At 65.9% G+C, this 109,095-nt stretch carries 116 protein-coding genes (2 of these 116 cut by a window edge); 57 read left to right on the top strand and 59 right to left on the bottom strand.

Going from position 1 to position 109,095, the window contains the following annotated elements; all coding sequences use genetic code 11:
* Positions 1-121, bottom strand: partial view of an aspartyl/asparaginyl beta-hydroxylase domain-containing protein gene (locus Q8Q53_RS03835; protein ID WP_305700428.1) — the 5' end (the start) only. Its footprint begins 1,064 nt before the window's first position; the window shows 121 of its 1,185 coding nt (coding positions 1-121); its start codon is at positions 119-121; the stop codon falls past the left edge of the window.
* 77 nt (positions 122-198) lie between these two features.
* On the opposite strand from Q8Q53_RS03835, the gene Q8Q53_RS03830 reads away from it, so the two are divergent.
* Positions 199-1,221 carry a hypothetical protein gene (locus Q8Q53_RS03830; RefSeq protein WP_305700427.1) on the top strand — a complete coding sequence of 341 codons (1,023 nt, stop codon included), beginning with the start codon at positions 199-201 and terminating at the stop codon, positions 1,219-1,221.
* A 112-nt stretch (positions 1,222-1,333) separates the two neighbouring features.
* Here the strand turns inward: Q8Q53_RS03830 and Q8Q53_RS03825 are convergent, their stop codons facing one another.
* The 4 genes from Q8Q53_RS03825 to xseA all read right to left on the bottom strand — a co-directional run bounded on the left by Q8Q53_RS03825 (position 1,334) and on the right by xseA (position 7,289).
* Positions 1,334-4,381, bottom strand: coding sequence for a TonB-dependent receptor domain-containing protein (locus tag Q8Q53_RS03825; protein WP_305700426.1), 3,048 nt, complete (start codon positions 4,379-4,381; stop codon positions 1,334-1,336).
* 306 nt (positions 4,382-4,687) lie between these two features.
* Positions 4,688-5,542 carry a M23 family metallopeptidase gene (locus tag Q8Q53_RS03820; RefSeq protein ID WP_371136514.1) on the bottom strand — a complete coding sequence of 285 codons (855 nt, stop codon included), beginning with the start codon at positions 5,540-5,542 and terminating at the stop codon, positions 4,688-4,690.
* 29 nt (positions 5,543-5,571) lie between these two features.
* Entirely contained in the window at positions 5,572-5,775 is a 204-nt protein-coding gene (locus Q8Q53_RS03815) for a DUF2093 domain-containing protein (RefSeq protein WP_305700424.1), read from the bottom strand.
* Positions 5,776-5,801: 26 nt separating this feature from the next.
* The gene (gene xseA / locus Q8Q53_RS03810; RefSeq protein WP_305700423.1) at positions 5,802-7,289 is read right to left on the bottom strand and encodes an exodeoxyribonuclease VII large subunit; all 1,488 of its coding nucleotides are present in this window, start codon (positions 7,287-7,289) and stop codon (positions 5,802-5,804) included.
* Between xseA and purD the strand changes: the two genes are divergently transcribed.
* Positions 7,288-8,580: a phosphoribosylamine--glycine ligase gene (gene purD / locus Q8Q53_RS03805; RefSeq protein ID WP_305700422.1), complete on the top strand. Its 1,293-nt coding sequence runs from the start codon at positions 7,288-7,290 to the stop codon at positions 8,578-8,580. The two genes, xseA and purD, sit on opposite strands and share 2 nt — an antisense overlap.
* Before the next feature lie 106 nt (positions 8,581-8,686).
* On the opposite strand, the gene Q8Q53_RS03800 is transcribed toward purD, so the two are convergent.
* On the bottom strand, positions 8,687-8,869 hold the full coding sequence (locus tag Q8Q53_RS03800) for a hypothetical protein (RefSeq protein ID WP_305700421.1): 183 nt from the start codon (positions 8,867-8,869) through the stop codon (positions 8,687-8,689).
* A gap of 69 nt (positions 8,870-8,938) precedes the next feature.
* Positions 8,939-9,943 carry an adenosine kinase gene (locus Q8Q53_RS03795; RefSeq protein WP_305700420.1) on the bottom strand — a complete coding sequence of 335 codons (1,005 nt, stop codon included), beginning with the start codon at positions 9,941-9,943 and terminating at the stop codon, positions 8,939-8,941.
* 149 nt (positions 9,944-10,092) lie between these two features.
* Here Q8Q53_RS03795 and Q8Q53_RS03790 point away from each other — a divergent pair, with 149 nt between their 5' ends.
* Positions 10,093-10,533: a hypothetical protein gene (locus tag Q8Q53_RS03790; RefSeq protein WP_305700419.1), complete on the top strand. Its 441-nt coding sequence runs from the start codon at positions 10,093-10,095 to the stop codon at positions 10,531-10,533.
* A 29-nt stretch (positions 10,534-10,562) separates the two neighbouring features.
* Here the strand turns inward: Q8Q53_RS03790 and Q8Q53_RS03785 are convergent, their stop codons facing one another.
* The 9 genes from Q8Q53_RS03785 to Q8Q53_RS03745 all read right to left on the bottom strand — a co-directional run bounded on the left by Q8Q53_RS03785 (position 10,563) and on the right by Q8Q53_RS03745 (position 17,392).
* Complete coding sequence (locus Q8Q53_RS03785) at positions 10,563-11,525, bottom strand: hypothetical protein (protein WP_305700418.1); 963 nt, start codon at positions 11,523-11,525, stop codon at positions 10,563-10,565.
* A gap of 81 nt (positions 11,526-11,606) precedes the next feature.
* The gene (locus Q8Q53_RS03780) at positions 11,607-11,975 is read right to left on the bottom strand and encodes an iron-sulfur cluster assembly accessory protein (RefSeq protein WP_305700417.1); all 369 of its coding nucleotides are present in this window, start codon (positions 11,973-11,975) and stop codon (positions 11,607-11,609) included.
* The gene (locus Q8Q53_RS03775) at positions 11,975-12,448 is read right to left on the bottom strand and encodes an SUF system Fe-S cluster assembly protein (protein WP_305700416.1); all 474 of its coding nucleotides are present in this window, start codon (positions 12,446-12,448) and stop codon (positions 11,975-11,977) included. The genes Q8Q53_RS03780 and Q8Q53_RS03775 overlap by 1 nt, the downstream gene beginning before the upstream one ends.
* Positions 12,445-13,641, bottom strand: coding sequence for a SufS family cysteine desulfurase (locus Q8Q53_RS03770; protein ID WP_305700415.1), 1,197 nt, complete (start codon positions 13,639-13,641; stop codon positions 12,445-12,447). Before Q8Q53_RS03770 ends, Q8Q53_RS03775 begins: the two co-directional genes overlap by 4 nt.
* Positions 13,638-14,372, bottom strand: coding sequence for a SufD family Fe-S cluster assembly protein (locus Q8Q53_RS03765; RefSeq protein WP_305700414.1), 735 nt, complete (start codon positions 14,370-14,372; stop codon positions 13,638-13,640). The genes Q8Q53_RS03770 and Q8Q53_RS03765 overlap by 4 nt, the downstream gene beginning before the upstream one ends.
* Positions 14,372-15,115 (bottom strand): Fe-S cluster assembly ATPase SufC, encoded by a 744-nt coding sequence (sufC, locus tag Q8Q53_RS03760; RefSeq protein ID WP_305700413.1) that lies wholly within the window; start codon positions 15,113-15,115, stop codon positions 14,372-14,374. The genes Q8Q53_RS03765 and sufC overlap by 1 nt, the downstream gene beginning before the upstream one ends.
* The gene (locus Q8Q53_RS03755; RefSeq protein WP_305700412.1) at positions 15,115-15,489 is read right to left on the bottom strand and encodes a hypothetical protein; all 375 of its coding nucleotides are present in this window, start codon (positions 15,487-15,489) and stop codon (positions 15,115-15,117) included. Before Q8Q53_RS03755 ends, sufC begins: the two co-directional genes overlap by 1 nt.
* Positions 15,486-16,967: a Fe-S cluster assembly protein SufB gene (gene sufB / locus Q8Q53_RS03750; RefSeq protein ID WP_305700411.1), complete on the bottom strand. Its 1,482-nt coding sequence runs from the start codon at positions 16,965-16,967 to the stop codon at positions 15,486-15,488. Before sufB ends, Q8Q53_RS03755 begins: the two co-directional genes overlap by 4 nt.
* Entirely contained in the window at positions 16,964-17,392 is a 429-nt protein-coding gene (locus Q8Q53_RS03745) for an SUF system Fe-S cluster assembly regulator (RefSeq protein WP_305700410.1), read from the bottom strand. Before Q8Q53_RS03745 ends, sufB begins: the two co-directional genes overlap by 4 nt.
* Before the next feature lie 347 nt (positions 17,393-17,739).
* On the opposite strand from Q8Q53_RS03745, the gene Q8Q53_RS03740 reads away from it, so the two are divergent.
* The 4 genes from Q8Q53_RS03740 to Q8Q53_RS03725 all read left to right on the top strand — a co-directional run bounded on the left by Q8Q53_RS03740 (position 17,740) and on the right by Q8Q53_RS03725 (position 22,640).
* Positions 17,740-18,771 carry a quinone-dependent dihydroorotate dehydrogenase gene (locus Q8Q53_RS03740; protein WP_305700409.1) on the top strand — a complete coding sequence of 344 codons (1,032 nt, stop codon included), beginning with the start codon at positions 17,740-17,742 and terminating at the stop codon, positions 18,769-18,771.
* Between the two features lie 11 nt (positions 18,772-18,782).
* On the top strand, positions 18,783-20,498 hold the full coding sequence (gene ggt, locus Q8Q53_RS03735) for a gamma-glutamyltransferase (protein ID WP_305700408.1): 1,716 nt from the start codon (positions 18,783-18,785) through the stop codon (positions 20,496-20,498).
* A 79-nt stretch (positions 20,499-20,577) separates the two neighbouring features.
* Entirely contained in the window at positions 20,578-22,392 is a 1,815-nt protein-coding gene (locus tag Q8Q53_RS03730; protein WP_305700407.1) for a long-chain fatty acid--CoA ligase, read from the top strand.
* Entirely contained in the window at positions 22,389-22,640 is a 252-nt protein-coding gene (locus Q8Q53_RS03725; protein ID WP_305700406.1) for a hypothetical protein, read from the top strand. Before Q8Q53_RS03730 ends, Q8Q53_RS03725 begins: the two co-directional genes overlap by 4 nt.
* On the opposite strand, the gene Q8Q53_RS03720 is transcribed toward Q8Q53_RS03725, so the two are convergent.
* The 3 genes from Q8Q53_RS03720 to Q8Q53_RS03710 all read right to left on the bottom strand — a co-directional run bounded on the left by Q8Q53_RS03720 (position 22,637) and on the right by Q8Q53_RS03710 (position 24,624).
* A complete protein-coding gene (locus Q8Q53_RS03720) occupies positions 22,637-23,164 on the bottom strand; it encodes a hypothetical protein (protein ID WP_305700405.1) in 528 nt (175 codons plus the stop codon). The genes Q8Q53_RS03725 and Q8Q53_RS03720 overlap by 4 nt on opposite strands.
* 70 nt (positions 23,165-23,234) lie before the next feature.
* Positions 23,235-24,233 carry a sulfur carrier protein ThiS gene (thiS, locus tag Q8Q53_RS03715; RefSeq protein ID WP_305700404.1) on the bottom strand — a complete coding sequence of 333 codons (999 nt, stop codon included), beginning with the start codon at positions 24,231-24,233 and terminating at the stop codon, positions 23,235-23,237.
* Between the two features lie 16 nt (positions 24,234-24,249).
* Positions 24,250-24,624: a MerC domain-containing protein gene (locus Q8Q53_RS03710; protein ID WP_371136498.1), complete on the bottom strand. Its 375-nt coding sequence runs from the start codon at positions 24,622-24,624 to the stop codon at positions 24,250-24,252.
* A 99-nt stretch (positions 24,625-24,723) separates the two neighbouring features.
* Between Q8Q53_RS03710 and Q8Q53_RS03705 the strand changes: the two genes are divergently transcribed.
* The 4 genes from Q8Q53_RS03705 to rpsI all read left to right on the top strand — a co-directional run bounded on the left by Q8Q53_RS03705 (position 24,724) and on the right by rpsI (position 27,926).
* A complete protein-coding gene (locus tag Q8Q53_RS03705) occupies positions 24,724-25,773 on the top strand; it encodes a COX15/CtaA family protein (RefSeq protein WP_305700403.1) in 1,050 nt (349 codons plus the stop codon).
* 333 nt (positions 25,774-26,106) lie between these two features.
* The gene (locus Q8Q53_RS03700) at positions 26,107-26,793 is read left to right on the top strand and encodes a hypothetical protein (protein ID WP_305700402.1); all 687 of its coding nucleotides are present in this window, start codon (positions 26,107-26,109) and stop codon (positions 26,791-26,793) included.
* 159 nt (positions 26,794-26,952) lie between these two features.
* Entirely contained in the window at positions 26,953-27,432 is a 480-nt protein-coding gene (gene rplM, locus Q8Q53_RS03695; RefSeq protein ID WP_305700401.1) for a 50S ribosomal protein L13, read from the top strand.
* Entirely contained in the window at positions 27,432-27,926 is a 495-nt protein-coding gene (rpsI, locus tag Q8Q53_RS03690; protein ID WP_305700400.1) for a 30S ribosomal protein S9, read from the top strand. The genes rplM and rpsI overlap by 1 nt, the downstream gene beginning before the upstream one ends.
* 118 nt (positions 27,927-28,044) lie before the next feature.
* On the opposite strand, the gene Q8Q53_RS03685 is transcribed toward rpsI, so the two are convergent.
* The 5 genes from Q8Q53_RS03685 to Q8Q53_RS03665 form a co-directional block, all read right to left on the bottom strand.
* Positions 28,045-28,788, bottom strand: a complete 744-nt coding sequence (locus Q8Q53_RS03685; RefSeq protein ID WP_305700399.1) for a metallophosphoesterase — start codon at positions 28,786-28,788, stop codon at positions 28,045-28,047.
* 16 nt (positions 28,789-28,804) lie between these two features.
* Positions 28,805-29,071, bottom strand: a complete 267-nt coding sequence (locus tag Q8Q53_RS03680; protein WP_305700398.1) for a hypothetical protein — start codon at positions 29,069-29,071, stop codon at positions 28,805-28,807.
* A gap of 22 nt (positions 29,072-29,093) precedes the next feature.
* Complete coding sequence (locus tag Q8Q53_RS03675; RefSeq protein ID WP_305700397.1) at positions 29,094-29,858, bottom strand: LytTR family DNA-binding domain-containing protein; 765 nt, start codon at positions 29,856-29,858, stop codon at positions 29,094-29,096.
* On the bottom strand, positions 29,848-31,134 hold the full coding sequence (locus Q8Q53_RS03670; RefSeq protein WP_305700396.1) for a sensor histidine kinase: 1,287 nt from the start codon (positions 31,132-31,134) through the stop codon (positions 29,848-29,850). The genes Q8Q53_RS03675 and Q8Q53_RS03670 overlap by 11 nt, the downstream gene beginning before the upstream one ends.
* A 106-nt stretch (positions 31,135-31,240) precedes the next feature.
* Positions 31,241-32,761: a fumarate hydratase gene (locus tag Q8Q53_RS03665; RefSeq protein WP_305700395.1), complete on the bottom strand. Its 1,521-nt coding sequence runs from the start codon at positions 32,759-32,761 to the stop codon at positions 31,241-31,243.
* Positions 32,762-32,916: 155 nt separating this feature from the next.
* Here Q8Q53_RS03665 and Q8Q53_RS03660 point away from each other — a divergent pair, with 155 nt between their 5' ends.
* From Q8Q53_RS03660 to Q8Q53_RS03635, 6 genes are read left to right on the top strand one after another with little or no spacing between them, the layout of a single operon-like run.
* Entirely contained in the window at positions 32,917-33,537 is a 621-nt protein-coding gene (locus tag Q8Q53_RS03660) for a protein-L-isoaspartate O-methyltransferase (protein ID WP_305700394.1), read from the top strand.
* Between the two features lie 50 nt (positions 33,538-33,587).
* On the top strand, positions 33,588-34,985 hold the full coding sequence (locus Q8Q53_RS03655; RefSeq protein ID WP_305700393.1) for a TolC family outer membrane protein: 1,398 nt from the start codon (positions 33,588-33,590) through the stop codon (positions 34,983-34,985).
* Positions 34,986-35,035: 50 nt separating this feature from the next.
* Positions 35,036-35,497, top strand: a complete 462-nt coding sequence (locus Q8Q53_RS03650; protein WP_305700392.1) for a DUF2497 domain-containing protein — start codon at positions 35,036-35,038, stop codon at positions 35,495-35,497.
* Positions 35,498-35,536: 39 nt separating this feature from the next.
* Positions 35,537-37,642, top strand: coding sequence for a S9 family peptidase (locus Q8Q53_RS03645; RefSeq protein WP_305700391.1), 2,106 nt, complete (start codon positions 35,537-35,539; stop codon positions 37,640-37,642).
* Positions 37,643-37,646: 4 nt separating this feature from the next.
* Positions 37,647-38,081 (top strand): thioesterase family protein, encoded by a 435-nt coding sequence (locus Q8Q53_RS03640; protein WP_305700390.1) that lies wholly within the window; start codon positions 37,647-37,649, stop codon positions 38,079-38,081.
* Positions 38,078-38,464, top strand: a complete 387-nt coding sequence (locus Q8Q53_RS03635; RefSeq protein WP_305700389.1) for a ferredoxin — start codon at positions 38,078-38,080, stop codon at positions 38,462-38,464. Before Q8Q53_RS03640 ends, Q8Q53_RS03635 begins: the two co-directional genes overlap by 4 nt.
* On the opposite strand, the gene Q8Q53_RS03630 is transcribed toward Q8Q53_RS03635, so the two are convergent.
* Positions 38,461-38,751, bottom strand: coding sequence for a hypothetical protein (locus tag Q8Q53_RS03630; RefSeq protein ID WP_305700388.1), 291 nt, complete (start codon positions 38,749-38,751; stop codon positions 38,461-38,463). The genes Q8Q53_RS03635 and Q8Q53_RS03630 overlap by 4 nt on opposite strands.
* 160 nt (positions 38,752-38,911) lie before the next feature.
* Here Q8Q53_RS03630 and Q8Q53_RS03625 point away from each other — a divergent pair, with 160 nt between their 5' ends.
* The 3 genes from Q8Q53_RS03625 to xth are packed head-to-tail and all read left to right on the top strand — an operon-like array spanning position 38,912 to position 40,492.
* Complete coding sequence (locus tag Q8Q53_RS03625) at positions 38,912-39,340, top strand: CBS domain-containing protein (protein WP_305700387.1); 429 nt, start codon at positions 38,912-38,914, stop codon at positions 39,338-39,340.
* A gap of 43 nt (positions 39,341-39,383) precedes the next feature.
* Positions 39,384-39,716 (top strand): iron-sulfur cluster insertion protein ErpA, encoded by a 333-nt coding sequence (gene erpA / locus Q8Q53_RS03620; RefSeq protein WP_305700386.1) that lies wholly within the window; start codon positions 39,384-39,386, stop codon positions 39,714-39,716.
* Positions 39,716-40,492 (top strand): exodeoxyribonuclease III, encoded by a 777-nt coding sequence (xth, locus tag Q8Q53_RS03615; protein WP_305700385.1) that lies wholly within the window; start codon positions 39,716-39,718, stop codon positions 40,490-40,492. Before erpA ends, xth begins: the two co-directional genes overlap by 1 nt.
* A gap of 63 nt (positions 40,493-40,555) precedes the next feature.
* Here the strand turns inward: xth and Q8Q53_RS03610 are convergent, their stop codons facing one another.
* From Q8Q53_RS03610 to Q8Q53_RS03565, 10 genes are all read right to left on the bottom strand, one after another.
* The gene (locus Q8Q53_RS03610; RefSeq protein ID WP_305700384.1) at positions 40,556-41,152 is read right to left on the bottom strand and encodes a cell wall hydrolase; all 597 of its coding nucleotides are present in this window, start codon (positions 41,150-41,152) and stop codon (positions 40,556-40,558) included.
* Positions 41,153-41,360: 208 nt separating this feature from the next.
* Positions 41,361-41,684, bottom strand: a complete 324-nt coding sequence (locus Q8Q53_RS03605) for a DUF1491 family protein (RefSeq protein WP_305700383.1) — start codon at positions 41,682-41,684, stop codon at positions 41,361-41,363.
* Between the two features lie 6 nt (positions 41,685-41,690).
* Positions 41,691-42,179: a PaaI family thioesterase gene (locus tag Q8Q53_RS03600; protein ID WP_305700382.1), complete on the bottom strand. Its 489-nt coding sequence runs from the start codon at positions 42,177-42,179 to the stop codon at positions 41,691-41,693.
* Positions 42,154-42,615, bottom strand: coding sequence for a PTS sugar transporter subunit IIA (locus tag Q8Q53_RS03595; RefSeq protein WP_305700381.1), 462 nt, complete (start codon positions 42,613-42,615; stop codon positions 42,154-42,156). Before Q8Q53_RS03595 ends, Q8Q53_RS03600 begins: the two co-directional genes overlap by 26 nt.
* A gap of 135 nt (positions 42,616-42,750) precedes the next feature.
* Positions 42,751-43,317, bottom strand: coding sequence for a ribosome hibernation-promoting factor, HPF/YfiA family (hpf, locus tag Q8Q53_RS03590; RefSeq protein ID WP_305700380.1), 567 nt, complete (start codon positions 43,315-43,317; stop codon positions 42,751-42,753).
* Between the two features lie 35 nt (positions 43,318-43,352).
* Positions 43,353-44,036, bottom strand: coding sequence for a DNA polymerase III subunit epsilon (gene dnaQ / locus Q8Q53_RS03585; protein ID WP_305700379.1), 684 nt, complete (start codon positions 44,034-44,036; stop codon positions 43,353-43,355).
* A 50-nt stretch (positions 44,037-44,086) separates the two neighbouring features.
* On the bottom strand, positions 44,087-44,692 hold the full coding sequence (gene coaE, locus Q8Q53_RS03580; protein ID WP_305700378.1) for a dephospho-CoA kinase: 606 nt from the start codon (positions 44,690-44,692) through the stop codon (positions 44,087-44,089).
* On the bottom strand, positions 44,689-45,546 hold the full coding sequence (gene aroE, locus Q8Q53_RS03575) for a shikimate dehydrogenase (RefSeq protein WP_305700377.1): 858 nt from the start codon (positions 45,544-45,546) through the stop codon (positions 44,689-44,691). Before aroE ends, coaE begins: the two co-directional genes overlap by 4 nt.
* On the bottom strand, positions 45,543-46,127 hold the full coding sequence (locus Q8Q53_RS03570) for a nucleoside triphosphate pyrophosphatase (RefSeq protein ID WP_305700376.1): 585 nt from the start codon (positions 46,125-46,127) through the stop codon (positions 45,543-45,545). The genes aroE and Q8Q53_RS03570 overlap by 4 nt, the downstream gene beginning before the upstream one ends.
* The gene (locus Q8Q53_RS03565; protein WP_305700375.1) at positions 46,127-46,957 is read right to left on the bottom strand and encodes a pyruvate, water dikinase regulatory protein; all 831 of its coding nucleotides are present in this window, start codon (positions 46,955-46,957) and stop codon (positions 46,127-46,129) included. Before Q8Q53_RS03565 ends, Q8Q53_RS03570 begins: the two co-directional genes overlap by 1 nt.
* A gap of 310 nt (positions 46,958-47,267) precedes the next feature.
* On the opposite strand from Q8Q53_RS03565, the gene hemE reads away from it, so the two are divergent.
* From hemE to rho, 4 genes are all read left to right on the top strand, one after another.
* Positions 47,268-48,293, top strand: a complete 1,026-nt coding sequence (hemE, locus tag Q8Q53_RS03560) for a uroporphyrinogen decarboxylase (protein ID WP_305700374.1) — start codon at positions 47,268-47,270, stop codon at positions 48,291-48,293.
* A 14-nt stretch (positions 48,294-48,307) separates the two neighbouring features.
* Positions 48,308-48,751: a CopD family protein gene (locus Q8Q53_RS03555; protein ID WP_305700373.1), complete on the top strand. Its 444-nt coding sequence runs from the start codon at positions 48,308-48,310 to the stop codon at positions 48,749-48,751.
* A gap of 50 nt (positions 48,752-48,801) precedes the next feature.
* Positions 48,802-50,463, top strand: coding sequence for an NAD+ synthase (locus tag Q8Q53_RS03550; protein WP_305700372.1), 1,662 nt, complete (start codon positions 48,802-48,804; stop codon positions 50,461-50,463).
* A gap of 176 nt (positions 50,464-50,639) precedes the next feature.
* A complete protein-coding gene (gene rho, locus Q8Q53_RS03545) occupies positions 50,640-51,896 on the top strand; it encodes a transcription termination factor Rho (RefSeq protein WP_305700371.1) in 1,257 nt (418 codons plus the stop codon).
* Positions 51,897-51,960: 64 nt separating this feature from the next.
* On the opposite strand, the gene Q8Q53_RS03540 is transcribed toward rho, so the two are convergent.
* The gene (locus Q8Q53_RS03540) at positions 51,961-52,359 is read right to left on the bottom strand and encodes a nuclear transport factor 2 family protein (RefSeq protein ID WP_305700370.1); all 399 of its coding nucleotides are present in this window, start codon (positions 52,357-52,359) and stop codon (positions 51,961-51,963) included.
* A gap of 99 nt (positions 52,360-52,458) precedes the next feature.
* On the opposite strand from Q8Q53_RS03540, the gene Q8Q53_RS03535 reads away from it, so the two are divergent.
* A complete protein-coding gene (locus Q8Q53_RS03535; RefSeq protein WP_305700369.1) occupies positions 52,459-53,589 on the top strand; it encodes an aspartyl/asparaginyl beta-hydroxylase domain-containing protein in 1,131 nt (376 codons plus the stop codon).
* A 131-nt stretch (positions 53,590-53,720) separates the two neighbouring features.
* Here the strand turns inward: Q8Q53_RS03535 and Q8Q53_RS03530 are convergent, their stop codons facing one another.
* Complete coding sequence (locus Q8Q53_RS03530; protein ID WP_305700368.1) at positions 53,721-54,434, bottom strand: dienelactone hydrolase family protein; 714 nt, start codon at positions 54,432-54,434, stop codon at positions 53,721-53,723.
* Positions 54,435-54,567: 133 nt separating this feature from the next.
* On the opposite strand from Q8Q53_RS03530, the gene Q8Q53_RS03525 reads away from it, so the two are divergent.
* From Q8Q53_RS03525 to Q8Q53_RS03480, 10 genes are all read left to right on the top strand, one after another.
* Positions 54,568-54,825: a DUF6489 family protein gene (locus Q8Q53_RS03525; RefSeq protein WP_305700367.1), complete on the top strand. Its 258-nt coding sequence runs from the start codon at positions 54,568-54,570 to the stop codon at positions 54,823-54,825.
* A 42-nt stretch (positions 54,826-54,867) separates the two neighbouring features.
* Positions 54,868-56,145, top strand: a complete 1,278-nt coding sequence (gene mnmE, locus Q8Q53_RS03520; RefSeq protein WP_305700366.1) for a tRNA uridine-5-carboxymethylaminomethyl(34) synthesis GTPase MnmE — start codon at positions 54,868-54,870, stop codon at positions 56,143-56,145.
* A gap of 85 nt (positions 56,146-56,230) precedes the next feature.
* Positions 56,231-58,093, top strand: a complete 1,863-nt coding sequence (mnmG, locus tag Q8Q53_RS03515) for a tRNA uridine-5-carboxymethylaminomethyl(34) synthesis enzyme MnmG (protein ID WP_305700365.1) — start codon at positions 56,231-56,233, stop codon at positions 58,091-58,093.
* A complete protein-coding gene (rsmG, locus tag Q8Q53_RS03510; RefSeq protein WP_371136496.1) occupies positions 58,090-58,743 on the top strand; it encodes a 16S rRNA (guanine(527)-N(7))-methyltransferase RsmG in 654 nt (217 codons plus the stop codon). The genes mnmG and rsmG overlap by 4 nt, the downstream gene beginning before the upstream one ends.
* A complete protein-coding gene (locus Q8Q53_RS03505; protein ID WP_305700364.1) occupies positions 58,740-59,516 on the top strand; it encodes a ParA family protein in 777 nt (258 codons plus the stop codon). Before rsmG ends, Q8Q53_RS03505 begins: the two co-directional genes overlap by 4 nt.
* Positions 59,513-60,499 (top strand): ParB/RepB/Spo0J family partition protein, encoded by a 987-nt coding sequence (locus Q8Q53_RS03500; RefSeq protein WP_305700363.1) that lies wholly within the window; start codon positions 59,513-59,515, stop codon positions 60,497-60,499. Before Q8Q53_RS03505 ends, Q8Q53_RS03500 begins: the two co-directional genes overlap by 4 nt.
* A 174-nt stretch (positions 60,500-60,673) precedes the next feature.
* Positions 60,674-61,216, top strand: a complete 543-nt coding sequence (locus tag Q8Q53_RS03495; RefSeq protein WP_305700362.1) for a DUF4402 domain-containing protein — start codon at positions 60,674-60,676, stop codon at positions 61,214-61,216.
* Between the two features lie 251 nt (positions 61,217-61,467).
* Positions 61,468-62,262, top strand: coding sequence for a molecular chaperone (locus Q8Q53_RS03490; RefSeq protein ID WP_305700361.1), 795 nt, complete (start codon positions 61,468-61,470; stop codon positions 62,260-62,262).
* A 45-nt stretch (positions 62,263-62,307) separates the two neighbouring features.
* Positions 62,308-65,013, top strand: coding sequence for a collagen binding domain-containing protein (locus Q8Q53_RS03485; RefSeq protein WP_305700360.1), 2,706 nt, complete (start codon positions 62,308-62,310; stop codon positions 65,011-65,013).
* Positions 65,014-65,097: 84 nt separating this feature from the next.
* Positions 65,098-66,252: an acyl-CoA dehydrogenase family protein gene (locus Q8Q53_RS03480; RefSeq protein ID WP_305700359.1), complete on the top strand. Its 1,155-nt coding sequence runs from the start codon at positions 65,098-65,100 to the stop codon at positions 66,250-66,252.
* A gap of 81 nt (positions 66,253-66,333) precedes the next feature.
* On the opposite strand, the gene Q8Q53_RS03475 is transcribed toward Q8Q53_RS03480, so the two are convergent.
* Positions 66,334-67,152 (bottom strand): glycine zipper 2TM domain-containing protein, encoded by an 819-nt coding sequence (locus Q8Q53_RS03475; protein WP_305700358.1) that lies wholly within the window; start codon positions 67,150-67,152, stop codon positions 66,334-66,336.
* A 142-nt stretch (positions 67,153-67,294) separates the two neighbouring features.
* Entirely contained in the window at positions 67,295-67,780 is a 486-nt protein-coding gene (locus Q8Q53_RS03470) for a GAF domain-containing protein (RefSeq protein ID WP_305700357.1), read from the bottom strand.
* A gap of 92 nt (positions 67,781-67,872) precedes the next feature.
* Between Q8Q53_RS03470 and Q8Q53_RS03465 the strand changes: the two genes are divergently transcribed.
* Entirely contained in the window at positions 67,873-69,345 is a 1,473-nt protein-coding gene (locus tag Q8Q53_RS03465; RefSeq protein ID WP_305700356.1) for a sorbosone dehydrogenase family protein, read from the top strand.
* A gap of 12 nt (positions 69,346-69,357) precedes the next feature.
* Here the strand turns inward: Q8Q53_RS03465 and Q8Q53_RS03460 are convergent, their stop codons facing one another.
* Together Q8Q53_RS03460 and Q8Q53_RS03455 are read right to left on the bottom strand one after the other, a co-directional pair.
* Entirely contained in the window at positions 69,358-70,176 is an 819-nt protein-coding gene (locus Q8Q53_RS03460) for an ATP-binding protein (protein WP_305700355.1), read from the bottom strand.
* The gene (locus tag Q8Q53_RS03455) at positions 70,173-71,903 is read right to left on the bottom strand and encodes an acyl-CoA dehydrogenase (protein ID WP_305700354.1); all 1,731 of its coding nucleotides are present in this window, start codon (positions 71,901-71,903) and stop codon (positions 70,173-70,175) included. Before Q8Q53_RS03455 ends, Q8Q53_RS03460 begins: the two co-directional genes overlap by 4 nt.
* A 36-nt stretch (positions 71,904-71,939) precedes the next feature.
* Here Q8Q53_RS03455 and Q8Q53_RS03450 point away from each other — a divergent pair, with 36 nt between their 5' ends.
* Positions 71,940-72,923 carry an L-threonylcarbamoyladenylate synthase gene (locus tag Q8Q53_RS03450; protein WP_371136495.1) on the top strand — a complete coding sequence of 328 codons (984 nt, stop codon included), beginning with the start codon at positions 71,940-71,942 and terminating at the stop codon, positions 72,921-72,923.
* Here Q8Q53_RS03450 and Q8Q53_RS03445 read toward each other — a convergent pair.
* From Q8Q53_RS03445 to Q8Q53_RS03420, 6 genes are all read right to left on the bottom strand, one after another.
* Positions 72,920-73,240, bottom strand: coding sequence for a hypothetical protein (locus Q8Q53_RS03445; RefSeq protein WP_305700353.1), 321 nt, complete (start codon positions 73,238-73,240; stop codon positions 72,920-72,922). The two genes, Q8Q53_RS03450 and Q8Q53_RS03445, sit on opposite strands and share 4 nt — an antisense overlap.
* A 97-nt stretch (positions 73,241-73,337) precedes the next feature.
* A complete protein-coding gene (locus Q8Q53_RS03440) occupies positions 73,338-74,114 on the bottom strand; it encodes a head GIN domain-containing protein (RefSeq protein ID WP_305700352.1) in 777 nt (258 codons plus the stop codon).
* Between the two features lie 143 nt (positions 74,115-74,257).
* Positions 74,258-74,791 (bottom strand): CarD family transcriptional regulator, encoded by a 534-nt coding sequence (locus tag Q8Q53_RS03435; protein ID WP_305700752.1) that lies wholly within the window; start codon positions 74,789-74,791, stop codon positions 74,258-74,260.
* Positions 74,792-75,096: 305 nt separating this feature from the next.
* Positions 75,097-75,435, bottom strand: a complete 339-nt coding sequence (fdxA, locus tag Q8Q53_RS03430) for a ferredoxin FdxA (RefSeq protein ID WP_305700351.1) — start codon at positions 75,433-75,435, stop codon at positions 75,097-75,099.
* Between the two features lie 14 nt (positions 75,436-75,449).
* Positions 75,450-75,743, bottom strand: a complete 294-nt coding sequence (locus tag Q8Q53_RS03425; protein ID WP_305700350.1) for an RNA-binding S4 domain-containing protein — start codon at positions 75,741-75,743, stop codon at positions 75,450-75,452.
* Positions 75,743-78,274, bottom strand: a complete 2,532-nt coding sequence (locus Q8Q53_RS03420) for a helicase-related protein (protein WP_305700349.1) — start codon at positions 78,272-78,274, stop codon at positions 75,743-75,745. Before Q8Q53_RS03420 ends, Q8Q53_RS03425 begins: the two co-directional genes overlap by 1 nt.
* A gap of 156 nt (positions 78,275-78,430) precedes the next feature.
* Here Q8Q53_RS03420 and Q8Q53_RS03415 point away from each other — a divergent pair, with 156 nt between their 5' ends.
* The 5 genes from Q8Q53_RS03415 (at position 78,431) to Q8Q53_RS03395 (ending at position 84,280) form a co-directional block, all read left to right on the top strand.
* The gene (locus Q8Q53_RS03415) at positions 78,431-80,038 is read left to right on the top strand and encodes a M23 family metallopeptidase (RefSeq protein ID WP_305700348.1); all 1,608 of its coding nucleotides are present in this window, start codon (positions 78,431-78,433) and stop codon (positions 80,036-80,038) included.
* 179 nt (positions 80,039-80,217) lie between these two features.
* A complete protein-coding gene (gene hemB, locus Q8Q53_RS03410) occupies positions 80,218-81,213 on the top strand; it encodes a porphobilinogen synthase (protein ID WP_305700347.1) in 996 nt (331 codons plus the stop codon).
* Positions 81,206-83,449 (top strand): spermidine synthase, encoded by a 2,244-nt coding sequence (locus tag Q8Q53_RS03405; RefSeq protein ID WP_305700346.1) that lies wholly within the window; start codon positions 81,206-81,208, stop codon positions 83,447-83,449. The genes hemB and Q8Q53_RS03405 overlap by 8 nt, the downstream gene beginning before the upstream one ends.
* Complete coding sequence (locus tag Q8Q53_RS03400; protein ID WP_305700345.1) at positions 83,446-84,018, top strand: gamma carbonic anhydrase family protein; 573 nt, start codon at positions 83,446-83,448, stop codon at positions 84,016-84,018. Before Q8Q53_RS03405 ends, Q8Q53_RS03400 begins: the two co-directional genes overlap by 4 nt.
* A complete protein-coding gene (locus tag Q8Q53_RS03395) occupies positions 83,999-84,280 on the top strand; it encodes a DUF167 domain-containing protein (RefSeq protein ID WP_305700344.1) in 282 nt (93 codons plus the stop codon). The genes Q8Q53_RS03400 and Q8Q53_RS03395 overlap by 20 nt, the downstream gene beginning before the upstream one ends.
* A 6-nt stretch (positions 84,281-84,286) precedes the next feature.
* Here Q8Q53_RS03395 and Q8Q53_RS03390 read toward each other — a convergent pair whose 3' ends face one another.
* From Q8Q53_RS03390 to Q8Q53_RS03375, 4 genes are all read right to left on the bottom strand, one after another.
* Entirely contained in the window at positions 84,287-84,919 is a 633-nt protein-coding gene (locus Q8Q53_RS03390) for a DUF1275 family protein (protein WP_305700343.1), read from the bottom strand.
* Positions 84,920-84,956: 37 nt separating this feature from the next.
* Positions 84,957-85,352 (bottom strand): group II truncated hemoglobin, encoded by a 396-nt coding sequence (locus Q8Q53_RS03385; protein WP_305700751.1) that lies wholly within the window; start codon positions 85,350-85,352, stop codon positions 84,957-84,959.
* A gap of 129 nt (positions 85,353-85,481) precedes the next feature.
* Positions 85,482-87,845: an ATP-dependent Clp protease ATP-binding subunit ClpA gene (clpA, locus tag Q8Q53_RS03380; RefSeq protein WP_305700342.1), complete on the bottom strand. Its 2,364-nt coding sequence runs from the start codon at positions 87,843-87,845 to the stop codon at positions 85,482-85,484.
* A gap of 104 nt (positions 87,846-87,949) precedes the next feature.
* Positions 87,950-88,153, bottom strand: coding sequence for a DUF1192 domain-containing protein (locus tag Q8Q53_RS03375; RefSeq protein ID WP_305700341.1), 204 nt, complete (start codon positions 88,151-88,153; stop codon positions 87,950-87,952).
* A 91-nt stretch (positions 88,154-88,244) separates the two neighbouring features.
* Between Q8Q53_RS03375 and Q8Q53_RS03370 the strand changes: the two genes are divergently transcribed.
* The 3 genes from Q8Q53_RS03370 (at position 88,245) to Q8Q53_RS03360 (ending at position 91,849) form a co-directional block, all read left to right on the top strand.
* A complete protein-coding gene (locus Q8Q53_RS03370; protein WP_305700340.1) occupies positions 88,245-89,249 on the top strand; it encodes an NAD(P)H-quinone oxidoreductase in 1,005 nt (334 codons plus the stop codon).
* A 110-nt stretch (positions 89,250-89,359) separates the two neighbouring features.
* A complete protein-coding gene (locus Q8Q53_RS03365) occupies positions 89,360-90,061 on the top strand; it encodes a DUF1013 domain-containing protein (RefSeq protein WP_305700339.1) in 702 nt (233 codons plus the stop codon).
* Positions 90,062-90,124: 63 nt separating this feature from the next.
* Positions 90,125-91,849: a long-chain fatty acid--CoA ligase gene (locus Q8Q53_RS03360; RefSeq protein ID WP_305700338.1), complete on the top strand. Its 1,725-nt coding sequence runs from the start codon at positions 90,125-90,127 to the stop codon at positions 91,847-91,849.
* A gap of 20 nt (positions 91,850-91,869) precedes the next feature.
* Here the strand turns inward: Q8Q53_RS03360 and Q8Q53_RS03355 are convergent, their stop codons facing one another.
* Positions 91,870-92,343, bottom strand: a complete 474-nt coding sequence (locus tag Q8Q53_RS03355) for a tRNA (cytidine(34)-2'-O)-methyltransferase (RefSeq protein ID WP_305700337.1) — start codon at positions 92,341-92,343, stop codon at positions 91,870-91,872.
* Between the two features lie 132 nt (positions 92,344-92,475).
* On the opposite strand from Q8Q53_RS03355, the gene Q8Q53_RS03350 reads away from it, so the two are divergent.
* On the top strand, positions 92,476-93,099 hold the full coding sequence (locus Q8Q53_RS03350) for a superoxide dismutase (RefSeq protein ID WP_305700336.1): 624 nt from the start codon (positions 92,476-92,478) through the stop codon (positions 93,097-93,099).
* Positions 93,100-93,135: 36 nt separating this feature from the next.
* Complete coding sequence (locus Q8Q53_RS03345) at positions 93,136-93,432, top strand: hypothetical protein (RefSeq protein ID WP_305700335.1); 297 nt, start codon at positions 93,136-93,138, stop codon at positions 93,430-93,432.
* A 38-nt stretch (positions 93,433-93,470) separates the two neighbouring features.
* Here the strand turns inward: Q8Q53_RS03345 and Q8Q53_RS03340 are convergent, their stop codons facing one another.
* Positions 93,471-93,842: a polymer-forming cytoskeletal protein gene (locus tag Q8Q53_RS03340; protein WP_371136494.1), complete on the bottom strand. Its 372-nt coding sequence runs from the start codon at positions 93,840-93,842 to the stop codon at positions 93,471-93,473.
* A gap of 4 nt (positions 93,843-93,846) precedes the next feature.
* The gene (locus tag Q8Q53_RS03335) at positions 93,847-94,941 is read right to left on the bottom strand and encodes a M23 family metallopeptidase (protein ID WP_305700333.1); all 1,095 of its coding nucleotides are present in this window, start codon (positions 94,939-94,941) and stop codon (positions 93,847-93,849) included.
* A 285-nt stretch (positions 94,942-95,226) separates the two neighbouring features.
* Between Q8Q53_RS03335 and Q8Q53_RS03330 the strand changes: the two genes are divergently transcribed.
* The 9 genes from Q8Q53_RS03330 (at position 95,227) to Q8Q53_RS03290 (ending at position 102,562) form a co-directional block, all read left to right on the top strand.
* A complete protein-coding gene (locus tag Q8Q53_RS03330) occupies positions 95,227-96,504 on the top strand; it encodes a glutamate-5-semialdehyde dehydrogenase (protein ID WP_305700332.1) in 1,278 nt (425 codons plus the stop codon).
* Between the two features lie 9 nt (positions 96,505-96,513).
* Positions 96,514-97,170, top strand: a complete 657-nt coding sequence (locus Q8Q53_RS03325; RefSeq protein WP_305700750.1) for a nicotinate-nucleotide adenylyltransferase — start codon at positions 96,514-96,516, stop codon at positions 97,168-97,170.
* Between the two features lie 49 nt (positions 97,171-97,219).
* Positions 97,220-97,615 (top strand): ribosome silencing factor, encoded by a 396-nt coding sequence (gene rsfS / locus Q8Q53_RS03320; protein WP_305700331.1) that lies wholly within the window; start codon positions 97,220-97,222, stop codon positions 97,613-97,615.
* A 168-nt stretch (positions 97,616-97,783) separates the two neighbouring features.
* On the top strand, positions 97,784-98,206 hold the full coding sequence (locus Q8Q53_RS03315) for a 23S rRNA (pseudouridine(1915)-N(3))-methyltransferase RlmH (protein ID WP_305700330.1): 423 nt from the start codon (positions 97,784-97,786) through the stop codon (positions 98,204-98,206).
* Positions 98,207-98,216: 10 nt separating this feature from the next.
* On the top strand, positions 98,217-99,434 hold the full coding sequence (locus Q8Q53_RS03310) for a murein hydrolase activator EnvC (protein ID WP_305700329.1): 1,218 nt from the start codon (positions 98,217-98,219) through the stop codon (positions 99,432-99,434).
* A gap of 104 nt (positions 99,435-99,538) precedes the next feature.
* On the top strand, positions 99,539-100,924 hold the full coding sequence (locus tag Q8Q53_RS03305) for a S41 family peptidase (protein ID WP_305700328.1): 1,386 nt from the start codon (positions 99,539-99,541) through the stop codon (positions 100,922-100,924).
* A complete protein-coding gene (locus Q8Q53_RS03300) occupies positions 100,921-101,397 on the top strand; it encodes a disulfide bond formation protein B (protein WP_305700327.1) in 477 nt (158 codons plus the stop codon). Before Q8Q53_RS03305 ends, Q8Q53_RS03300 begins: the two co-directional genes overlap by 4 nt.
* Positions 101,394-101,909, top strand: coding sequence for a demethoxyubiquinone hydroxylase family protein (locus Q8Q53_RS03295; protein ID WP_305700326.1), 516 nt, complete (start codon positions 101,394-101,396; stop codon positions 101,907-101,909). The genes Q8Q53_RS03300 and Q8Q53_RS03295 overlap by 4 nt, the downstream gene beginning before the upstream one ends.
* 107 nt (positions 101,910-102,016) lie before the next feature.
* Positions 102,017-102,562 carry a hypothetical protein gene (locus Q8Q53_RS03290; protein WP_305700325.1) on the top strand — a complete coding sequence of 182 codons (546 nt, stop codon included), beginning with the start codon at positions 102,017-102,019 and terminating at the stop codon, positions 102,560-102,562.
* Between the two features lie 36 nt (positions 102,563-102,598).
* Here the strand turns inward: Q8Q53_RS03290 and Q8Q53_RS03285 are convergent, their stop codons facing one another.
* Entirely contained in the window at positions 102,599-103,555 is a 957-nt protein-coding gene (locus Q8Q53_RS03285; protein ID WP_305700324.1) for a GDP-L-fucose synthase, read from the bottom strand.
* A gap of 14 nt (positions 103,556-103,569) precedes the next feature.
* On the bottom strand, positions 103,570-104,694 hold the full coding sequence (gene gmd, locus Q8Q53_RS03280; protein ID WP_305700323.1) for a GDP-mannose 4,6-dehydratase: 1,125 nt from the start codon (positions 104,692-104,694) through the stop codon (positions 103,570-103,572).
* 319 nt (positions 104,695-105,013) lie between these two features.
* Between gmd and Q8Q53_RS03275 the strand changes: the two genes are divergently transcribed.
* Positions 105,014-106,510, top strand: a complete 1,497-nt coding sequence (locus Q8Q53_RS03275; RefSeq protein ID WP_305700322.1) for a phosphomannomutase — start codon at positions 105,014-105,016, stop codon at positions 106,508-106,510.
* Positions 106,511-106,547: 37 nt separating this feature from the next.
* Here the strand turns inward: Q8Q53_RS03275 and fabI are convergent, their stop codons facing one another.
* The 3 genes in view from fabI to Q8Q53_RS03260 are tightly spaced (at most 5 nt apart) and all read right to left on the bottom strand, a layout consistent with a single transcriptional unit that may run on beyond the window.
* A complete protein-coding gene (fabI, locus tag Q8Q53_RS03270) occupies positions 106,548-107,351 on the bottom strand; it encodes an enoyl-ACP reductase FabI (protein WP_305700321.1) in 804 nt (267 codons plus the stop codon).
* Positions 107,348-108,385 (bottom strand): YihY/virulence factor BrkB family protein, encoded by a 1,038-nt coding sequence (locus Q8Q53_RS03265; RefSeq protein WP_305700320.1) that lies wholly within the window; start codon positions 108,383-108,385, stop codon positions 107,348-107,350. The genes fabI and Q8Q53_RS03265 overlap by 4 nt, the downstream gene beginning before the upstream one ends.
* Positions 108,386-108,390: 5 nt before the next feature.
* Positions 108,391-109,095, bottom strand: the 3' portion of a protein-coding gene (locus Q8Q53_RS03260; RefSeq protein ID WP_305700319.1) for a J domain-containing protein. The gene runs 246 nt beyond the window's last position; only the last 705 of its 951 coding nucleotides appear in the window; its start codon lies off the right edge, out of view; its stop codon occupies positions 108,391-108,393.

Raw genomic sequence — 109,095 nt, 5'->3', positions numbered from 1 at the left:
GCGCGCGGCGGAACGCGGCCGCAGCTTCCGGCCCGTTACCGGCGCGCAGCGCGGCCATGCCCAGTGCGTTCTGCTGGCGGGCGAGTTCGAGATGGGCGGGATCGACAGGTGCTTGAGCCATTACAGCGGGATAGGCCCGCACCCAAGCCCCCGCAAGCGGGAGTTGCGGCGCCGCGCTGCGCCCCCTAGGCTTGGCCAATGACCGGACCGCCGCCCTTCGACCTTGCCGATGCCGCATGGCTGGCCCACCGCCATATCGAAGGCGCAGACCGGATCGCGTTTCAGCACGTGGCCCGCGCGGAACACCGCACCGCGCCGTTCCTGACCGACGAATATCTGGGCGCGGACCGCCCGCGCCGCGAACTGGGCGTGGCGGAATGTCTGGGCGAAGTGCCGCCCCGGCCAATGGGCTTTATCTTTCATTCGGCGTTCTGCGGATCGACGCTGCTGCTGTCCGCGCTCGACCGGCCGGGATTGGCCATGGGGCTGAGCGAGCCGGTGCTGCTGAACGATGTGGTCGGCTTTCGGCGGCGCGGCGCACCGCCTGCGGCTGTGGCGCGGCTGGCCGATGCGGCCACCCGGCTGCTCGCCCGCCCGTTCACGCCGGGGGAGCGGGTGATCGTCAAGCCATCGAACATCCTGAACCCGCTGGCCGAACTGCTGCTGGCGCTGCGCAGCGATGCCCCGGCAATCCTGCTTCACGCGCCGCTGGAAACGTTTCTGGTGTCGGTGGTGCGCAAAGGGCTGTGGTGCCGGTTGTGGGTGCGCGAATTGCTGGAAGGGTTCCTGATCGATCAGGTCGTCGATCTGGGGATGACCGCGAACGATTACTTCCGCCAAAGCGACCTGCAAGTCGCCGCGACCGGCTGGCTGGCGCAGCACGCGCTGTTCCACCGGCTGGCGGGCAAGCTGGGACCAGCCCGCGTGCGCACGCTCGATTCCGAAGTGCTGACCGGCGATCCGGCAGCGGTGCTGGCGGCGGCGGCGGCGCATCTGGGGCTGGCGGCCAGCGCGGACGATCTGGCGGCGATGGCGGCTGGCCCCGCCTTTACCCGCCATTCGAAATCCGGCGCGGCGTTCGATACCGTCCAGCGCGCCGCCGAATACGCCGATGCCCGCCGCGCGCATGAGGACGAGATCGGCAAAGTCGTGATCTGGGCGCAGGCCGTGGCCAAAGCCAACGGGTTGCCGCTGGACCTGCCGCTCCCGCTGCTGGGGTAGCGGTAACCCGCCTTCAACCGACTCCGCACAGCACCAGCCTCTAACGTCACCCCAAACAAAAGGGGGCGAGCATTGCTGCCCGCCCCCGATTGGTTTGACTGAAGTCTAGAGACTAGAACTTCAGGCGAGCGCTCACCGCGAAACGGCGACCCAGCGCGTCGTAGGACGACGGGTAGGTGTTACCACCGTTGTACGAGGTCGACCCGACCGAGCCACCAACAACCGGCGGCTTCTTGTCGAACAGGTTGAACACCGACATCGTCAGGTCGAAGTTCTTCGACACTTCAAAGCGGGTCGTCAGGTCGAACCAGCTGTAGGCCTTGATCGTGCGGAAGCGCGGATCGATCATGCAGCCATCGGGGTCGGTACCAGCCGGATCGGTGCAACCACCGGCCACGGCGGCGGCCAGATCTTCAGCGAGCTGCTGATCTTCGAACCGCACCTTGTTGACCCAGCGCCACAGCAGCGAGACGTCAACCGGGCCAAGGCCCAGCGTGGTGCGCTGGCTGAACGAGTACTTCGGCTGGATCGAACCGCAGTTCACCGAGTACTGGTTGATGCACTCGCGATCCAGGGCGGTCGGGGTCGCCTGGAACTTCGAGCTGTGGGTGTAGTTGCCATTGAACATCAGCGACAGGCGCCCTTCCTGGCCGAACACGGTGCCGATGCCGGTCGTGTAGGCAAGGTTCAGGTCAATACCGTCGGTCGCCAGCGTGCCGAGGTTCGACAGTGCGCCGAACAGACCGCCAGTGGTCGCCGGGTCACCGTCGAGGCCGCCGGTGATCGGGTTGCGACGGATAGCGGTACAAGCCGCCGAAGTCGCAGCCGAAGCCGACGGGTTGGTCGGGGTCGAGCCGAAGCAGGCCGCGATCAGGTCAGCCGGGGTCGGCGTGGTGATCGCGTTCTTCACCTTGATGTTGTAGTAATCGATCGAGCCCGACAGACCCGGCAGGAACGCCGGGGTGAAGACCAGACCAGCCGACCAGGTGGTTGCCGTTTCCGGGCCAACTGCCGTGTTACCACCACCGGTGATGTTGGCCTGACCTGCGGTCGGAGCCTGGATCGTGCCGATCACCGCCGCCGGAGCACCCTGCGCAAGGCAGACGGCACGCAGGTTGGCGTTGGTCACCGGAGCCGAACCCTGGCACGGATCGGTGCCGAGGTTGGTCAGGCCCGTCGAAACCGGCGAGAACAGTTCGCCGATGTTCGGGGCGCGGACGGCGCGCTGGTAGTTACCACGGATCTTGAAGTCCGGGGTCGGGGCCCAGGTGCCGGCCACCTTCCAGGTGGTGGTGTCGAAAGTCGGGTTGCCAGCAGCCTGAATCTTGTAGTGCGACTGACGGATCCCGGCTTCAACGGTCAGCTCGTGGATGCCGGGCTTGTCCGAAGCCAGCGGCAGGATGATTTCGCCGAAGCCTTCATAGACTTCGTAGCCACCCTTGATGTCCGGCTGTGCACCGCCAGCGCCGCCGAGTTCACCCGGGGTCTTGGCCAGCACGTCCGACGACTGTTGGGCGCCATAACGACGATATTCGCTACCCAGCGCGAAGTTGATCGCTTCCGCAGCCCACGGCGAGGAAATGCCGGTATCGCCGCTGATGATCGCCTTGACCTGGTCCAGCTTGGTATTTTCCTGAACGGTAGCGTTGTCGCTGATGTAGTCAGCCATGGCCGCCGTAATCGAGCCATCGGGGCCGAAGATGTTCAGCGGGACGCAGCCGTTCGTGTTGGTCAGGCAAGTGTTGGGGTTGGTGGCGAGCAGCGCCTGACGGGCACGCGACAGCAGGACATAGCCCTGAATGGTCTGCAGCTTCTTCGATTCACCATGCGAAGCCGAAACGTCGAACTGGATCGCATCGGTGATGTTGCCCCGCACGCCGGCACGGAAATCAAACACCTGGCTGTTGTAGTTCGAAACGCGCGGACCGACTTCGGTCGTGCGACGACGCAGGCCGAACGTGAAGGCGCGGTAGTTCGGATCGGACGGGCTGGTGGCCAGAGCTGCAGCGGCGCATTCTGCACCGGTCAGGGTCTGGTTGCCGGCAACACCGGTGTTGGTGTCCGCGTTGGCGCAAAGGTAGGTGCGCTGGGCGGCGGTCATGAACGGGTTCGAAACCGGCACGGTCACCGACGAACCGAAGATGCCCGACGGCGCGATGATCGTGTTGACCGTGTTGTTCGAGTACATGCCGCGGGCATAGACTTCGATGTTGTCGGCCACTTCATAGCGGGCCTGACCGTACATGTTGAAGCGCTCGAACGGCACCTGGAACACGTTGTACGGGTTGAAGTTGAAGGCCGAATAGAACGGGCTGATGTCCTGACCGTTGGCAGTGACCTGGCGGCGGGTACGGCCACCACCGATGTCGAGCGCCGAAGGCGAAGCGGTCGACGAACCCTGGCCGGCGACGTAGAATTCGTCATACGATTCGAGCGTCACGGTCGAGAACGGACGGTCACCGCCGAAATAGGCTTCCTTCTGGTTCTGGTAACCCAGCGACAGCACGGCGTTGCCGCGGCCGTCATCGAAGTTGGCGCCCATGGTCAGGTCGGCGCGGAACACGTTGCCGTCACCGCGCTGGGTGATCTGTTCCGAAACGGTGGCTTCCATGCCAGCGAAGTCCTGCTTGGTGATGAAGTTCACCACGCCCGAGATCGCGTCGGCACCGTAGGTCGAGCTTGCACCGCCGGTCAGCACGTCGGTGCGCTGAACGAGAGCGAGCGGAATGTTGTTGAGGTCGACGCGGCCAACAAGGTCAGCCGGGACGATGCGGTTGCCGTCGAGCAGCACGATGTTGCGGTTGGAACCCAGACCACGAAGGTTGACGTAAGACGAACCACCGTTGCCGTTGTTGACCGACGAACCGATGCTGGGCACGGCGCCCGGCAGGGTGCGCAGGACTTCTTCAGCGTTGTTCGACTGGCGCAGTTCCAGTTCCTGGGCGCCGATGGTGGCGACCGGAGCCGAAGCCGACAGGTTGGGGTTGCGGATCAGCGAGCCGGTGACGACGATCGTCTGGTCATTGCTGGCGGCGTCTTCTTCAGCAGCATTCTGCGCGAAGGCGGCGGTCGATGAGAGCAGCGCAACAGCGCCGCCCGCGAGCGCAAGCGACTGAAGATAAGTCGCGCTCGAAAGGAGCGATTTCTTGGTGGTGTTCACAGGTCAGTCCCTCTGTAGATCCCGCTGACAGGTCAGCGCGGATTCCTGATCATCCTTCAGCCAAACAGGGAATTACCCCCGCCACACTGGCAGACAGATGGGCGGGCAATGGCGAACTAAGGGTGTCGGGGCAAAGCATTTTCACGCAACTGCAACATTCGCTTGAATGGCTGTGGCAGTGAAGCCACAGCCAAGTGGTGCTTGCGCAATATTTTTGCGTGCTTTGCAAAAATTGCGCAACTTACATTGGTGCAGGTGGCGCGCTCCGCCTTTCGTCGGCCACCCGCCCCGGCAGCAGGATTTGCATCAGCGTGACGGCATCGGCCCGGTAAACAGCAGCGGATCAAGCCGGGAATCCCGCCACTTGATCGACCAGTGCAGGTGTGGCCCCGTCACCCGCCCGGTGGCGCCGATCCGGCCGATGGTTTGCCCCTGACGGACCGTGTCACCCACCTTCACCGCCAGTTCGGAGCAGTGCAGGAATGCGCTGTTGAGGCCCATCCCGTGGTCGATCATCAACAGCCGCCCTTCCAGCGAAAACGGGCTTTGCGCCGCCAGGATCACCACCCCGTCCGCCGGAGCAACAAACGGCGTGCCGCTGGTGCCGGTCGCGATGTCCAGCCCGGAATGATAGCTGCCGGGGGTGCCGTTGTAGATCCGCTGCGATCCGAACCGCCCTGACAGCCGTCCCTGGACCGGCCAGATGAACCGCTGCCGCCAGCCCTGCGCCGGGTTATCCACGCTGCGCGCCGCCTTGATCTGCGCGAGTTCGCCCGCCCGCCGCGCGGCCCATTCGGCGCTGGGCGCGGTGCCGGGGCGCAAGCCCACGCCAACCCGCTCAATCTGCCAGGCGCGCGGCGCGATAGTCAGCGGCTGGGCCATGGTTCGGCCATCGGCAAACCGCACCGCCAGCTCTGCCCGCCCGGCGGCATCGCGATCGAACGCCAGCAGGAACTGCCCATCCGGCGCAATGGCAACGGGCCGGCCATCAAGGCTGAGCGCCGCAACCCCGCGCGGCGCAGTGCCGCGCGCCCAGCCGCCCTGGGTCAATTCCCCGGTCAGCGCCAGATCAAGCGGCCCGGCCGCATCCACCGCAGTTGCCGCATCGGCCCGCCAGCCTGCCAGCGCGGGCGCAAATCCCGCCGCCAGCGCGGCCAGCATCGCCCCCGCAGCCAGGGACAGCGCGCGCGTCACGCCCCGCCCAGCAGCCGCCTGCTGGCAAGATCGGACGTGGCATAAGCCTCCTGATGATCCACGCTCCAATAGCGCAGCGCGTCGAGCAGGATCGGCTCCCCCGACATGGCGCAAGTCACGTACTTGCCGGGCGTCAGCACGCGAAAGCCGTTGGGCTGGTAAAACAGGGTGGCGGCGCGATCGGATTGAGACATCAGCATGGCCGCACCCTAGCCGGGGTTTGCGATCAGAGCAATTTGCCCTGTTCAGGCGCTGCCGGTTTCGGGGCGGGCCGGGGTTTTGGCGCGACGGGCGGGGCGGCAACAGGCGGCACAGCTGCGCCGCCAACCGCCACGTCCAGCACCCCGTCCCTGAAATGCAGCGCCAGCGCGGTCTCGCCCGCTGCCGCGCCGCGCGTGATCACCGTGCGCCCATCCGCGCTGGTAACCCGGACATAGCCGCGTTCCAGCACCCGGTCCGGGTTGAGCGAGGCGGACAACCGCGCCAGGCCGTCCAGCCGCTCCTGCCCGGCGGCGATCCGCTGCGTTACCAGCGCGGGCGACAGCCGCGCCGCCGCCAGCCGATCACGCGCGCGCGCCACCCGCGCGGCCAGCAACGGGGCGGAAAGCCGCGCCGCATCGGCCTGCAAGGCGGTCCGGGCCGTCGTAATGCGATCCTTCAGCCCGCGCCGCAGCCGGTCGGCCAGATCATCGAGCCGCTGGGCGGGGACGCTGAGCAAGGCTTCGGGCCGCGGGAGCCGCTCGGCCCGCACCGCCAGCCGCTCACGCCCCAGCTTGACCGGGCGGATCACGGCGCGGCGGGTACGCAGCGCCAGTTCGGCCAGCTGGCCCAGCAAGTCCTCACGCACCGGGACCGCCATTTCCGCCGCTGCGGTGGGCGTCGGCGCACGCACATCGGCGGCGAAATCGGCCAGCGTGGTGTCGGTTTCGTGGCCCACGGCAGAAATCACGGGAATCGAACAATCGGCAATCGCCCGGACGACGACTTCCTCGTTGAACGACCACAGATCCTCGATCGAACCGCCGCCGCGCGCGACGATCACCAGATCGGGGCGCGGAACCGGTCCGCCGGGCGCGATGGCGCTGAAGCCCCGCACGGCTGCGGCCACCTGGTCCGCCGCGCCCTGGCCCTGAACCAGCACCGGCCAGACCAGCACATGGCTGGAAAAGCGGTCCGCCAGCCGGTGCAGGATATCGCGAATCACCGCGCCGGTGGGCGATGTGACCACGCCGATGACACGCGGCAGGAAAGGCAAAGCCCGCTTGCGCGCGGGATCGAACAGCCCTTCCGCCTCCAGCCGCGCCTTGGTTTTTGCCAGCAGCGCCAGCAGCGCGCCTTCGCCCGCGATCTCCATCCGGTCGATCACGATCTGATAGTTGGAGCGGCCCGGATAGGTCGTCAGCTTGCCGGTCGCGATCACTTCCACCCCGTCTTCGGGCAGGAACGACAGGCGCTGGGCATTGCCGCGCCACATCACCCCGTCGATCCGGGCGGTTTCGTCCTTCATCGACAGATAGAGGTGGCCCGATGCCGCCCGCTTGACCCCGGACAGCTCCCCCCGGATGCGGACAAAGCCGAACCGGTCCTCGACCACGCGCTTCAGGGCGGCGGAAATCTCGCTGACAGACAGCGCAGCGGCGTTGTCCCCAGCCGGTTCCTTCGCTACCAGCCCGCCAGCATTGTATTCATCATCATGGGAACGGGGACCGGGCATGAACATCCTGCTGCTGGGATCGGGCGGGCGCGAACATGCGCTGGCGTGGAAGCTGGCGCAATCCCGGCTGTGCACGAAACTGTTCGCAGCCCCCGGCAACCCCGGCATTGCCCAGCATGCCGAGCTGGTCCGGCTCGATGCCGCAGATCACGCCGCCGTGCTGCAATTCTGCGCCGATCAGCGCATCGGCCTGGTAGTGGTCGGCCCCGAAGCGCCGCTGGTTGACGGGTTGACCGACGCCTTGCGCGCCGCTGGCGTCCCGGTGTTCGGGCCGAGCAAGGCCGCCGCCCAGCTGGAAGGCAGCAAGGCTTTCACCAAAGAGCTGTGCGAGCGCCACAATATCCCCACCGCCGGGTTCGTTCGCGTGGGCAGCGCGGCCGACGGGCTGGCCGCGCTTGACCGGTTCGGCATTCCGGTGGTGATCAAGGCCGATGGCCTGGCCGCCGGCAAGGGCGTGACCGTCGCACTGACCCGCGCCGAGGCCGAAGCCGCCGTCGCCGACATCTTTTCGGGCAAGTTCGGCGAAGCCGGGGCCGAAGCCGTGATCGAGGAGTTTCTGGAGGGCGAGGAAGCCAGTTTCTTCGCGATCACCGATGGCCACACCATCGTGCCGTTCGGTTCGGCGCAGGATCACAAGCGCGTCGGCGACGGCGATACCGGCCCCAACACCGGCGGCATGGGGGCCTATAGCCCCGCCCCGGTGCTGACCCCGCTGCTGGAAGGCGAGGCGATCGAACGGATCGTCGCCCCCACGGTCAAGGGCATGGCGGATGAAGGGATGCCCTATTCGGGTGTGCTCTATGCCGGGCTGATGCTGACCAGGGACGGCGTCAAGCTGATCGAATACAATGCCCGGTTCGGCGATCCCGAATGCCAGGTACTGATGCTGCGGCTGGAATCGGATCTGGCCGAACTGCTGCTGGCCGTGGCCGAAAACAGGCTGGCAACGCTGCAACCACCGCGCCTTTCGCCGGATACCGCACTGACCATCGTGATGGCCGCCGCTGGCTATCCCGGCACGCCGGAAAAGGGCGGAGCCATTCGCGGGATTGATACGGCTGAGGCAACTGGGGCCAAAGTATTCCACGCCGGGACTGCACTCGACGGCGATCAGCTGGTGGCCAGTGGCGGCCGGGTGCTGAACGTCACCGCCCGCGGGTCCAGCGCTACCGAGGCCCAGTCCCGGGCCTACGCCGCCGTCGCCGCGATCGATTTCGCGGACGGGTTCTGTCGCAGCGACATCGGTTATCGCGAAGTGGCGCGCGAGGCAGCGGAAAAGTCAGCCAGCTAGGCCGTAAACAGCAGACGGCGCTCTCTCCTTGGCGGAGAGAGCGCCGTCGCTGGTCCACTGTGGACAGGCCATTCAGCCCATCCTGATCGCTCTCGCGATAAGCGCCTTACTTGGCAGCTTCGGTCGCGGCAGCAGCAGCGTCCGTGGCAGCAGCCGAGGCATCGGCAGCAGCTTCGGTGGCTTCTTCAGCGGCTTCGGTAGCTTCCGAAGCAGCTTCTTCAGCCTTCGAGCAGGCCGAGAGAGCCAGCGGTGCGGCGAGCAGAGCGAGAGTGAGAACGGTCTTGCGCATTATAGAGCCCCCTTCTGTGTTAGGCGCGCCTAGCTAGCTGAAACCCATAGGCGTGCGCAACTGCGAAAATCAGTCTGCCCGATCAAGCCGTGATTTGACGAGCGCCTTGAGGTCGGCTTCGGGCCGTGCGCCATAGTGCGAGATGATTTCCGCAGCCGCCACCGCGCCCATCGTCAGGCACTCGATGATCGGCCGTCCCGTCACATGGCCGTGCAGGAAGCCGGCCGCGAACAAGTCGCCCGCTCCGGTGGTATCGACCACTTGCGCCACCGGCTCGGCCGGCACCTCGCTGCGCTGCCCGCCCGCAACCGCAACCGCGCCGTGCTCCCCGCGCGTCACCACCAGCACCGGAACCATGGGCGCAAGTTCGGCCAGCCCGGTTTCGAAATCGTCGTGTCCGGTCAGCGCGGCCAGTTCGACGTGATTCGCAAACAGGATATCGACATCGCCGGTTTCGATCATCGCCCGGAAATCCGCACCGTGCCGTTCGATCACAAAGGGGTCCGACAGCGTGAAGGCCACCTTGCGGCCCGCATTCTTCGCCGCCGCGATCGCCCGGCGCATGGCCGCGCGCGGCTCTTCCGGGTCCCACAGATAGCCTTCAAGATAAAGGACTTTCGCAGCCGCAATGGCCTGTTCGTTCAGTGCGGCCGGCGGCAGAAACTGCGATGCGCCGAGGAACGTGTTCATCGTGCGCTGACCGTCCGGGGTCACGAAGATCAGGCACCGCGCCGTCGGCGGTTCATCCGCGCGGGCCGGGGTGTCGAACGCAATTCCGCCAGCGCGGATATCGTGCGCAAAGACTTCGCCAAGCTGGTCATCGGCAACCTGGCCGATGAACGCGCAACTGGCGCCCAGCGCGGCCAGGCCTGCCAGCGTGTTGGCCGCCGACCCGCCCGAAATCTCGCGCGCAGGCCCCATCGCGTCGTAAAGTTCATGCGCGCGGGCCGTATCGACCAGGGTCATCCCGCCACGCGTCATGCCCAGGCGCTCGATCAGGGTGTCATCGCAGGGGGCCATGACATCGACGATAGCGTTGCCGATGGCGATGACATCAAACTGGGTGGTGGACATGGATTTCCTTCAATTGTTGCCCCAAAGCACCCACCGGGCCTAGCGGCCAGTCTGGCGCAGAGCAAGCGTCGCAGCGTTGACAGGGCGCGCCGAGCGGGCGATGCGCCAAGCCCTGACTGCCGCCGCCAGACTGCAAGGAAGCGCCGCCCATGCCTGCCCGATTCGCACTCGCGCTGATCCTGCTGCCGCTGCTCGCCGCGTGCGGTGGCGGTGGCGGCGGAACTGCGGCCGGCAAAGTGCAAAGCGCATCGAAGAAACCCGCTCTGACCAAACCGGCACTGGCCATCCCCCGCCCGCCCATGCGAACCGGCCCGCTGACCGCCCGGATCCAGTCCGCGCCGGGCCTGGAAGGGGTGATTGGCGCCAGTCCGGCCGATCTGATCCGCCAGTTCGGCACAGCCCGGCTGGATGTGTGGGAAGGGGACGCGCGCAAGCTGCAATTCGCCAGCGATGCGTGCGTGCTGGATGTCTATCTGTATCCTGCCGCGCCGGGGCGGGAACCGCAGGCTACTTACGTCGATGCGCGCCGCGCCGGCGACGGGCAGGAGGTTGACCGCGCGGCCTGTATCGTCGCCTTGCGCAAACGCTGAGCGAACCGCCCCGAACCGGGCCGGGCGGTTCAGCTGCGCAGGGGCTCGTCGCCGGTTTCCTCGGCAATGAACTGCAACAACGCCTTTTCAAGCGGATCGAGTTCCTCGTCCGCGTCGATATGATCCAGCAGCCATAGCTCTTCGCTCCCGGTCAGGCGAGCGGCCTCGTCTGCTTCATCCGCCACATCGGGCGTGTGCGGTGTGATGCTGAGCAGGCTGCTGAAGCCATTGCTGGTTTCCAGATCGACATCGCTGCCCAGCATCCGCCGCAGAAACCCGCCAATTCCGGCGCCCGGGCGATTCATGAAGGCTTCCAGATCGCTGGCCCGCTCGCGGCTGAGCGGCTCGCGCCCGCCAAATCCCAGCAGATAGCTGCCGACGCCTTGCACAAACAACTGCTCCCATTCGGGCGCGTTGACGTCATACAGGGTCGCATCCTTCAGCCGGAACAGCAGCTCGGCCTCAGCGCGGCTGGCAGCGGCGGGGCGATCCCCGCCAGCGGCAAAGACCATCCGGCCCAGCAAGCGGCATTCAACATCGTTGATTCCTTTGGAGTCCAGTGCGCCCGCGCGGGTCGTGCCATCACCGGACAGGACCGTATCCTCGATCTGACGCAGGGCATAGGCCTTCAGGCTGTCCGGCACCGACACGGCCCTTTCCAGCACTTTCACCAGCAATTCCAGTTCGGCCATGGATTCAACCCGGCCGTCGTGGTCGATCCGGGACACCAGTTCATCGCCCATCACCTGATCGACGTAGCCGCGCGGCTCCACCGTGTTGACCACGAATTCACACAGCGCATCGACGAAGAAATCGCACCAGTCCGGCCCCGGATTGCGCAGCGCATCGTTCGCGAGGAACAGCGATTCGGCCTCTTCCGGGTCCATCCGCCCGTCGGCCCAGCCCGCACCGCGCAGCGCCAGGATATCCTCTGCGCTGATCGCACCGTCAGTTGCCGCGTGTGCGGCAAGGTCGCGGAAATGCATACTCATGGCGTCTCGCCCCCAAGGTCAGTAACCTGGGTGGTATCGGACAATTTGCTTAAAGCCGGGTTAGCAGGCCCGGCAGGCCGGTCAGACGGTAAAGCTCTCGCCGCAGCCGCATGAGCCCTTGGCATTGGGGTTCTGGAACACGAACCCGGCGGTGAAATCGTCTTCCACCCAGTCCATCGTGCTGCCGATCAGGTACAGCACGCTGCCCCCGTCGATGAAGAACGTGCCGCCGGGCGTCTCGATCCGTTCGTCCAGCGGGTTCGCCGCGGTCACGTAATCGACCGAATAGGCCAGCCCCGAACAGCCCCGGCGCGGGGTGGACAGCTTGACCCCGATTGCATCGGCAGGTGCCTCGTCCATCAGCCTGGCCACCCGCGCTTCGGCGGACGGCGTCAGGATCACGGCGGCGGGGCGCTGGCGGATTGACGGGCGCTCGGTGGTGGTGGTCATTACAGCATTCCCAGTTCGAGGCGGGCCTCGTCGCTCATCTTGGCGGGGTCCCAGGGCGGATCCCACACCAGATTCACTTCGGCGTCGCGCACGCCCGGCACCGCGCTGACGCGCAGTTCCACTTCGGCGGGCATCGATTCGGCCACCGGGCAATGCGGGGTGGTCAGCGTCATGGTCACGATCGCGCCGCCTTCGTCGGTGATTTCGACGCCATAGATCAGGCCGAGATCATAGATGTTGACCGGGATTTCCGGATCGAAAATATCGCGCAGCGCGGCGACGACCGATTCATACAGGTCCCCGCCCGGCGCGGTGCTGGGCACGCCTTCCGGCTTCGCGGCCAGAAACCCTTCCAGATAGTCGCGCTTGCGTTCCAGCTTGTCAGCCGGAGCCTCGATATCGTCGACCTTGGCGCGCGGCGGAGCAGTAACCGCTGCGACTTCCTCGACCGTGAACTTGCTGTCGTCGCTCACCCGAAAATCCTCCTGGTGCGTTCGATCCCGCGCAGCAGCGCGGCGATGTCACTGGAATTGCTGTATAAACCGAAACTGGCGCGGGCCGTGGCGGGCACGCCCAGATGATCCATCAGCGGCTGCGCACAGTGGTGTCCGGCGCGGATCGCCACACCCTCTTCGTCCAATATGGTGCCGAGGTCATGCGGATGCACCCCATCAAGTGCAAAGCTGACAATCCCGGCGCTGTCTTCCGGGCCGAACAGCGTCACGTCGTTGCGGCTGCGCAGGGCAGCGCGCAATTCGGCAACCAGCGCCGTTTCGTGGGCATGGATCGCGGCAACGCCGATCGCCGTCACATAATCCACCGCCGCGCCCAGCGCGATCGCCTCGACAATTGCAGGCGTTCCGGCTTCGAACCGCTGCGGCGGCGGGGCGTAGGTCGTGCGCTCAAAACTCACCCGGTCGATCATTGCGCCGCCGCCCTGCCACGGCGGCATCTCGGCCAGAATCGCGGAGCGCGCCCACAGCGCGCCGATCCCGGTCGGGCCATAGAGCTTGTGCGCCGAGAACACGTAGAAATCGCAATCGAGCGCGGCCACATCGACCGGTAGGCGCGGCACGGCCTGGCAGCCGTCGAGCAGCAGCTTCGCCCCCACCCCATGCGCCAGCGCCGCTGCACGTGGGGCATCGAGGACCGAACCCAGCACGTTGGAAACATGCGCCAGCGCAACCAGCTTGTGCGCCGGCGTCAGCATCGTTTCGGCTGCGTCCAGATCGATCCGGCCATCGGTGGTCAGCGGGCAGACGTCGATCGCAACGCCGGTGCGCTCTGCCAGCAACTGCCACGGCACGATGTTCGAATGATGCTCCAGCACCGACAGCAGGATGCGGTCGCCCGCCTTCAGGTTGGCCAGCCCCCAGGTCTGCGCGACCAGATTGATCGCCTCGGTTGCCCCGCGGGTGAACACGATCTCGTCCTCGCACCCGCCGATGAAGGCCGCCACCTTGCGGCGCGCTTCCTCATAGGCCAGCGTCATGTTGGCGCTGCGGGCATAGACCCCCCGGTGGACAGTCGCGTAATCGCGGCCCATCGCATGGGTCGCGGCATCGATCACCGCTTGCGGCTTCTGCGCAGTCGCGCCGCTGTCGAGATAGTGCCAGCCGCCTGCCAGACCGGGGAAATCGTCGCGCAGGGCAGGGTCCAGCGTCACAGCAAGTCCCCCAGCGCTTTCAGCGCCGCGTCCTGCAAGGTCGCCTCGTCCGCCGCACCGGTGAAGGCTTCGGCGATGAAGGCCTGGAGCATCAGCCGCTTGGCCTCAGGCGGGGTCAGCCCGCGCGACTGGAGGTAGAACAAGCCGTTGCGGTCGAGTTCCCCGACAGCGCAGCCGTGGGCGCATTTGACGTCGTCGGCGTGGATTTCCAGTTCGGGCCGGGCATTGGCAGTGGCCGTCCGGTCGAGCAGCATCGCCCGGACCGACTGGGAACCGTCCGTGCCATTGGCCCCCGGCGCAACGTGGACTTTGCCAAGGTAATTTGCCGTCGCCTGCCCGCCGACGACCGAGCGCACGACCTGACGGCTGACCGCATCCGGCGCGGCGTGGCTGACGTTGGTGATCAGTTCCAGCACTTGCCCGCCGCCGCCCAGTTGCGCCGCGCCGAGCGTGAATTCCGCGCCCGCGCCCAGTTCAGCCCGCACCGCGATCCGGCCATAGGCGCTGCCCGCGTTCAGCACGTGCAGCGCAAACTTCGCGCCCGCCGCCAGCGTGACCGACAACTCGCGCGCGACGGGTGCATCGCCGGTGTTGACGACGCTCAGCGCGGCGGATTGGCCAGCGGCGACGACGATCGCCTCCACCGCGACCGGCCAGACCCCGGCCAGCGCGGTCAGGTCGGCATAGCGGAAATCTTCTTCGCGCCGGGTGGGAAGGGGCTCGGCGCTCATCAGGCCGCCACCGCCTCATAGCCGTGCTCTTCCAGCTGGTGCGCGAGTTCCGGCCCACCGGTCTTCACGATCCGCCCGCCCGCAAGGACGTGGACGAAATCAGGCTGCACATAATCGAGCAGGCGCTGATAGTGCGTGATCAGCAGCACCGCCTTGTCCGGCCGCCGCATGATCGTGTTGATGCCTTCACCGCAGACCCGCAGCGCGTCGATATCGAGACCCGAATCGGTTTCATCCAGAATCGCCAGCTTGGGACCGAGAATCCCCATCTGAACCATTTCCGCGCGCTTCTTTTCCCCGCCGGAAAAGCCGACGTTCACCGGGCGCTTCAGCATGTCCATGTCCATCCGCAGCAACGCCGCCTGTTCGCGCGCCAGCTTCAGGAATTCCCCGCCCGACAGCGGCGCTTCCCCGCGCACCTTGCGCTGGGCATTGGCCGCCTCGCGCAGGAACTGCACGAACGACACACCGGGAATCTCGACCGGATACTGGAACCCCAGGAACAGTCCGGCGGCGGCGCGCTCGTGCGGCTCAAGCGCCAGCAGGTCCTGCCCGTCAAACTCGACCGAACCGCCGGTCACTTCATAACCCGGACGCCCGCCCAGCGTGTAACCCAGCGTGGACTTGCCCGCCCCGTTCGGCCCCATGATCGCATGGATTTCACCCGCGTTGATGGTCAGCGACAGGCCCTTGAGGATCGGCTTGTTGGCGACCGTGGCGGAGAGGTTATCAATCTTCAGCATCAGCGCTTGCCTTGTGCACAATTGGCGAGGAAATCGGCGCGCAGCTCATCGACCAGCGTGCGCCAGCCAGCTTCGACCGCGCGCGCGTCGTCGAGGAGTTTCTGGCGGCCGTCGAGGCCGCTCAGCGCCAGCATCAGGCTGGCCTGCCCGGCCGGGGTCGGATCGCCGCCGGGCCGGGCGAGCAGGCCGGCACGGTCCCGCGCGATGGCCTGTTGTTCGGCATAGGCGGCAGCGGCAAACTGGCTGCGGCGGTGGGGTTCGCCCTTGGTCATCTCCGCCATCGCGCCGCGATCACAGGTCTTCACCGCTTCCAGCGCGGGGACGGCATCGGGACCGGTGAAGGCCGCGGCCAGCAAGATCGACAGCGCGATCATCCGACGCTGCCCTCCAGCGAAATCCCCAGCAGCTTCTGCGCTTCGACCGCGAATTCCATCGGCAGCTGTTGCAGCACTTCCCTGGCAAAACCGTTGACGATCAAGGCCACCGCCTCTTCCTGACCCAGCCCGCGCTGCATCGCGTAGAACAGCTGGTCGTCGGAAATCTTGCTGGTGGTCGCCTCATGCTCGATCTGGGCAGAGGGGTTCTTCACCTCGATATACGGCACGGTATGCGCGCCGCACTGGCTGCCCAGCAGCAGCGAATCGCACTGGGTGAAATTGCGCACGCCCTCGGCCGTCGGGGCCACGCGAACCAGGCCGCGATAGGTGTTCTGGCTCTTGCCGGCCGAAATCCCCTTCGACACGATGGTCGAGCGGGTGCCTCGCCCGTTGTGGATCATCTTGGTGCCGGTATCGGCCTGCTGGTAATTGTTGGTGACGGCGACGGAATAGAACTCGCCCACACTGTCTTCGCCGTTCAGCACGCAACTGGGATACTTCCACGTCACCGCACTGCCGGTTTCCACCTGCGTCCACGATACCTTGCTGCGCGCTCCCTGGCACAGCGCCCGCTTGGTCACGAAGTTGTAGATCCCGCCCTTGCCCTCGGCATCGCCGGGATACCAGTTCTGGACGGTTGAATACTTGATCTCCGCATCGTCGAGCACGACCAGTTCGACCACGGCGGCGTGGAGCTGGTTTTCATCGCGCATCGGCGCGGTGCAGCCTTCGAGATAGGACACATACGCGCCCTTGTCGGCCACGATCAGCGTGCGTTCGAACTGCCCGGTGTTTTCCGCGTTGATCCGGAAATAGGTCGACAGCTCCATCGGGCAGCGCACGCCTTCGGGGATGTAGACGAAGGTCCCGTCCGAAAAGACCGCGCAGTTCAGCGCTGCGAAGAAGTTGTCGCGCACCGGCACGACCTTGCCCAGCCAGCGCTTCACGAGATCGGGATATTCGCGGATCGCCTCCGAAATCGACAGGAAGATCACCCCGGCCTTCTTCAGTTCCTCACGGAAAGTCGTGGCGACGCTGACGCTGTCGAACACCGCGTCCACCGCCACGCGGCGCGCACCTTCGACCCCGGCGAGCACTTTCTGCTCCTCCAGCGGGATGCCCAGCTTCTTGTAGACTTCCAGAATCGCGGGATCGACCTCGTCCAGGCTGGCCAGCTTGGGCTTCGCCTTGGGCGCGGCGTAGTAATAGGCGTCCTGGTAATCGATCGGCGCGATGTTCAGCTTGGCCCAATCAGGCATCGGCATGGTCTGCCACAGCCGGAACGCCTTCAGGCGCCAGTCGAGCATCCATTCCGGCTCGTTCTTCTTGCCCGAGATGAACCGGACGGTATCCTCGTTCAGCCCCTTGGGCGCGAATTCGGTGTCGATATCCGCCGACCAGCCGTGTTCGTAATCGGCCACCTTGTCGGCGGCGTCACGGGCGGCCTGATCCTTCACGGTTACGTCTTCGCTCATCGGACAGTCTCCGCCAGCCGGGCATTTTCCGCCAGCCGGGTCAGGGGCACTTCGGCCAGGGCGCCGCGCACCGCTGCGCCGACCACGCCCCAATGCGGCTTGACCGTGCAGGACGCATCAAGCGCGCATTCATGCCGCGCGTCATCCACGCACGGGGTCAGCGCGATCGGGCCTTCGACCGCTTCGATAATATCGGCGAGCGTGATTGCCGCTGCCGGGCGCGCCAGCTTCAGTCCGCCGCCCACCCCGCGCGAGGAGCGCAGCAGGCCCGCCGCCGTCAACCGGCTGACCAGTTTTTGCACGGTCGGCACCGGCAGCCCGGTTTCCTCGGCCAGTTGCGCCGCCGAAACGCGCAATCCGCCGCAATGGCGCGCGGCGGCGCTCATTGTCACAACGGCATAATCGGCCATGCTGGAAAGGCGCACGGGCTGGGCTCCGGTTAAATCAGACTGATTCCTTCCGGTTTCCCTAGGCGCGTATTTTCAGGATTACAATCGCCTGCTGAGCGCTGCAAAAAAAGAGCGGCTCCCAAGCCAGGCCAGGGAGCCGCTATATAAAGTTTCGAACTCGTTGCACTAGCGCCACGAGCCCTTCGGGTCGCAAGCGGGTCATAAGCACGGGGCCAAGCGTAGGGATTGTATGGATTCGACAATCTGGAGCGCGACTTTGATCAAAACCAATGCCGCAGCCACGATCGCCGCAATCTTGCAACACCCGCAGCGCGGCGCACAGCATCGACTCGGCCGCTGCGCGCTGCCATAGGGACAACACCATGTTCTATGCCCTGATCCGCCCTGCCCTGTTTCTGCTCGACGCGGAACGCGCCCACGGTCTTGCCTTGACTGCACTGAAGCTCTGGCCCGGCGGCGGCACGGACCGCACCGACGGACCGCTGGCGACAACCGTGGCCGGGCTGACGTTTCCCAACCCGCTGGGCATGGCCGCAGGCTTCGACAAGGATGCGCAAGTGCCCGACGCGCTGCTGGGCGCGGGCTTCGGGTTCGCGGAAGTCGGTTCGATCACCCCGCTGCCGCAGTCCGGCAACCCCAGGCCCCGCCTGTTCCGGCTGGTCGAGGACCGCGCAGTGATCAACCGCATGGGCTTCAACAACGGCGGCGCGCAAGCAGCGGTCGAGCGGCTGGCGCAGCGCAACGCGCGGCCGGGAATCGTCGGCGTGAACATCGGCGCGAACAAGGATTCGACCGACCGGATCGCCGATTACGCCACGATGGCGCGGCTGACCGCCCCGCTGGCCAGCTATCTGGCCGTCAATGTCTCCAGCCCCAACACCCCGGGCCTGCGCGCGTTGCAAGACGAAGGCGCGCTGACCGCCCTGCTCGATGCCGTGCTGGAAGCGCGCGGACGCAGCGGCCCGCCGGTGTTCCTGAAAGTCGCGCCCGATCTGGAACCGGCCGATATCGTCGCCATTGCCCGGATTGCGGTGGACAAGCGGCTGGGTGCGCTGATCGTGTCCAACACCACGATCTCGCGCCCGCCGCTGCAATCGGCCCATGCCGGAGAAACCGGCGGGCTGTCGGGCGCGCCGCTGCGCGATCTGGCCCAGCAGCGGCTGCGCGATTTCCATCATGCCACGGGCGGAACAGTGCCGCTGATCGGGGTGGGCGGAATCGCCACTGCCGAAGACGCGTGGGCGCGGATTCGCGCCGGTGCCAGCCTGGTGCAACTCTATAGCGCGATGACTTATGCCGGACCGGGTATCGCCCGCCAGATCACACGAGGGCTGGAACGCCTGATGCGGCGCGACGGGTTTTCGACCATTGCCGAGGCGGTCGGAACCGAATAGCGTTTGGCGTCATGAAACTGAAACTGGTCGCAATCCTCACCGCACCGCTCCTGCTTGGAGCCTGTGCGGGAACCTCCGCCCCGCGTCTTTCCGCTGCCTCGCCCACGTTTGAGCACGGCATGGTCAGCGCCGCTGATCCGCGCGCGGCGGAGGCGGGGGCGGAAATCCTGCGCGCGGGAGGCAGCGCTGCCGATGCCGCGTTGGCAACGCTGCTGGCGCTGACGGTGGTCGAACCGCAAAGTTCGGGCATTGGCGGGGGCGGGTTTCTGATCCACGACGACGGCAAGGGCGGAGTCGAGAGCTTCGATGGCCGCGAAACCGCCCCGGCGGCGGCGGATGGCACATGGTTTTATGTCGATGGCAAGCCGTTGACCGTGCCGCAGGCGATTCCCGGCGGGCGCAGCGTCGGCGTGCCGGGGAACATTCGCATGATGGCCGAGGCGCACCGCGCGCACGGCAAGCTGCCATGGTCCGCGCTGTTCCAGCCCGCGATCCGGCTGGCGCGCGATGGCTTTACGGTCACCCCGCGCCTGGCCGCGTTCCTGGACCGGTTCAAGGCCAGCGCCGCGCTGACCGAAGCGGGCCGGGCAATCTATTACCAGCCGGATGGCAACCCCATTCCCGCCGGTACCACGCTGAAAAACCCCGATCTGGCAACGTTTCTTGAGCAAGTTGCCGCGCAGGGTCCGAATGCGTTCTATACCGGCGCCAATGCGCAGAAGATTGTCGATGCGGTGACGCTCGCGCCGCGCAATCCCGCTCCGATGACCATGGCCGATGTCGCCGGTTACAAGGTGAAGGAACGCACGCCGGTCTGCACGTTCTACCGCGCCCACAAGGTCTGCGGGATGGGGCCGCCCTCATCCGGCGCAACCACCGTGCAGGGCGTGCTGGGCATGGTCGAACGGTTTGACCTGCGCGGCCTGGGCAAGGACGATCCGCGCGGCTGGCACCTGATCGCCGAAGCCATGCGCCTCGCCTATGCCGACCGCGAACGGTATCTCGCCGATCCGGACTTTTTCCCGGTACCGACCGCCGGATTGCTGGCGCCGGACTATCTTGCCGCGCGTTCGCAACTGATCGCGATCGACCGGACGATGCCATCGGTCGAGGCCGGCAACCCCAAGGGCGTGAAAGTGGCGCTGGCCGATACACTGACGCCCGATGTCGTCTCCACCTCGCACTTCGTGGCGATTGACCGCGCAGGCCGCGCCGCCACGCTGACGTCCACCATCGAAAGCGCATTCGGGTCCGGGCTGGTGGTCAACGGATACTTCCTGAACAATGAACTGACCGACCTGTCGATCCTGCCGGAACGCGGCGGACGGATGGTGGCCAACAAAGTCGAAGGCGGCAAACGGCCCCGCAGTTCGATGGCCCCGACGCTGGTCTATGCCCCGGACGGCAAGCTGCGGCTGGCAGTCGGTGCGGCGGGCGGGGCGACGATCCCCGCGCAAGTGCTGAAAGCGATCATTGCCGTGATCGACTGGGACATGACCGCGCAGGACGCCATTGCCCTGCCGGTGATCTTCGCCCCCGGCGGGCAGACCGTGTTCGTCGAACGCGGCAGCCCGCACGAAGTGATGATTCCGTTCCTGCAGGCGCTAGGCCATACCGACGTGCAGCTGCGCGAACGCAGCTTCAAGGCCAACGCCATCGAAGTGAAGGACGGGCGGTTGCTGGGCGCAGCCGATCCGCGCAGCGAAGGGGTCGCGGTAAGCGAGTAACTTGCCGCTACGGCCAAGCACGCCTAAGTCATGTTCAAGACGAGAACGTAGAACGGCTGCAGCGAAGGGGGCGGGGCGAGTGGTGGATATTTCGGATCTTCCGACCAGCCGGAATCTGGTCGAGCTGTTGCTGGCCCGGGCCGATGCCAAAGGGACCGCGCCGTTCCTGTGGGCGAAGCGCGATGGACAGTGGCAATCGATCAGCTGGGCCGATGCCGCCCGGCAGGTCTGCGAACTGGCCGAGGCCTTGCGCGGCCTGGGGCTGGAAGCGGGTGACCGGGTCATGCTGGTGTCGGAAAACCGGCCCGAATGGTGCATCGCCGATTTCGCGATCATGGCCGCAGGCTGCATCACCGTTCCAGCCTATGTCACCAATACCGAGCGCGATCACCAGCACGTGCTGGACGATTCCGGCGCGAAAGCTGTGATTGTCAGCAATGACAAGCTGGGCAAGGCGCTGCTTCCGGCCGTGCTGCGATCGGGCGTGGCGAGGCACGTGATCGGGATCGATCCGCTGCGGATCGCCCAGACCGGATCGTTCGAATACCACGACTGGGCGGCGCTGACCGGCGGGGACGGGATCGCGGCGCGCGGGCTGGTGGAAGACCGGATTGCCAAGATCAACCGCGATGCCACCGCCTGCCTGATCTATACCAGCGGCACCGGCGGCGCCCCGCGCGGCGTGCGGCAACACCATGGCGCACTGCTGTGCAACGTCTATGGCGCGGCCAAAGTGCTGGCCGAGGATTTCGGGCTGGGCGACGACGTGTTCCTGTCGTTCCTGCCGCTCAGCCACGCCTATGAGCACACCGGCGGGCAGATGCTGCCAATCGGGGTGGGCGCGGAAATCTATTATTCCGAAGGCCTGGAAAAGCTGGCCAGCAATATCGAGGAAGTGCGCCCGACGATCATGGTCGTGGTCCCGCGCCTGTTCGAAGTGCTGCGCACGCGGATCATGAAGCAGATCGAAAAGCAGGGCAAAGTCGCCAACTACATGATGACCCGCGCGATGGCGATCGGCGCGGCCAAGGCGCAGGGCTTGCGCGGCGGCAAGGGGCGGCTGCGCGACAAGCCGATGGACCTGATCCTGGAAAAGGCGCTGCGCCCCAAGATCCGGCAGAAGTTCGGCGGACGGCTGAAGGCCATGGTTTCCGGCGGCGCGCCGCTGAATCCCGAAGTCGGGGTGTTCTTTGAATCGATGGGGCTGACCATGCTCCAGGGCTATGGCCAGACCGAAGCCGGGCCGGTGATCAGCTGCAACCGCCCCGCCGCGGGCCTGAAGATGGACACCGTCGGTCCGCCGCTGGAAGGCGTCGAGGTGAAAATCGCAGCCGACGGCGAAATCCTGGTGCGCGGCGAACTGGTGATGCACGGCTATTGGCGCAACGAGGCGGAAACCGCCCGCGCGCTGCAGGACGGCTGGCTCCACACCGGCGATATCGGCCATATCGACGAGGCCGGGCGGATCCTGATCACCGACCGCAAGAAGGACATGATCGTCAACGACAAGGGCGACAACGTCTCGCCTCAGAAAGTCGAAGGGATGCTCACGCTCCAGCCCGAAATCGCGCAGGCGATGGTGGTCGGCGACAAGCGGCCATATCTGGTCGGCCTGGTCGTCCCCGATCCCGAATGGGCGCTGGAATGGGCGCGTGCGCAGGACGAGAAGTTCGATTTCAAGGCCTTGCAGGCCCTGCCCGCCTTCTGCAGCGCGGTGCGCGCCGCGATTGACCGGGTGAATCAGGACCTGTCGGTGATCGAGAAAGTCCGCCAGTACACGTTCGCGGACGAAGCGTTCACCATCGAGAACGAGGAAATGACCCCCAGCATGAAGATCCGTCGGCACAGGCTGAAGGAACGCTATGGGGAGCGGCTGGACGGGCTGTATAAATGACCGGCACCGCTACCATCCCGTGGGACCAGCCCGCGACGATGATCGACCTTGAAGGGCGCGCGCCGATCATCGGCACGATCCGCGACTGCACGATGCACTTTGCGATCTACAAGCCGCACGCCAGGGATCAGGCGTGCATCCTGCTGACGCAGCCGTTTCACCGCGAAGGGCGCAAGACCCGGACCTGGATTCTGGAACCGAACGAGATCGAGGAACTGGCGGCGCGGATGCGCCGCGAGGCCAACTAGGCCGCTTCCTTCTCCACCCATTCGGGATAGAAACTGGGTTCGCGCGCAGACCAGCCGGGTGCGGTGGCGGCGGCTTCGCTGATCGACTGGAGCAGCCCCCTGCGGCGATCGGGCCGGATCTGCGGCAATGCACTGGCCGCACAGAACGCCGACGGCAGAAACGGGCGCACTTCCGCGCCGAGCAGCCGTTCGTAAAGGAACCGGAAGGCCGAAAAGCCCTCGATCCGGCCCTGTGCCAGGTCGAACGCGGCGACCCGGATCAGCTTGCCCATAAAGGCTTCGAGCGCCGCAAAGCTGGTTTCGTCCGGAACATTGCCCCGCAAGGCCTTCAATTCCTGATAGACCACATACTGGCTGCGGATCGAGGCGCTTTCCCCGGCATCGCGCGCCCAGAGCTTGAACGCGTCCTGCCGCCCCAGGCCAATATCCAGACTGCGCTTGATATATCGCTGCTCGGCCGCTGAAAAGCTGGCGAACTCGCGCAGTTCGGCAATGGTCAGCGAAGCGGTTCCGGTATTGGCCATGACTGTCGTTCCCAAGAGTGGTCGGGAACAGAACACCAGAATATGGTTATGAACCGGTTAACCAAACCGTCTAAATCAACCCGGCGAGCGGACTGGACGGATCGGCATACTTGCGCGTGCCCATGCGCCCGGCCAGATAGGCCTCGCGCCCGGCCTCGACCGCCAGTTTCATCGCCCGGGCCATGCGGATCGGGTCCTTCGCCTCGGCGATGGCGGTGTTCATCAGCACGCCGTCGACGCCCAGCTCCATCGCCACGGCCGCATCGCTGGCCGTGCCAACCCCCGCATCGACCAGCACCGGCACTTTCGCGCCTTCCACGATCAGGCGGATCGTGACCCGGTTCTGGATGCCCAGCCCCGAACCGATTGGCGCGCCAAGCGGCATCACCGCCACGGCCCCGGCTTCTTCCAGCTGCTTGGCGGCGATCGGATCATCGACGCAATAGACCATCGGCAGGAAGCCTTCCTTGGCCAGCACTTCGGTGGCCTTCAGCGTTTCGCGCATGTCGGGATAGAGCGTACGCGCCTCGCCCAGCACTTCCAGCTTGACCAGGTCCCAGCCGCCCGCCTCACGCGCCAGCCGCAGGGTGCGGATCGCTTCGTCGGCGGTGAAGCACCCGGCCGTGTTGGGCAGGTAAGTGACTTTCTTCGGATCGATGAAATCGGTCAACATCGGTGCCTTGGGGTCGCTGACGTTGACGCGGCGCACCGCGACAGTGACGATTTCCGCGCCCGATGCTTCCAGCGCGGCGGCGTTCTGGGCGAAGTCCTTGTACTTGCCGGTTCCAACGATCAGGCGCGAATGAAACGTCCGACCTGCGACAGTCCAGCTGTCCCCATGATCGCCGCCACCCACGAAGTGCACGATTTCCAGCTTGTCGCCATCGGCCAGCACGACAGCCGCCAGGGTCGAACGCGGCACGATTTCACCATTGCGCTCCACCGCGACCTTGGCCGGATCGAGTTCAAGGCTGCGAACCAGATCGGCAATCGTTCCGGGCGCGGCACGGCGGGGTTCGCCATTGATGGTCAGGGCAAGGTTCAGTTCTGGAGTCTGTGCTGGGGTCATACCCCGCAGATAGCGACTAGGCCGCGCAGCGCAAGTTGCGCAGATGCGCCCAGGCCAGCAGGCTGACGCCCAGAATGGTCAGCACCGCTTCTTCGATGCCATGGCCGACGAACAGCGCGACCGTCATCATTGCGATTCCTGCACCGCCCGCCTGAAGCGGACGCGGATCGCCGTGGCGGGCAACGCCGATGACCAGCGTGATCGCGCCGATCACGATCGCCAGCGCCAGACCGATGCGGTGAAACGCGGGCGACAGCAACACTTCGCCGCCCAGCCCCAGTCCGGCGACCAGCACGATCCCGGCGATGCAATGCAGCATGCACAGCCCGGACAGCAGCACACCAACCCGGTCCAGCCGGTCTCGAATCGAAAGGAACGAATTACGGATCACGATCGCTATGTATGTTATGTTGTAACATGGATCAAGTGCCGGGGTGCCGTTCGCCGATCCGGTCTTGCGATTTTCAGTCGTCCGCAGCAAGGGACAGGCATGAGCAAGGCAGTGCATTCGCCGGTTTCGGCCGCAATCCTCGCCCGCTGGCTGCTGGGCGTAGCCACGCTGGTGGTTCTGATCGTCGCGGTCGGCGGGATTACCCGGCTGACCGAATCCGGGGTTTCGATCACCGAATGGAAACCGGTCACCGGCACGCTGCCCCCGTTGAATGATGCAGCGTGGCAGGCCGAATACGCCGCATATCGCCAGACGCCCCAGTACCTGGAGATCAACGGCCCGGCGGGAATGACGCTGGAAACCTACAAGTTCATCTATTTCTGGGAATGGTTTCACCGCCTGATCGCCCGGATCATCGGGCTGGCATTTGCGCTGCCGCTGGCGTGGTTCTGGGTGAGGGGGATGATCCCGGCCGGATACAAACCGCGGCTGCTGGCCTTGCTCGCGCTGGGCGCGCTGCAGGGAACGGTGGGCTGGTGGATGGTCAAATCCGGCATCGTCAATGACGTCAAGGTCAGCCATTTCCGCCTTGCCGCGCATTTGCTGATCGCGCTGGCCACGCTGGGCGGGCTGGTCTGGACCGCGCTGGACCTGCGCGCGCTGGCACGCGGTGAGGCGCGCGCGCGGCTGACCGGGTTTGCCGCGTTCGCGCTGGCGGCGCTGACGGTGCAGCTGTTTTTCGGCGCGTTGGTGGCGGGCTTGCGGGCCGGCTATGTGGCCGGAGCGGGCTGGTTCAACTGGGACGCCTGGCCGTTGATGCAGGGCAAGTTTGTGCCGGACGGCATTGGCTGGGCAGCCGGGGCACTGCACGCGCTGCTGAGCGATCCGTTCCTGACCCATTTCGTCCACCGCTGGTGGGCGTGGGGCGTGGTTGCGATCCTGATCGTGCTGGCGCGCAAAGTGCGGGCGAATCACCGCCCTGCCTCAATCGCAATCCATTGCGCATTCGGCGCTCAGGTTCTGCTCGGAATCGCCACCGTGATGAGCGGGATGGCGCTGTGGATTGCCGTGCTGCACCAGCTGTGCGGCGCCTTGCTGGTGGCCGCGACTGCGCTTGGCTCCCATGCGCTGGGGCGCCGGAACGCCTGAAACGCCTGAAACGCAGAACTCCGGCGCACGGTTCCTGCTCCGGACCAATTGCTGATTGCGGCGTCCGCACCCGCTGTTGCAGTCAAGTCGCTTGACGAACGGCAGGTTGCCTGCGTGAATATACTTGGGTCAACAATGCGGCTATATGACCGGCCGGGCGCATGAAATCAGATTGAGGGGACCGGGGTGCTGTTCAAGGCCGACACAACCGTGCTCAATTGCGCGCTTCAGCGCAGCACTGAACTGAATCTTTCAGCCGATCCGGCCAACCACTCTTCCCGCCGATCAGCGATGGTTGCGGGGCGCGCATTGCTGCTGGCAGGAATTGCGGCCTTGCTGCCCGGTTCGCTGGGTGCCCAACAGGCCAAGCTGACGGCCCAGAACGCCCGGCATTTCGCGCCGCCGCAGACCCCGGTGGTGCTCAGCCGCACGATCTGGCGGTCGCTGCCCGATGGCAAGAACATCATGGTCCGCCGCAGTTATGAAGTACGGATTGCGGCGCTGGACGACGGCTATCTGGTGAATGGCGCGCTGCTGGACACCGTTGTCGAAGCCCCCCCGCCGGTGGCCATGCTGGCCGAACTGGAGCGTAAGCGGCCTGATGCCGGACCGTTTCCGCTGCGGCTGGACCGGCACGGAATCATAACTGAAGTGGCTGAATCGCCAGCCGATGGTGCCGCGCGTGCCGATGCGACGCGGGGCAGCGCGCTGATACTGAAAAAGGCCGCGCAATCGGGCGACGCGCAGGACAAGGCGTTGGCGGTGCTGACCCGCGTGCTGTCATCAACCAGTGGCAGCGCCGCTTGGCCGATTGACCTGTTCAACCCGGCGCAGAACAACCGTCACGAAGTACGCCGGGTGCCACTGCCGGGTGGGGCATCGGGCGAAGTGGATGTGTCGATCAACGTCCAGCGGCCCGGACCAGGCCCGCTGCCCGAGCTGTTTGAACGGACCGTGATTACCCGGCTGGATGGTTCGGAGCGCACCTCGCGCGAGGTTTGGACGATCGGTTCGCGATAGCTCTGGCGCAACGGTATTATTTTACCTCCCCGGAAACACCCCGGTTCGCTTGACTTTGCGGCACCGTTCCGCGAAAGGGCCGCCTTCCCCGCTGTCTGTCCGTGCTGGATAGAGATTCGGGAAACAAGGGTTTTGACCTAATTTCAGGAAGGGCTGGCCATGAAGGCGCTCAGCAAGGTCACCCGGTCGATCAAACCGGCCGAGGTGGAAAAAAAATGGCATCTGATCGATGCCGAAGGTCTGGTGGTCGGGCGTCTTGCCGTGATCATCGCCAATCGTCTGCGCGGCAAGCATAAGCCGAGCTTCACCCCTCACGTCGATTGCGGTGACCATGTGGTCGTGATCAACGCTGGCAAGGTGCGGCTGACCGGCAACAAGCTGAAGCAGAAGACCTATTACAAGCACACCGGCTATGCTGGCGGCATCAAGGCGGTGACGGCGGACAAGGTCCTCGACGGCCGCTTCCCGGAACGCGTGCTGGAAAAGGCCGTTGAACGCATGATCCCGCGCGGTCCGCTGGGCCGTGACCAGATGCGCGCGCTGCACCTTTATGCCAGCGCCGAACATCCCCACGCGGGCAACCAGCCCGAAGCGCTGGATGTTGCTGCCCTCAACCGCAAGAACAAGGTGGGTGCCTGATGTCCGATAACACCGTCACCGATCTCGCCGATCTCGGCACGATCGCCGAAACTCCGGCAGCTCCCGTCGCTCCGCCCGCGCCGCTGCGCGAAAAGGAAATCGACGCGCAGGGCCGTTCCTACGCCACCGGCCGCCGCAAGGACGCCGTTGCCCGCGTGTGGATCAAGCCCGGCACCGGCAAAGTCACCGTCAACGGTCGCGACCAGGAAGTCTACTTCGCGCGTCCGACCCTGCGTCTGGTGCTGAACCAGCCGTTCCAGGTGGCTGAGCGTGAAGGCCAGTACGACGTGATCGCCACCGTCAAGGGCGGTGGTCTGTCGGGCCAGGCGGGCGCCGTGAAGCACGGCATCTCGCAGGCGCTGACCAAGTATGAGCCGGCTCTGCGCGCCGCCGTCAAGGCTGCCGGGTTCCTGACCCGCGATCCGCGCGTCGTCGAACGCAAGAAGTATGGCCGGGCCAAAGCTCGCCGCAGCTTCCAGTTCAGCAAGCGCTGATCCAGACCGTTTCGGTTATGCGAAAAGGGGTCGGCCGCAAGGTCGGCCCCTTTTTCGTTGGCCCCTGTTGTGTTTGAGGTGTCCGGCAAGGTCCGCCCAGGCCGCGCCGCCCAAGCCGCTAATCCAGCGTCTGCACGCGGACATCCAGCGCCCCGTCCGCCCCCAGTTCCAGCCGGTTGAAGCAAGGCTGGGACGTGCGCAGCCGCTGCGACAGCGTGCCTGCGCCGATGATCCGGATTGTCTGGCCATCCAGCTCGACCAGCTGGTCGAACGGATCGTGGACATGGCCGGACAGAACCGCAGTCGCCCCGGCCCGCGCCAGCGCCGCCAGCGCACGCTTGCCGCCGCGCGTTGACGCGGTGGAGTGGGTATCGGCCTCAACCAGCGGGTGATGACAGGCGACCAGCCGGACCGGGCAAGCCGCGTGCTGCGCCAGACCGCGCAAGGCGCTGTCGAGATCCCCCGTGCTGACCCGCCCCTTTGACCAGTTCAGCCGGAACTGAGCGCGGGCCACGGTCTTGAGCGGAATGACGGTCACGTCCGGCAGCACAATTTCGCTTTCCAGTTCCGCTTCCAGCGCATGATAACGGGCATAGGGCCGGGTCAGGCGGCGCACCATGTGGTGGTAATAGGGAACGTCGTGATTGCCCGGCTCCAGGCTGACCGGCACCGGCAGCGCGGCCAGCCACTGCGCCGCCGCAGCATATTCGCGCGCCGACCCGCGCATCGTCAGGTCGCCCGTGCAGATCACCGCAGCGGGCCGTTCACGCGCGACTTCCGCGGCAAACCAGTCCAGCGCGGCCCGGTCTTCATAGCCGAAATGCAGATCGCTGACATGATAGAGGACAGTCGGCTGGGTCATCGCGCCGGGTAACCGATCACACCCGGCCCGTCAGGATCAGCCACGCGGAAACCGCGTTGACCCCGCTGTACCCGAGATAGAGCCAGATCCACCCGCCGGACCCTTGCGATACCATCAGCAGCGCGCCCAGCAGCATCAGGAACTCGACGATCAGGCTGAACCGTCCGCCCAGCAGGTGAAAGAACATCGGCACCTGCCCCAGCAGCGGATGACGGCTTTCCAGCACGGCCTTGTGGACCGCGAAGTTGCCGATGCCGAGCAGGAAGACCAGAATAACGCCCATCGCGATGACCCTAGGCGCTCTGTCAGCGTCCCGCCATTGCTTTCGCGCGGGCCAGATAGGTCCGCCCGATCCGCACCGCAGAACCATCTTCCAGCTCCGCCGACCAGACCCCCAGTCCATCGTGGCGCAAGCCGGTGATCCGGTCGCGGCGCAGAATCGTTGAACGGTGCAGGCGAATGAACCGGTCCGGATCGAGCCGTGCCTCCAGCCCCGAAACCGTCTGGAGCAGCAGGTAGCTGCGGTCGGCCACGTGCAGCCGCACATAATCGCGCTCGGCATCGATCCGGTCGACATCGCCCGCTGCGATCCGCAGCAATTCCGAGCGATAGGGCACCCAGAACTCGCTGAGCCAGTTGCCGCCGCCTGCCGCGCGGGTGCCGCGCCGCGTCACGGCGCGTGCCACGGCGCGTGCCAACCGCTCGGCCGTGACCGGTTTCAACACATAATCGACCGCATCCAGATCGAACGCCTCAACCGCGAAATTGTCATGCGCGGTGACGAAGATCACCGCCGGAGCATTGGCCGTGCGCGCCAGTGCGCTGGCAACCGCCAGTCCATCGAGTTCGGGCATCGTCATGTCCAGCAAGACCAGATCCGGCCCGCTCGCCTCGATCGCGCGCAGCGCCGCCGCGCCATCAAGCGCATGGGCGATGACTTCGATCCCGGCCAGGCCTGCGCAGATCACCCGCATCCGCTCAATCGCCAATGGTTCATCATCGACGATCAGGGTCCGCAGCGGCGCTGAGGACGCGGGGCCGGGAGCAGGGGTGGGGGCTTTATCCGGCATGGGCCTCCAGGGGCAGGCGGATCACCGTGCGCCAGCCGCCGCCCGCAACCGGACCGGCCACCAGCTGGGCCGCACCGCCGTAGCGCGCGGCCAGGCGGTCTTCCACATTGGCGAGGCCGATTCCGAAACCGGGCTTTGTCCCGCCGGGCGCGCCGGGACCGTCGTCACCCACTTCGATCACCAGCTGGCCGCCCTCGCTGCGGGCGGAAACCGACACATGAACCGCCCGGTTGGTCGGGGCGACACCGTATTTGACCGAATTTTCGACCAGCGGCTGCAAGATCATCCCCGGCACGCGCGCGTCCAGCAAGTGATCGGGGATATCGATCCGCGCTTTCAACCGTTCGGGAAAGCGGACGCCTTCGATCTCCAGATAGAGCCGCTGGAGGGCAATTTCCTGCTCCAGCGCCACGTCGGCAGTGGGATCACCCGCCAGACTGCGGCGATAGAAGGTCGACAGCGTCTGGATCATTTCTTCCGCCGCGTCGACCTTGCCGGTGATCACCAGTGCCGACAGCGAATTGAGCGTGTTGAACAGGAAGTGCGGATTGACCTGATAGCGCAACGACCGCAGTTCAGCGGCCTTGGCTGCACGCCGGAACTCGCCTTCCCGGCGCTCGGCCGCGCGGGCCTGTTCGGCGCTGACCAGCGCAAAATACAACGCCGCCCAGGCCAGCAGCAGGAAATAGCGCCCCAGCGCCACATCGGTCAGCTGACGCCAGCGGTTATCCTGCCGGGTTTCGGCCGCAATCGTGATCGCAGGGGCTGCCGTTGCACCCGGCAGCAGCTGTTCATCCGGCACGATATCGGTGGGCAAGGCAGCGGCATCAGCCGGATTTTGCCGCTCCAGCGGATCGACCAGCAGATTGCCGGCTTCATCGCTGCGCACCCGCAGTCCTTCGCGCTCGCCGATTTTTGCGACGACTTCATCCTCAATCGCGGCAAACACCCACTGGTTGATGCCGGCCAGCAGCAGCGACGCAGGCAGCACCATCAACAGCACCGCGACGATCTTAACCCATACCGTGCGGCGATCGAGCATGCGCAGCAGCGGCCACAGGCCGACTGTCACCACCATCGATGCCAGAATCACCAGCACCCGCCGCCACAGCAACGCGTCGTGCAGTTCAAGACCGACCAGCCACCCGCGCAGGGTGGCAAGCACGAAGTAAGTCACCCACAGCGCCGCGATCGTGGCAAGCACGATCCGCCCCGGGACACGGGGCGCGTGCGCTGGAGCCTGGGCCGGGGGGTGGGTCGCATCCATCTCGATCATGGCCTAACGCCTGACCTGCAAAGCGCCAGCGGCTTCGTCGAGGCGCAAGGTGCTTTGGTCGATCCGGGTGCCTTGATCGATCCGGGCTGGCCCTCCGAAGCGGGAATCAGCCCAGCAGGTGTTCCCGGGCGATCTTGTCCTTCCAGACTTGCGGTGCAATCGTGTGAACGTTGTTGCCTTCACTATCGACCGCAACCGTCACCGGCATGTCTTCGACCGTGAATTCATAGATCGCTTCCATGCCCAGGTCTGCGAACGCGACGACTTTCGATTCGCGGATCGCACGCGCCACAAGGTAGGCCGCCCCGCCAACCGCCATCAGGTAGGACACCTTGTGATCGGCGATCACCTTGGTCGCACCCTGCCCGCGTTCGGCTTTGCCGATCATGGTCAGCAGGCCCAGCTGGCACATCATGTCGGTAAAGCTGTCCATCCGGGTCGCGGTGGTCGGGCCAGCCGGGCCGACCACTTCGCCGATGACCGGATCGACCGGGCCGACGTAATAGATCGCGCGGCCCTTGAAATCGACCGGCAGCGGCTCGCCCTTCGCCAGCATGTCCTGAATGCGCTTGTGCGCCGCATCACGGCCCGTCAGCATCTTGCCGTTCAGCAACAGCCGGTCGCCCTGCTTCCAGCTGCGCACTTCCGCAGCCGTCAAAGTGTCGAGGTTGACCTTCTTCGCGGCCTTGTCCGGCGTCCAGTGGACATCAGGCCATTCATCCAGGTTGGGCGTTTCAAGGAACGTCGGCCCTGAGCCGTCCAGCGTGAAGTGCGCGTGGCGGGTGGCGGCGCAGTTGGGGATCATCGCCACCGGCTTGCCCGCGGCATGGCAGGGCGCGTCCATGATCTTGACGTCGAGGATGGTCGACAGACCGCCCAGCCCCTGCGCGCCGATCCCCAGCGCGTTGACCTTGTCGAAGATCTCGATCCGCAGCGCCTCGATATCGCTCTGGGCCCCGCGCTGTTTCAGCTGGGCCATATCGATGGGTTCCATCAGCGCCTGCTTGGCCAGCAGCATGCAATGTTCCGCCGTGCCGCCGATGCCGATCCCCAGCATCCCCGGCGGACACCAGCCCGCGCCCATCTGCGGCAGCATTTCCACCACCCAGTCGACGATGTTGTCGCTGGGGTTCATCATCTTGAACTTCGACTTGTTCTCGCTCCCGCCGCCCTTGGCCGCGACGTCGACCGACACCGTGCTGCCCGGAACCATGTCGACGTGCAGCACGCACGGCGTGTTGTCGCGCGTGTTGCGGCGGGTGAACGCGGGATCGGCCAGAACCGAGGCGCGCAGCTTGTTTTCCGGGTTGAGATAGGCCCGCCGCACCCCTTCATCGACCACGTCCTGGAGCGACTTGTCCGATTCCAGGCGGCAGTTCTGGCCCCAGGCGATGAACACGTTGACGATTCCGGTATCCTGACAGATCGGACGATGCCCTTCGGCGCACATCCGGCTGTTGGTCAGGATCTGGGCGATGGCATCCTTGGCTGCCGGGCCTTGTTCCGCCTTGTAGGCTTCGCCCAGCGCGCGGATGTAGTCCATCGGGTGGTAATAGCTGATGTATTGCAACGCGTCGGCGACGCTTTCGATCAGGTCTTCCTCACGGATCGTTACCATCCCGGTCATATCGCGCTCCTTCGCCAAGCCATGATTTGCCGTCCCCATAAGCCGCTGCGGCGAACGCGTCAAAGCGCTTGGCGCAGGAAGACGCTTCGCCTAGAAGGCACGGGATTGCGTCGCTGTGTTACGTGTGCAATACAGCGTCCAAGAGGGATCCCAAAATGACGCTTACCGCAGACCGTCCGACTTCCGCCGATCCGGCAGCCACCGATTTTGTCGCCGCGCGCCGCGCCATGATCGACAGCCAGCTGCGCGTCAGCGGTGTGAACGAGGAATGGGTGCTTTCCGCGATGGGCAAGGCCCCGCGCGAAGATTTCGTGCCCGCCGCCGCACGCGGCCACGCCTATATCGACCGGGCGATCCCGCTGGACGATGGCCATGCCCTGCCCGCCCCGCTGGTTCATGGTCGGATGCTGGGTGAAGCCGCCCCGACCGCACAGGACACTGTGCTGATCGTCAGCTGCGGCAGCGATTATCTGGCGGCGCTGGTCCGCCCGCTCGCCGGTGCGGTCACCGTCGTGTCCGCCGCCGATGCCGCCGCCGGGCAGGTCCGCGGCGACTATTCGCTGCTGCTGGTGGATGGGGCCGTCGAACAGTTGCCCGCCGCGCTGACCGATTGCCTGGTTGACGCTGGTCGAGTGGTAACGGGGTTGGTCGAACGCGGGGTGACCCGTCTGGCCGCCGGTCGCAAATTGTCCGGGTCTGTGGCGCTGCTGCCCCTGGCCGAGATCGGCATTCCCGTCCTGGCCGAATTCGCCGCGCCGAAACGCTGGAGCTTCTGAATATGCCATCACGGAGGGGTCGCGCCGCCGTCCTGCTTGCGGGTTTCGCCATGATCGCTACGCCCGCGTTGGCTGACGATCTGCGCGAGGCTCTGGTGCTGGCGTATAACACCAACCCTAACCTGCAAGCCGCGCGCGCCGCGCAGCGCGCGGTGGACGAAAGCGTGCCGATCGCCCGGTCGGCCAGCCTGCCCTCGCTCAGCGGCACAGCCAGCTTCACCGAACTGATGAAGCAGAGCACGCCCAACGTCGCCTCGCCCGACCGGGTCCTGGGCGCATCCGCCACGCTGGGCATGCCGCTTTACGCAGGCGGCGGCATCCGCAATTCGATCCGCGCAGCCAAGACCCGCGTCGAAGCCGGACAGGCCGATCTGCGCGGCGCGGAAACCGGCGTGTTCAGCGCGGTCGTGGCCGCTTACATGGACGTCATTCTGGCCGAAGCCGTGGTCAAGCTGAACCGCGGCAACGTGGGCGTGCTGGAAGTAAACCTGCAGGCCACACAGGACCGGTTCGAGATTGGCGATCTGACGCGCACCGATGTTGCCCAGTCGCAGGCACGCCTGTCGCTGGTCAAGGGGCAGGCGCGCAGCGCCGAAGCCAACCTGATCGCCGCGCGCGAGCGCTATATCCAGATCGTGGGCAAGGCCCCGGTCGATCTGCAAGCCCCTCCCGCCCTGCCCGGCCTGCCCGCCAGCGTGGACGAAGCGGTGACAACCGCGCTGGACAACAACCCCGACCTGATCGCCGCGCGCCAGCGCAGCAAGGCCGCCGGGTTTGACAGCAATGCCGCAGGCGCTGGCCGGATGCCCCGGATCAGCGTGTTCACCGGCGCGGATTATTCCGATTACCTGGGCACCAACGGCGGCCCGGCCTCGGCTGTGACCCGTCAGGGCTTCACTTCGGCCACGGCCGGGGTGCGCGCAACGATTCCGCTGTTCCAGGGGGGCCTGCCCGCTGCGCAACAGCGTCAGGCCCAGGCCCGTGAAGGGGCGACGCTGGAACAGGAAATCGCGATCGAACGCGAAGTGATCGCCTCGGTCCGCGCCGCCTATGCCAGCTGGAGCGCATCGAGCGATATCATCGCCTCCACCCAAAGCGCGGTCGATGCCGCCGCGCTCAGCCTCGAAGGCGTGCGGGCGGAAAACACCGTCGGCAACCGCACGATTCTGGAAATCCTGAACGCCGAACAGGAACTGCTTGGCGCACAGGTCCAGCTCGCGACCGCCCGGCGCAATGCCTATGTCGCCGGGTTCAATCTGCTGGCCGCCATGGGCAAGGCCGAAGCGCGCGATCTGGGCCTTGATGGCGGGGCGCTGTATGACCCTGAGACCAATTACCAACGCGTCCGCAACCAGATCTGGGACTGGTCGACCGATCCCGATCCCAGGGCGGTCGGCACTCGCACCGTTGACACCGCGCCCCAGGACGGTTCAGTAACCGGCCAGTGATTGGCGTCCCGCCACGGGACATATCCGGATCATCGGGGGTTGATTGGAAAATGCGTCAGGTGGGTGAACCGTCAGTCGAGGAGATTCTCGCGTCGATCAAGAACGTGATCGCGCGCGACAATCGCGATGGCGCCGCGCTGGAACGGCGCGAGCGGACCGAGCGCGGCCTTGCGCGTGGTGGTCGGGCGCAGGCACCAGACGACGCTGACGAAGTCCTGGAACTGGACGCCGCAACCGCGATCACCGACGACGCTGACGATGATTCGGACGATTCGCCGCTGCTGGACGCCGGTGTTGCCAGTTCGATGCGCGATTCGCTGGCTGCATTGGCAATGCTGGCCGAACCGGGCGTCGCACCGCAGATTGTGCGCAGCGGCGAAACGTCATTGGAAGGGTTGACCCGCGAACTGCTGCGACCGGCGTTGGCCGAATGGCTCGACCGGAACCTGCCGCCGCTGGTGGAGCGCATGGTCGCCGCCGAAATCGCCCGGATCGTCGGGAAAAAGGGCTAACCCCTTTTCCAGCCCCGTCCTTCCCGCTAACCCGGCAGGATGAAGCACATCACGACCGCGCTCGGCGCGCTGACTATCGCCCTGACTTTCACCGCACTGCCCGCCATGGCCGAAACCCGGCCGATGAACGCGCAGGACCTTGTCACGCTGAAGCGCATCGGCGCACCCGCCGTATCGCCCGATGGGCAAACCGTGGTGTTCCAGCAGACCGATACCGATCCGGCCAGCTACAAGCGCACGCCCGGCCTGTGGCGCGTGCCCGCCGGGGGCGGCACGGCCGTGCGGATTGCCGACCTGCCCGACGCCGGCGAAAGCGCGCCGGCCTTCAGCCCGGACGGCCAGCGGCTCTATTTCCTGTCCGGCCAGTCGGGCACGGACCAGCTGTGGTTCCTGGACCTGACCAATCCTGCCGCTGCTCCTGTCCAGGCCAGCACGTTCAAGGCCGATGTCGCCGGATACCTGCTCTCCCCCGATGGCCGGCGCGTGCTGGTCTGGGGCGATGTCGCGCGCGATTGCCCGACACTGGACTGTGATGCCGGTGGCGATACCAGCCAGCCCGGTCCCGGCACGGGCCGCCTCTATCGCGACGGGACGGGCTTCGTCCGGCACTGGGACAGCTGGGAAACCCCCGGCACCTACAGTCGCGCGTTTGCGCTGACGCTGGGCACAGACGGCAGGGTGACCGGCGATGCCACCGCGCTGGATGGCCCGCCCGGAACCCTGACCGGCGATACCCCGTCAAAGCCGATGGGCGGGGCTGAGGAAATTGCATGGCAGGCTGATTCCAGGGGTGCGTTCTTTGCCGCCCGGCAAGCCGACCGGCATGAGCCGCTGTCCACCAATCTGGACATCTGGCACGCCCCGCTGGACGGCACCGCGCCCCACAACCTGACAGCGGACAACAAGGCCACCGATACGCTCCCCGCCGCCTCGCCCGATGGCAAGTGGCTGGCCTGGGCCGCGATGGAGCGGCCGGGTTACGAGGCCGACCGGCTGATCGTGCAGTTGCTCAACCTCAAAACCGGGCAAAAGCGCGCGCTGACGGCGGGCTGGGACCGCTCGGTCAGTTCGCTCGCCTGGACGCCCGATTCAAGAGCCCTGATCGCGACCGCGCAGGACGTGCTCGATACGCCCGCGTTCCGCATCGACATCGCCAGCGGCAGGGTAGAGCGGCTGAAGCTGGCCCCCAAGGGGCTGGCCGAAGCGCACGTCGCCAATGTCGTGCCGCTGAAGGACGGGCGGATCGTGTTCACCCGCGATGCCATTGCCGGGCCGGCGGAAGTCCTGATCGCAGCCAGGGGCAAGCCCGCCACGGCGCTGAGCCGGGCCAACGCCGACGCACTCACCGCGCTCACCCCGGTCGAATCCACCCGGTTCAGCTTTGCCGGGGCGCAAGGGGCAACAGTGTGGGGGCAGATCCACAAGCCTGCCGGTGCGGCTGGCAAACTGCCGGTGCTGCTGTTCGTCCACGGCGGGCCGCAAGGCAGCTATAACGATTCCTGGTCCTCGCGCTGGAACCCGCGCCTGTTCGCGGCGCAGGGCTATGCGGTAGTGTCGGTCGATTTCCACGGCTCCACCGGATACGGGCAAGCCTTTACCGATGCGATCAACCGCGATTGGGGCGGGAAGCCGCTGGAAGACCTGAAGCAGGGGCTGGACGCCGCGCTGGCCAGGGATTCCGCACTGGATGGCACCCGCACCTGCGCGCTGGGGGCGTCCTATGGCGGCTACATGATGAACTGGATCCAGAGCGAATGGGCCGACCGGTTCCAGTGCCTGGTCAACCACAACGGCGTGTTCGACAATCGCGGCATGGCCTATTCGACCGAGGAGCTGTGGTTCACCGAGTGGGAACACGGCGGCAAGCCTTATCATGAAGCGCCGGACGAATACGAAAAGTGGAACCCGGCCAGCCGCGTGGCCCAATGGCAGACGCCGATGCTGGTGGTGCTGGGCGAAAAGGATTACCGCATCCCCTACAGCCAGGGACTGGGGGCGTTCACCGCCTTGCAGCGCAAGGGGGTTCCGGCCGAGCTGCTGGTCTTCCCGGACGAGAACCACTGGGTGCTCAAGCCGAAAAACTCGCTGCAATGGCACCAGACAGTGTTCAGCTGGCTCGACCGCTGGCTGAAGTCGGGGAAATAGGCCGATGCCCCGTCCCGATCCCGCGCTGCTGAACGCGGCGCGCTATCCGTTCCGGCTGGAAACGACCACGCGGTTTGCCGATGTCGATCCCAACCAGCACCTCAACAACGTCGCGCTGGCGGCGATGATGGAAGATGGGCGGGTGCGGTTCAACTTTGCGATCGGGTTTCGCGAGGCGATTGCCCCGCGCCGTGCCATGGTGGCGAGCATGGGGATCGAATATCTGGCGCAAGGGTATTTCCCCGATCCGGTCGAAGTGTGCTGCGCCATCGAGGGGGTGGGCCGGACCAGTTTCGCCATCATCCAGCTGCTGTCGCAAGGCGGGCAGAACGTGGCGTTCGCGCGGTCGATCATCGTCTGCACCGATGGTGATACCCCCTCCCCCATTCCCGACGCGTTCCGCACCCACCTGCTCAGCGACTGGACCCTGAAGGAATGACCGCTGATTCTGAGGAACTGGCCCGCGCCCGCGCGGCGCTGACAAGCTGCGGAGGCGACGGCATTCGCCGCCACATCTTCCTTTGCGCCGAACCGCAGAAGGGCGAATGCTGCTCTGCGGCAGTAGGTGCGCCCGCGTGGAAGTTCCTGAAAAAACGGCTGAAGGAACTGGGGCTGGACCGTGATGGCGGCATCGCCCGGACCAAGGCGGATTGCCTGAAGATCTGCGCGGCTGGTCCGGTCGCCGTCGTCTGGCCGGACGGGGTCTGGTATCATTCCTGCACCCCGCCCGTGCTGGAACGGATTATCCAGGAACATCTGATCGGGGGTGTGCCGGTGGAGGAGTTCCGGCTGCGACCGGAAGCCGCTGACCAGACCGCCTAGCGCCGTTTCTCGATCTCGGTCGGGTCGATCACGGATTCATCGTGACCCGTGCCACTGGACAGGAACACCAGTCCCATCAGCGCCCCCACCATCATCACGATGCCGACCGTACCAACGGCAGACGCCAGATAGACGTGGAGCGAACTGAACCCGAAGCTGGGCCACAGCCACGCCTCAACCACGATCACGCAGACGAGCGAGGCCCAGCCCCAGCCGCGCATGATGCGGCGGAACCGCGCCCAGGCAAACGCCGCCCCTTCGGGCGTATCAAGGCTTGAACGATGCATAGTGCGGCGCTTTTGCGCCCTCCGCCGCGCGGCCGCAACCCGGCATTTGGCCCGGCATTTGGCCCGGCATTTGGCCCGCATTCACCCCGCATTTGCACGGTCTGGCGTTACCCCGCGAATCATGAGAAGCTGAGGCAACAACAGGAGCGGGAGAGGTTCCATGACCATTGCACGGCTGATCGAAGGGCGAAGCGGGGAAGTCGTCAGTTGCGATGCGACGCTAAGCGTGCGCGAAGCGGTCGCGATTCTGGCGGAACGGCGCATCGGGGCGCTGCCGGTTTTCGCCGATGGCAAGATCGCCGGGATCTTCTCCGAACGTGATGTGGTCTATCAGTTGGCGGCAAACGGTCCGGCCATGCTCAGCCAGCCGGTCAGTTCCGCGATGACCGCCCCGGCCATTACCGTCTCACCCCACACCGACGTGCTGGAAGCGCTGGGGCTGATGACCCGGCGGCGGATTCGCCACCTGCCGGTGGTCGATGGCGGGACGGTTGTCGGCTTCGTGTCGATTGGCGATCTGGTGAAATACCGGATCGACCGGATCGAATCCGAAGCAAACGCAATGCGCAGCTATATCCAGAGCGCCTGAGGGCGTCCTTGCCGCACGGACCGAAGCGCCCTACATCGGCGGGATGGACGCTCAAACGATGACTCTCAGCCCGTCTGCCGCTGCCCGTGTGGCCGCGATTGCCGCCAAACAGGGCAAGCCCGCAATCCTGCGCCTGTCGGTCGAAGGGGGCGGGTGCTCCGGGTTCCAGTACAAGTTCGGTCTGGCCGACGCCGCGGATGGCGATGACCTGATGGTCAAAACCGATGGCGTCGCACTGGTGGTCGATCCGGTCAGTCTGGATCTGGTCGCCGGGGCAGAGGTGGACTACGTCGAATCGCTGGGCGGTGCGGCGTTCCGGGTGACCAACCCCAATGCGGCTTCGGGCTGCGGTTGTGGTTCCAGCTTCGCGATCTGATGAAAATCGCCGCGTACAATATCAACGGCATCAAGGCCCGGCTGCCGCGCCTGCTGGAATGGCTGGAAGAAACCCGCCCGGCCGTCGCCTGCCTTCAGGAAATCAAGACCCAGGATGAAGGCTTTCCCGCCGAAGAGTTTGAACGGCTGGGCTATCACGCGATCTGGCATGGTCAGAAAAGCTTCAACGGCGTCGCGATCCTGGCCGACGGGACCAGGCCGGTGGAAGTCATGCGCGGGCTGCCGGGCGATCCGGCGGATGAACAGTCCCGCTATCTCGAAGCGGACGTGTTCGGGGTGCGGGTAGCGTGCATCTATCTGCCCAACGGCAATCCGCAGCCGGGGCCGAAGTTCGATTACAAGCTGGCCTGGATGGAGCGGCTGCGCGCGCGCATGGCGGCGATCAAGGCCGAAGAGGTGCCCGCGATCGTGACCGGTGATTTCAACGTCATTCCGACCGACGCCGATATCTGGTCGCCCCGCGCGATGGCCGATGATGCGCTGATGCAGCCTGCATCACGCGATGGCTATCTGCGGCTGCTCAATGATGGCTGGACCGATGCCATCGCCACCCACAATCCGCGCGGCGGGGTATGGACATACTGGGACTATCAGGCCGGAGCCTGGCAGCGTGATCACGGGTTCCGGATTGACCATGCCCTGCTCTCGCCGGAACTGGCCGACCGGCTGGAAGCGTGCGGCGTCGACAAGGACCATCGCGGCCGGGAAAAGGCCAGCGACCACGCGCCGATGTGGGTCAAGCTGCGCCCCGAATAACGCGGCAGCGGCATGAAAAAGGGGCCGGATTGCCCGGCCCCTTTTGAACTGATCCGCGAAGGCTCAGCGGTAAAAAATGTGATTATCCACCCGCGCCAGGCGCTTCAGGCGCCAGCCGGGCGAGACGTACGTCGCGTGAAAGAACAGCGCACCTTCGACCGGGCTGCGCCAGGTGCCTTCATTCGCGATCTGGGCGATTGCCACCGCCTCTTTCCATTCGGCCGACTGCTTGCGGACATAGGGCAGGGCGTTGCCGCGCACGAACGAGAACTGCGACGGCTGGAACACAACGCCGCAATAGCTGCCGGGGAAGCGGCCCGATTTGGACCGGGCAACAACCACCCGGCCCACGGCCAGCTGGCCGGCCAGAGTTTCACCCTTGGATTCGAAATAGATCGCGCCGGCGAGGCAGTTCAGCTCGCTCGACAATTCCTGGGGATAGGGCTGCGTTGCGACCAGTTCAGCCAGCGAGTCAGCGGCGTCGGATTCAACCGAGGCGACTTGCGGCACTTGAAGCTGGATTTCGGGGATTGGTTCCTGGGGAATGGCCACGGGATCGAGGCTTTCCGCAGCGGCGCCGGAACCATTGGCGCTGACAAGTATGGTTGTCATCATGGCCGCCACGGCAAACGCGCTGGCCTTGTTCAGTTTACTGCTCATCAATACATCAAAACGGGCGGTGAACGCGCCTGACGCAGAGTGGTGAGGATGGGGCCGAATGACCCTGAAACCCTCAATCCAGCCCTGCCGACTGTCCCCCGTCTGCGTGCTGGCGAACCGGGCCGATTGCCCGAATGCGCTGCCTCCGCATCAAAACGTTCGCGCCCCTAGATGCCGCAATGCAACAAAGTCAACCCACCCAACCTTGCTATCGGATGAACCGTTCTCCATCCGCGATATCCAGTTCGACAATCCACAGATCCGGGTCCTGCGCCCCGCGCCGATCCAGCCATTCATAAAATTGCTGTTTGTTTTCAGGAGTTTCCGCATTTGACTTCTGCCAGGAGCGGGGGCCGGACGGCCCCGGCATCCGTTCAAAAACCCGCGCATTTCCGCCGCGTTCGGTCAATACCAGCAGGATCGTCCCGGCATCATGCTCACCCTTTTGCAGCACGCTGGCAAAGCCGCCTTCGGCATTCGCGCGGCGAATCATCGCGCTGACTTCGATGTGGGCTGGCAGGCGCGGCTCCACGCCCGGTCAGCCGACCAGACCGGCGGCGTAACCCGGCAGACTGGACAAGGCGATCCGGCTGCGCTGGAACGTCCCGGTGCCGCGGCCAATTTCCTCTCCGTCCCGATCAATCAGGCGGGATTCGGCCACCAGCACGCGGCGGCGGCCGGAAACCCAGCGCCCCTCGGCAATGACCCGCCCCACTTTGACCGGGCGCGAAAAGTGCAGGTTGAAGGATGTGGTCAGCAGGAACTTGTCCGTTACCAGCGTGTTTGCGGCATAGAATGCGGCGTCATCCAGCATCTTGAAATAGATCGTGCCATGCGCCGCACCGGCCGCGTGATAGCAGCGCTCATCAATGTCGAACGCAATCCGCGCCGTGCCTTCACCGGTGATGGCCAGGGTCGAGGCGAACAGGCTGTTGACGGGAGCCGAAGCATACAGCCCCTCCAGCGCGCGCCAGTGCAGCGCCGCGCCGGCGGGGGCTGCTTCAGGCAACGTTGCGGTCAATGTCATTGGCAATCAGCGAATAGATCGCCTCGGCCCCTGGCGCTTCGGTCAGGGCGGTGTGCATCTGTTCATTGCGCATCATCCGGCTGATCGCGGCGAGCGCGTGCAGATGCGCCGCTCCCGCCGATTCGGGCGATAGCAGCCCGAACACCATTTCCACCGGCATGCCGTCCGCTGCATCGAACGCCACTGGCGACGTCAGCCGAAAGAACACCGCCACTGGACGGGCAAGATCGGGAATGCGGGCGTGCGGGATGGCGACACCGCGGCCAAAGCCGGTGCTGCCCAGTTTCTCCCGTTCTTCGATCCGTTCCAGCACAACGGCCGGATCGAGCTGGTAGACCTGGGCAAAGCAGTGCGCAAGCTGGTCCAGAATGGCCTGTTTGCTGTCTGCATCGATCGTGCCGACAGCTTCGGGCGTAAGCGTGAAAAGTGCGGTCATGGAAAGGCCCGTGTCCCAAAGTTGCCGGATCCGGCAAGTGCAGGGGAAAGGGGCAGGATTGGAAACCCGGCGCGGCTGCACCGTCAATTTCCTGCCCCTCACCCCTTCAGAATGACCGCGCCTTTACGCGTTCATTCAGGAAGGTTCAACCCAGCCGATTGAACCGTCCCCGCGGCGGTAGACCATGTTGTAGGTGCCGGTACCCGCATTCTTGAACAACAGCGCGTTGGTGTTGCGCAGGTCGAGCATCATCACCGCGTCCGAGACCGTCGATTCAGGCACGTCGACCCGGGTTTCGGCAATCACGACCGGCGCATCGACGGTCACCTCCTCCGCATCCGGCTCCGGCTCGACAAACACGGTATAAGCGGCTTCTTCCTGCCGCATGGCATGGGCGGTCTGTTCATGCCGGTCGTTGATCCGGCGCTTGTAGCGGCGCAGCTGCTTGTCGATCTTTTCAGCCGCGACATCGAGCGCGGCGTGCGCCTCGTGCGCAACCCCGGCAGCCTTCAGGATCAGGCCCTGCATCACGTGCATCACGATATCGCAGCGGAACGCGCCCGCCGGGGCGCGATTGAAGGTCACGTGTGCGGAAATCGTGCCGACAAAGTACTTGGCGGCGATGGCGGTCATCCGCTCTTGCGCATGGACCTGCAGCGCTTCACCAGTTTCAACCTGGTGGCCGGAAACGCGGATATCCATAAGTACCTTCTCCTGTCTTAATCAGCCGATCCGAATCAGTCGTTCCATAGCGGTGACTTTACCGATTCGAGGAAAGCGGCGTGCGCCGCCAGCTCTGCCTCGCTCGCCCGATGTGGACGTGCGGGGCGGAACACACGGTCGCGCACCGGCATGGCTGCCGGGGCGACGATCGATTCTTGCCGGGAACCAGCCAGTTCAAGGCCAATCTGGCGGCCCCCGGTGAGTTCCACGTAAACTTGCGCCAGCAGTTCGGCGTCGAGCAGCGCGCCGTGCATGGTGCGGTGGCTGCGATCGATCCCGTAACGCGTGCACAGCGCATCAAGGCTGAGCTTCGCACCGGGGTGGCGGACCCGCGCCAGCGCCACGGTATCAATCATCCGCGTCTTGCTGACCGGTTCCAGCCCGCAGGCTTCGAGTTCGGCGTTGATGAACCCGAAATCGAACCCGGCATTGTGCGCGACCAGCATCGAATCGCCGATGAAGTCCAGAAACGCAGCCGCTTTTTCATGGAAGCGCGGCTTGTCCGACAGGAATGCCGCCGACAGGCCGTGCACCGCTTCGGCCGCAGCGGGCATATCGCGATCAGGGTTGATGTAGCAGTGGAATGTCGCACCGGTGGTGACCCGGTTGACCATTTCGATACAGCCGATCTCAACCAGGCGGTCACCGTTTCTGGGATCAAGTCCAGTCGTTTCGGTATCGAAGATAATTTCACGCATTACGCACAAGACATGGGCCTGTCAGGGCACCTAGGCAAGGGGGTGAAACCCTATTTTTGACCGCCGATGATCGCATGAATCAACCGCTGCACCGCATGGCGCGTTTCGGCCAGCGAGGTTCCGGTATCGATCACATGATCGGCCCGTGCGCGCTTGTCCGCATCGGGCACTTGCAGCGCTAGGATCCGCTCAAACTTCTCCTCGGTCATGCCGGGGCGGGCCAGCACGCGGGCCCGCTGCATTTCCGCCGGGGCGGACACGACCGCAACCGCATCGACCGCTTTCCAGCCGTCCTTTTCATACAGCAGCGGCACATCGAACACGATCAGCGGGGCATCGCGATTGTCAGCCAGAAACGCCCGGCGCACTTCGGCCACTTCCGGATGGACGATCATTTCCAGCCGCCCCAGCGCTTCCGGATTGCCGAACACGGCCGCGCCCAGCTTGATCCGGTCGACCCCGTCCGGCCCGGTGGTGCCGGGAAACGCCGCCTCGATCGCGGGGAGCAGCGGTCCGCCCGGACCCTGCAATTCATGCACCACGGCGTCGGCATCGAACACCGGCACGCCCAACCCCCGCAGCATGGCCGCGACGGCCGATTTGCCCATGCCGATCGAGCCGGTCAGACCAAGAATAAACGGGCGTTGTTCAGTCATGCGGTCAGCACCTTGCGCAGTTCAGCATCGTATTCGCGCGGAGCGGGCGCGGCAAAGAACCGTTCGAACGCTGCCGCCGCCTGTCCGATCAGCATCGCCAGCCCATCAACCGTTGCCAGTCCGCGCTGGCGGGCTTCGACCAGCAACGGGGTGTCGAGCGGATGCGTGACAATGTCATAGACCACGCTGCCGGGTGGAACGTGGCTGAAATCCAGCTCCAGCGGCGGGTTGCCAGCCATGCCCAGCGGGCTGGCATTGATCACCAGGTCCAGGATCTGGTCCCGGTCGTCGAACGCGAAATCGGTGGCGGGGGCAAAGTGGGCGAGTTCCACCGCGTGATGTTCGCCGTTCGGGGCCAGGTCATCCAGCAATGCGCGGGCCTGCGCGGGCTTGCGCGCCGCAACGACCAGCGTGAAGCCCTTGTCCGCGAGCGCGGTGATGATCGCCCGCGCAGCCCCGCCCGCGCCGAAAATCCGCGCCATCCGGTACAGGTGCGTCTGGTCCAGCAGTGACTGGAGCGGCTCCAGAAAGCCGGGGGCGTCGGTGTTGTAGCCGGTCAGCGTGCCGTCGCTGGCCCGCACCACCGTATTCACCGCGCCAATCCGCGCGGCGGCCGGATCGATCCGGTCGAGCAGCGGCATGATCGCCTGCTTGTGCGGCATGGTGACATTGCACCCGCGCCAGTCCGGATCGGCGCGGCGGCGGGCGACGTAATCGGCCAGCCCATCCGCGGCGACATGACAGGCGCGGTAATCGGCCTCGATCCCCAGCTTGCCCAGCCAGAAGCCATGAATCGCAGGGGATTTTGATTGCACGATCGGATCACCGATCACTTCGGCATAGGGGCGGGTCATGCAGGCAGCTCCCCAGCTTCGCGCAGCGCGCCCAGCACGGCCAGCAGCGGCATGCCCAGGACGGTGAAGTGGCTGCCGGTGATCGTTTCGAACAGGTTCACGCCCAGCCCCTCGATCCGGAACACGCCCACGCAGGCGCGCACGTCGGGCCATTCGGCGGCAAGGTAGCGTTCGATGAATCCCTCGGTTAGCGGGCGGACCTGCAACACGGCGCATTCGCCATGCTGCCAGGTCACCGCGCCACCCTGGGCCAGCGCGACCGCGCTGTGCAACCGCATCGCCTGTCCGGAAAAGAACCGCAGATGCTCGGCCGCTTCGGCGCGGCTGCGCGGCTTGTCGAACCGGCGGCCAGCGACTTCGACCAGACTGTCGCTGCCCAGCACCAGCGCGCCGACGTGCTGCGCCGAGACGGCCAGCGCCTTGGCCCGGGCCAGCGCCAGCGCGATTCCATCGGGATCGGCCCCCGCCATGCTGGCCTCAAGCGCGCGTTCATCGACATCGGCGGGGCAGGGGGTGAAAGCCACCCCGGCAGCGGTCAGCATCGCCTGACGCGATGCACTTTGCGATGCGAGCACCAGCATCAGTCGGCCCGGCCATCCTTGGGCGCACGGGATTCGTTGTAAAGGTTGATCACGGCGGCAGCGGTTTCCTCGATCGAGCGGCGGGTGACGTCGATCACGGGCCAGTCGTTATCGGCAAACATCCGCCGTGCATACTGCACTTCGCGCACCACCCGGTCCTGATCGACATAAGCCGTTTCGGGCGCCTGGTTGAGCGAGAGCAGCCGGTTGCGGCGGACCTGAATCAGCCGGTCGGGCGCGGTGGTCAGCCCCACGACCAGTGGATGCTTCAGCCCGAACAGCGCAGTGGGCGGCGGGCTTTCCACCACGACCGGGATGTTCGCGACCTTGAACCCGCGATTGGCGAGATAGATGCTGGTCGGCGTCTTTGACGAGCGTGACACCCCGGCAAGGACGATGTCGGCCTCTTCCCAGTCTTCCCACATCACCCCGTCGTCGTGGGCGATGGTGAACTGGATCGCGTCGACCCGGGCGAAATAGGCCTCGTCCATCATGTGCTGGCGGCCGGGGCGGGCGCGGGGGTGCTGGCCCAGCGCGGATTCCAGCGCTTCGACTGCCGAATCCAACACCGACACGACCGGCAACCCCAGCGCGCGGCACCGTTCCACCAGCTTGCCGCGTAATTCAGTGCTGGCCATGGTATAGAACACCAGCCCCGGATTGCTGGCGATATCGCCCATGATCCGGTCAAGGTGCTGCTGCGAGCGGACCATCGGCCAGAAATGGCGGATCACGTCCGCCCCCTCGAACTGCGCCAGCGCCGCCTTGGCGATGGCTTCCAGCGTTTCGCCGGTGGAATCCGACAGCAGATGCAGGTTGAGACGGGGCATTTTGGCTCCCTGTGGACAATTGGTCGCATAAATCACGGGACAAACCGGGGGACAAGATCCGACATGGATTCCATGCCCATTGACCGGACTCCTGTGCGCCACTTGTGGACAGGTGGAAACTGTTACCCACAGGCTGGGGATAGCCGGGATAACCTTTGCTTGACGCGGGGGGCAACAGAGTCGCCCTGCGCTTGCCCCCTGTTCAGGCCGGGACAAATCAGGCAAGGCGCGGTTGTTCGCGCTATCCACAGGCCAACTACAGTCACATCCTTATAAAAAATCTTAAATGTTATTGGAATGGAATCGTTCGATGCCCGGTTTGCTGCTTGATACCCTGCGTGGTCGGAACGCCAGTCAGCGGCCAGTCTGGCTGATGCGGCAGGCAGGGCGCTATCTGCCGGAATACCGTGCATTGCGGGCCGAAAAGGGCGGATTCCTGCCGTTGGTCTATGACAGCGAAGCTGCGGCAGAGATCACTTTGCAGCCGATCCGGCGGTTCGGGTTCGACGGCGCGATCCTGTTTTCAGACATTCTGATCGTGCCTTACGCCATGGGGCAGGATTTGCAGTTCCTGGCCGGTGAAGGTCCGCACCTGTCCCCCCGGCTGGTCGATACGGCCTTGTCCGCGCTGACAGCCGTGCCAGACCGGCTCAGCCCGATCTATGACACCGTCCGGCTGGTCCGCGCCGGATTGGCCGCAGACAAGACCATGCTGGGCTTTGCGGGCAGTGCATGGACCGTCGCGACGTATATGGTGGCGGGCGAGGGCAGCCGCGACCAGCATGAAACGCGCGCCATGGCCTATCGCGATCCGGCGGCGTTCCAGGCGATCATCGACGCCATTGTCGATGTGACCGTGGAATACCTTGCCGGTCAGATCGAAGCGGGCGCCGAAGCGGTGCAACTGTTCGACAGCTGGGCCGGCAGTCTGGCCCCGGAGGAGTTTGAACGCTGGGTAATTGCCCCGAATGCTGCAATCGCCGGACGGATCAAGGCGCGGTATCCGGATGTGCCGGTGATTGGTTTTCCCAAGGGTTCCGGTGAAAAGCTGGCCGCCTATGCCCGTGAAACCGGGGTGGATGCGGTGGGGATCGATGAAACGGTTGACCCGCTGTGGGCGGCCAGAACGCTGCCTGCCGGGCTGCCGGTGCAGGGCAACCTCGATCCGCTGTTGCTGCTGGCCGGCGGGGCAGAGCTGGAACGCCAGACCCTGCGCGTGCTGGACGCGTTTGCGGATCGGCCGCACGTGTTCAATCTGGGCCACGGGATCGGCCAGTTCACCCCGCTGGAGCATGTCGAGGCATTGCTTGCGGTGGTGCGCGGCTGGCGCAAGTAAGCTATCATGGGTTCATGCAAGAGGTTCTTTCCGTGACATATCTCTGGCTGAAGGCCGGGCACCTGATCTTTGTGATCTTCTGGATGGCCGGGCTGTTCATGCTGCCCCGCGTATTTGTCTATCATCAGGAATGCGCGCCGGATTCCCCCGATAACGCAGCCTGGATCCAGCGTGAGCGGCGGTTGCTGAAGATCATCATGTGGCCATCACTGCTGGTCAGCTGGGTGCTGGGCCTGATGATTGCCTGGTCGATGGGGTATTTCGCCTCCGGCTGGTTTCTGGTGAAGCTGGCCGCGGTGCTGGGCCTGACTGCCTATCACGTCTGGCTGGCGGGCTATGCCGAGGCGCTGGCGCGCGGAGAACGCAAGCTGAGCGGGCGGGCGCTGCGGATGATCAACGAGGTGCCCGGCATTGCCATTCCGGTGATCGTCATTCTGGTGATCGTCCGGCCGTTCTGATCGGCCTTGCGGCATTGCGCGAACCGCTTTTTCCCGCCTAGGGTAGCGGGATGACCGATACTCTTGCGATCACGCTGGCCCAGCTTAACCAGACTGTGGGCGATCTGGCTGCCAATTCTGCTGCGATGCTTGCTGCGCGTGACCGGGCGCGCAGTGCAGGGGCAGATCTGGTCGTGTTCCCGGAAATGCAGCTGATCGGCTATCCGCCCGAAGATCTGGTGCTGAAACCTGCACTGATCGAACGCGCGGCGGCCGGGCTGGAACAATTGGCGCTGGCGACCGCTGACGGCGGCCCGGCAATGCTGGTTGGCAGCGTGTTCGTCCGCGATGGCAACCTGCACAACGGGGTGGCCCTGCTCGATCAGGGCAAGATCGCAGCGGTCCGGTTCAAGCATGAGCTGCCCAATTACGGCACTTTCGATGAAATGCGCCTGTTTGAGCCCGGCCCGCTGCCCGAACCGATCGTGTTTAAGGGCGTGATGATCGGCCTGCCGATCTGCGAGGATATCTGGCACCCCGACGTTTGCCGCCACCTCGCCGATTTCGGCGCGGAACTGCTGATCTGCATCAACGGCAGCCCGTATGAGATCGACAAGGATACGCTGCGGATCGATGGCGTGGCCAAGCGCCGCGCGGTCGATACCGGCTTGCCGCTGGCCTATCTCAACCGGGTGGGCGGGCAGGATGAACTGGTGTTCGACGGGGCCAGCTTTGTGGTCAACGGCGATGGCAGCCTGGCGGTGCAGATGACCGACTGGGAAGAACAGGAAATCACGACGCGCTGGACCCGCACCGCCACTGGCTGGCGCTGTGATCGCGGCGTGATCGAGCCGCTGTCCGACCATCCGGAGGACATCTATTGCGCAATGGTGCTGGCGCTGCGCGACTATGTGAACCGCAACCGCTTTCCCGGCGTGGTGCTGGGCCTGTCCGGCGGGATCGACAGCGCGATCTGCGCCGCGATTGCGGCCGATGCACTGGGGCCGGAGCGGGTGTGGTGCGTGATGCTGCCCAGCCGGTTCACCAGTCAGGAAAGCCTGGATGACGCAACCGAATGCGCCCGGCTGATCGGGTGCCGCTATGAAACGATCCCGATCCAGCCTGCGGTTGCCGGGTTCGATGCCATGCTGGAAGGCAGCTTTGCCGATGCAGCCGTCGATATTACCGAGGAAAACCTGCAAAGCCGGATTCGCGGCGTGACGCTGATGGCACTGTCCAACAAGTTCGGTCCGATGTTGCTGACCACCGGCAACAAGAGCGAGATGAGCGTTGGGTATGCCACCATCTATGGCGACATGGCAGGCGGCTATAACCCGCTGAAAGATGCCTACAAGCTGACCGTGTTCGCGGTGTCGAAGTGGCGCAACCGGCACAAGCCCAAGATCGGGCTGGGACCGGACGGCCCGGTTATGCCTGACACTATCATTGCCAAGCCGCCCAGCGCCGAACTGCGCCCGGACCAGAAGGATTCGGATTCGCTCCCGGAATATCCGGTGCTCGATGCGATCCTGCTGGGACTGGTAGAGCATGAAAAAAGCGTGCCCCAGCTGGTTGCCGAAGGGTTCGATCACGCCACTGTGGTGCGGATTGAGCGCCTGCTGCATCTGGCCGAATACAAGCGTCGTCAGGCCCCGCCGGGGGTCAAGCTGGGCACGCGCAACTTTGGCCGCGATCGCCGCTATCCGATCAGTCACGCGTTCCGTTCAGCCTGATTTCTGGCCTGGAATGGCGGGTTTACGTTGACAGGGGCGCGGCTGCGGGGTTATCCGCGCCATGCTATCCGGCATGACCTGCGCCCTTGTGCGCGGGATGATCCGCTTTCTCCAAGCCCTTCGATCAGCCGGCCGTTTCAAGACCTGAACCAAGGCAAGCTGGATTTGGATTCGCCATGCATCTGAAAGAACTCAAGCAAAAGACTTCGGCCGAACTGGTTGAAATGGCTGAAGAGCTGGGCGTCGAAGGCGCTTCGACCCTGCGCCGCCAGGACCTGATGTTCGCGATCCTCAAGGAACTGGCCGACGATGGCGAACAGATCCTGGGGATTGGCACGATCGAAGTGCTGACCGATGGGTTCGGCTTTCTGCGCAGCCCGGAAGCGAACTATCTGGCCGGCCCGGACGATATCTATGTTTCACCCAATCAGGTCCGCAAATGGGGCCTGCGCACCGGTGACACGGTGGAAGGTGAAGTCCGCGCGCCCAAGGACGGCGAACGCTATTTCGCGATCACCAAGCTGATCAGCGTCAACTTCGACGATCCCGATGCCGTGCGCCACCGCGTCAACTTCGACAACCTGACCCCGCTCTATCCCGATCAGAAGCTCAATCTTGATACGCTGGACCCCACGGTCAAGGACAAATCGGCCCGCGTGATCGACATCATCAGCCCGCAGGGCAAGGGCCAGCGCGCGCTGATCGTCGCCCCGCCGCGCACCGGCAAGACCGTGCTGCTGCAGAATATCGCCAAGGCGATCACCGACAACCACCCCGAAGTGTTCCTGCTGGTCCTGCTGGTCGATGAACGCCCGGAAGAAGTGACCGACATGCAGCGCAGCGTGAAGGGTGAGGTGATCTCCTCGACCTTCGACGAGCCTGCTACGCGCCACGTGCAAGTTGCTGAAATGGTTATCGAAAAGGCCAAGCGTCTGGTCGAGCACAAGCGTGACGTGGTGATCCTGCTGGATTCGATCACGCGCCTGGGCCGGGCCTACAACACCGTGGTCCCGTCATCGGGCAAGGTGTTGACCGGCGGCGTCGACGCGAACGCGCTCCAGCGCCCCAAGCGCTTCTTCGGCGCGGCCCGCAACATCGAGGAAGGCGGTTCGCTGTCGATCATCGCCACCGCGCTGATCGATACCGGCAGCCGCATGGACGAAGTGATCTTCGAAGAATTCAAGGGCACCGGTAACTCGGAAATCGTGCTGGACCGCAAGGTCGCGGACAAGCGGATCTTCCCGGCGCTGGACGTCGGCAAGTCCGGCACCCGCAAGGAAGAACTGCTGGTCAGCAAGGACAAGCTCAGCAAGATGTGGGTCCTGCGCCGCATCCTGATGCAAATGGGCACGATCGACGCGATGGAATTCCTGCTCGACAAGATGAAGGATTCCAAGACCAACGAAGACTTCTTCGCGACGATGAATCAGTAAGGCCGGGTAACCAGCTTCACGCAATCAGGGCGCCGCTTGGTTCTGGCCGAGCGGCGCCATTTTGTTATCCCTTCGCCGCCGCCAGCTGCGCGGCCATCATGTCCCAGACCTTGTTGATCGCCTTCAGCGGGCGGACCATCACCTTGAAATCCTGAATCTTTCCGTCCGCGTTGAACTGGATCATGTCGATTCCGTTGACCATGATCCCGTCCATTTCGGCGGTGAATTCCAGGATGACATTGTCGCCATCGGCAATTTCCCGGACATATTCGAACGTGCCGTTGCCGAACACGCCGCCCGCCGCGCCCAGATAGGCCATCACCTTGGCCTTGCCGGCCTGCGGCGTGTGAACCACGGGCGAGTGGAACACCGCGTCATCCGCCAGCATGTCGGCCAGCACGGCCGGGTTGCTGCCGCCTTCCATATAGGCGTGCCAGCGGGTCAGTCCGGGGTGTTTTGCCATCTGCGGGTATCCTCTGCGGTTATTTGCTGCCGGGCAGCATGACCCAGCTTGCGAAGAAGTTCCAGCCTCGCCTATGCGTTGACTCCACAAGGAGAGCGCATGAGCAACGACTTCCGCGCGGCAATCGCGGCGGGCATGCAGGCCCTGGCAGCGCGCGACATGGCCCGCGCCGCCGCGCTGTTGCGCGAGGCGGCGGAGCACGCACCGGCGGCGGACGTGCCATGGGTGGCGCTGGCCAACGCCGAACTGGCGCTGGGCCACGCCGATGCCGCGGAGGCCGCGCTGGAGCAACAGCTGGAGCTTGCTCCGCGTGAAGTGGGTGCGCTGTTGCTCAAGGCCCGGCTACGCGAACAGGCGGGCGACGCACGGGCTGCATCGACCTTTTACCGCACCGCGCTGAATCAGGCGGCGGCGGACGGCGCGGTGCCGCCTGCGCTGACCGCGCTGCATGCCCATGCGGTCCAGTATCTGGGGCAGGCCAATGCCGGGTTTGAGAGTTATCTCTATGAACTAATTGGAAAAGACCTGTCACCAACGATGGCCGAGGCGATCGAGTTGCTGACCGGCAAGCGCGACCTCTATTTGCAGGAACCATCGGTGTTCTATTACCCGGGCCTGCCGCAAAAGCGGTTCTATGATCCGGCGGAGTTCCCCTGGCTGGAACCGATGCTGGCGCTGGCCCCCCGGATGCAGGATGAGCTTACCGCAGTGCTGGCAAGCGGGGCGCAAGGTTTTGCGCCCTATGTTCACCGCAAGGAACACCGGCCCGCGCCCAATACGCCCTTGCTCGACAACCCGGCCTGGACCGCGCTTCATTTCTGGCAGGATGGCGAACGGGTCGAGGACAACGCCGCGCGCTGCCCCGCAACGATGGAGGCGCTGGCCCATGCACCGATGCCGCAGATTCCGGGGCGGTCCCCCAATGCGCACTGGTCGCGGCTGCTGCCGGGCGCGCATATCGCCCCGCATACCGGGATGCTCAACACCCGGCTGATCTGCCACATCCCGATCCTGACCGCGCCCGACTGCTGGTTCCGGGTGGGCAGCGAAACACGCGGCTGGGTCGATGGCGTGCCGCTGGTGTTCGATGACAGCATCAACCACGAGGCCAAGAATGACGGTCCGCGGGAACGCGTGGTGCTGTTGTTCGAGATCTGGCGTCCGGAAATTGACACTGCGGATCGTGAGGCAATCGGTCGGATTTTTCAGGCGATTGGGCAGTACGAATAAGGATTCCGGGGCCCATTGCCCCGGGCCCCGATACGTCTCCCGGCGCGGTCGGTGCGCCTGGATGAACCATAGCGCGCGCATCGTGCCGGAAGACGTCAGGGGTGCAGGGGCAATGGCCCCTGCAAACAAAATCAGGCCAGATTTGCCTTGAGGAACGCCACCGTCCGCCCATCAGCCAGCTGCGCGCCTTCTTCGTTGCGGCGGTTGCCCATTTCGGCGGCGAAGCCGTGGTCCAGCCCGGCATAGTCGTGCAGCGTGACCTTGGGGTGGGCATCCAGCGCGCCGTGGATCGCGGCCTGCGCCTCCGGACCGACCAGATGATCCCCGGTCGGGATGTGGAGCAGCAGCGGGTTGGCGATGGCGGCGGCTTCGTCCAGCATCGTTTCGATTGCAACGCCGTAATAGCCGACCGAGGCGTCAATATCGGTCCGCGCCGCGGCCATATAGGCCAGCCGCCCGCCCAGGCAGTATCCGGCACAGCCAACCTTGCCCACGCCCTGCGTGGCGCGCAGCCATGTGATCGTCGCGGCGATATCGGCAACGCCGTCAGTGGGATCATACCGCTGGAAATAGCCGAAGGCTTCCTCCAGCTCTGCGGGCACGTCGGGGTTCAGTTCCACGCCGGGGGCAAAGCGCCAGAACACGTCGGGCGCGACTGCCAGGAATCCGAGCTGAGCCCACTTGTCGCACTTCTGGCGGATGCCGGGGTTTAGGCCGAAGATTTCGGGAATGACGATGATCGCCGCCGTGGGCGTCCCGGCAGGACGGGCGACATAAGCGGGAATGGCAGCATGGCCAGCGGAAGAGGGGCCATCGGGTGTGGGGATCTGGACCATATCGGACATCGGTGGTGCTCCTGTGATGGGTGCTTCGCGTTACGGCTACGGCCAAGGCCTAACCACGCACCGTGGACTTTGCCAAGCCCATGTGTCAGCTTCATAGCGGGGAAGGCTGGGGTGCTGGCCGAAGGAGAAGCAAATGAAAGTTCATCTCGAGATCGACTGCACGCCAGAAGAAGCGCGCACCTTCCTGGGGCTGCCCGATGTGGGCAAAGCCAACGAGTTCTATGTCGACGCCATCGCCAAGGCGATGAAGGGGGCCGGCAATATCGAGCAGGTGCAGGAATTCGCGAAGAACATGGCACCCATGGGACAAGCCGGTATGAAGCTGTTTCAATCCTTCATGGAAAACGGCGCGGCCTTTGCCGGGGGAACCAAGAAGAAGCGTGAGGACTGATCCCGCTTCCCACCGCGCGCCCGCCGTGGCAGGCGCGCGGCGATGAATGACACGATCTTTGCCTTGTCGAGCGGCGCCCCGCCTGCCGCAATCGCGGTCGTGCGGGTCAGCGGCCCGCAAGCCGGGGCGGCGGCGATCGCGCTGACCGGGCGCAGCCTTCCGCCGCGCCGGGCGGTTGCCGTAACGCTGCGCGACGATGCGGGCACGGTGCTGGACCGGGTGCTGGCGCTGTGGTTGCCGGGGCCGACAACCGCCACCGGTGAGGACACGCTGGAACTGCACTGCCACGGCGGGCGCGCGGTGGTGCGCGCGGTCGAGCGGGCGCTGGCCGCCGTGGCGGGGCTGCGGTCGGCGCAGCCGGGGGAGTTCACCCGCCGGGCCTTTACCAACGGACGGATCGACCTGGCCGAGGCAGAGGGGCTGGCGGATTTGCTGTCCGCGGAAACCGAACTGCAACGCCGCGCGGCACTGGCGATGGCAGGCGGCGATTTCTCACGCGAAGTGACCGGATGGCGCGAACGCTTGCTGCTGCTGTCGGCAGCGGTCGAGGCGGTGCTCGACTTTGGCGATGAAGATGACGTTGCCGATCTGCCCGCCGATTTCATCGCGCAGGTTGCGGGTCTGGAGCACGAGATTGCCGGATGGCTCGTCCGCCCGCGTGCTGAAACCTTGCGCGATGGCTTTCGGGTCGTGCTGGCAGGCCCGCCCAATTCCGGCAAAAGCACCTTGTTCAACGCATTGGTGGAGAGCGAAGCGGCCATTACCGCGCCGGTCGCCGGAACCACGCGTGATGTTCTGACCCATCCCGTGGCGCTGGGCGGCGTGCCGTTCCGGTTCAGCGACACGGCTGGTCTGCGCGATGACACGGGCGATGCGATCGAAGCAATCGGGGTTGAGCGCGCCCGGTCTGCGCTGGCGCAGGCCGATCTGGTGCTGTGGCTGGGCGCAGACGGTGCCGGACCGGATGGCGGATGGGACATCGAGGCGCAGATCGATGTGGCCGGTCACCCGGTCAAGCGCGCGCCGCGGCACCGGGTATCGGCGGTGACGGGGGAAGGGCTGGACGCGCTGCGCGCCGATCTGGTGGCCCACGCCCGTGCCAGCCTGCCGCGCCCCGGCGAAGCCGCACTCAACGCCCGCCAGCACCACTGGCTGGGCGAGGCGCGAGCAGCTTTGGCAGCGGCGGAAACCTTGAGCGACCCATTGCTCGTGGCGGAAAGCCTGCGGCTGGGTCGGGTGGCGTTCGATGCCTTGCTGGGGCGAACCACGACCGAAGACATGCTCGACACGCTTTTCGGACGGTTCTGTATCGGCAAGTAAGCGTGTTTCACGTGAAACATCGCGCGCCGATGCAATCGCCGTAAAACCTGTTCCACGTGAAACGCTCCTCCGCTACAGCGGCGCCATGCAGGCGTTTGACATCATCGTGATCGGCGGCGGGCACGCGGGGGTTGAGGCTGCGGCTGCGGCGGCGCGAATGGGTGCGCGCACCGCGCTGGTCAGCTTTGACTTGAACGTGATCGGCGCGATGAGCTGCAATCCGGCAATTGGCGGGCTGGGCAAGGGCCATCTGGTGCGTGAGGTCGACGCGCTCGACGGCATTATCGCCCGCGCGGCCGATGCCGCCGCGATCCATTACCGGATGCTCAATCGTTCCAAAGGCAGCGCCGTGCAGGGGCCGCGCGTTCAGGCGGACCGGGTGCTGTTCAAGGTCGAGGTCCAGCGCTTGCTGGCCCTGCAAGGCGACCTGACATTGATTGCCGGCGAGGCGGCAGCGCTGCAACTGGATGGGGGCCGCGTCACGGGGGTTACCCTGGCGGACGGCACCCGAATCGCCGCGCAGGCCGTGGTGCTGTGCACCGGCACGTTCCTGGGCGGCGTGCTGTTCCGGGGGGAAGAGCGGATTGTCGGCGGACGGATCGGTGAGGCATCGGCCCAGCAGCTGGCGGCGCAACTGCGCGAAGCCGCGCTGCCGATGGCGCGGCTCAAGACCGGGACACCGCCCCGGCTTGATGGCCGGACGATTGACTGGGCGCGGCTGGATGAGCAGCCGTCCGATGCGGAACCATGGACGATGTCGGCGCTTGGGAACGGGCGGGTTAATCCGCAGGTGTTCTGCGCGATCACCCGGACCAACCCGCGCAGTCACGACGTCATCCGCGCGAACCTGCATCGTTCGCCCTTGTTCAGCGGGGCGATCGGCGCGTCCGGGCCGCGTTACTGCCCGTCGATCGAGGACAAGATTCACCGGTTCGCTGACCGCGATGGGCATCAGGTGTTCCTGGAACCCGAAGGGCTGGCGACGCATCTGGTCTATCCCAACGGGATCTCCACTTCGCTCCCCAGCGATGTCCAGCTCGCGATGCTGCGGACGATGGCCGGGCTGGAAGCCGTCGAAATGGTCGTTCCGGGCTATGCCGTGGAATACGATTACATCGATCCGCGCGCCTTGCGGTCATCGCTGGAATTGCGCGATCTGCCGGGGCTGTATTGCGCCGGCCAGATCAACGGCACCACCGGTTATGAAGAGGCCGCTGCACAAGGATTGGTCGCGGGAATGCACGCCGCCGCTGCGGTGCTGGGTCGGCCGCCGGTCGCGCTCGACCGGGCGAACAGTTATCTGGCCGTCATGATCGATGATCTGACGCTGCACGGCGTTACCGAACCTTATCGGATGCTCACAGCCCGGGCCGAATACCGGCTGCGATTGCGGGCCAACAATGCCACCTCGCGGCTGACGCCGCTGGGTCTGGCCGCAGGGTGCATCGGACCGGAGCGGGCCAGTTGGTATCAGGCGCGCGAAGCGGCGCGGTCGCGGCTCGATCTGGCGCTCGATTCGGCGGTGACCAGCAACGAACTGGCTCTGGCAGGCCTGCCGGTCCGGGCCGATACCGGACGCCTGCCGCTGCGCGAATGGCTGCGGTTCGGCGGGGTGGCGTTGACCAGCCTGTCCCCGTGGATCGCGGTGGACAGCCTTGCCGCGGCGCAGGCGGCAGACCCGGAACTGGCCGGGGAAGTGGCGGAAGATGCGGCCTATGCGCCCTACCTTGCGCGGCAGGATGCTGAACTGCGCGATCTGCGCGCGGCTGAAGCGCTGCCGCTGGGGGATGACTTTCCCTACGCGGCGATCCCCGGCCTGTCGCGGGAAATGGTGGAACGCTTGTCCCGTGCGCGCCCGGAAACTTTGGCCGCAGCGGGGCGTGTGCCGGGAATTACCCCGGCGGCGCTGGCGGCGCTGCTGGTTCATGCCCGGCGGCGGGCGGCATGATACTGCACAGCGAAGCCGATGCCCGCGACTGGCTGGCGCAGTTGCCCGAATGGGACGGGGCTGCTGCCGAGCGGCTCGATGCGCTCGTGCGATTGCTGGTCGAAGAGAACACGCGCCAGAATCTGGTTTCCGCCGCCAGTCTTGCTGAGGTGTGGCGGCGGCACATTGCCGATTCGGCGCAGTTGCTGACCCATGTTCCACGTGAAACAGGATCGCCCTGGCTGGATCTGGGAACCGGTGCGGGGTTCCCCGGATTGGTGATCGCGGCGCTGCGTCCGGAATGCGCGGTGCTGATGGTCGAATCGCGGGCGCGGCGAATCGAGTGGCTGGAGCGCGCGCGAATCGCGCTGGGGCTGGACCGGGCGGAAGTGGTCGGCGCCCGGCTGGAACTGGTGCCTAGTCAGCCGGTTCGCGTCATTTCGGCCCGTGCGTTTGCGCCGTTGCCCCGCCTGCTGGAGCTATCCGCACGATTTTCCACAGCCGACACGATTTGGTTGTTGCCGAAAGGCCGTTCCGCGCCGCAAGAATTGCAGGAACTCTCCGGCTGGCAGCATACGTTCCACGTGGAACCATCGCTGACCGATGCCGAAGCGGGGGTGATCGTCGGCACTGTGGCCGAAAGCACCGCAAGGAAGGGACGCAAATCGTGATTCGCGTGGCGATCGCCAACCAGAAGGGCGGAGTGGGCAAAACCACCACCGCCATCAACATCGCCACCGCGATGGCTGCAACCGGGTGGAAAGTGCTGCTGATCGATCTCGATCCGCAGGGCAACGCCTCAACCGGGATTGGCGTCAGCACGGCCGAGCGGGAGCGGTCGTCCTATGACTTGCTGGTCGATCAGGCCGCGCTCGATGAATGCGTGATGCCGACGCGCATTCCGGGACTGGACCTCATCCCGGCGACCGTCGACTTGTCCGGGGCGGAAGTCGAACTGGTGTCGGTCGAGAATCGGACCCAGCGCCTGGCCGATGCGCTGGCTGGCGATACCACGCATGATATCTGCTTTATCGATTGCCCGCCGTCGCTGGGCCTGTTGACGTTGAACGCGCTGTGCGCGGCCGACACGTTGCTGGTGCCGCTGCAATGTGAATTCTTCGCGCTGGAGGGGCTGAGCCAGCTGCTCCAGACGGTGGAGCGGGTGCAGCAGCGGTTCAACCCCGATCTGGGGATTGTCGGCATTGCGCTGACGATGTTCGATCGCCGCAATCGCCTGACCGATCAGGTATCAGACGACGTGCGCTCGTGCCTCGGCAACCTCGTGTTCGAAGCGGTCATCCCGCGCAACGTGCGTTTGTCGGAAGCGCCCAGCCACGGGTTGCCTGCGCTGATCTATGACCACAACTGCGTTGGCAGCCGCGCCTATATGGCGCTGGCGCGTGAGTTGATTACCCGCCTGCCCAAACAGAGGAAGGCCGCATGAGCGACGAACCCGTAATCCGCATTTCCGCGCCGCCAGCCGCCAGTGCGGCCAGGAAGCGCCCGCTTGCGCTGGGCCGCGGGCTGGGCGCACTGCTGGGTGAAACCCGCCGGGAAGAACCGCTGGTCATGTCTGCGGACGGGCCAGCGGGCGCGAATGCGGCCACGACGTCACCGGTCATGGCGTCATCGGGCCTTGCAACACTGGCGGTTTCGGCCATTTCACCGCTACCCGGCCAGCCGCGCCGTCATTTTGATGAAGCCGCGCTGGACGAACTGGCCGCGTCGATTGCGGCGCGCGGCGTGATCCAGCCGGTGATTGTCACCCCGCTGGGCGACGGGCGCTATCGCCTGGTGGCGGGTGAGCGCCGCTGGCGGGCCGCCCAGCGCGCACAACTCCATGAAATTCCTGCGATTATTCGCGATTTGAGCGAACGCGAGGTGATGGCGCTGGCGCTGATCGAGAATCTTCAGCGCGAAGATCTCAATCCGATCGAGGAGGCCCGCGCCTATCACAGCCTGGCCGAACAGGAAGGGCTGACTCAGGCGGAAATCGCCAAGCTGGTCGACAAGAGCCGCAGTCACGTCGCGAATCTCCAGCGCCTGCTGGCCTTGCCCGAACCGGTCATGGACATGGTTCAGGATGGCCGCCTGTCGATGGGCCATGCGCGCGCGCTGGTCGGCGTGGAAAATGCCGGGGCGCTGGCCGAGACGGCGGTTGCGAAACAGCTGTCGGTGCGCGAAGTGGAAAAGCTGGTCCGCCGCCAGACGACCGGCACCACCGCGCCGCGCCGCGCCCGCCGGGACCGGGATGTGGGCGAATCCGCCGACATTGCAGCGGTTCAGAGCCATCTTGAGGAGTTTCTGGGCCTGTCGGTGCGGATCAACGCCGATGCTGATCCGCGGTCCGGTACGGTCACCATCCGCTATCGCACGCTCGATCAGCTCGATCTGATCTGCCAGCGGCTAACTGGCGGCGGAATATAGGGAATTTCCCCGGAGAAGCGTTAACAGATTACTCGATTCCATTAACCATACTCAAAAGCAATGCCTGAACAGAGTGGTTCTACTTAAGGTCCTGCGAATGGGGCAGACCGTCCATTCGGGCGGCGCTCCACGCGCTGCAAGCTTTTGAATGCTTGGATAGGGACCAGAAGAATTATGCGTAACTCACTTCGCCTTGCTGTTGTCGGCGCCGCTCTCAGCGCCATCTCGTTTGCTTCGGTTGCCAACGCCGCCGCCACCGCCACCGCCACCGCCACGGCAGAAGTGCTCGACACGCTGTCGCTGACCGCCGATTCGGCGCTCGACTTCGGCCAGATCGCTGCCAACACTGGCGGCACTGTGACTGTCGGTTCGGATGCCAACACCGCGACGACCGGCGCACTGGTTTCGACCGGAACGCGCGCTCCGGCCGGCTTCACCGTCACCGGCAGCGCCGGTGCCAACGTGCTGGTTTCACTGCCCGACACCTCGGGCGGCCCGGTTGTGCTGAGCCTCAACGATCCCAGCTGGGACGTGGTCGCACAGGGCCCGCTGCCGACGATGTCGCTGGACGGCTTCGAATCGAACCTGACCGACGTCGCGCTCAGCGCCACGACCGGCCAGGGCACTTTCAAGGTCGGCGGTACGCTGGCCGTGGGTAGCGCACAGCACCCGGGCGTTTACAACGGCACCTTCGACGTTTCGGTCGAATACCAGTAAGCCCAATACCTGAAAGCACCGCGTCGCAGCCGCGACACGAATTCACAAGGGCCGCATCCGCCAACGCGGGTGCGGCCCTTGGCTTGTCTGCGCTCCGCGCTCGATCAAGCTGGCGTGGTTAGCCGAAAATTAACCCTGTTTTCCTAAGCCCTAAGGGAATTCCCGGAGGTGCCTGTGCACCGGCCGGTCGTGATTGCACCAAGGGGTATTTCATGTCGCATCTTTCCCGTTTTCGCCGTGCCGTGTGTGGCGTGGCTGCCATCAGTGCCGTGTTCGCCGCAGTGCCTGCGCAGGCCCAGGGCGACCTGCTGGTTGCCCCGACCCGCGTGGTGATGAACGGCGGCGGTTCGGCTGAAGTGGTGCTGAGCAACATCGGCAGCGCCCCAGCGACCTACCGGATCACCCTGGAACTGCGCCGGATGGACGGCGAAGGCGATTTCAAGGACGTGGCCGAGGAATCCGCGAATGCGGTGGAGCGGGCCGCGCTGGACATGATCCGCTATGCGCCGCGCCGAATCACGCTGTTGCCCGGACAGCCGCAAGCCGTGCGGCTGTCGGCCCGGCCCGCACCGGATCTCCCCGATGGCGAATATCGGGTCCATATGGGTTTTCGTGCGATTCCCGCCGCGCTGACGCCAGGGGAAGCTGCCAGGGAAGCCGCCGCCGGGGGCCTCTCGATCCGGCTGACCCCGATCTACGGGATCACGATTCCCGTGTTCGTGCGCAAGGGCCGCCTGGAAGGGGGCGCGGCGCTGGCCAACCCCCGTCTGGTCAAGGATGGGGGGCAGACCTTCGTCGAACTCGACATGAGCCGCACTGGTGAGCGTTCGGTGTTCGGCATGGTAGAGGGCAAGACCGCGCGCGGGGAACAAGTGTTCCAGCTGCGCGGGATCGCGATCTACCCCGAAGTGACCCAACGCAAACTGCGCGTTGCGGTCACCCCAGAGCAGCAGGCGAAGCTGACCGGCCCGATCCGGATCGAATACCGCGAGCTGCCGGAGAACGGCGGCCAGCTGATCGCCGCTGTCACTTCGGCCATCCGCTAAACCCATAGCACTGAAACCAAGCGATAATTACTTCAAACTGACGTCATGACACGCTGGTCATCCTCGCTGCGCCACGTCGCCGCCCTGGTTGGGGCGGCGCTTGGCGTTTGCGCGGGGGCGGGCAGCGCGCAGGCGGAAGCCTGGCAGCCGACCGAAGATGACCAGTTGCTGCTCGAACTGCGCAGCGGAGCCTACAGGCTGGGCGAGCCGATGCGCGGCTATCAGACGCCCGCCGGAGTGTGCATCGATTTTGCCGACCTGATCCAGAACCTCGACCTGCCGGTGCGACTCGACAAGAAGTCGCGCCGCGCAACTGGCTGGTTGTTCGCGGAGGATCAGCGCTTCGTCCTCGACCGCGATGCCAACACGGTACAAACCATGAACGGGGCGCGCGGAATTGCCGCGAATGCGATTCTCGATGTGCCCGAAGGCTGGTGCATGGATCTGGGGGCGCTGTCGGGCTGGATGGGGGTGCGGTTCAAACCGGATCTCGGCAATCTGACCGTGGTGCTCGAATCCGACCGCAAGCTGCCGTTCCTCGAAGCGATCGAGCGCAAAAGTCGCGCGGCGCGACTTCAGCCGCGTTCGTCTGATCAATTCGACCTGGCCAAGCTGCCGCAGGCGCAATTGCCCTACAAGACCTGGCGCGCGCCGTCGGTCGATATCCAGTTGCAGGCGCAGTGGAGCAAGGCGGGCGGCACCCGCGTGCAGTATGAAGCGCTGGCGGCGGGCGAGCTGCTGGGCATGAGCTATACCGCGCGGCTGGCGGGCGAAGGGCTGGGCCGCCCGGATTCGCTGCGCGTGCGCGCCTATCGGAGCGATCCGGCGGGCGAACTGCTCGGGCCGCTCAAGGCGACGCAAGTCGCGCTGGGCGATGTCGATCTGCAACGCGGCAACCTGACCGGGCAAAGCGCCTATGGCCGGGGGGCGGTGGTTACCAATCAACCGATCAACCGGCCCGCGCGGTTCGGTGTAACCGCGCTGCGCGGGACATTGCCGGCCGGGTGGGACGCGGAACTCTATCGCAACGGCGAACTGCGCGCGTTTCAGGCTGATCGCGGCGACGGACGCTATGATTTCAACGATGTCGAACTGCTGTTCGGCGACAACGAGTTCGAAGTCGTGCTCTATGGCCCGCAGGGGCAGATCAAGCGCGAACGCTCCAGCGTGCCGGTCGGGCAGGCGCGGGTTCCGGCGGGGCAGACGCTCTATTGGGCGGGCATCGCCGAGGAAGGCCGTGACCTGATCGATTTCTCCAGCAGCTTTGCCAATCCGCAGACCGGCTGGCGCTGGGGCGTGGGGGTGGAGCATGGCATCAGTAAGCGCACCAGCGTCGGGGTCGAGTATCAGAGCCTGATGCTGGCCGATCAGCGCCGCCAGTACCTGGAAGCGCGGGTCGACCATGCGTTCGGCCCGGTGTTGGTCGGGCTGTCCGGCGCGCAGCAGCTGGGCGGCGGGCAAGCCGTGCGGGCCGAAGCGCTGGGCAAGGTCGGCCCGGTGCGGTTCAACGCGCAAGTGTTGTGGGTGAACGGCGATTTCGACAGTGATCTGGTGCGATCGACCTTGCGGCGCGATGCCAGCTTGCGGCTGAGCAGTGCGATTCCGCTGGGCAGCTGGCGCTTGCCGGTCGAGGTGGGCTATCGCCAGTCGCTCCTGCGCAGCGGCGCAAAAGTTAACGAATTGTTACTGCGCACATCGGCGCATTTTGGCCGGGTCTCGCTCGCGGCGGAGCTGATGCAGCGCAGCGCGACGGGGCCGACCGCCGGGCTGGGGTTGGGCGATGCCGGGACCAAGCTCAACCTGATCGCCAACACCATGATCGGCGGCGTGCGGCTGCGCGGCTCGGCGCGCATTGCGCTCAGCGGGCCGAAGCGCGGGCTGGAAACCGCGCAGGTCATGGCGGAAACCCGCTTTGCCCGCGCCTCGACCGTGCGCGCCGGGCTGGATTACGATGCCCGGGCGGGCCGCCGCGAGCTGATGCTGGGGGTGGTCCACCAGTTCCAGAAGTTTGCGGTCCGCGCCGAAGGGCGAATGGACAATCGCGGCAATCGCGGCGCCAACCTGACGCTGGCCTTCAGCCTGGGGCCGGACCCGGTCAGCGGCGGGATCAGGCTGGCGCGGGAGCGGCTGGCCGAGGAAGGCCAGGCGAGCATCGAGGTCTATCGCGACGAGAACGGCGACGGCATCCGTCAGGCGGGCGAGGAAGCAGTTGAAGGCGTGACGGTCGAAGCGGGCTTCCGCCACAGCGAGAAAGCCACCAACCCCGATGGCCGCGCGGTGATCAACGGGCTGACGCCGTATGTGCCGGTGCTGATCTCGATCGACGCGGGGACGCTGCCCGATCCGCTGCTCCAGCCCAAGGGGCAGGGCATGGTCGTGGTGCCGCGCCCCGGCGTTGCGGCCAAAGTGCAACTGGCCCTGGCCCCGACCGGTGAGATCGAGGCAATCCTGCTCGGCCCGGACGGCGAACCGCGCGCAGGCGTTCCGATCGAACTGGTCGACATGACCGGGCAGATGCTGGTCCAGACGCGCAGCGACTTCGATGGGTACACGCTGTTCGACAGTGTCCCTTACGGGCAATATCGCCTGCGGGTACATGGGCCGAGCGCGCAGATCCTGGGGGTGAAGCCCGATATCGCGGGCACGCTGACGCTGGATCGGGGCAATGCCTCGCTCCGGCTAGGGCGACTGCGGCTGGAGGCCGGGCCGCGCGCGACGCAAGTTGCGGCGCAGGGTGCCGAAAGGCCTTAATCGCGCGATTAAATTCGGCTTGACCGCCCCGCGCGGCCCGGCCTAACCCTTTGCCACAATCATTCCCGGTAGAGAGGGTTTCCCATGTCGCTCGATCAGCTGCACCGCACTTGTTACAACGAAGATCACGAAGCATTCCGTTCCACCGTGCGCCGGTTCGTGGCCGAACAGCTGGAACCCAACGCCGCCAAGTGGGACGAGGATGGGATCATCCCCAAGGACGTCTGGCCCAAGGCGGGCGAACTGGGCCTGCTCTGCCCGACCGTGCCCGAGGCATACGGCGGATTGGGCCTCGACTTCGGCTATAACGCTATCATCGACGAGGAAATCGGCTACGGCACCGATGTGGCCACCGGTTTCTCGCTCCAGTCGGACATCGTCGCCAACTACATCATTCAATACGGCTCGGAAGAGCAGAAGCAGACCTGGCTGCCCAGGATGGTGTCGGGCGAAGTCGTTACCGCGATCGCGATGACCGAACCGGGCACCGGCTCTGACCTTCAGGCGCTGCGCACCACCGCGAAGAAGGATGGCAACCATTATGTCATCAACGGCAGCAAGACCTATATCACCAACGGTCAGACCGCTGACCTGATCCTGGTGTGCTGCAAGACCGACACCGATGTGCAGCCCGCGTGGAAAGGCGTGTCGATCGTGCTGGTCGAAGCCAGCCGCGATGGGTTCAAGCGTGGCCGCAACCTCGACAAGGTCGGGCTGGACGCGGCGGATACGTCGGAACTGTTCTTCGAGGACGTCCGCGTGCCGATTACCAATTGTCTGGGTGAAGAGGGCAAGGGCTTCATCTATCTGATGAGCGAGTTGCCACAGGAACGCCTCGGCATCGCCATTTCGGCGCAGACCGCCGCGCAGCGCGCGTTCGACATGACGGTCGAGTTCTGCCGTGAGCGCAAGGCGTTCGGCCAGTCGGTGCTGGATTTCCAGAACACCCGCTTCCTGCTGGCGGACCTCAAGACCAAGTTGCAGGTCGGCTGGGCGCATATCGACTGGGCGCTGTCACGCCATATCAGGCACGAGCTGACCTCGGTCGAGGCGTCGGGCGCCAAGCTGTGGCACACGGAATTGCAGGGCGAAGTGGTCGACAAGTGCCTGCAACTGCACGGCGGCGCGGGCTTCATGAACGAACACCCGATTGCCAAGCAGTGGCGCGGCGCGCGCGTGACCCGGATCTTCGGCGGCACGAGCGAGATCATGAAGGAACTGATCGGCCGCTCGCTCTAGCGCGCAAACCAGAACGCCCCCGGTGTTGCCGGGGGCGATGGAATAGGGGGAGCCGGATGGCGCCCCCTTTTTCGTTGCTGCTCAATAGGTGCGGACGCGCTTGTCCGGCACGATTTTCACGCGCTTGTCGGGGCGCGGGGCGATGGTGCGCTTGCGGGTCTTCACCGGCACCCATTCCTCGATCACGGTGGTTTCCACGCATTCGCGCGCCTTGGGCGGCGCGGCGTGGTGCATGACCGGAACCATCATCACCGGCTGCATGGCATAGCCATAATGCGCCGGGCCATAACCCGCCTGCTGATAGCCATGGCCATACCCGGCCTGACCCTGACCGTAATACCCGGCCAGCGAATCTTCCAGATAGGCTTCGCAATAGTCGCGCGCGCGGTTGCGGTCGGCCGAAGCGCCGATCGCGCCGCCAGCCACTGCACCGACGGCTGCCCCGGCAATCGTGCCGACCGTGCGGTTACCCCGGCCCGCGACGCGGTTGCCCAGCAGGCCGCCGAACAGCCCGCCGACGACGGCCCCGGCGGTCGTGCTTCTGGAACCGCCCATGCGGCGGCGGCATTCGGCCAGCCAGTCACCCCTGGCGCGGTCCCACGCCGCCGGATCGTAGCCGGGGGCCTGGGCGGGCGCATGATAGGCACCGGGGTGCGCCATCGGCGCGCCGGGAACTGCATGCCGCAGTGCTCCGGCAGGCAGCGGCTGGACCACCGGATGCGAGACCATCGGCGGCATGGCCGGCATCTGCTCTGCCGGAACCGCGTTGCCAAAAACGCGCCCTTGGGCATCGACGGCGGCACCCGGCATGGATTGCGCCAGCGCGGGCGCAGCAAGGGCGAGCGAACCGGCCAGCACGGCGGCGGCGGCAAGCGGGTGGAGCGAATGAGCGACAGGCATGGGCATTCCCCTGATCGACCGGGCGCGACGATACGGCGATTCCCGGCGTTAAGCCGAAATTTAGCATCGTATCGCCCGGAAAACCAAGGCGGGGAGGGGTGTTGTCTTGGCGCTGTCCCGAATCGGTGCGGTTTGCGCGCGCTCAGATCGCGTCGGCGATGGCCGCTGCCAAGGCCTCGATTCCCGCTGCGTCCTCGGCATCGAAGCGGGCGGGTTCGGGGCTGTCGAGATCAATCACCGCGATCAACCGGCCATCCCGCAGAACCGGGACCACCAGTTCGGACCGGCTGTCGGCATCGCAGGCGATATGGCCGGGAAAGGCATGGACATCGGGCACCAGCTGGGTTGCCCCGGTGGCCGCCGCTGCGCCGCACACGCCCTGACCGAACGGAATGCGGATGCAGGCGGGCTTGCCGATGAATGGCCCCAGGACAAGCTCGTCCGCGCTCACCACGCGGTAGAAGCCTGACCAGTTGAGCCGGGGCAGGAACTGCCAGATCAGCGCCGCGACATTGGCCATGTTGGCCACGCCGTCACTTTCCCCGTGGGTCAGCGCCCGGGCCGCGCCGACCAGATCGGCATACAATTCGGCCCTGGGCTGGTTTGGATCGGGTTCAAAGGCGAACATGGGCGGTGGTTTCCTTGGCGGCGGCGGGTGGTGACGGCCCTACAATACTCCCCTGTTGCCGCCTAGCCGCAGTGCATCTATCGTCCCGCCCCATGTCGACCAAACGCAAGCTGCTCGTCGCCCTTGGGGTATTCCTGCTCGTCGTGGGCGGGTTCGTGTTCTGGATCTGGCGGGGGGTTCCGGCGGAATACACCGTCGACCAGCTGTCCGGGACCGATCCGGTCATCGTCGAACCCAAACCCGAAACCTTGCCGAGCGTCGGCATTGCCAAGCCGATCGGCTGGGCCGCCGATGCCGCGCCGACCCCGGCCAAGGGGCTGGTCGTGGGCCGGTTTGCCGAAGGGCTGAACCATCCGCGCACCATGCTGACATTACCCAACGGCGACGTCGTGGTGGCGCTGACCGGATCGCCCAAGGGCAATCTTGGCACGGGCCTGATGGCGAAGATTGGCAAATGGCTGATGAGCAGCGCGGGCGCGAAAGGCGAATCGGCCGATACGCTGGTGCTGCTGCGCGACGCGGACGGCGACGGCAAGGCCGAGGGCAAGTTCGACCTGCGCGTCGGCAATGGCCTCGTCTCCCCCTCCGGCCTCGCCTGGCGCGATGGCACGCTTTATGTCGCCAACCACGATGCGGTGCTCGCGTTCGCCTATCCGCTTGGCGAAACCACCCTGGCGGGCGCGCCGAAAAAGCTGATGGACCTGCCGCCGGGCGGCAACCACTGGATGCGCAACATCATCCTCAGCCCCGATGGCGAGAAGCTCTACGTGGCCGTCGGTTCGGCCTCGAACATCGGCGAAAAGGGGATGGAGATCGAACAGGGCCGCGCCGCGATCTGGGAATTGAACCTCAAGACCGGCCATCCGCGCCAGTACGCGCAAGGGCTGCGCAATGCCAATGGCCTCGCCTGGAACCCTGCGTCGGGTGAATTGTGGACCACCGTGAACGAGCGTGACATGCTCGGTCCCGATCTGGTGCCCGATTACCTCACCAACGTGCCGGTTGGCGCGCACTATGGCTGGCCATGGATATACTTCAAGAAATACAACGATGACCGCGTTACCGCCGCCGCGCCTGAGTACATCGACGATTTCGTGCGCAAGCCGGAATACGCACTCGGCGCGCACGTGGCTGCGCTGGGAATGGCCTTTGTAAGCGGCGGGGAACGGCTGGGCGCGGACTTTGGCAATGGCGCGTTCATCGCCCGCCACGGTTCATGGAACCGCAAGCCCAAGGCCGGATACGACGTCGTGTTCGTGCGGTTTGACGCCAACGGCAACCCGGTGGGGCTGCCTGTGCCGGTGCTGACCGGGTTCCTCACCAAGGACGGCGGCGAGACTCAGGGCCGCCCGACCTGGGTAGCGTTTGACAAGGGCGGCGCGCTGCTGGTGTCGGACGATACCGCCGGGATCATCTGGCGCGTGATCGCCCCGAACGCGCAGCCTGCTGCGCCGGTGAAGCCCGTGGTGACCGGCAAGCTGCCGCCGCAGCGCTCGCTTCAGGGCGATCCCAACGCGCGCTTCTCGGCCGGGTTCAAGGACGATACGACGGTGAAGCAGCAATAGCGGGCGGGGCGCCTAAAGCGCCTTGCCCGCCCGGCCTGCCAGTTCGGTGACGAATTGCCAGGCCACCCGGCCTGACCGCGCGCCGCGCCGCTTGGACCATTCCAGCGCTTCGCCAGCGTCCCATTCTAGTCCGTACTGCGCGCAATAGCCGCCAATGATCGCCAGGTAATCGTCCTGGGGGCAGGCGTGGAACCCGATCGACAGGCCGAACCGGTCTGCCAGCGCCAGCTTGTCATCCACCGCGTCGCGCGGGTTGATCGGATCATCCTGTTCTGACAGGTGCCGCGGGACGATGGCGCGGCGGTTTGAGGTTACGGCCAGCCGGACGTTGCCGGGCCGCGCCTCGACCCCGCCTTCCAGCCAGCTGCGCAGCGTGCGCGGGCCTGCGCCGTCGGCGTCTTCGAACCCCAGGTCGTCGATGAACACCAGGAACCGGCGGTCCTGCCTGCCCAGCGCGGCGAACAGTGGTGCCAGCGCCGAAAGCGCATCGGGCGCAACCTGCACCAGCGCCACCGCGTTGTCGTGCAACGCCTGCGCGGCGACAATGCTGGCGCGCAGCAGCGCGGACTTGCCCATGCCGCGCGCCCCCCACAGCAGCATGTCATGCGCGGCATGGCCCTGCGCCAGCCGGTTGACGTTGGCGGTAACCAGCGCCTTCTGCGCCTCGATCCCGCGCAGCAGATCGAGTGGCGGGGCGACGAAGCGCTCCACCGCGCGGGCGCCGCGCTGGTCATAGACAAACGCCGGGGCAGCGGCCCAGTCTGCCGCGCTGGCGGGCGGCGGAGCCAGTCGCTCCAGCGCCTCGGCGATCCGGATCAGCGCGTCGCTCATCCCGCCAGCGTCGCTGCGTCGAGCGCATAGAGCAGGTCAGTACCGGCGGTGGCCGCCGCTTTCAGGCCGCGTGCTTCGGGAACGATATGCTCCACGAAATAACGTGCGATCACCGGCTTGGTGACCGCCAGCGCGCCTTCGGCGGCATCGACCTGGCGCAGCAGTTGCCAGCCCGCCACCGCGACCGAACACATCGTGCAGAACGCGGTGCTGCCTGCCAGCTTGTCATCCAGGCTGGCATCGCTGATCATCCAGCGCGCGACTGCGATGCAGTCCTCGGCCAGTGCTTTCAGCGCCGGGGCACCGTCACCCGCGCCCGCCGCGACATCGGCCAGCAGCGCGATCAGCACTTCGCCGCCTTCATAGCCCAGCTTGCGGGTGACCAGGTCAGCCGCCTGAATGCCGTTGGTGCCTTCATAAATCGGGGTGATCCGCGCATCGCGGTAATGCTGGGCCGCGCCGGTTTCCTCGACAAAACCCATGCCGCCGTGGACCTGCACGCCGATACTGGCCACTTCGCAGCCGATGTCGGTGCCCCAGGCCTTGATCATCGGCACCAGGCAATCGGCGCGCCCTTGCGCTCCGGCCACGCCCAGCGTCCCGCGATCGACCATCCCGGCGGTGTAGTAGAGCAGCGCCCGCGCGCCTTCGGTCAGCGCCCGCATCCGCAGGATCATCCGCCGCACGTCGGGATGCTCGATAATTGCGACCGGTTCGCGGCCCGGCCCGCCCGCCCGCGCCGACTGGACGCGCTCGCGGGCATAATACTGCGCCTGTTGCAGCGCGCGTTCGGCGATCTGCACGCCCTGATTGCCGACATTGATCCGGGCGGAGTTCATCATCGTGAACATTGCCTTCAGGCCCGCATTCTCCGCGCCGACCAGCTCGCCGATGCAATCATCGTTGTCGCCAAAGCTCATCACGCAGGTGGGCGAGGCGTTGATACCCAGCTTGTGTTCGATCGACACGCAGCGCGCGTCGTTGCGCCCGCCCAGCGTGCCGTCCGCAGCGACGTGGAACTTGGGCACGATGAACAGCGAAATCCCCCGGCTGCCCTCGGGCGCGCCCGGTGTGCGGGCCAGCACCAGGTGGACGATATTGCCCGCCAGATCATGCTCGCCCCAGGTGATGTAGATCTTGGTGCCCTTGATCCTATGGCGGCCCGCATGTTCGCCATCCGTGATCGGTGTGGCGGTGGTGCGCAGCGCGCCGACGTCAGACCCGGCCTGCGGTTCGGTCAGGTTCATCGTCCCGGACCATTCGCCGCTGATCAGCTTGTCCAGATAGAGCGCCTTTTGCGCGGCGCTGCCGTGATGCGTCAGCGCCTCGATCGCGCCGACGGTCAGCATCGGCAGCAGGCCGAACGCCATGTTTGCCGTGCCCAGGTTCTCGATCACGTTGGCCGACAGCGTGAACGGCAGGCCTTGACCACCAAACTCCGCGTCGCCGGATATCGCGTTCCAGCCCTGCTCGACATAACCGCGATAGGCTTCGGCGAACCCGGCGGGCAGGGTGATCGTGCCGTTGGCCAGCACCGCGCCTTGCGTGTCGCCGATCCGGTTGAGCGGTGCCCATTCACCGGCAGCAAACGTGCCGATCCCTTCGACAATGGCTTCGACCATGTCAGGGCTGGCAGCGGCGAACCGGTCATGCCCGGCGATTTCGTCGATCCCGGCGTTGACCTTGATGGCCAGGACCTGTTCGGCAGTGGGGGCAGTGAATTCCATCGGGCGTCCTCGCGCTTTTCCTTGGCTTTGCTGCCTATGGCCTATAGCGCGGCTGCCATGCCCGACAAGCCGCAAGCCCCACATCTGCGCCCACAGCTGCTTGTGCCCGATCCGGCGGGAATTGCCGCTGCCGCGCAGGCGTTGCTGGCCGGCCAGCTGGTCGCGGTGCCGACCGAGACGGTCTATGGCCTCGCCGCCCGCGCGGACAGCGCCGATGCCGTAGCGGCAATCTATCGTGCCAAGGGACGGCCCGATTTCAACCCGCTGATCGTCCACGTGCTGGACGTCGCGCAGGCCGAAACCATCGCTGTGCTGGATGATCGCGCAAAGCAGTTGGCGGCGGCGTTCTGGCCCGGCGCGCTGACCATGGTCTTGCCGCTGCGGGCGGGCGCGCGAATCGCCCCGGCGGTGACGGCAGGCTTGCCGACGATCGCGCTGCGCTGCCCCGCGCACCCGGCCATGCGCAGCGTCCTGCTTGAGAGCGGACTGGCGCTGGCTGCACCATCGGCCAACCGGTCTGGCGCGGTCAGCCCGACCACGCCCGCTCACGTGATGTCCTCGCTGGGGGATCGGGTGCCGCTGGTGCTGGATGGCGGGGCCTGCGCGGCGGGGATCGAATCGACCATCGTCGCGCTGCGCGCCGATGGGGGCTGGCAGGTCTTGCGCCCTGGACCGATCACGGAAGCGCAGATTTCCACCGTTCTGGGACAGGAATCCGACGCCGCGACGTCAACCGGAATCGAGGCGCCGGGCCAGCTGGCCAGCCATTATGCTCCGGGCAAACCCGTCCGGCTGGATGCGGAAGCGGCGGCAGCGGATGAATTCCACATCGGGTTCGGCGTGGTTGCGGGTGACATGACCCTCTCGGCCAGCGGCGATCTCGCCGAAGCGGCGGCGCGGCTGTACGATTGCCTGCACCGCGCGGCAGCCGCCGATCAGCCGCGCATTGCCGTTGCCCCGGTGCCTGACGAAGGGATCGGGGCGGCGATCAATGATCGCTTGCGGCGCGCTGCGGCCTAACGCGGTTCGTACGGCACGCCGGGCAGCAGCGTGCGGATTTCGGCATAGGCGGCATCGCGCTTGCGGCAGGCTTCGTCGTTGCCCTCGGCGCAGCGGCGGGATTGCTTCTCGTATTCGCGGTCCAGCTCGCCCAGCCGCTCTTCGCGGCGGCGAATGTCCTGGCCGCGCTGCTGGTCGCGTTCGGACTGGCTGACGGTTGCGGCATCGACCACCTTCGACGCGCCGCGCACCGGCAGCGTGGCCAGATCGACCACGGCACTTGCCGCGCCGCACCCGCTCAGCATCAGCGCCCCCAGAATTATGCCCCCGTACCGCATGATCAGAACCCCGCACTGCATGATGGAGCGCAACATGGCAGTGCGGGGTTACGCCGCGATGAACCGGGACTGGTGGTTCAGCGCGAATGCGCAATTGCTATTCAGCGCTGGCGGGTTCCGCCTTGCCGGTTGCGCCGGTTTCGCAGGTCAACTTGCCTGATCCCATCGCGCTGACCTTGCAGCGGGCGCGGCCCTTTACGGTGACATCGCCCGATCCCATGATCGTGGCATCGACATCGCCATCAGACGCAAACGTGGTGCTGCCCGACCCTGCAATGGTGACTTTCACGGTATCGGCCTTGAGCGCGTCCAGCGCCGCCGATCCGCTGCCGGCCACCGTCAATTTCAGCGACTTCACGTTGCCTGCTGCGCGGTAGTTGCCCGATCCGGCGATCGTCACGTCCAGCGAATCACCTGCCACGGTCGGGGTTTCGATCTGCCCGGACCCGGCAATCGTGATTTTCGCGGCACTGGCCAACGCGCCTGCGGTGATCTTGCCCGATCCGGCCATGACCAGTTCGGCGGGCGCGGGCATCGTCACGTTGACGACCGCGACCTTGCCGCTGCCGGAAAAGGTCTTGTCCTTGCGCAGGATGCCCAGCGCGCCGTCCTTCAGGGTAAAGCGCATCTGGTCCTTCAGCGCGTCGTCGCCTTCGATCGTGATGGCCAGCTTGTCGCCCGTGGTGACGCGCACTTCATCGGGACCAAGCAGGACCAGTTCGCTCGGCGCGGTCCCGGTCAGGTCCAGTTCGGACAGCGGTTTGCCTTCGCCGCCGTTCAGCGTGATGTTGGATGCATCGCAGCCGGACACTCCGGCGGCCATGACCACGGCGATGATCGGCGCGAACGCCTTTGCGAAATTGCCCAGCTTCATGTGAAACTCCCTCGTTTGGTCAGCAAGTGCTCTCGTGTATTACTGTAATAATACGCCAACTCTGCGGTTTCAAGAGGGCCAATGCAAAAAGGGCCGCTCCCTTGCAGGAGCGGCCCTTTTTTCGGCTTGCCGGATCGGCGGGGTCAGGCGGTAGCCTGCTCCGCATAATACTTCGGCGCGTGCTCGTTCAGGATCGCGAGGATCTTTTTCAGTGCAGCCGGTTCGTCGGTCTTTTCCATCGCGGCCAGTTCGCGCGCCAGGCGCGAAGACGCGGCTTCGAAGATCTGCCGTTCGGAATAGCTCTGTTCCGGCTGGTCATCGGCGCGGAACAGATCGCGCGTCACTTCGGCGATCGACACCAGATCACCCGAATTGATCTTTGCTTCATATTCCTGGGCGCGGCGCGACCACATGGTGCGCTTCACCTTGGGCTTGCCGGTCAGGGTATCCAGCGCTTCGCGCAGCGTCTTGTCAGACGACAGCTTGCGCATTCCGATCGCTTCGACCTTGTTGGTCGGCACGCGGAGCGTCATGCGTTCTTTTTCGAAACGCAGGACATAGAGTTCGAGCTTCATGCCAGCGATTTCCTGCTCTTGCAGTTCAATCACCCGGCCAACACCGTGCTTGGGATAAACGACGTAGTCACCAACATCGAAGGCGTGCGCCTTGACCACCATGTAACGTCCTTTCATACGGCTGAACGGACCCGCTTGCGGGCCTTTGGTCGATTGATGCTTGCTGGAACGGGGTAAAGCCTTGCGACCCGGTCCGATGTTCCCATCAACCGAACGTTGCGTCCTGCCTTTCATGATCTGCGGCTGCGCACGAGGCGGAAAACCCCGGCAGTTGCGGATTATATAACATATCCGCAACAATATTGCCAGCGCGCAGAATCGCGCGCCGGCAAACCCGGTTTTTTGCTGTGGTCAAACGGTGGAATCAGGCGGAAAGGCCCGATTCGCGTCCGTTCAGGCGCGTCCGCTCAATCGCCTTCGCCAGGTTCCGGCGAGAAGAACTTTTCGAACTTGCCGTCCACACCCTTGAAATCGTCGGCGTCGGCCGGCGAATCCTTCTTGGAGGTCAGGTTCGGCCATTCGGCGGAATACTTGGTGTTGAGTTCCAGCCACTGTTCCAGCCCGGATTCGGTATCGGGCAGGATCGCTTCGGCCGGGCATTCCGGCTCACATACGCCGCAATCGATGCATTCGCTGGGGTTGATCACCAGCATGTTCTCACCCTCGTAGAAGCAGTCCACCGGGCAGACCTCGACGCAGTCCATGTACTTGCACTTGATGCAGGCATCGGTGACGACATAAGTCATGGCAGGCTTATCCTCTAAGGCACGTTGCACTTGATCGCTGCTATGGGATTTTCAGCGGGGTCGTCAAGCGTCCGATAGCATGCTTGTGCTTCAGCCGCCGGTCCGCGGCGGTCGGGCAGGGCCAGAATCTCGATCACGGTCACGCGCCGGGGCAGCGGCAGGACCAGCACGTCGCCGGATTTCACGGCGGCGCTGGCACGTTCGATCCGCCGTCCGTTCAGCCGCATATGCCCTTCCAGCACCCAATCGTGCGCCAGGCTGCGCGTGCCCGCAAACCGCAAGAACCAGAGCAGCTTGTCGACGCGCATTACCGGACCAGTTCCGCCAGAGCGGCAAACGCACCCGTCGCGGGCGGCGGTGCGGGCCGCTCGGCCGCCGCCTGCCACCGGGTGGGCCGCCACCGCCACTTGAGCGGGGCAGGCGGGCCAGCCGCGCCTTTGGCCAGGGCGCGCGGCACCAGTGGCTGGAACCCGGCCTGCCGCAGCAACTGGGCATAGGCCGCTGTGCCAAGGCCCATGGAAACCGCCAGCGCCGGGTCGATGGTGAACGCCGCTTTGCCCGCGCCGGTGCGCAGACCGTGGGCGGTGTGGAGCAGCTTTTCGGCCAGGTCGATCCGCAGCGCCTGCCTGCCGAGCGCGCGATAGCCCGGCGGAGATGATGCCTTGCCCGCCAGTGGCAGGACGGGCGGCATCCCCGGCGGGTGCGGTATCATGCTACCGCCGCGCACCGCCGATGCCACGCACCATGCCGCTTGCGCAGCCGGTCTGAGCATGGCGGCCACGAACAGATCCAGCGCGCCGACCCGCGCGCCCAGCTGGCGCAGCATCGCGCGCTGACCGGGAGCGAGCCGGTCCAGTCCGGATTCGCCGCGGTCCAGCAATCCGCCTGCTTCGACCAGCCGGATCAGCAGTGCGCGCAATTCCGGTCCGGCGGCGGGATCGGTCGTGGCTGCTTCGAGCTTGCGCAAGGGGCCGAGCGGGGCAAGCGCCTGCCCCAGCCAGCCTTCCAGCCCGCCCAGCACCGCGCGCCTGACCGCCGGGTCGAGCGAGTTCAGCGCAGGATCGGCCTGGAGCAGGGGCGCAAGGGCCGAACGGCTGGGCCGCAGCCGGGCCAGCGCAGCGCCGTCCCAGCAGATCATGGTGCCGGTCAGTTCCAGCGGTGCGGTGCGCGCCGCAATGGCGTCGATCAGCCGGTTCGCCCGCTCGGCCAGCAGGGCGGGCAAGTGACGCTCCGCCGCCGCGAGCAGCAGCTTGCGGTCGGCCAGCCGCGCGCCCGGATCAACGTTGAAGCGAAACCCGGTCAGCTGGCCGATATGTTCACCGTCCACTTCCACTGCGTCATCTGCGATGGCGACCGGCAGCAGGGCGGCATCCGGACCCAGCTTCTTCATCAGCACGCTGGTGCGGCGGTTGACGAAGCGTTCGGTCAGGCGGGCGTGGAGCGCATCGGACAGGCGGGCCTCCGCCGCGCGGGCGCGGGCGGCCATCTCATCGCGGGCCAGCACCCAGTCCGGACGCTGGGCGATATAGGCCCAGCTGCGAATCGCCGCGATCCGCATTTGCAGTGTGTCGATATCGCCTGACGGGTTGTCGAGCTCCGCGATCGAGCGCGCGACATAGTCCCCGCCCAGATAACCGCCGCGCAAATCCTCCCACAACCGCGCGACGAAGCGAGAATGGGTATCGACTCCCGCCTGCCGGAAATCGGGCAGCGAGCAGGTGGTCCAGAACCGCCGCACCAGCGCTTCGCCGCGCACGGTCCGGGCGATGTCGGGTTCCTCGGCCAGCCGCTTCAGCACCGCCAGGTCGATGGCTTCGGGCGCAGCGGCGAGTTCGGGGCGGTCCGGGCGCGCTTCCAGATCGGCGATCAGCCCGCCCAGCGATGCGCAGCGCGGCGCAGCGTCGCGCCAGAACAGGCGGGTCAGCGGGGGAAAGCGGTGTTCCTCGATGGCATAGACTTCCTCGGCGCTGAATTCGGCGTCGTGGCCGCCCGATCCGGCCAGCGTGCCGAACGTGCCGTCGCGCTGGTGCCGCCCGGCGCGGCCCGCGATCTGGGCCATTTCGGCCGTGGTCAGCCGCCGCTGGCGCACCCCGTCGAACTTGGACAGGCCCGCGAACGCGACGTGCCCGACGTCAAGGTTGAGGCCCATGCCGATGGCGTCAGTGGCGACGAGGTAATCAACCTCGCCGGCCTGATAGAGCGCGACCTGGCGGTTGCGGGTTTCGGGCGAGAGCGCCCCCATCACCACCGCCGCGCCGCCCCGGAACCGCCGCAGCATTTCGGCCACCGCATAGACTTGCTCGGCCGAGAACGCGACGATCACGCTGCGCGGGGGAATGCGCGACAGCTTTTTCGCGCCTGCATGGCTGAGCGTGGAAAAGCGCGGGCGGCCGATGATCTCGGCCTCTGGCAACAGCGCGCGGATCAGCGGTTCGGCGGTGGCGGACCCCAGGAACATCGTTTCCTCACGCCCGCGCGCGTGCAGCAGCCGGTCGGTGAAGATGTGGCCGCGTTCGCGGTCTGCCGCCAGTTGCACTTCGTCCAGCGCGACAAAGGCCAGATCGGCGTCGACCGGCATCGCCTCGGCCGTGCAGAGCAGCCAGCGCGCGCCGGGCGGCTCGATCCGTTCCTCCCCCGTGATCAGCGCAACCCGGTCCTTGCCCTTGATCGCGCAGACCCGGTCATAGACCTCACGCGCCAGCAGCCGCAGCGGAAACCCGATTGCGCCGGAGGAATGCGCGCAGAGCCGCTCGATCGCGAGGTGCGTCTTGCCCGTGTTGGTCGGGCCGAGCACGGCCTTCACGCGGGAGTCGGCATGGCGGAGCGGGCGGTGCGGCATGACCGGCTCGGTGTGGCATTGCCGCCCGCCCCCCGCAACCCGGCCCTTGGGGATGATCCCCAATTGCCCGGACTGGTCGCGGAAACACGGTGAAAACACCGCAGAATCGGGCGGTTTTAGCCGAACATTAACCCTTACCGTGCAGGAACAAGGCTGATGCTGCAGCTGCCGGGGGCGGGATTTTTGTTCAAGCCGCGCGAAATGCCGGAACCGGGCCAGGGCGGCCCGGTCGCGATTGCCGCGGTGCTGACCCATGGTCAGATCGTCCAGCCAGACGCGGTCGCCATGGGCCAGCGTCTGGGCCAGCGGCTGGACGAGCGCCGTGCCGCCGTGCTCCACACTCTTGCCACCTATGATTGGGCGCCTGATCTGGCCGAGGATATCGGCAGCCAGCGCTGGTTTCGCGGGCTGGGCACGATGCTGGGGCTGACGCTGGCGGCGCTGGCGTTCTGGCCCGATTATTCGGCATTGGCTGCGCCGCCCGCGATGCGCATGGATGAAGGCGCGCGCGACGAGTTTCGCAGCCAGATGATCCAGCCGCTCGCGCTGGGCGGCGATAGCGGTCACCGGATGGGACCGACCCCCGCCGTGGTGCCGCTGACTGCCGCGCCCGAACGCGCGCTGGTGCAACTGACCGCGACGCTGGTGCAGGGCGACAGCTTTACCCGGATGTTGCAACGCGCCGGAGTCGGGATTGCCGATGCGGAGCGCGTGACGCAACTGGTCGCGCAGACCGTTCCGCCGGGACAGATTGCGCCCGGCACGCAAGTGGACATCACACTCGGCCGCCGTGCTGATGGCGCAAGTGCGCGCCCGCTGGAAAGCCTGGCGCTGCGCGCGCGGTTCGATCTGGACCTGGCGATTTCGCGCAGCGGCCGCGCGCTGGTGGTCAGCCCGCGCCCGATCCATGTCGATACGACACCGCTGCGGATTCGCGGCACGGTGGGGGGCAGCCTCTATCGCTCGGCCCGCGCGGCGGGTGCGCCGATCGAGGCGATCCAGCAATACCTCCACGCGGTCGACCAGCACCTCAGCCTCGACACCGCGATCGAGCCGGGCGACACGTTCGACCTCGTCGTCGCCTACAAGCGGTCGGCCAGTGGCGAGACGCAAGTCGGCGAACTGCTCTATGCCGGGATCGAGCGTGACAACCGGGCCAAGGCGCAGCTGCTGCGCTGGGGTAGCGAGGGCCAGTTCTTCGAGGCATCGGGCATGGGCGCGCAGCGCACCGGGCTGTTGATGCCGGTGGTCGGGCGGATCACGTCCAACTTCGGCGCGCGGCGTCATCCGATCCTGGGCTATACCCGGATGCATGGCGGGGTGGATTTTGCCGCGCCGACCGGCACGCCGATCTATGCTGTCGGCGATGCGGTGGTCAGCTATTCCGGCTGGCGTGGCGGCAACGGCAATTTCGTGCGGCTGGAACACGGCGGCGGGTTTGGCACGAGCTATTCGCACATGAGCCGGATTGCCGTGGCATCGGGCATGCGCGTGCGCGCCGGGCAAGTGATTGGCTATGTCGGTTCCACCGGCCTGTCGACCGGGCCGCACCTGCACTACGAACTCTATCGCAACGGCCAGAAAGTGAACCCGATGTCGGTGAAGTTCACGGTCAGCACCCAGGTTGATGCGCAGGAACTGGCCGCGTTCAAGGCGCGGCTGGCGTCGCTCAGATCGGTCCAGCCCGGTGCCGCACTGATCAGCCTCGCCCCGCGTCAGGCTGCCGTGGTCGGCCCATCGCGTGAGATCGAGCGGCTGGATTAGGCGCGCACTCGCTTGATTCCCAGCACCTTGTCCGTTCGTGTCGAGCGTAGTCGAGGCACGTTCGCGCAACGGTGTCTCGACTACGCTCGACACGAACGGAAGTTTGGGGTTGGATTCTCAAGGGCACCGCTCCGCACACCGGGCTTCCAACCGGGCAGGTCCCGTTCTAGAAGCCCCGCATGACCGGACCTTTTCCCGCCACCCGCCTGCGCCGCACCCGCGCCAATGCGTGGAGCCGCGCGCTTCACCGCGAAACCGTGCTGACCCCGGCCGATCTGATCTGGCCGCTGTTCGTCACTGAAGGAACCGGGGTGGAAGATCCCATCGCCTCGCTGCCCGGCGTGTCGCGCTGGTCGGTCGATGGCATCGCGCAGCGGGCGAAGGAAGCCGCCGCGCTGGGCATCCCGTGTCTGGCGCTGTTTCCGAACACGCAGCCAAATCGCCGCAGCGAGGACGGGCGCGAGGCGCTCAATCCCGACAACCTGATGTGCCGCGCGATCCGTACGATCAAGGATGCCTGCGGGGACAGCATCGGCGTGCTGACCGACGTCGCGCTCGATCCCTATACCAGCCACGGGCAGGACGGGCTGATCGACGCGGCTGGCTATGTGCTGAATGACGCCACGGTCGAAGTGCTGATCGGGCAAAGCCTGAATCAGGCGGCGGCCGGGGCTGACGTCATTGCTCCTTCCGACATGATGGATGGCCGGATCGGCGCGATCCGCGACGCGCTGGAAGGCGCGGGCCACGTCAATGTCCAGATCATGAGCTATGCGGCAAAGTATGCCTCAGCCTTCTATGGCCCGTTCCGCGATGCGGTCGGCAGCAGCGGGCTGCTGAAGGGCGACAAGAAGACCTATCAGATGGACCCGGCCAACGCCGAGGAAGCGCTGCGCGAGGTCGAACTGGACCTGGCCGAAGGCGCCGACAGCGTCATGGTCAAGCCCGGCCTGCCCTATCTGGACATCGTCCGGCGGGTGAAGGAGGCGTTCGAAGTGCCGGTCTTCGCCTATCAGGTCAGCGGCGAATACGCGATGATCGAGGCGGCGGTGGCCGCCGGGGCCGGGGACCGCGACGCGCTCGTGCTGGAAACCCTGCTGGCGTTCAAGCGCGCGGGCTGTTCCGGCGTGCTGACCTATCACGCGGCCCATGCGGCGCGGCTGCTGAATGGCTGAACCGACCCCCGGTTCGGCGGCCGGTGCTGCACAGCTGTCGCGCGCGTTGTTCGTGGCGACGATCCTGGCGGGCAGTTTCCTGCTGTTCCTGGTCCAGCCGATGGTCGCGCGCATGGCGCTGCCGCGGCTGGGCGGCGCGCCGAACGTCTGGAACAGCGCGATGCTGGTCTATCAGGCGCTGCTGCTCGCGGGCTATTTCTATGCCCACCGGCTGTCGCGGATGCCGCTGCGGCGGCAGGCGACGATCCATCTCAGCCTGCTGGCGGTCGCTGCGCTGACCCTGCCGATCACGCTGGCCAGCCTGCCGCCGCCGCGCCCCGGCACCGAAGTGGTCTGGGTTCCGGCCTTGCTGGCGCTGACGATCGGGCCGGTGTTCTTTCTGGTGTCCGCGCAGGCCCCGCTGATGCAGCGCTGGTTTGCCGCGCATCCGCAGGCGGGGGAGCCGTGGGCGCTCTATGCCGCGTCCAACCTCGGCAGCTTCGGCGGGCTGATTGCCTATCCGCTGCTGGTGGAACCGGAACTGTCGATCCATGCCCAAAGCTGGGGGTGGAGCATCGGTTATGGCCTGCTGCTGGTGCTGATCGCGCTGGCGGCGCGGGCGCGGTGGAGCGCGGCTGACGTCATTCCGGCGCAAGTCGCGGCCCCGGTTCAGCCGGTCCCGCGCCGCCGCATCGCGGTGTGGCTGGCGCTGGCGGCGGTCCCGTCGGGGCTGATGCTGTCGACCACCACGCACCTGACGACCGATATCTTCGCGATGCCGCTGCTGTGGGTGATTCCGCTGGGGTTATACCTGCTCAGCTTCGTGATCGCCTTTGCCGACCGGCGCGGACCGGCGCGGGTGGTGTCGGCACTGGCCTGGGCGGTGGTGCTGGGCGCGGGCGGCATGGCGATGATTTCGCAAGGATCGTCCGGCCTCGTTCCGGTGATGCTCAGCCTGGTGCTGCTGTTCGTCATCTGCGTCGCGCTCCACGCGCGGCTGTATGATCTGCGCCCCCCGGCCGAGCAGCTGACGCTGTTCTATCTGGTGATGTCCGCAGGGGGCGCGCTGGGCGGGGTGTTTACCGCGCTGGTTGCGCCGCTGGTGTTCGACTGGGTGTGGGAACACCCGCTGCTGGTGCTGGCCGCAGCCGCGCTGCTCCCGGTGGAGCGGCTGCTTGACTGGCGGCGGATGGGCGGGCTTCAGCCGGAAATGGTCAAGCTGGGGCTGGCGGCGCTGCTGGGCATGGCGGCGTTCCTGATCTGGCTGCTATTGGATGCCAATTCGACGGCCGAGCCGGGCTGGCAGCGCTGGCTCTATACCGCAGCGCTCGTGCTGATCGGGCTGCTGCTCACCCCGTGGCGCTGGCTGGTGACGGGGCTGCTGCTGGCCACGATGATTGCCCAAGGCGGCGACCAGACGCTGCGCGATACGCGCGACGGCGTGCGCAGCCGCAGCTATTTCGGCGTCTATACCGTGCGCGACCACGAATCGCGCGGGATCCGCACTTTGGCGCATGGCACGACGCTGCACGGCGAACAGTCGTTCGATCCGGTGATGAAGCGGATGCCGCTGAGCTATTACGGCCCCGGATCGGGCGCGGGGATCGCCTTTGCCATCGCCAGCGCGATCTATGGGCGCGGCGCGCGGCTGGGGGTGGTCGGACTGGGGACGGGGTCGCTGGCCTGCTACCACCAGCCCGGTGAACGGCTGACCTATTTCGAGATCGACCCGGCAGTGCTGCGCTATTCGCAGGACGGCACGTTCACCTATATCCGCGATTGCGCGCCCGACACCCAGGTGGTGCTGGGCGATGCGCGGCTGGAACTGGCCAAAGCCGCACCCGGCAGTTTCGACGTGCTCGCAATTGATGCGTTCTCGTCCGATGCGATTCCGCTGCACCTGATGACGTCAGAGGCGTTTGGGGTCTATCTGCGGGCGCTGGCGCCCGGCGGTGTGCTGCTGGTCCACATTTCCAACCGCTACATCGATCTGGAACCGGTGCTGTCCGCCGAAGTCCGCGCGCGCGGCCTGCACGGGGCAATGCGCGAGGACGCGCCGCCCTATGGGTCGGGCTGGACCGCATCGTCATGGGTTGCGATTGCGCGCGATCCGGGCCAACTGGCCCGGCTTGGCCAAAAGGCTCCGGCGATGGCGTGGCGACCGCTGGTGGCCCCGGCCGCGCGGCGGTGGAACGATGACCATGCCTCGATCCTGCCCTATATCCAGTGGCGCAACTTCCTGGGACACCCGCAATGACCGCTAGCCGCCCCGACGTTTCGATCATCTCGATCCACGGCAAGACCCCGCGCATCCACGACAGTGCGTTCATCGCGCCGGGTTGCCGGATCATCGGTGACGTCGAAATCGGGCCGGACGCCAGCATCTGGTACAACTGCGTGCTGCGCGGCGATGTCAGCCAGATCGTGATCGGCGCGCGCACCAACGTGCAGGACGGCAGCGTGATCCACTGCGACAGCCCGATGCCCGGCGCGCTGGATGGCTTTCCCACGCTGATCGGGGATGATGTGCTGATCGGCCACATGGCGATGATCCACGGCACCGTGATCGAAGATCGCGGGTTCGTCGGCTTTGCCGCGCAGACCATGAACGGCTGCGTGATCGAGGCGGACGGGATGCTGGCTGCGGGCGCGCTGCTCGCCCCCAACAAGCGCATCCCCAGCCGCCAGTTGTGGAGCGGGCGGCCAGCCACGTTCATGCGCGATCTGGAAGACCGTGCGCTGGCCGGGTTGCAACTGGGCGTGAAGCACTACGTCGAGAACGCGAAGCACCACCGCGCCGCGATTGATGGCGCGGCCCAGGGCTGATTTTCCCGCGGCGGACGCAATCCGCGCGCTGGCCGATGGCGAAGGGCGGCTGGCGCTGCGCGTCACGCCGGGTGCGCGGGTGGAATCGGTTGAGCTGGGGGATGGCCGGGTGCTGGTGAAAGTGCGGGTCAAGCCGGAAGACGGCAAAGCGAACGCCGCCGTGCTGGAATTGCTGGCGGATGCGCTGGGGGTGGCGACGTCACGACTGCGCATGTTGCGCGGCGCAACTGGGCGCGACAAGCTGGTTCAACTGGACGGATAGCGCCGTTTATCCCCGCAAGCGCCGCGACAGCGCCGCGAGCATTCCGGCCCAGCCTGCCGCGATCCACAGCACCAGTGCCGGGGCGTGAATCCAGCCGACCGCCCCCAGCACCGCGCCCAGCGCCAGTCCCAGCCACAACAGCGCCCAGCCAGACCCGCCATCGCCGCCCTTGCCTATCAGCCGTGCGGCCAGACCCTGCCCCATGCGGACCAGCGCCCCGGTCATGTAGGTGAGGCCGACCGAAACCGCCCCGTCGCGCTGGAACGTGTTGTTGAGCGCCCCCATCGCCACCACCAGCAGCGCCAGCATCACGCCCGTCTGCCCGGCGGCCTGAACCACCGCCGCGCCCGCCAGCAGCAGCGCGACCAGTCCCAGCACTGCGGGCTTGCGCCGTTCTCCGGCGGCTGCGGCCAGCATCGCGCCGCCCATCACCCCGGCTACAAAGCCGATGATCAGCAGCGCCGGGATCCACGCGAGCGCGGGAAACTGGATCAGGTCCACGCCCAGCCGGGTAGTGTTGCCCGACATGAACGACACGAAATAGCGATCCGCCGAGAGAAATCCGGCGGCGTCGATATATCCGGCAAGGCCCGCCAGCGCGATGGCCAGCGCCCGGCGTGGTCGGTCGTATTGGTGCATCGGGACCGTTTAACCCCCCGCGGCGTTTCTGGCGAGATCAATCCCGCGCCATGCCTTTCGCCATCCGGTCGAGCACATCGGCCATCGCGTCGGCGATTTCGCGGTCCGCCACGTCGGTCTCAGCCAGCGCGCGGCGCATTGCTTCGCTCCACTGCCCGGCGGTGGCCGCATTGATGCGGAAGCTGCCATGCGCGCTCATCATGCATTTGCCGGGGTTCGCCTCAAACCAGTCGCGCGGACCGCCTGCCCAGCCCGCCAGGAACAGCGGCAGCGAGGCGCGCATTTCCAGCAGGTCCGGCGCGTGCATCGCGCGCAATTCGGCATAGGCCGGGTCCTGGTCCATCAGGTCATAGAACCGGTCCGTGATCGCCCGCAGCACCGGGTGACCGCCGATCCGTTCAAACGGGCTGGTGGCGGGGGCTTCGGCAGTCATGGTCACGGGCAAGTCTCCGGCAGGCACAGGTGGACAGATAATGCCTAGCGCGCTGCGATGCCAAGGGAATTGACCCGAATCAATCGCCGCCCCGGAACAGGTCCGGGGCGGCGGGTTGTTCATGGCCGGTTATTCGCCGTCGCCGCTCGGTTCGGGCGCGGCTTTGGGCTTCTTGCCGACCGAAGGGACGGTCTTCTTGCCCTTGACCAGCTTGGGCGGGGCGGGTGTCAATTCAAACGCCAGCACATCGTCCTTCACCGCTACGTGGACTTCGCCGCCGTGGCGCAGCTTGCCGAACAGCAGCTCTTCCGCCAGCGGCTGCTTGACCTTTTCCTGGATCAGGCGGGCCATTGGCCGCGCACCATAGAGCTTGTCATAGCCGCGCGCGCCCAGCCAGCTGCGGGCATCGCCATCGAACTGGATGTGGACGTTCTGTTCGGCCAGTTGCAGCTCCAGCTGGAGCACGAACTTGTCGACCACGCGGGCGATCACTTCGGTGCCGAGATAGGCAAACGGCACGATCGCATCGAGCCGGTTGCGGAATTCGGGGCTGAACATCCGCTTCACCGCTTCGTCGCCCGCATCCGCCTTGGACACATCGCCGAACCCGATGCCCTGCCTGGCCATGTCGGATGCGCCCGCATTGGTGGTCATGATCAGGACCACGTTGCGGAAATCGACTGTCTTGCCGTGATGATCGGTCAGGCGGCCGTTATCCATCACCTGCAACAGGATGTTGAACAGGTCCGGGTGGGCCTTTTCGATCTCGTCGAGCAGCAGCACGCAGTGCGGTTGCTGGTCGATGGCGTCGGTCAGCAAACCGCCCTGATCATAGCCGACATAGCCCGGAGGCGCGCCGATCAACCGGCTGACCGAGTGGCGCTCCATGTATTCCGACATGTCGAAGCGCTGCATCGGGATGCCCATGATCTGGGCAAGCTGTTTGGCCACTTCGGTCTTGCCGACGCCGGTGGGGCCGGAAAACAGGAAGCTGCCGATCGGCTTGTCGGGATCGCGCAGCCCGGCGCGGCTGAGCTTCATCGCGCTGGACAGCACCTCGATCGCCTTGTCCTGCCCGAACACGACGCGCTTCAGATCGCGGTCGAGATGTTCCAGCACGGTCCGGTCGTCCGAGGATACCGACTTCGGCGGGATGCGCGCCATCGTCGCGATCACAGCCTCGATCTCCCGCGCGGTGATGGTCTTCTTGCGCTTGGACGGTGGGACCAGCATCTGCATTGCGCCGCATTCGTCGATCACGTCGATCGCCTTGTCGGGCAGCTTGCGGTCATTGATATAGCGCGCGGACAGTTCCACCGCCGTCTTGATCGCATCGGGGGTGTATTTCACCTTGTGGTGATCCTCGAACGCGGTCCGCAGGCCTTTGAGGATCTTGATCGTGTCCTCGATCGTCGGTTCGTTCACGTCGATCTTCTGGAACCGGCGCAGCAGCGCGCGGTCCTTTTCGAAGTGGTTGCGGAATTCCTTGTAGGTGGTCGATCCGATGCAGCGGATCGTCCCGCCCGACAGCGCGGGCTTGAGCAGGTTGGATGCATCCATCGCCCCGCCGCTGGTCGCCCCGGCGCCGATCACGGTGTGGATTTCATCAATGAACAGCACCGCGTGCGGCATCTTTTCGAGTTCGTTCACGACTTGCTTGAGCCGTTCCTCGAAATCGCCGCGATAGCGCGTGCCAGCCAGCAGCGCGCCCATATCGAGCGAATAGATCACCGCTTCGGACAGCACTTCGGGCACGTCGCCTTCGACGATCTTGCGGGCCAGGCCTTCGGCAATCGCGGTCTTGCCCACGCCGGGATCGCCGACATAGAGCGGGTTGTTCTTGCTGCGGCGGCACAGGATCTGGATCGTGCGGTCCACTTCCGGGCCGCGCCCGATCAGCGGATCGATCTTGCCGGCCAGCGCCTTGTCATTCAGGTTGACCGTGAACTGATCGAGCGCGGTTTCCTTCTTGCCATCCTTGGCGGGAGCCTTTTCCTCGGCGGCGGGCTGATCGCTGTCGGCTCCCTTGGGGTTGCGATCCTCGATCCGCTTGCCGCCCTTGCCGATCCCGTGGCTGATATAGCTGACCGCATCGAGCCGGCTCATGTCCTGCTGTTGCAGGAAATAGACCGCGTAGGAATCGCGTTCGGAAAACAGCGCGACCAGCACGTTGGCGCCGGTGACGGTATCCTTGCCCGATGACTGGACATGCAGGATCGCGCGCTGGATCACGCGCTGGAACCCGGCCGTCGGGGCAGGATCGCCCTTTTCCTCGGTCTTGAGGCTTTGATATTCCTGATCGAGATACTGGCGCACCACGTCGCCCAGTTCGCCAAGCTCCACCCCGCAGGCCTGCATCACTTGCGCCGCGTCGGCGTCATCGATCAGCGCCAGCAGCAAATGCTCCAGCGTGGCATATTCGTGGCTGCGTTCCGAAGCGTTGGCGAGCGCGGAATGCAGCGTCTTTTCAAGGCTCTGGGCGAAACTGGGCATCTAGCTGGCTTTCACGCGGGAGGAACGGGGGAGCAGCGGGGAGTATGAACGCGGCCGGTTAACCGGACCTATATGGCACCTATTCGCCAAACCGGTAGGGGCGATCATGGTTTTGGTCCGCCGAACAGCGCATCGGCCGCCGCGCGGTGCGCGGCGGCTTTGTCGCGGTGGGCCGCGACGCGGGCGATTTCGGCTTCGAGCAAACTGATGCGCACAGCCAGTTCATCCTGCGAATAGCTGTCCAGGCTTTCGCGGGCGAGGGCGCTGGCGGCATCGCCGCGTGGGCGGGGGCGATCATCGTTCTCCATTGCCGGCAGAATCACCGCTGGACCGCTTGCTGTCAACACGGCCAAAGGATAGGGGAAGGCAGGCGTGCTTTTTTGGCAACGGGGTTGGCAAATGACTGGTATACTTCCGGATTCCATGAAGTTCGCGGGCTTTGACGCCCCCGGTGGGCCGGACGTGCTCCGGCTGGCCGATGCGCCGGTGCCAGTGCCGGGACCGGGCGAGGTGCTGGTCCGGGTTGCGTTTGCCGGGGTGAACCGCCCGGATGTGATCCAGCGCCAGGGTTTCTACCCGCCGCCGCCGGGCGCTTCGCCAATTCCGGGACTGGAAATTGCGGGCGAGGTCGCGGCGCTCGGCGCAGGGGTGGAACCGGCGCTGCTGGGGCAAAAGGTCTGCGCGCTCGTCTCGGGCGGCGGCTATGCCGAATATTGCGTGGCGGTGGCGGATCACTGCCTGCCGGTGCCGGCTGGCCTGCCGCTGGATCAGGCCGCCGCGCTCCCCGAAACACTGTTCACCGTCTGGCACAACGTGTTCGAACGCGGTTGGGCGAAAGAGGGGGAGACGATCCTCGTCCACGGCGGCACCAGCGGGATCGGCAGCATGGCAATCATGCTGGGCAAGCTGTTTTCGATGACCGTGATCGTCACCTGCGGCGGCGCGGACAAGTGCGCCGCGGCGCTGCGGATCGGCGCGGACCACGCGATTGATTACAAGGCGCAGGATTTCGTCGCGGAAGTTGCACGGATCACGGCTGGTCAGGGGGTGCATCTGGTGCTCGACATGGTTGCGGGTGATTACGTCATGCGCAATCTCAAATGTCTGGCCGACGATGGCCGCCATGTGACCATCGCGGTGCAGGGCGGAGTGCGGGCCGAACTGAACATGGCCGAAGTGATGCGCCGCCGCCTGTGCCTGACCGGATCGACGCTGCGTCCGCGCTCCAACCAGTTCAAGGCGCTGCTGGCGCAGGAAATCGCGCGGATGGCCTGGCCGCTGGTGGAAAGCGGACTGCTGCGCCCGGTAATGGACCGGGCCTTCCCGCTGGCCGATGCGGCGGGCGCCCACGCGCGGATGGAGGCGGGCAGCCATATCGGCAAGATTGTGCTGGCGATTGGCTAAGCATAGCGCGGCCTTAGAAAGCCTTGCCCTGCGCGGCGAATCCGCCTAGATGCCTGCCCAAATGGCCGCTCCGGGAGGGGCGGCCCTTCTTTTTTGAACGGAGAGCACCCGTGTCCCAGCCGACCCCGTTGATGCCGCATGCCACTGCCTCGTGGCTGGTCGACAACACCGCGCTGACCTTTGAACAGATTTCGGAGTTCTGCGGCCTGCATATCCTGGAAGTCCAGGCGATGGCCGATGATCTCGCCTCGTCCAAGTATACCGGGCGCGATCCGGTGCGCGCGGGCGAACTGAACATGGCCGAAATCGAAAAGGGCCAGGCCGATGCGGGCTATGCGCTGAAGATGCAGAAAGCCCCGGTCACGGTCAGCCGCACCAAGGGCGCGCGCTATACCCCGGTGTCAAAGCGCCAGGACAAGCCCGATGGCATTGCCTGGATCCTGCGCCATCACCCGGAAATCTCGGACGCGCAGATCGGCAAGCTGATCGGCACGACCCGCAACACCATCTCCGCGATCCGTGATCGCAGCCACTGGAACATCGCCAACATCCAGCCCAAGGACCCGGTAACGCTTGGCCTGTGCAGCCAGCGTGAACTGGACGGAATCGTGGCCAAGGCCGCGAAGAAGGCCGGGCTGGACGATGCTGCCGGTGACGACCAGCGCCTGGGTGATGACCGCGCCTCGCTGATCGAGGAACTGCGCGCCGAACGCGACGCCGCGACCAAGCTGGCCGGTGAAGCCGCGCAGGAAGCCGAAGCCGCCGCCTGGCTTGAGGCAAAGCGCGCTGCCGAGGCCGCCGAAGGCCAGTAATTCGGCCCGTTTTCCGCACTGCTCCGGCTTGCCCTTCCCGGCGGGAAGGGCCAAGTTGCAGGCATGACGGATAACACCCCCGCCCTGATCGCCGCGCCTGCCCCCTGGCAGGCCCACTATGCCCACCCCTGCGCGTGGGATATGGATTTTGCGCCGCTGACCCTGACCGACATGTTCGCCGACAGTGCCGCGCGCTTTGCCGAGCGGCCGCTGGTGGACTTCATGGGGCGCAGTTTCACCTACCGCGATCTCCATGAAGAGGCGCGCGCCTTTGCTGCCGGGCTGCAACGGCTCGGCGTGGTCAAGGGTGACCGTATCGGGCTCTACCTGCCCAACGTCCCGATCTATGTCTCGGCCTATTACGGGGCGATGCTGGCAGGCGCGGTGGTGGTCAATTTCAGCCCGCTCTACACGGTGCAGGAACTCGCCGCGCAAGTGGCCGATTCGGGCGCGCGGCTGCTGGTGACGATCGATTCCGCCGCGCTGCTGCCGACCGCGCTGACCGTGCTCGACCAGTCCGGGCTGGAACGGCTGGTGGTCGGCTCGCTCGCAGAAATGCTGCCGCTGGCCAAGGGGCTGGCGCTGCGGCTGCTGGGGCGCAAGTCACTCACCCGCATTCCCGCCCGCCCGGAAGTGATCCGCTGGGAAGATGCGCTGGTCGATGCCGCGCCCGCGCCCGTCCAGCTTGACCCGCTGGAGGATCTGGCGCTGCTGCAATATACCGGCGGGACCACCGGCACGCCCAAGGGCGCGATGCTGACCCACCAGAACATTTCCGCCAACACCCGCCAGGTTGAGGCGATCGACCCGCGCCGGGGTGACCGCGACGTGATCATGGGGGTGCTGCCGCTGTTCCACGTGTTCGCCAACATCTGCGTGCTCAACCGTACGGTGGTGAACGGCGGGTGCATTGCGATGCTGCCCCGGTTCGACGCCGGACAGGCGCTCAAGACGCTGCAACGGGTCAAGGCCACCGCGATGCCCGGCGTGCCGACGATGTATCAGGCGCTGCTCGATCATCCCGCGTTGGCGAAGACCGATTTTTCCTCGCTGCGGGTTTGCATTTCCGGCGGCGCGCCGCTGGCCGGGCCGCTGAAGCACAAGTTCGAGGCCGCCACCGACGCGCGGCTGGTCGAAGGGTATGGTCTTACCGAAACGGCGGGCGTGGCCTCCACCAACCCCTATGAGGGCGAGGACCGCACCGGCACCATCGGCCAGCCGATCCCCGCCACCCGGATCCGCCTGCTCGACAAGGAAGATCCAACCCGTGATGCCCCCGCCGGGGAACCGGGCGAACTGGCGATCCAGGGCCCGCAAGTGATGCGCGGCTACTGGCGCCGCCCCGAAGCCGCCGCCGCCGCCTTTGCGCAGCGCCCCGACGGCGCATGGCTGCGCACCGGCGATGTCGCGGTGCTGGACGAACAGGGCTACATCCGCATCGTTGACCGGATCAAGGACATGATCGCGGTCGGCGGTTTCAAGGTCTTCCCCAGCCAGGTCGAAGCGGTGGTGCTGGACCACCCGGCGGTCAAGGAAGTGCTGGTGATCGGCGTGCCCGATCCCTATCGCGGCGAAGCCCCGCGCGCCTACGTCACCCTGAACGAAGGCGCGGCCGAAACCGGCGAAGCCCTGCGCGACTGGATCAACGAACGCATCGGCAAGCACGAACGCGTCGAGGCCGTGGTGGTGCGCGAAAGCATGCCCAAGACGATGATCGGCAAGCTGGACCGCAAGGCGCTGCGCGCCGAAGTTGCGGCTGAGGATGAGGCCAAAGCCGCAGAAGGCTGACCGGCCCGCCGCTGACCGGTTCAGCTGGCCGGTTCTGGTGGCCACTCCGGCAAAGCTGCGGTCTGGCGCAAGGCCTCGCCCAGCGCGAGCGCTGCCGACGTGGCCAGATTCATCGAGCGCACCTGACGGACCATGGGAATGCAGACCCGCGCGTCACAGACCGCCGCGATTTCCGGCGGCACGCCCGCGCTTTCCTTGCCGAACAGCAGCACATCGTCCGGCCTGAAGTCGAACGCATAGGCCGACCCGGTGCTCTTCGTGGTGAACAGCACCACGCGCCGCGCCCCGATTGCCGCCCTGAACGCGGCAAAATCGGCATGGCGGGCAATGGCGACATGATCGATATAATCCATCGCCGCCCGGCGCACGCGCCGATCATCCCATGCAAAGCCCAGCGGCTCGATCAGGTCCACCCCGGCCCCAAGACACGCGCCAAGGCGCAGCACGGCCCCGACGTTGCCAGCAATTTCCGGTTCAAACAGGGCAATCCGCATTCCGGCCTCTTGGCGCGCCCGCGCGCTCCGTGCAAGCCTTGCGGGCGGGTGCAGGCGTCTCCGCCCGGATGAAACAATCGGCCTGATGGTGCGTTCTCTGCTTGATCCTTCCCGGGTCAAAGGAACTGCTGCATGCCCTATGTCCTGTCACCGCTGCCGTTTGCGCGCAATGCCCTGACGCCGCAGATCTCGGCGGAAACGCTGGAGTATCACCACGGCAAGCACCATCAGGCCTACGTCGACAAGACCAACGAACTGGCCACCTCGAACGGACTGGGCGGACAATCGCTGGTCGATCTGATCGGCGTGGCCGGACCGGGGGCCTTGTTCAACAATGCCTGCCAGCTGTGGAACCACAACTTTCTGTGGCAGAGCCTGTCGCCCGATACCCAACAGCCGTCCGGTGAACTGGCGGACCTGATCAGCGCCGGGTTCGGATCGACCGAAGCCTTGCTCAAGGATCTGGGGGAACAGGCCGCCGGTCACTTTGGCAGCGGCTGGGCCTGGCTGATGCTGGACCAGGGCGCGCTCACGATCACGACGTCGCATGACGGGGAAACGCCCGCCGCGCACAAGGGGATGCAGCCCCTGCTGGCGGTCGATGTCTGGGAACATGCCTATTACATCGATTACCGCAATGCCCGGCCCCGCTACCTCGATGCCGTGCTGGACCACCACCTGAACTGGGATTTTGCCGCGCTCAATCTGGACGGCGCGGGCGTGTCACGCGGCGATCAGGCCTGGCAGGATTCCTAGACCGAACAGAGATACCGCAAACTGAAAGGGAATTGCATGTCCAGTGAAGGCTTACACGTTCCGCGCGAACGCTTGTCCGGCAATACTTACGCCCTGCATCAGGCGATCACATCGCTGATGGAAGAGCTGGAAGCGGCCGACTGGTATGCCCAGCGCGCCGACGACTGCGAGGATGCCGCCCTGCGCGCGGTGCTGTTGCACAATATGCGCGAAGAGATCGAGCACGCCGCGATGCTGATCGAATGGCTCCGCCGCAACAGCAGTGAATTTGCACTGCAACTGAAGACGTATCTGTTTTCAGAAACGGATATTGTTCCGGCCGGTCACGAGTGAGCAGCGGAGGTGTTGGCCGCGCTCCGACGACCGCCGGGTTACTCCGCGGCCACCAGCAGTGCCTCGACGCCAGCGGCCACGCTGGGGTCGTTCGCGCCGCGCGGGGCGAAGCGGCCTTCGACCTGGGCGCCTTGTTCGATGGTCAGCGAATCGTAGTGGACATCGCCGTGGATGCGGGCGGATTTGAGCACCACCAGGTCGCGCACGCTGATCGTGCCGCGGATCACACCTGCGAGGCGGGCGGTTTCGGCTCTGACCGCGCCGACGATCTCGCTCGCTTCGCCCTGGACCAGTGACGTGCAGGTCACGTCGCCCTCAATCCGGCCATCGACGTGGAGGTCGGCCGAAGCGGCGACATCGCCGGTGATCCGGATATCGGCTCCGAATACGGAGAAGGTGGAGCCAGCCACGGGACTATTGCCCGCCGGGCGCGACGGCGCGCGGTTTTTGGAAAACATTTGCGGCAGCCTCAAGGAAAGGACGCGGGTTGAGCGGACGGTCGTGCATCCGCACTTCGAAATGGAGATGCGGCCCGGTGGACCGCCCGGTGTTGCCGATGGCGCCGATCACGGCCCCAGCCTCGACCGGCTGGCCGACCCGCGCGGCAAAGCGCGACATATGGGCATAGCGGGTAGTCAGGCCATTACCGTGGTCGATCTCCACGCAGTTGCCATAGCCCGACTTCACGCCGACGAAGCTGATGGTGCCGTCTGCGGCGGCATAGATCGGCGCACCGATCGGGCCTTTGAAATCCAGCCCGGCATGAAACGCTGCGCCGCCGCCGAACGGATCGGCGCGGTAGCCGAACCCGGACGAGACAAATTCCAGCGCAGCGGGCAGGACTTGCGGGATTCCGGCAAGGCCGCGTTCGAGCGCGTCCATCCGCGCCAGGCTGACGCCGAGCCGTTCAAAGCGCGGGTCGATCCCGCCTTTGCGGGCCGTGGCCAGCGCAATGAAGGGGCCGCCCATCGCGCTGCGATCATCGACCGAGGCGAGCAGCGTGCCGGGGTTGAGGCCGAGGCGCTTGATCTTGCTTTCGGCGATGGCGGACCGCCGATCGGCGGCGCGCGTGAGCCGTTCGGTGAAGGCCAGCTGGCGCGCCTCGATCCGGGCAAGCGCGCCGGCTTCGGGGATCATCGAGCTGACCTTGTTTACGGTCTTCGCCGCTTCGCCCGACGAATCGGACACGGTTTCGCCGGTCTTGCTGTCTTCCGGCAGGTCGCCCAGGTGCGCCTCTGCCATCTTTTCCAGGAATTCCTGGCGCTTTTCGAGGTCGGTAGCGACACCCTTGATGTCATCGCGGTATTCGGAAACGCGGCTTTCGGCGGTGGCGACCTGCGCCTCACGGTTCAGCAGCGACAGCCGGTCGCGCGCGGCGAAGTACTGCGACACGGCCATTCCGGCCATGGAAAGCACCCACACTGCCAGCAGCGCGGCGGTTACGCCTGCGCCGATCATCTGGACCCGCGATGAAACCTTGATGAAGCGAACCTGTCCCTGTGATCGCATGAAAAATTCGCGATCCGGAAACCATGTCCGCAGGCGATCCCCGAAACCGCCAACGCTCAATTTTTGCAAGACGACCCCGGAAAACTGTTTTCAGCTGGGCGCCCGCTAGCAGGTGCAAGCAGGACTGGCGAATCCGTTTACCGTTGGAGTCGCCGAACCGAAGGCCTCGCGCGACGAATCGTTCGGGTTGCTTACGAATTGGCCCGTAATCGCGTTGCAAAGGATTGCGGCGAATCGGCGGAGGCGGTGACAGGGGCAGGGGGAAGTGCTAGGCGCGCGGACCTGATGACCCGTGAAATTGCCCCCGCTGCCGACGCGCCCGAAGCGCTTGTTGCCCGACTTGCGCAAGCGGGCCGCGCCGCCCAGCGCGTGCTGGCGCGGCTGGATGCCCCGGCCAAGGCCGCAGCGCTCCACGCCGCCGCCGCCGCCTTGCGCGCTGCGGAACCGGATATTCTGGCCGCCAATGCGCAGGACATGGCCGCAGGCGAAGCGCGCGGGCTGACCGGCGCGCTGCTGGACCGGTTGCGGCTGGATTCTGCCCGGCTGGCGGGGATCGCCGACGCGGTCGATACGGTGGCCGACTTGCCCGATCCGGTCGGGCAGGTGATCGATGCAGCGGTGCGGCCCAACGGGCTGGAACTGCGCCGGGTGCGGGTGCCGGTCGGGCTGATCGGGATCATCTATGAAAGCCGCCCCAACGTCACCGCCGATGCCGCCGCGCTGTGCGTCCGGTCCGGCAACGCGGTGCTGCTGCGCGGGGGGAGCGAGGCGGTCCATTCCAACCGCGCGATCCACGCCGCGCTGGTGCAGGGTCTGGCCAGCGCCGGAGTGCCCGCCGCCGCCGTGCAGCTGATCCCCACGCAAGACCGCGCGGCTGTCGGCGCGATGCTGACCGCCGCCGGCCTGATCGACATGATTATCCCGCGCGGCGGGAAAAGCCTGGTGGCAAGGGTGCAAGCTGATGCCCGCGTCCCCGTGCTCGCCCACCTCGATGGCATCTGCCACACCTTCATCCACGCCGCCGCCGATCCGGCCAAGGCCCGCGCCATCGCCCACAACGCCAAGCTGCGCCGCACCGGCATCTGCGGGGCGATGGAAACGCTGCTGATCGATTCGACCTTCCCCGATGCGGGAGGGGTGGTCAGCGATTTGCTGGGCGGCGGCTGCGGATTGCGCGGCGATGCGCGGGCGATGGCGCTCGACCCCCGGATCAGTGCCGCCTCGGCCGAGGATTGGGATACCGAATATCTTGATGCGATCCTCTCGGTGGCGGTTGTGGACGGGCTTGGTGCCGCGCTGGACCACATCGAACGGCACTCCTCGCACCACACCGATGCCATCGTGACCGAGGACGAATCGGTCGCCGAACAGTTCCTGGCAGAGGTCGATTCCGCGATCGTCATGGTCAACGCCTCGACCCAGTTCGCCGACGGCGGAGAGTTCGGTCTGGGCGCGGAAATCGGCATAGCCACCGGGCGTTTGCACGCCCGCGGACCGGTCGCGCTGGAGGGCCTGACGACCTATAAATGGCAGGTGCGCGGCACTGGCCAGGTCCGGCCCTGAGGCGCTGTCCTGAAGCGGATCGGCCTCCTCGGCGGCAGCTTCAACCCCGCGCACGGCGGGCATCGCCGGATCACGCTGTTCGCCCGCGAAGCGCTGGGGCTGGACGAAGTGTGGTGGCTGGTTTCGCCCGCCAACCCCTTGAAATCAAAGGCAGGAATGGCCCCGCTGGCGGCGCGGCTGGCCTCCGCCCGCGCGCATTCGCGCCGCGCCCCGATTCGCGCCACTGCGATCGAGCGTGAACTGGGCACCCGCTATACCGCCGACACCCTGCGCGCGCTGACCCGGCGCTACCCGAAATACCGGTTCATCTGGCTGATGGGGGCCGATAACCTTGCCCAGTTCAGCCAGTGGCGAAACTGGCGCGGGATCGCCCGCACCATGCCGATTGCGGTTATTGCCCGGCCGGGCTATGATGGCACTGTCCTCGCGAGCCCCGCGATGGCCTGGCTCGGCCGTTTCCGGCGGACCGCCGCCAGCCTGAGAACCCGGAAAGGATGGAGCGCCCCTGCGCTGATACCTTTGCGTTTTGATCCCGATCCGCGCTCGGCCACGGCCATTCGCCGCGCCGATCCTGACTGGGCCAGCCGCTACACCGGCCGCCCACAGCGTGATCCCCTGACGCACCATCCCGTTCATCCAGACAGCATCACGAAGGCCGGGCAATGATGCCCGCCCCCTTTCGCGCCGCCCGTTCACAGGAGCCGTTCCGGTTTACATGACGCCTGCCCAACCCACTCCGGCCACTGCCGGAACGCCCACCCCGCTCCCGCCATCGGAGCCGGGCTCGCTCCACGAACTCGTGCTCAAGTCGCTTGACGACGATCAGGCGCAAGAGCTGGTTTCCATCCCGCTCGGAGGCAAAAGCTCGATCGCCGATCACATGGTGATCGCATCGGGCCGGTCGACCCGTCAGGTTGCTGCCATGGCGCAAAAGCTGGCCGAACGGATCAAGCACGGCGGCTTTGGCCACGTCCGGATCGAAGGCCTGCCGGCTGCCGACTGGGTGCTGGTCGATGCCGGTGACGTCGTCGTCCACCTGTTCCGGCCAGAAGTTCGCACGTTCTACAACCTGGAACGGATGTGGGCATTCGGCGACAGCGGCAACGCGTGACTTCAGCTGCGTGGTCCGGTCATGCCGATGGCATGACCTCGCGCGGCACCGGCCCGCTCCCCCGCCCGGCCACCCATCAAGGATATACTTCCGTGGGTGGCCGGGCGGGGGAGCGGGCCGGTGCCGCGCCAGCCACAAGCGCAGCTTGTGGCGATCACGGCGGATAGAATGCGCCTGCATGTTATCGCGCGCGGGAAGATCGGCCGATCGCCAGAGGCTGAACTGGTGGACCGCTATGTCAAGCGGATCGCCTGGCCGTTCAAGCTGACCGAGCTGCCCGACACCGGTGGCACCCTGCCCGATCCGCTTACCCCGTCCCGCGATGTTCTGCTGGATGAGCGCGGCAAACAGCTTTCGTCCGAGGAGTTCGCGGCGCTGCTGGGCAAGTGGCGGGACGAGGGCGTGCGCGAAACGCGGTTCCTGATCGGCGCGGCGGATGGACACGGAGAGGCCGGACGGGCCAGGGCCGACCTGCTGATCGGGTTCGGTGCGATGACCTGGCCGCACATGATGGCGCGCGCGATGGTGGCGGAACAATTGTGGCGCGCGACCAGCATTCTGGCTGGCCATCCCTATCATCGTTCGGGATAAGCGCGCTGCTATGATCGTGCCCCGCCCGTTGCGCCTGCTGCCGTTGCTCACTGCCCTGATGGTCGGTGCGGCGACTGCGCAAGTGCAGCTGCCGGTCGATACGGCTGAGGATTCGCGCAAGCTGCTGGCCGAAGCGCAGACGCAAGGCGCGCAGGCCGGCCGGCGGGCCGAAGCCCTGGAGGCGCAGGCTGCGGGGATCGTTGCGGCCGCTGACCGGACTGCGCAGGAAGCCGCCGCCGTGGCAGCACGAATCCAGCAGACCGAAGCCAAAATTGCCGAACATGAAGCGCGCATTCGCCTGATCGACCGCCAGCGGGTGCAGCTGCGTGCGCGACTGGCGGAGCGGCAGCGCCCCGTCGTGCAGCTGACCGCCGCGCTCCAGCGACTGTCGCGCCGTCCGGCCGCGTTTTCGCTGGTGCGCCCCGGCTCGCTGCGCGAGGCGGTCTATCTGCGCGCGGTGCTGGAAACCATGCTCCCCGAAGTGCAGCGCCGCACTGCCGGGCTGCGGGCAGAGATCGAACGCGGGCGGGCCTTGCAGCGTCAGGCCCAGACCGCGGCTGCGGCGCTGCGCGCCGGGGAAGGCGAACTGGCGCAGCGCCGCCAGTCGCTCGCCGCGCTTGAATCGCAACAGCGGCTGGCGTCGCGGCAGGCCAGTGGCAGCGCTGACCGTGAAGCGGAACGGGCGCTGGCGCTGGCCGAACAGGCCCGCGACCTGTCAGTGCTGGCCCACGAACTCGATAAAGCGGGTGCGCTGCGCGGCGAACTGGCCGCTTTGCCGGGGCCGGTGCTGCGGCCCGCGCAACCGCAGAGCGCAGAGGTGCGCGGTGCTGCGGGAGCACTGACGGAAGCGCAGATTGCACCGCCATCCGCTTACATTCTGCCGCTGGCCGGACGGCTGGTGACCGGCTTTGGTGAAAGCAAGCCGGGCCAGCCGCGTTCGCGCGGGATTTCGATCGCGGCGCGCGGCGGGGCGCAAGTCGTGACCCCGGCAGCAGGGCGGGTGGCGTTTTCAGGGCCGTTCCAGGGCTATGGCAACATCGTGATCATCGAACATCCCGGCGGCTGGACGTCGCTGGTTACCGGGCTGGCCGCGCTCGACGCGCGCGTCGGACAACAACTGGTCAGCGGATCGCCCCTGGGCGTGACCGGACCGGGTCGTCCGGTGCTGACGCTGGAGCTGCGCCGTCAGGGTGAACCGGTCAACCCGCTCGATTTCGTGCGCGGCTAGTGCCAACTCGCACAATCTGCATCATCGGTCTTCTGGCCATCTGGCGTTAACGCGTCATGGGCGATAGATTCACCGGCTATTCACGTGAAAGGCAATCCAGGCCCATGAAACTTGCTTCCCTGACCCGCGCCGCGCTGCTGGTGAGCGCCGTGGCCCTGGTGCCCGCCACCACTGCGGGACTGGCGGCGGTTGATGGCCGCTCCGCGCCGCAGTTCGGGCGGTTGTTCACCGTCTATCAGCTGGTCAAGGCCCAGTATGTCGAACAGGTGGACGATACCAAGCTGATCGACGGCGCGCTGGACGGGATGCTGGCCGCACTCGATCCGCATTCCGGCTATCTGGATGGCAGTGCGGTCCAGCGGGTCAACACGCTGATCGACGGCAAGTATGCCGGGCTGGGCCTCAGCGTGGTGCAGGAACAGGAAACGGTCAAAGTCGTCGCCCCGCTGCGCGGCAGTCCGGCGGCGGAAGCCGGGGTCAAGCCGGGCGACTATATCACGCATCTGGATGGCAAGCTGATCTATGGCATTCCGCTGGATGAGGCCGTGGCCCAGATGCGCGGCGAAGCGGGCACGCAGATCCGCCTGACCTTGTTCCGCACCGGCCGTGACGGGCCGTTCGACGTGACCGTGACGCGCAAGGAAATCCTGCTGGAACCGGTGACGTGGAAGCTCGAAGGAACCATTGGCGTCATCAGCATCAACGAATTTTCGCGCGACGTCGGCAACTATGTCCGCACCGGGATTGCTGACTTGCGCAAGCAGAGCGGGGGCAAGCTCAACGGGCTGGTGCTGGACCTCAGGTCCAACCCCGGCGGCTCGTTGGAAGAGGCGGTGGCCTTGTCCGACCTGTTCCTGTCGACCGGCGATATCGTCTCGCAGCGCGGCCGCAACAAGGGCGAGGACATGTATTTCCGCGCCGACGACATGAGCAACTATCCCGATCTGCCATCCGCCGTTGCAGCCACGTTCAAGGGCGATTCGGCGCGCGGGTTGCCGATTGTGGTGCTGATCGACGAAGGCTCTGCCTCTGCCTCGGAAATCGTTGCCGGGGCGCTCCAGGATCACCGGCGCGGGCTGGTGATGGGGGAGCGGTCGTTCGGCAAGGGTAGCGTCCAATCGGTGTTCTACCTCAACAACCAGCGGACCCAGGCGGTAAAGCTGACCACGGCGCGGTATTTTACCCCTTCGGGCCGGTCGGTGCAGGAAGGCGGGATCGAACCCGACATCCGCGTCCCGCAGCTGTCCGACCCCGATGCGCGCCGCCGCTCGCAGATGGTGCTGCGCGAAAGCGATTTGCGCCGCCACCTCGTTAACGAAGTCGGGATCGACGACAAGCAGCTGGAAGCCGACAAGCAGGACGATCCGCGCTTCAAGCTGACGGCTGAGGAACTGAAGACCAGGGGCATCACCGACTTCCAGCTGCACTATGCGCTGGAAACGCTGCGCCGCACTGACGGCACCCCGGCGCTGGCGGCAAAGGGGAAATGACGATGACCGTCGCCACTGACCGCGCCCGCCTGCTGGCGCTGGCCGTGCCTGCTGCGCTGCTGGGCGGGGCCTATATCAGCCAGTATGGGTTCGGGCTTTACCCTTGCGAAATGTGCTGGTGGCAGCGCTATCCGCATTTTGCTGCGCTGATACTGGCCGGACTGGCGTTTGTCCGGCCCTCGCGCGTGCTGGTCGGGCTGGCCGCGCTGGCGCTGCTGACCAGCGGACTGATCGGCGCGTTCCATGCTGGGGTCGAATATGGCTGGTGGGAAGGGCTGACCGCGTGCAGCACCGATCTCGCGGTTGGCTCAGGCAGCGCGCTGGATGCGATCATGAACGCGCCGATCGTGCGGTGTGACGTCGCGCCGTGGTCGCTGTTCGGGATCAGTCTGGCGGGTTATAACTTCCTCATTTCCACTGCTGCGGCGCTGACGATATTCGCGCTGCTGCGCCGTTCCGGAGACCAGGCATGACGTCACCCCAAACCGCCCGGATGCTGCGCGTCGATCAGGCCGGGGAATACGGCGCGACGCGGATCTATGCCGGGCAACTGGCAGTCATGGGCGATCGCAGCCCGCTGTCGGGCGAGATCATCCACATGGCCGCGCAAGAGGCAGAGCACCGGGCGAAGTTCGATGCCTTGCTGGCCGAACGCGGCGTGCGGCCGACCGTGTTGCAGCCGTTCTGGCATGTCGCCGGGTTTGCGCTGGGCGCGGCGACCGCACTGGTCGGGCCGAAAGCGGCGATGGCCTGCACCGCTGCGGTCGAAGAAGAGATCGACCGCCACTATACCGCCCAGCTCGATGAACTGGGCACATCCGACCCGGAGCTGTCCGACCTGATCGAACAGTTCCGCGCGGATGAACGGGATCACCGCGATACCGCGCTGGCGCACGGTGCGGAGCAGGCGGTGGCCTATCCGCTGCTGTCCGGCGTGATCCGGTTGGGGTGCCGGGTGGCGATCAAGCTGGCTGAACGGGTTTGATGGGCGGATTTGATCGCCAGTTTGATTGGTCGCAAGGCGCTGGGCGGCTTAAGCTGCCATTCAGCGCGATGGGTGCCAATGGTGCCGGGAATTTCAGGAGTATGCCGATGCGTTCGATGATCCTTGCCGCCGCCGCTCTCAGCGCCGGGCTGGCCCTTTCGGCCCCTGCCGCCGCACAAGGCGCGCCTGAGCCCAAGGTCAACCAGCTGATTATCTATGGCGAGGATCCGTGCCCGGTGTCACCGGACGACACGATCACCGTCTGCGCCCGCAAGGAAGAGGCGGAGCGGTTCCGGATTCCCGAAATCCTGCGCCAGTCCGCTTCACCCGCGAACGAGGCGTGGACCCAGAAAGTTCTGGCCTATGAAACGGTCGGCCGCAGCGGCACGATGAGCTGTTCGCCGGTTGGCGCGGGCGGCTGGACCGGCTGTTCGGGCAAGCTGATCGACGCGGCCTATGCCGAAAAGAAGACCGCGCCCGGCGTGCGGTTCAGCGAACTGATCGCGGCCGAACGCGAAAAGCGGCTGTCGACCATCGACCAGGACGCGTCTGACACCCAGGCCCGCGTCGAAGTGCTGGAAGAAGAAGTGCTGAAGCGCCGCAAGGCGCAGGAAGCGGCCGAATCCGGCGCAGACGTCCCGCCGGAAAATTGATTTCGCCGCGCTGTCCGGTCAATTAGCCGGTTTGGTTCAAGCCTCGCGCAGGTCGGCGTGGTTGGCCAGGAACCACGCGTAAGTTTCGCGCACCCCCTGTTCCAGCCCGATCCGTGCCTGCCAGCCCATCGCGGCCAGCCGGCTGACGTCCATCAGCTTGCGCATCGTGCCGTCAGGCTTGCTGGAATCGAACCCGATGGTCCCAGTGAAGCCGGTAACCTGAGCGATCAGGTGGGCCAGTTCGCCGATCGAGACGTCATCGCCGAAGCCGACGTTGATGTGGCTCAGCATCGGCTGGGTATTGGCCGCATACGCCGCCTGATCGAGGCCCAGCACGAACAGCGATGCTTCGGCCATGTCCTCCACATGCAGGAATTCGCGCCGGGGCGTGCCGGTGCCCCAGATCACCACTTCATCGCGGCCGTCGCGCACGGCTTCGTGGAAGCGGCGGATCAGCGCGGGCAGCACGTGCGAGTTTTCCGGATGGAAATTGTCGCCCGGACCGTAAAGGTTGGTCGGCATGACGCTGCGGTAATCGGTGCCGTACTGGCGGTTATAGCTTTCGCACAGCTTGATTCCGGCGATCTTGGCGACGGCATAAGGCTCGTTCGTGGGCTCCAGCACGCCGGTCAGCAGCGCATCCTCGCGCATTGGCTGGGGCACCGCGCGCGGATAGATACAGGACGAACCCAGAAACAGCAGCCGCGACACACCCGCCAGCCAGGCCTGGTGCACCACGTTGCATTCCATCATCAGGTTTTCATAGATGAACTGCGCGGGATAGGTGTTGTTGGCGTGGATCCCGCCCACTTTCGCGGCGGCCATCACCACCGCATCGGGGCGTTCGCTGGCCATGAATTCGCGCACGGCATGCTGGTCCAGCAGGTCCAGTTCGGCATGGGTGCGGGCGATCACTTCATCGCCGCGTGCGGTCAACTGGCGCGCGATTGCGCCGCCGACCATGCCGCGGTGTCCGGCTACATAGACGCGCATCGCGATACCCCCGATCAGCCTTCGGACGAAACCGGCAGGTCATACCCGTGCGTTTTGAGCAGGGCATGGCGCTTGGCGGTCTTGAGGTCTTCGGCAACCATTTCGGCGCACATTTCCTGCACGGTGATTTCAGGCACCCAGCCCAGCTTTTCCTTGGCCTTGGTCGGGTCACCCAGCAGGGTTTCCACTTCGGCCGGGCGGAAATAGCGCGGATCGATCCGCATCAGCAGGTCACCCACCTTGACCGCGGGTGCGTTGTCTCCGGTTATTGCGGCGACCACCGCGATCTCGTCCACGCCGGTGCCCTTGAACTCCAGCGTGATGCCCAGTTCGGCGGCCGACCAGGCGATGAATTCACGCACCGAATACTGGACGCCGGTGGCGATCACGAAGTCTTCGGGTTCTTCCTGTTGCAACATCATCCACTGCATCCGGACATAGTCCTTGGCATGGCCCCAGTCGCGCAGCGAATCGATGTTGCCCATATACAGGCAGGTATCCAGCCCCTGCGCGATATTGGCCAGACCGCGCGTGACCTTGCGGGTGACGAAGGTTTCCCCGCGGCGCGGGCTTTCGTGATTGAACAGGATGCCGTTGCAGGCATAGATCCCGTAAGCTTCGCGGTAATTCACCGTGATCCAGTAAGCGTACATCTTGGCGACGGCATAGGGCGAGCGCGGATGAAACGGCGTCGTTTCGCGCTGCGGGATCTCCTGCACCAGGCCATAAAGTTCCGAGGTCGAGGCCTGATAGAACCGGGTCTTCTTTTCCAGCCCCAGAAACCGGATCGCCTCCAGCAGGCGCAGCGTGCCGATGGCATCGACATCGGCGGTGTATTCCGGCGCCTCAAAGCTGACCGCAACGTGGCTTTGCGCCCCGAGGTTGTAGATCTCGTCAGGCTGGATTTCGGAAATCAGCCGGGTCAGGTTCGACGTGTCGGTCAGGTCGCCATAGTGCAGTTTGAACCGGGCTGATTCGACATGCGGATCGGCATAGATGTGATCGACCCGCTGCGTGTTGAACAGCGATGCACGGCGCTTGATCCCGTGCACTTCATAGCCCTTCTCCAGCAGAAACTCAGCAAGGTACGAACCATCCTGACCGGTAACGCCCGTAATCAGGGCCTTCTTCTGCTGCATCGGGCTGCTTTCCTTGAACTGGAATGAACAAATCGGTCGAATAGCCGAAATCAAACTCTGCCGCGCCGTCTTACAACACTTGCCGGACTGCGTAAGCCCAGTTTTTTGCAGTTGCGAGAAACTTGAGCAGCCCTCTTCTGCCTGGCCAGATTGCCGATCCGGGGGGACGCGCGCGCATCATCACGGCGCAATGAATCGGTTCAACCGGGTTGAAAAACCATAAATCGGGCGCATTGACTGTAATTGTCCGGCAATCTTGCAGCCGGATCGCGGGTAACGGTTTTTGGCTGATACAGATCGGAATAAGAACAATATGAATATGGCGCAGACGTCAATCGTCCGTGATCTCATGGCCCAGTCCGGGGTGGCGTTCGGCACCAGCGGCGCGCGCGGTGAGGTTGTTGCGATGACGGACCGGATCTGCTTTGCCTATACCGCCGGGTTCCTCCAGCATTTGCGGGATCAGGGCGAATTCGGCGCGGGCACGCGGGTGGCGCTGGCCGGGGACTTGCGCTTCAGCACCCCGCGCATCCTGGCCGCCTGCGCCGCAGCCGTGCGCAGTCTGGGCGGAGAGCCGGTGTTCTGCGGCTATGTCCCGACCCCGGCGCTCGCGGCCTATGCCTTTGCGCAAGGGATCCCTTCGCTGATGGTCACCGGCAGCCACATCCCGGACGACCGCAACGGCATCAAGTTCTATCGCTGTGCGGGCGAAGTGCTGAAGGATGATGAAGCCGGGATCACCGGGCAGGCCGTGGTGCTCGATCCGGCGCTGTTCGGGGGGGATGATCAGCTGCGCGATCCCGCGCCGCTGCCTCCGGTGACCGACGTCACGGCGGCCTATCTGGCGCGTTATGTCGATTTCTTTGGCGCGCATGCGCTGTCTGGCCTGAACATCGGGGTCTACCAGCATTCCGCCGTGGGCCGCGATGTGCTGGTGCAGATTGTTGAAGGGCTGGGGGGCAAGGCGCTGGTACTGGGCCGCTCGGATACGTTCATCCCGGTCGATACCGAAGCGGTCCGGCCAGAGGATATTGCTGCCGCGCGCGGCTGGGCAGCGGAATATGGCACCGATGCAATTATCTCGACCGATGGGGATTCGGACCGGCCATTGCTGGCGAATGAGGCGGGCGAATGGTTGCGCGGGGACCGGCTGGGCATCCTGTGTGCCCAGGTGCTGGGGGCAGATCACGTGGTGACGCCGGTCAGCAGCAACACCGCGCTGGAACTGACCGGGCAGTTTGCCCACGTCGCCCGCACCCGGATCGGATCGCCATATGTGATCGCGGCGATGAATGCCGCGCTGGCTGCCGGTGGAACGCGGGTCTGCGGGTATGAGGCGAACGGCGGGTTCCTGCTGGGCAGCGACATTGCGCAGGACGGCAAAGTGCTGAGCGCGCTGCCCACCCGCGATGCGGTGCTGCCGATCCTGGCAGCGCTGGTTGCATCGCGGCAAGCGGGCGGTCTGACTGCGCTGGAAGCGGCCTTGCCCGCGCGGGTGACCTACAGCGACCGGGTCCAGGCCTTCCCGCCAGAGGATTCGCAGCGGCTGTTCACGCACTTGCAGGATGGCGATGCGGCGGCGCGCGATGCGCGGCTGGCGGGCTATTTCGCGGGTCCGCACGGCGGGCTGGCCGGGGTCGACCTGACCGACGGCATCCGCATGACGATGGCGGACGGCGTGGTGGTGCACTTGCGCGGATCGGGCAACGCGCCCGAACTGCGCTGCTATACCGAAGCGGGCGATGCGGCGGCGGCGGCAGCAGCCAATGCCGCCGCGCTGCGGACCGTGCTGGACCGGGTGCTGGCAGCGGCCTGAACCGCCGCCAGCATCGCCCCGTTTCCCGTGGACCGAATCAGGTCAGCGCAATATCCGGCGCATCTTCCTGCTTCATCCCGACGACATGATAACCCGCATCGACATGGTGCGTCTCGCCGGTCACGCCCGATGCCAGGTCGGACAGCAGGTAGAGCGCCGATCCGCCGACGTCCTCGATCGTCACGTTGCGGCGCAGCGGCGAATTCAGTTCGTTCCATTTCAGGATATAGCGGAAATCGCCGATCCCGCTGGCGGCCAGCGTGCGGATCGGCCCGGCGGAGACCGCGTTGACCCGGATGCCCTGCGGACCCAGATCGTTGGCCAGATATTTTACGCTGGTTTCCAGCGCGGCCTTGGCCACACCCATCACGTTATAATGCGGGATGACCTTTTCCGCGCCGTAATAGCTCAGCGTCAGGATGCTGCCGCCTTCAGGCATCATCGCCGCGGCGCGCTTGGTAACGGCAACCAGGCTGTAGGCCGAAATGTTCATGGTCATCAGGAAGTTTTCGAGGCTGGTATCGCAATACTTGCCGCGCAACTCGTTCTTGTCGGAAAAGCCGATCGCGTGGACCACGAAGTCGATCGTCGGCCAGCGCCCCGCCAGTGCCGCGAACGCGGTATCCAGCGCGTCCATGCTCGATACGTCGCAATCGATCAGGAAATCGCTGCCCAGGCTGGCGGCCAGCGGGCGCACCCGCTTTTCCAGCGCTTCGCCCTGATAGGAAAAGGCCAGTTCGGCCCCCTGTTCGGCCAGCTTCTGCGCAATCCCCCAGGCCAGCGACTTGTCGTTCGCAAGGCCCATGATCAGGCCGCGTTTGCCCTGCATCAATCCTGTCATTCTGGTCCCACCATCCCTTCCCTGCGGTCCGTTTCCGTTACGGCATCGCCCATCATGTCGCGCTCTTCCGGCGTGACGGCCAGCGCCGCGTTCAATTCCGCGCCTACTACCATGCCCAGCCCGACAAGCCAGAAAAAGAACAGCGCGATCATCACCCCGGCCAGGCTGCCGTAGGTCAGGTCATAAGTGAAGAAGTGGGCCAGCACATACGGCAGCGCCACCATCACCCCCACCCACCAGCCGGTTACCAGCAGTGCGCCGGGCCATTTCGGGTAGCGCCGCGCGCGGTAGGCCGTGGGCGTCAGCGTGTAGAACAGCAGGTAGAGCGAGACATAGAGCACCAGCGCCGGGACCATCCGGCTGGTCGCCAGGAGCGCGGCCCAATTGCCCGCCAGCGGGAACCACGCCGCGATGACCTGCTGCGCCGCGCCAATCGCGACTTGTGCGAACAGCGAAAACAGCAGCGCGATCACGGCGATCACGATCACCCCGCTGGAAATCAGCCGATAGCGCCAGAACGCCGAGGTTACCGGCGTGCCATAGGCGCGGCGCAGGATATCGCGGATCGTCTCGATCAGGCTGCTGACCGTCCACAGTCCGATCAGTCCGCCAACCCACAGCAGCCAGCCGCTGCGCGCGCCGACCACGTCCATCGCGACCGGTTCCAGCGCGCTGCGCACCACCGGAGGGACCGCCAGCAGGAAGGTCTTCACCGAAGCGGCGCGCTGTGCTTCCTCACCCACCAGCGCAAAGATCGCGGCGACGGTGATGAAGAATGGAAACAGCGAGAGAATGGCCATGTAGGCCAGGTTCCCGGCATGGATGAACCCGTCGTTCCATGCCCCCGACCAGGCCCGGCTGGCCACGCGAAACACGCGGCTGACCCAGAACCGGTCCCAGAACGCTTGCGACCGGCCAACCCGGACGTCCAGCCCGGCCCGCCAGCGCAGCGCGCGTTCGCGGCGCGCTTCGGGCGAGAGGTCTGGTGCGGCGAGCAGCGGCAGGTGCGCGTCGTCGAGCGGACGCTCCTCCACGCGCCCTACACGCCCATGCGGCTGCGCGGGTTGCGCGTGTCCAGCCAGCCTTCCAGCCGGCGGGCGAGTTCGGCGGCATCTTCGCTGCCGGGATCGGGCAGTTGCACCTCGATGCTGATCAGCTGGTCCCCGCGCGAGCCATCCTTGCGGGTCATGCCCTTGTCCTTCAGCCGCAGGGTCTTGCCCGAACTGGTGCCGGGGGCGATGGTCAGCATCACCGCGCTATCGGCGGTCGGTACTTTCACTTTTGCGCCACGCACGGCTTCGTCGAGGGTAATCGGCAAGTCGATCCGCAAGTTGTCGCCATCGCGCCGGAAATAGGCGTGAGGCTGGACATGGATCACCACGATCGCATCGCCGTTGCCGCCGGGGCCGGGCTCGCCCTTGCCCGCCAGCCGCATCTGGGTGCCATCTTCCACCCCGGCGGGCAATTTCAGGTCAATCGTCTTGCCATCCGACAGCGTGATCCGCTGAGTCGCCCGGGTTGCGGCATCGGGGAGCGAGACGCCCAGCTTGTATTGCACGTTGGCGCCCTTTGGGGCGGCCCGCCCGCGTGGACCTCCTCCGCCGCCGCCCATTCCGCCGCGCCCGCCAAACAGGCCGTCGAAAATATCGCCTAGGTCGATTCCTTCGTTGCTGCCGCCAAAGCCTTCAAAGCCATCCGCCCGGAAGCCGCGATGGCCGCCGCCGCCCGGACCGCCGCCAAACCC

It is taken from the genome of Novosphingobium sp., from assembly GCF_030699305.1.
Classification (GTDB): Bacteria; Pseudomonadota; Alphaproteobacteria; order Sphingomonadales; family Sphingomonadaceae; genus Novosphingobium.
This window is presented reverse-complemented; position numbering and strand designations above follow the sequence as displayed.

Coding starts and splice junctions, on each gene's coding strand:
- Q8Q53_RS03395 (WP_305700344.1), top strand. CDS start 83,999: ATGGCGCGGCCCAGGGCTGATTTTCCCGCGGCGGACGCAATCCGCGCG.
- Q8Q53_RS03470 (WP_305700357.1), bottom strand. CDS start 67,780: ATGTTCGCCTTTGAACCCGATCCAAACCAGCCCAGGGCCGAATTGTAT.
- Q8Q53_RS03480 (WP_305700359.1), top strand. CDS start 65,098: ATGTCGCTCGATCAGCTGCACCGCACTTGTTACAACGAAGATCACGAA.
- Q8Q53_RS03530 (WP_305700368.1), bottom strand. CDS start 54,434: ATGTCCGATATGGTCCAGATCCCCACACCCGATGGCCCCTCTTCCGCT.
- mnmE (WP_305700366.1), top strand. CDS start 54,868: ATGAATGACACGATCTTTGCCTTGTCGAGCGGCGCCCCGCCTGCCGCA.
- clpA (WP_305700342.1), bottom strand. CDS start 87,845: ATGCCCAGTTTCGCCCAGAGCCTTGAAAAGACGCTGCATTCCGCGCTC.
- Q8Q53_RS03535 (WP_305700369.1), top strand. CDS start 52,459: ATGAGCAACGACTTCCGCGCGGCAATCGCGGCGGGCATGCAGGCCCTG.
- Q8Q53_RS03475 (WP_305700358.1), bottom strand. CDS start 67,152: ATGCCTGTCGCTCATTCGCTCCACCCGCTTGCCGCCGCCGCCGTGCTG.
- Q8Q53_RS03660 (WP_305700394.1), top strand. CDS start 32,917: ATGACGCTTACCGCAGACCGTCCGACTTCCGCCGATCCGGCAGCCACC.
- Q8Q53_RS03610 (WP_305700384.1), bottom strand. CDS start 41,152: ATGAGCAGTAAACTGAACAAGGCCAGCGCGTTTGCCGTGGCGGCCATG.
- xseA (WP_305700423.1), bottom strand. CDS start 7,289: ATGCCCGGTCCCCGTTCCCATGATGATGAATACAATGCTGGCGGGCTG.
- Q8Q53_RS03765 (WP_305700414.1), bottom strand. CDS start 14,372: ATGAGCGCCGAGCCCCTTCCCACCCGGCGCGAAGAAGATTTCCGCTAT.
- Q8Q53_RS03570 (WP_305700376.1), bottom strand. CDS start 46,127: ATGCTGGTGCTCGCATCGCAAAGTGCATCGCGTCAGGCGATGCTGACC.
- Q8Q53_RS03640 (WP_305700390.1), top strand. CDS start 37,647: ATGCCCCGTCCCGATCCCGCGCTGCTGAACGCGGCGCGCTATCCGTTC.
- Q8Q53_RS03600 (WP_305700382.1), bottom strand. CDS start 42,179: ATGACATTGACCGCAACGTTGCCTGAAGCAGCCCCCGCCGGCGCGGCG.
- Q8Q53_RS03415 (WP_305700348.1), top strand. CDS start 78,431: ATGCTGCAGCTGCCGGGGGCGGGATTTTTGTTCAAGCCGCGCGAAATG.
- fdxA (WP_305700351.1), bottom strand. CDS start 75,435: ATGACTTATGTCGTCACCGATGCCTGCATCAAGTGCAAGTACATGGAC.
- Q8Q53_RS03785 (WP_305700418.1), bottom strand. CDS start 11,525: ATGAGTATGCATTTCCGCGACCTTGCCGCACACGCGGCAACTGACGGT.
- Q8Q53_RS03465 (WP_305700356.1), top strand. CDS start 67,873: ATGTCGACCAAACGCAAGCTGCTCGTCGCCCTTGGGGTATTCCTGCTC.
- coaE (WP_305700378.1), bottom strand. CDS start 44,692: ATGACTGAACAACGCCCGTTTATTCTTGGTCTGACCGGCTCGATCGGC.
- Q8Q53_RS03815 (WP_305700424.1), bottom strand. CDS start 5,775: ATGCTGATGTCTCAATCCGATCGCGCCGCCACCCTGTTTTACCAGCCC.
- Q8Q53_RS03670 (WP_305700396.1), bottom strand. CDS start 31,134: ATGATCGAGATGGATGCGACCCACCCCCCGGCCCAGGCTCCAGCGCAC.
- ggt (WP_305700408.1), top strand. CDS start 18,783: ATGAAACTGAAACTGGTCGCAATCCTCACCGCACCGCTCCTGCTTGGA.
- Q8Q53_RS03450 (WP_371136495.1), top strand. CDS start 71,940: ATGGCCTATAGCGCGGCTGCCATGCCCGACAAGCCGCAAGCCCCACAT.
- thiS (WP_305700404.1), bottom strand. CDS start 24,233: ATGACCCCAGCACAGACTCCAGAACTGAACCTTGCCCTGACCATCAAT.
- Q8Q53_RS03675 (WP_305700397.1), bottom strand. CDS start 29,858: ATGCCGGATAAAGCCCCCACCCCTGCTCCCGGCCCCGCGTCCTCAGCG.
- Q8Q53_RS03500 (WP_305700363.1), top strand. CDS start 59,513: ATGAGCGACGAACCCGTAATCCGCATTTCCGCGCCGCCAGCCGCCAGT.
- Q8Q53_RS03335 (WP_305700333.1), bottom strand. CDS start 94,941: ATGCGATCACAGGGACAGGTTCGCTTCATCAAGGTTTCATCGCGGGTC.
- Q8Q53_RS03385 (WP_305700751.1), bottom strand. CDS start 85,352: ATGACTGCCGAAGCCCCCGCCACCAGCCCGTTTGAACGGATCGGCGGT.
- hemE (WP_305700374.1), top strand. CDS start 47,268: ATGCCCGGTTTGCTGCTTGATACCCTGCGTGGTCGGAACGCCAGTCAG.
- Q8Q53_RS03315 (WP_305700330.1), top strand. CDS start 97,784: ATGCGCCTGCATGTTATCGCGCGCGGGAAGATCGGCCGATCGCCAGAG.
- Q8Q53_RS03420 (WP_305700349.1), bottom strand. CDS start 78,274: ATGCCGCACCGCCCGCTCCGCCATGCCGACTCCCGCGTGAAGGCCGTG.
- dnaQ (WP_305700379.1), bottom strand. CDS start 44,036: ATGCGTGAAATTATCTTCGATACCGAAACGACTGGACTTGATCCCAGA.
- Q8Q53_RS03295 (WP_305700326.1), top strand. CDS start 101,394: ATGACGTCACCCCAAACCGCCCGGATGCTGCGCGTCGATCAGGCCGGG.
- hemB (WP_305700347.1), top strand. CDS start 80,218: ATGACCGGACCTTTTCCCGCCACCCGCCTGCGCCGCACCCGCGCCAAT.
- Q8Q53_RS03725 (WP_305700406.1), top strand. CDS start 22,389: ATGACCGGCACCGCTACCATCCCGTGGGACCAGCCCGCGACGATGATC.
- Q8Q53_RS03285 (WP_305700324.1), bottom strand. CDS start 103,555: ATGCGCGTCTATGTAGCCGGACACCGCGGCATGGTCGGCGGCGCAATC.
- Q8Q53_RS03400 (WP_305700345.1), top strand. CDS start 83,446: ATGACCGCTAGCCGCCCCGACGTTTCGATCATCTCGATCCACGGCAAG.
- Q8Q53_RS03705 (WP_305700403.1), top strand. CDS start 24,724: ATGAGCAAGGCAGTGCATTCGCCGGTTTCGGCCGCAATCCTCGCCCGC.
- Q8Q53_RS03455 (WP_305700354.1), bottom strand. CDS start 71,903: ATGGAATTCACTGCCCCCACTGCCGAACAGGTCCTGGCCATCAAGGTC.
- purD (WP_305700422.1), top strand. CDS start 7,288: ATGAACATCCTGCTGCTGGGATCGGGCGGGCGCGAACATGCGCTGGCG.
- Q8Q53_RS03485 (WP_305700360.1), top strand. CDS start 62,308: ATGACACGCTGGTCATCCTCGCTGCGCCACGTCGCCGCCCTGGTTGGG.
- Q8Q53_RS03525 (WP_305700367.1), top strand. CDS start 54,568: ATGAAAGTTCATCTCGAGATCGACTGCACGCCAGAAGAAGCGCGCACC.
- rsfS (WP_305700331.1), top strand. CDS start 97,220: ATGACGCCTGCCCAACCCACTCCGGCCACTGCCGGAACGCCCACCCCG.
- Q8Q53_RS03795 (WP_305700420.1), bottom strand. CDS start 9,943: ATGTCCACCACCCAGTTTGATGTCATCGCCATCGGCAACGCTATCGTC.
- Q8Q53_RS03300 (WP_305700327.1), top strand. CDS start 100,921: ATGACGATGACCGTCGCCACTGACCGCGCCCGCCTGCTGGCGCTGGCC.
- Q8Q53_RS03740 (WP_305700409.1), top strand. CDS start 17,740: ATGTTCTATGCCCTGATCCGCCCTGCCCTGTTTCTGCTCGACGCGGAA.
- Q8Q53_RS03625 (WP_305700387.1), top strand. CDS start 38,912: ATGACCATTGCACGGCTGATCGAAGGGCGAAGCGGGGAAGTCGTCAGT.
- Q8Q53_RS03645 (WP_305700391.1), top strand. CDS start 35,537: ATGAAGCACATCACGACCGCGCTCGGCGCGCTGACTATCGCCCTGACT.
- Q8Q53_RS03345 (WP_305700335.1), top strand. CDS start 93,136: ATGTCCAGTGAAGGCTTACACGTTCCGCGCGAACGCTTGTCCGGCAAT.
- Q8Q53_RS03630 (WP_305700388.1), bottom strand. CDS start 38,751: ATGCATCGTTCAAGCCTTGATACGCCCGAAGGGGCGGCGTTTGCCTGG.
- Q8Q53_RS03350 (WP_305700336.1), top strand. CDS start 92,476: ATGCCCTATGTCCTGTCACCGCTGCCGTTTGCGCGCAATGCCCTGACG.
- aroE (WP_305700377.1), bottom strand. CDS start 45,546: ATGACCCGCCCCTATGCCGAAGTGATCGGTGATCCGATCGTGCAATCA.
- Q8Q53_RS03685 (WP_305700399.1), bottom strand. CDS start 28,788: ATGACCCAGCCGACTGTCCTCTATCATGTCAGCGATCTGCATTTCGGC.
- Q8Q53_RS03310 (WP_305700329.1), top strand. CDS start 98,217: ATGATCGTGCCCCGCCCGTTGCGCCTGCTGCCGTTGCTCACTGCCCTG.
- xth (WP_305700385.1), top strand. CDS start 39,716: ATGAAAATCGCCGCGTACAATATCAACGGCATCAAGGCCCGGCTGCCG.
- Q8Q53_RS03405 (WP_305700346.1), top strand. CDS start 81,206: ATGGCTGAACCGACCCCCGGTTCGGCGGCCGGTGCTGCACAGCTGTCG.
- rplM (WP_305700401.1), top strand. CDS start 26,953: ATGAAGGCGCTCAGCAAGGTCACCCGGTCGATCAAACCGGCCGAGGTG.
- hpf (WP_305700380.1), bottom strand. CDS start 43,317: ATGGATATCCGCGTTTCCGGCCACCAGGTTGAAACTGGTGAAGCGCTG.
- mnmG (WP_305700365.1), top strand. CDS start 56,231: ATGCAGGCGTTTGACATCATCGTGATCGGCGGCGGGCACGCGGGGGTT.
- Q8Q53_RS03390 (WP_305700343.1), bottom strand. CDS start 84,919: ATGCACCAATACGACCGACCACGCCGGGCGCTGGCCATCGCGCTGGCG.
- Q8Q53_RS03565 (WP_305700375.1), bottom strand. CDS start 46,957: ATGCCCCGTCTCAACCTGCATCTGCTGTCGGATTCCACCGGCGAAACG.
- Q8Q53_RS03755 (WP_305700412.1), bottom strand. CDS start 15,489: ATGATCGCGCTGTCGATCTTGCTGGCCGCGGCCTTCACCGGTCCCGAT.
- Q8Q53_RS03830 (WP_305700427.1), top strand. CDS start 199: ATGACCGGACCGCCGCCCTTCGACCTTGCCGATGCCGCATGGCTGGCC.
- Q8Q53_RS03540 (WP_305700370.1), bottom strand. CDS start 52,359: ATGGCAAAACACCCCGGACTGACCCGCTGGCACGCCTATATGGAAGGC.
- Q8Q53_RS03650 (WP_305700392.1), top strand. CDS start 35,036: ATGCGTCAGGTGGGTGAACCGTCAGTCGAGGAGATTCTCGCGTCGATC.
- Q8Q53_RS03790 (WP_305700419.1), top strand. CDS start 10,093: ATGCCTGCCCGATTCGCACTCGCGCTGATCCTGCTGCCGCTGCTCGCC.
- Q8Q53_RS03435 (WP_305700752.1), bottom strand. CDS start 74,791: ATGGTGGTCAAGGCGCACGCCTTCGATGTTGGTGACTACGTCGTTTAT.
- Q8Q53_RS03445 (WP_305700353.1), bottom strand. CDS start 73,240: ATGCGGTACGGGGGCATAATTCTGGGGGCGCTGATGCTGAGCGGGTGC.
- Q8Q53_RS03780 (WP_305700417.1), bottom strand. CDS start 11,975: ATGACCACCACCACCGAGCGCCCGTCAATCCGCCAGCGCCCCGCCGCC.
- Q8Q53_RS03275 (WP_305700322.1), top strand. CDS start 105,014: ATGGCGCAGACGTCAATCGTCCGTGATCTCATGGCCCAGTCCGGGGTG.
- Q8Q53_RS03800 (WP_305700421.1), bottom strand. CDS start 8,869: ATGCGCAAGACCGTTCTCACTCTCGCTCTGCTCGCCGCACCGCTGGCT.
- Q8Q53_RS03290 (WP_305700325.1), top strand. CDS start 102,017: ATGCGTTCGATGATCCTTGCCGCCGCCGCTCTCAGCGCCGGGCTGGCC.
- Q8Q53_RS03595 (WP_305700381.1), bottom strand. CDS start 42,615: ATGACCGCACTTTTCACGCTTACGCCCGAAGCTGTCGGCACGATCGAT.
- Q8Q53_RS03820 (WP_371136514.1), bottom strand. CDS start 5,542: ATGCTGGCCGCGCTGGCGGCGGGATTTGCGCCCGCGCTGGCAGGCTGG.
- erpA (WP_305700386.1), top strand. CDS start 39,384: ATGGACGCTCAAACGATGACTCTCAGCCCGTCTGCCGCTGCCCGTGTG.
- Q8Q53_RS03440 (WP_305700352.1), bottom strand. CDS start 74,114: ATGAAGCTGGGCAATTTCGCAAAGGCGTTCGCGCCGATCATCGCCGTG.
- Q8Q53_RS03655 (WP_305700393.1), top strand. CDS start 33,588: ATGATCGCTACGCCCGCGTTGGCTGACGATCTGCGCGAGGCTCTGGTG.
- gmd (WP_305700323.1), bottom strand. CDS start 104,694: ATGCAGCAGAAGAAGGCCCTGATTACGGGCGTTACCGGTCAGGATGGT.
- Q8Q53_RS03720 (WP_305700405.1), bottom strand. CDS start 23,164: ATGGCCAATACCGGAACCGCTTCGCTGACCATTGCCGAACTGCGCGAG.
- Q8Q53_RS03355 (WP_305700337.1), bottom strand. CDS start 92,343: ATGCGGATTGCCCTGTTTGAACCGGAAATTGCTGGCAACGTCGGGGCC.
- Q8Q53_RS03665 (WP_305700395.1), bottom strand. CDS start 32,761: ATGACCGGGATGGTAACGATCCGTGAGGAAGACCTGATCGAAAGCGTC.
- fabI (WP_305700321.1), bottom strand. CDS start 107,351: ATGACAGGATTGATGCAGGGCAAACGCGGCCTGATCATGGGCCTTGCG.
- Q8Q53_RS03375 (WP_305700341.1), bottom strand. CDS start 88,153: ATGGAGAACGATGATCGCCCCCGCCCACGCGGCGATGCCGCCAGCGCC.
- Q8Q53_RS03550 (WP_305700372.1), top strand. CDS start 48,802: ATGACCGATACTCTTGCGATCACGCTGGCCCAGCTTAACCAGACTGTG.
- Q8Q53_RS03330 (WP_305700332.1), top strand. CDS start 95,227: ATGACCCGTGAAATTGCCCCCGCTGCCGACGCGCCCGAAGCGCTTGTT.
- rho (WP_305700371.1), top strand. CDS start 50,640: ATGCATCTGAAAGAACTCAAGCAAAAGACTTCGGCCGAACTGGTTGAA.
- Q8Q53_RS03635 (WP_305700389.1), top strand. CDS start 38,078: ATGACCGCTGATTCTGAGGAACTGGCCCGCGCCCGCGCGGCGCTGACA.
- sufB (WP_305700411.1), bottom strand. CDS start 16,967: ATGAGCGAAGACGTAACCGTGAAGGATCAGGCCGCCCGTGACGCCGCC.
- rsmG (WP_371136496.1), top strand. CDS start 58,090: ATGATACTGCACAGCGAAGCCGATGCCCGCGACTGGCTGGCGCAGTTG.
- Q8Q53_RS03370 (WP_305700340.1), top strand. CDS start 88,245: ATGACTGGTATACTTCCGGATTCCATGAAGTTCGCGGGCTTTGACGCC.
- Q8Q53_RS03555 (WP_305700373.1), top strand. CDS start 48,308: ATGCAAGAGGTTCTTTCCGTGACATATCTCTGGCTGAAGGCCGGGCAC.
- sufC (WP_305700413.1), bottom strand. CDS start 15,115: ATGCTGAAGATTGATAACCTCTCCGCCACGGTCGCCAACAAGCCGATC.
- Q8Q53_RS03305 (WP_305700328.1), top strand. CDS start 99,539: ATGAAACTTGCTTCCCTGACCCGCGCCGCGCTGCTGGTGAGCGCCGTG.
- rpsI (WP_305700400.1), top strand. CDS start 27,432: ATGTCCGATAACACCGTCACCGATCTCGCCGATCTCGGCACGATCGCC.
- Q8Q53_RS03360 (WP_305700338.1), top strand. CDS start 90,125: ATGACGGATAACACCCCCGCCCTGATCGCCGCGCCTGCCCCCTGGCAG.
- Q8Q53_RS03495 (WP_305700362.1), top strand. CDS start 60,674: ATGCGTAACTCACTTCGCCTTGCTGTTGTCGGCGCCGCTCTCAGCGCC.
- Q8Q53_RS03425 (WP_305700350.1), bottom strand. CDS start 75,743: ATGCGCGTCGACAAGCTGCTCTGGTTCTTGCGGTTTGCGGGCACGCGC.
- Q8Q53_RS03680 (WP_305700398.1), bottom strand. CDS start 29,071: ATGGGCGTTATTCTGGTCTTCCTGCTCGGCATCGGCAACTTCGCGGTC.
- Q8Q53_RS03460 (WP_305700355.1), bottom strand. CDS start 70,176: ATGAGCGACGCGCTGATCCGGATCGCCGAGGCGCTGGAGCGACTGGCT.